Below are 115,343 nucleotides of genomic sequence, written 5' to 3'. Positions count from 1 at the left end.
TGGGCATTGTTCCCCAAGAAGTACTCCTTTTTGGCGGTACCATCCGGGAGAACATCGCTTACGGCAAGCCCGATGCCACGGATGAGGAGGTTCACCTCGCTGCCCAGAAAGCGAATGCTCTCCAGTTTATTCAATCCTTCCCCGAGGCATTCGGTACCGTGGTGGGTGAGCGGGGCATCAAACTTTCTGGTGGTCAGCGTCAGCGGATTGCCATTGCTCGGGCTATCCTAAAAGACCCAGCCATCCTTATTCTGGATGAGGCTACCAGTTCTTTGGATTCTGAGTCTGAGATGCTGGTGCAGGAAGCCATGGACGAGCTGATGAAAAACCGCACCACCATCATCATCGCCCACCGTTTGGCCACCATTAGAAAAGTAGACAAGATTCTGGTTATTGACAGAGGCCAGATTGTGGAACAAGGCTCCCATGAAGAACTAGCCCATAATCCAGAAGGCATCTACGCCAACCTTCTGAAACTTCAGTTTGACGTGCACTAATCAAAACGCTTGTAAATTTAGAGCAGAGCCAAGGCAAGACCTAGGCGTACAATTCTAAAATCATTTAAGTACAAAAGAAGAAATCCCCGGTTATTCTCATCAAGGTATCTGTAGCCCTCTTGATGAGAATAACCGGGGATTTCTTCTTTTATGGTGACGCCCTAGCTTAGTTTTCCTGCCAAGTTTATTTATCGATTATTCTTTTATAAAATTTCAAATTCAGCATTTACTTATGTAAAGATTTCTTCTTATCTTTTAAGAGATGTAAAAACCAAATCAAAGTTTAGCCGTTTAAAGGGCAATACCAGCAATACGTTATCTTAGCAAGGCTCGACACGAACCTTCTTCGTAGCCAAATGGCCTGACTTGAAGTTACTCTAGCAGTTAGATGGCTGAACAGGTCACTACCACCAAGAATCTATTACGGCAATTAAACAATCACCTATAAAAGGCTTACGCGAGAAATAAGCCAAGTAGAAGCTATATAACTAAAGAAGAATTAGGTTCTGGCTGTTGCATAGCTTTTGTGTTGATAGAGATAATAGAATACGGCAAGTAACCAATCAGCATCTAACTTTATATAGCAAGTTGAATTCAAGCATAAAAGAATTCCTACACTTCAGGTGCAAATGGGGCAATATCTGCAGCACCCAGAACTCTACAGGAGGTAAAACCAAAGCCCGATCCAGAACAACCCATGTACTCCATCTTTAAGGACGTAGAATTTTGCCGATGTAAGCTTCAACAAAGAAAAACAAACATTAGTGTACGCTTGGATGGTACTTTATTTTAAGTACCCTTAAAAAAGACCCTAAACCATAAAATTTCATAAACCTCCTCTATTACGACTCCCCGTACTCTGAAAGATTTGTTTGTTGAATCAAATCTGCACTCGGAAGGTAGAATGACGCTAAGAACAAAGAAAAACCCCGCTCTTTTCTAAAATGAAAACCGGAAAGGGCAAACAAGTGTGAAGTGTATTTCTTAACCCAATTTTTACATTGTGTTAAAAAACGCTTATTATTAGACTTTCATAAACTAACCAAACCTCAACCAACATGAAGAAAATCTTACTAATGAGTCTCTTGTTGTTGTCTGTGCTTCTGAACGAAGCCATGGCACAATCAAGGACTATCACAGGAAGAGTGACTGATGCATCCACAGGCGAAGGAATGCCTGGGGTGACAGTACAACTCAAAGGAACCAGCTTCGCGGCTCCTACTGATGTGAATGGTGGTTATTCCATTTCAGTACCCTCAACTGGTGGAACCTTGGTATTCTCCTTTATTGGATACACCAATCAGGAAGTGGCCATTGGCACCCAGTCTACCATCAACGTACGGTTAGCTACAGATGCCCGTCAATTACAAGAAGTGGTCGTAACCGCCTTGGGTGAATCACGTGAGAAAGAGACCCTACCCTACTCGGTTGGTGTTGTTAGCGGTGATAACGTAACACTGGCTAAATCAAACGACGTGAGTACTTCTCTTGCCGGTAAAGTATCTGGTATTCAATTACAAGGTTCTCCAAGCTCTTCTTTTGACAATGCGTCAATCGTAGTTCGTGGAGCCAACGCGTTGAGCATCCAAAACCCACTTTATGTAGTAGATGGTACTGTAACAGACCAGCAGAACGTGATCATGGACAACGTAGCAAGCATCTCCGTTCTGAAAGGTGCTGCTGCTACTGCTCTTTATGGTAACCGTGCTGCTGCCGGTGTAATCATCATCACCAGCAAAAGAGGAACCCAAGGAAAACCTACTGTTGAATTAAACTTAGGAGCCACTTTTGAGAAACTGTACTTATTACCTCCTTACCAGAATCAGTATGCCGGTGGTTACACCTCTGTGGTAAACAGCCCTGCAGCTGGTGGTTATGATGACGAAGGATTCTATGTATTCCATTACGATGATGAAATCCACCCTGCAGAATGGGCTGCCTTTGATGGCCAACGCATTCTGGAATATGGCGCTGATGAAAGCTGGGGTCCAAAAATTAACGGACAGTTATACCGTCCATACTATTCTTGGTATCCAGGTGAAAACTTTGGCAAGCAGATTCCATTAACGGCTCAGCCTGACAATATCAGAGATTTCTTCAGAACTGGTATGTTCTTGAATAACAGCATCGCCTTCAGCGGAGCTGGTGAGACCTACAATTATCGTTTGACGTATTCAAATCAGCAACGTACGTTGACTATTCCAAACGCACGTCGTGATCAGCATCAAGTTGGTTTGAATACTACATTCAATGTAACACCTAAATTCACGGTTACCACTGATGCAACTTTGACTTACAATGACACTAAAGGTGCACCAGCAGAAGACTACCGTAACGATGGTTTGAACGTGACCCAAGGCTTCAACCAGTGGTTCCAAAGACAACTGAACTTGGATGACTTAAGAAACTACAGAACGCCAGACGGAAGATATGTTTCTTGGAACATTGGTGACCCAAATGCCAGTGGTGACCTGGATGAGATCTTAACTCCTCAATATTGGGAGTCTCCTTATTTTGTAACTGAGAACAACTTCACTACACAGCAAAACACCCGTTTAGCTGGTAACTTAGGTTTGAACTACAAAATCACAGACCACATTGATGTGCAAGGTAATGCTCGTATGAGCTACAGAAACGGTAGAAACGATGGCCGTATCGCTTTCGGTTCTATTGCTACTCCTCAGTACGAAGTAAGACAGTTCATTATTCGTGAGTTCAACTACGAAGGCCGTGTTAATTACAAGAGAGAATTTGGTGATTTCTCAGTAGATGGCTTTGTGGGTACTGCATTACGTATCAATGATTATGATGATCTGTTACAAAGAACCCAAGGTGGCTTAACCGCTCCAGACTTCTTTGACATCGGGGCTTCAGTTGCCCGTCCTACCAGCTTACGTGATTTCCAAAACACTGAAGTAAGAAGCCTTTTAGGTCGTGCTTCTCTAGGTTATAAAGGATTCCTCTATATTGACGGAACCTTACGTAATGATTGGTCATCTACTTTACCACAGGAAAATAACTCCTTCATGTATGGTTCACTTGGTTCCTCTATCGTCTTTACTGAGGTAATCAATAATGAGAGTATCAGAAGAGTACTTACTTCAGGTAAACTGAGAGCATCTTGGGCGCAGGTAGGTAATGACATCGGGTTTAACCAAGTTAACATTTCAAATGTTAATGAGTCTGCTTACGGTGACAATCCTGCTGCTTCTATTGGTAACCAATACAGATCTGGTCTAGTGAAACCAGCCATTACTACCTCTTGGGAAGTTGGAACAGATTTGCGTTTCTTTAACAGATTTGGGCTAGAGTTCACTTACTACAATGATGTGAATGAAGACCAAATCATCGGATTGGAAATTGACCCAACTTCAGGCTTCAGCACTGCTCAGGTAAACGCCGGTAAATTCGTTCGTAAAGGGATTGAATTGTCATTGAATGCAACTCCAGTTCAGAGTGATAACTTCACCTGGAATGTGATTGCCAACTTTGCTAGAAACCGCTCTGAAGTAGAAGAACTTACTGATCTATCAAGTACTTACTTAGTAGGTACTGACTGGAACAACACCCGTTTAGAGCATCGTGTTGGACAACAGTGGGGTATGTTGGTAGGTAGAAGATGGAACAGAAATGAGGCAGGCCAGATCTTAGTAGGAGCTAACGGTGTACCAACGTACAGCATTGGCCAGGAAAGAGGTTCAGTTCAGCCAGACTTTACTGGTGGTTTCTTCAACACTTTCAACTACAAAGGTATTAGCTTAGGCTTTTCCATTGACTTCCAGAAAGGTGGTTTATTCTACTCTTCTACTAAACAGTTCAACTTGGGAACTGGTTTATCTGAGTACACTGTTGGTGTAAATGACAAAGGTAACGACTGGAGAGATTTCCCATCAAATGGTGGTGGTATCTTAATTCCGAACGCTGTTTTTGCCCCAGGTACTCCTAAAGCAGGTCAGCCAAACGATGTGTACATGCCAGCTCGTCGCTACTTCTACACAGCTTTACAAGCAGGTTCTATTGATGAGTTTGTATTAGACGCATCTTACCTGAAGCTTCGTGAAGTAAGACTTGGCTATGATATCCCTAAATCTTTCTTGGGCAGAATGCCTGTAACTGCAGCCAGCATTGCTTTCATTGTAAACAACGCTTGGTTAATCAGCGCTCCTGCTAAAGATTACGGCATTGATCCTTCAGAATTAGAAGACTACTGGACAGAAGGCGGTCAGCTGAGCTCTACTCGCACCATGGGTGTTAACCTTAGACTAACATTCTAACAGTACAAAAAACTTTAAAATGAAAAAGAAATTTCTATCAATTGCAACGGGTGTACTAGTGTTTCTAGGCGCCTGCGATTTCAGTGATTTCGGAGACACCAACGTATCTCCTACTCAACTACCGGCGGTTTCAACGGCCGCTTTGTTAACTTTTGCAGAACAGGGTATTTCCTTCACCACGTTTAACTCGCCTGCGAGACAAACGCCTACTGAAGGTCCTTCCTCTACTGCAGGTTACACCACTGAATACTTTCCTTTATACGCTCAGTACCTCTCTGAGGGACCATATCCTGAATCTCAGAACTACAGTGACCGGAATATTTCCTGGACAGAATGGTACAGAGGGCCTTTGGCCAACTTACAGACCATTATTGATTACAACAACCAGGATCTTCCGGCGGCTGATGGTGCTTATGGTTCTAAAAACAACCAAATTGCGGTAGCCCGTATCTTGAAGGCTTACTACTTCTGGTGGTTAACAGACCGGTATGGTGATATTCCTTACTTTGAGGCATTGAAAGGAATTGAAGGTCCACAGCCAAAGTATGATGCTCAAGCAGATATCTACAATGACCTGTTCAAGGAATTCACTGAAGCACAGGCTCAAATCAATGTGTCAGAGGCTGCTGTAAGAGGTGATGTTCTTTTGAACGGAGATATGGCCGCCTGGAAGCGTTTCGCGAACACTGCCCGTATGTTCATGGCCTTACGTTTGATTGAAAGAAACCCAACCAAAGCGAAGGCAGAGTTTGAAGCAGCTATGGCGGCTGGTGCCATCACCAGCAATGATGAAAACATCATCTATCAATTCATTGGTGGTGATCCAAATAACTGGAACCCTTGGTATGAAAACTATACCAATGACAACCGTAATGACTATGCGCTAAGCAACACCTTAGTGGATAACATGCAAGGTGACCCTCGTTTGCAAGTGTACGGCGAGTCCATCAATGGTAAAATCATTGGACTTGAGTACGGAACTAACGTTGCCCGTAACATTCCTTCTGCTTACAGCCGCTTAAGTCAAAATTTCCAAGGCGCTGGAAACGCTGCCCCTATTTTCACTTACTCTCAGGTTTTGTTTGCAAGAGCCGAAATGGCCAACAGAGGCATCACTAGTGAAAATGCTGCTTCTCTTTATGAAGAAGGCATTGAGGCTTCTGCTGAGTACTATGACGTTGAAGATATCCCCTTTGCGCCATATGCAGGCAATAACGCACAAGGCCTTGAGCAGATCATCACCCAGAAATGGAAGCACCAATTCTTGAATGGATTTGAGGCTTGGACAGACTGGAGAAGAACTGGCTTCCCTTCCTTCCTGAAACCAGGTCCTGGTTCTTTGGAGGCCGGCGGAATTCCATTACGTCATAGCTACCCGGCTAATGCCCGTACTGTAAACCAGGCGAACTACGAAGCAGCAATTGCACGTCAGGGTGCTGACACCAACTACACCAGAGTTTGGTGGGATGTGAACTAAGTAGAAACTTCAACCTTACTAAAAACAAAAGAGCCAGGCACTGCCTGGCTCTTTTGTTTTTAGTAAGGTTGAAGCCTTAATAAATTTAAGCCTACGACTTAATCTTTTCTGATAAAATACCTCTCATAGAATTAATGCCTCCTATATCTTAAGGCTTCTTCAAACTTTAAACTAAAAGCCAAACTCAGATTAACATAATTATAAGTTTATAATTTTATATACTCAAAGCAACCACTAAGAAGGGAGTTACGTCCCGAGATTGTGCAAGACGGCTAAGAATAACCATATCAGAACTTTGCGATACTTAAAAAAATCTTTTAAAAAATAAATTATTCAGCGTTTTCACTATTACTTTATTTATTAAACCATTATTTTTATAATTACGATTTACCATTTACAAACAAAAACCAACATGAAGAAAATCTTACTATTGAGTCTTCTGTTTTTGTCAGTGCTTCTAAACGAAGCCATGGCACAAACAAGGACTATCACAGGTAGAGTTTTGGATGCTACTACCGGCGAAGGAATGCCTGGTGTAACAGTTCAACTCAAAGGATCCAGCACTGCCGCCCCCACAGACGTTAATGGTGCTTACACTATTACCGTTCCATCTTCTGGTGGAACCCTCGTGTTCTCTTTCATTGGCTACACCAACAGAGAAATTAACATTGGGAGCCAATCAAATATTGACGTTCGGTTGTCTACGGATGCCCGTGCTTTAAGTGAAGTAGTTGTAACTGGTTATGGTACTCAAACCAAACTGGAGCAGACAGGTGCAGTATCACAAGTAGGTGGAGCCGAAATAGAAAACATCCCCATGTCTTCAGTGGATAAAGCCTTGCAAGGCCGTGTACCTGGTTTACAATCTGTGGGTGCTTCCGGTCAGCCTGGTTCTGCTCAACAGATTCGTATCCGGGGTATAGGTTCTATCACTGGTTCATCTGCTCCCCTATTCGTAGTGGACGGAGTTCCAATCAACTCTGGTGACTTATCCAGAAATACCACCACTGCTAACGCGTTGGCGGGTATCAACCCAAATGACATTGAAAGCATCAACGTTTTAAAAGATGCGGCGGCTGCCTCTATCTACGGTTCAAGAGCTGCTAACGGGGTAATTGTAATTACCACAAAAAGCGGAAGAGCTGGTGCCACCAAAGTTCGCTTTGACGCAGAGTATGGTGTTTCCCAACGTGCCTACTACAATGACAACACCAGACCATTAACCACTGCCGAAAACATTGAATTGTTTGCTGAGGCCCTTAGAAACGATGGCTACAATGTTCCTACAGATCCGGCTGAAGTAGCTGAGTTCGTAGGCATTGACCCAGCAGTTAACACTAACTGGGAAGATGCGGTGAAGCAGACTGGTAAAACGCAGCAGTACAACCTGGCTGTTTCAGGTGGTAATGAAAAAACAACGTTTAACCTTTCTGGAGGCTACTTCAACCAAGAAGGTACAGTTATCAATTCTGAGTTCGAACGGTATTCAACCAACTTCAACATCAGACATAACTTAAACGAAAAGCTTTCTGTTGGTACCAATTTGCTTGCTTCAACCACAAGCCAAAGAGGTCCATTGAATAGCGGTTTCTTTGCAAACCCAATCTTGGGAGCGTTGTTCCTGATGCCTAACCTTCCGCTTGATGCTGAGCCCCAAGGTCCTTTCAACCCACTTCTATTAGCTGATCTGGACAAAAACGAGAGCAACACGCTTAAAGCAGTAGGAAGCATTAATGCAGAGTATAAGATTCTTCCTGGTCTTTCCTTCACGACCAAGTATGGTATTGACTTCAACAGCCTGGAAGAAGACAATTATCAGAACCCTTTCTACGGTGATGCAGAATCAACTCAAGGTAGCTCTACAAGATTCTACACGCGTTACTTCAACTGGGTATCTACTAACTTATTAAACTATACTTGGGACATCACCCAGGATAACACCTGGCTTTTAAATTTAAAAGCTGGTTATGAAGCCCAGAGGTCTTCATTTTACACCACCTCAGTGTATGCTGAGAACATGCCTTTGAACACTGACTTTACTGCTCCTTCAAATGCGGCCACCCCAATCACTGCCAATGGTGCCAATGAAGGGTACACGTTCAACTCCATTTTATCTTTGGGTGATATCTCCTACAAAGGAAAATATGTTCTTTCTGGTTCATTCAGAAGAGATGGTTCTTCTAGATTTGGCGCAGGAAACAAGTATGGTAATTTCTGGTCAGTGGGTGCTAGCTGGAACCTAGATCAGGAGGGCTTTATCCAGGAGTATGACTGGATTCACCAATTGAAATTAAGAGCTTCTTACGGGGTTAACGGGAATGCCAGCATTGGTAATTATGACTGGAGAAGATTATATTCTTATACCAGCACCTATGAAGGCTCAGTAGCAGCTGTTCCTTCTTCTTTAGGAAACGAAAATCTAACTTGGGAAAAGAACAAACCTTTTGACGTTGGATTTGACGCGATATTATTTGACAACAGATTGAGCATTACTGCTGATTACTACTCAAGAGAAACCTCTGACCTGTTGTTGAACCGTCCGCTTTCGTTAACTACTGGTTGGGGAACCAGATTAGAAAATATCGGAGCCATGAGAAACAGCGGCTTTGAATTTGCTATCTCTGGTACTCCGGTACAAGTTGGGGATTTCAAATGGGATCTTAGCTTCAACATCTCTAAAAACAAAAACGAGATCACTGAACTAGCCGTTGACAAGCAACAAACTACTCCTTTCATTAGACAAGTAGGTCAGGATATTTACCAGTATTACCTCCCATTGTGGGCTGGTATTGATTCAGAAGATGGCGCGCCAATGTGGTACAAAGATGCTTCTCGTACAGAGACCACCAAAACTTATAGCCAGGCAGCCTACTCTCTTACTGGCAAGTCTGCCCTTCCTACCGCTTTTGGTAGCTTTGGCACTACCCTTTCTTTCAAAGGCCTTGCCCTTGATGCCTTGTTCTACTACAGCTATGGCAACTACATCTATGACCCATACTATCAGTACCTGAATAGCGGTGGCTGGTTCCTAGGAGCATATAACCAAAGAGCTACCCAGCTTGACAGATGGCAACAACCAGGTGACCAAGCTAGTGTAGCCAAACTATCTTATGATAATGATAACAGATTCAGAGCTTTATCAGACAACATTCTTGATAAAGGTGACTTTGTACGTTTGAGAGATGTTACGTTGAGCTACAGCTTACCAGCAAGCATTACCGGCAGATTGAAAATGTCTAACCTGAAAGTTTACGCCAGAGGAACCAACCTACTTACTTGGGCGGCAGATGAGAATCTACCTTATGACCCAGAAGCAGGTGGAGTTGGCGGAACTACAAACTTTGATATCAATGTTCCCAAAACAATCACTTTTGGCATCAACGTTGGTTTCTAATAATTAAAGAGAATTCAAATGAAAAATAATTATAAGATATTCCTTTTAGCAGGCTTAATGTCCGTTGGCACATTCAGCTCTTGCGATGACTTTCTAGATGAGTCCCCTTCTACCCAAATTAACACTGGGGAAGCCCTTCGGACTGATAATGATGTACTGAGTGCGTTGAGAGGAGCTTATGCCGGATTAGCGTCAGTTAACCTGTATGCCCTGAACATTCCTATTATAGGAGATATGCTGGCAGATAACTTGTATGTATCTCAAGCAAACTCAGGGTATTTCACGGGCTTTTCTAGCTACAACTTCTTAAACAACAATGGTGAAGTAACTGAATTCTGGTCTGGTGCTTATGATGTGATCAATAGAACTAACTCTATTATCAACTCAACACCAACCGTTACCGATGAAGAAGCCGTGAACCAATACAAAGGTGAGGCATATGCGGTTAGGGCGTTGTTGTACTTTGATTTAGTGCGCCATTTTGCAAGACCATACAATGACACTCCTAATGCTTCGCACCTGGGGGTTCCTATTGTATTGACTCCTTTTGAATACAATGCTTTGCCAAAGAGAAATACGGTAGCAGAAGTATACGCCCAAATCTTATCTGATCTTGATAAGGCCTATACCTTGATGACCTTGGAAGAAGGCAATGTGCGTATGTCCAAATATGCTGCCAGAGCATTACAAGCAGAGGTTAACCTGTACAAAGGTGCCAATGATTTAGCCTTGCAACAAGCTGAGGAAGTAATCAATGAGAGTGGCAGAGAGTTGTTGCCATACGGTTCTGTTCTGGACTACTGGGAAGAAACCGACGCCACTAAACTTGATGTTGAGTCTTTGTTTGAAGTATCAGCTACGCAAACTGAAAACAACGGGGTTGATGAGTACGCATACTACTTCAACCAAACAGGTTATGGCCAGAACTTGGCTACTCCAAGTTTGTATAATTCATATGCGGCAAATGATATAAGAAGAGAACTGATCACTGTTGGTATTAGAAGATCTGGTAACACCGTAACGGACAACCCTGCTTACATTGTCAATAAGTACAATGCCGTTGCCGGTGATATTGATGATAAGGTGGTAATCCGGATGTCTGAAGTATATCTAATTGCCTCTGAAGCAGCCTACCGTGTGGGTAATGAGCCATTAGCCTTGGAGTACCTGAATGCTTTAGCAGTTGAAAGATATGGCAAGAATGAAGATGATTCTCCAAAATTGGTTTACGCCTCTACAGGTACTCAATTATTGGATGACATCATTTTGGAGCGCAGAAGAGAACTTGCGTTTGAAGGAGACCGCTTTGCAACCCTTAACAGGTTAAAACTACCTATTACGGGAAGAAGAAGAGCTCCACAAACAGTAGAGTACACTGATACCAAAAGGGTTCTTCCTATTCCACGTACCGAACTTACCTCTAACCCTAACATTGAGCCAAATCCGGGTTGGTAAACCTTTTTGATCTAGTTAAAAATAAAGCCCTTAGAAGATTCTAAGGGCTTTATTTTTAACTAGATCAAAATAAGCTAATCTAAGCGTTGCAATAGCTTCAATATATCACCCGTTTTAGGTATAATAAAGTTGTTATTCCACCATTCTAACCATTATGAAACCAATTAAAACCACCATATTTATCTTACTTCTTTCAGCTTGGATTCCGTTGAAAACAAACGCGCAAAATGTTTATTTGGAAGAAGTGAACGGCAAACCTATTAAGGTAAACCAATATGTGAACGTGGAAGGCTCACCTTACCTATCAGATAATTGGAGCAAAGGAACGGTGAAACTTGCAGACGGAACCGCCTACAAAGACATTGACTTGAAATATGAAATGGTAGAGGGTCTTCTGCTTTTCAAAAACAAGCAGGGAATTATTCTTGAACCTTTACAACCTGTTACCGAATTCAGCATCAATTACTCCCCTAACAATGTAGTGGAAGAGACAAAGACGTTTATCAAAGGAACCTCCTCCGAAAGCAAAACACAGCCTAATGAATTTTACGAAGTATTAACCACTGGGCCGGTTAGTTTGCTTAAAAGGGACTTCAAAGTGGTACGTCAGGAAAGCGCTTACAACTCTGCTACTGTCACCAAGAAATTTGTACAGATCACGACCTATCACATCAAAAAAGGCGATGAGATTACCAAAATAAAGAATGATGAAAAGTCTGTTCTATCAGCCTTAGGCAACCAAAAAGACAAGCTGAAAACCTACATCTCCTCAAATAAACTAAACCTGAAAAACGAGAAAGATTTAGTTCAACTTTTCAATTATTATAACACCATTTAAAGGCATCGCCTCCTGAGCAACCTTTCTAAAAACTGCTCTTCTTGTGCATGAATGCAGGCATATAACCGAGCCAGGTAAATCGGAGAAAAACAATCCTCTCTGATCTACCTGGCTCGATACTTAATCCCCTTTACTCTAAATATTAGTGCACTAAGACAAGTAGACTGTTTCTAACAAGACTAACAAGCTTCTCACAATCCTCCCGCCTGATCTGTTTTAAGGGCATTTTCTTAAAAAGAACCCCTAAACCCTCTCTTCTGGTCACAATAGCCCTATAATTTGGCTGATCCCTCTAGCCATGCAATAAATTATCCTTAAGAAATGAACCAAACTTTTGGTATTTTCATTTTTTATGTAGAATCTTTGCAGAAGCTTTCAAATAGAAGCTCTACATTTTTTATATTATCATAAATCAATGAATAAAAAGTCGCTTTTATCAGTTGTTGTGGCAACGGTAAAACGCTCCGTTTTGAGGAGTGCGCTTTTTTCTGTTCTGCCCAGAACAGTTTTTTGTCACCCCCTTTACCTTACCCGATCCAGGCGCTAGGCCACCGGCGCAGGTTGTGATCTACAACCAACCCGGATGCATCTCTGTATACCAACTCTTAGGTTGGTAGCAGTACCCCTTTTTTCTTTTATTTTTTAACAAACATATAGCGATGCGTACATACGCTTCGGCTGTAGCGTTGCAGCCTATTGCATCTGTTCCTTCCATGGAAACTTCTAATAACGCTTTCACAGTAGTGGTGGCTACTGAGGAGCACACCCCCTTTGCGCAGCAGATTTGTGATGAAATGGAATCCTCGGCGAAAGCCCGCGGCACCGGTATTGCGAAACGCTCCCCAGACTACGTGGCCCAGAAGATGCGGGAAGGCAAAGCGGTGATCGCGTTTGATGCCGAGGGCAACTGGTCTGGGTTCTGCTACATTGAAACATGGGGTCACGGCGAGTACGTGGCCAACTCGGGCCTGATTGTCTCGCCGCACCTACGCAAAAGCGGTTTGGCTAAACGCATCAAGCAGAAGGTGTTTGAACTGTCGCGCACCAAATACCCTGAGGCGAAAATCTTCGGCCTTACTACTGCCTTGGCGGTGATGAAGATCAACTCAGACCTGGGGTACCGCCCTGTGACCTATTCAGAACTAACCGATGACGAGGAGTTCTGGAAAGGCTGCCGCAGTTGCGTCAACTTTGACATTCTTACGGCCAAAAACCGCAGCAACTGCCTCTGCACGGCTATGCTGTTTGTTCCGCCTAAGGACAATGAGTAATTGAGAGATGGAGTGAATGGGTGAATATTGTTTTAATCACTCATTCACTCCATCTCTCAATCACTCATTAAAACTATTCTCTCAATCATTCATCTCTCAATCACTCATTACCAACATGAAAAAAGTAGTTCTCGCGTTCAGTGGCGGCTTAGACACATCTTTCTGTGTGAAGTACCTGCTGGAACAAGGTTATGAAATCTATTCGGCCATCGTAAATACCGGCGGCTTCTCTGAAGAGGAGTTAGCCGAGATTGCCCGAAGGGCCGAGAATTTGGGCGTGGCCCACCACGTAACCTTAGACGAAACCGATAACTACTACCAGTCTTGCCTGAAGTACCTCATCTTCGGCAATGTCCTGAAAAACAACACGTATCCACTATCGGTGAGTGCGGAGCGTATCTCACAGGCGGTAGCCATTGCTAAGTACGCCCAGGAGATTGGCGCCGAAGCGGTAGCGCACGGCAGCACCGGCGCTGGTAATGACCAGGTACGGTTTGACATGGTGTTCAATATTTTGGTGCCAAACGTACAAATTATAACTCCCATCCGTGACCTTAAACTTTCTCGCGAAGAGGAGATTGCTTACCTGAAAGAGCGTGGCGTGGAGATGGACTTCCAGAAGGCGCAGTACTCTGTCAACAAAGGCATCTGGGGTACTTCGGTGGGGGGTAAGGAGACGTTGACTTCTCACCAGGCATTGCCAGAATCTGCTTACCCTACTCAGCTTTCTAAAGAAACGCCAGAGCGTATCACGCTGCACTTCAAAAACGGTGAGCCTGTTGGATTGAACGATGAAATGTTTGAGAACCCTGTGCATGTCATCCAGAAGCTGCAGGAGATTGCCGGTGGGTTCGCTATTGGTCGTGACATTCACGTGGGTGATACTATCATCGGGATTAAAGGCCGTGTAGGCTTTGAGGCAGCGGCACCGATGGTTATCATCAAGGCGCACCATGCGCTGGAGAAACATACCTTAACCAAGTGGCAGTTGTACTGGAAAGACAGTTTGGCTACTTGGTACGGTAACTGGATGCACGAAGGTCAGTTCCTGGACCCCACCATGCGCAACATCGAGACGTTCCTGACGGATACGCAGAAAACCGTGACAGGTAAAGTACACGTTTGGCTGGCCTCGTACCGTTTCCAAATAGAAGGTATTGAGTCTGATCATGACCTCATGTCTTCTAAATTTGGTTCTTACGGCGAAATGAACAATGCCTGGACCGGCGAAGACGTGAAAGGCTTCTCTAGAATCTTCGGGAATCAGACCATGATGTACCGCTTAATCAACGGCGAAGATGGCGCAGAGTAATCTTAAAAAAGTGGGCATAGTAGGCGGAGCAGGCTACACCGGTGGTGAACTGCTTCGGCTACTGATGCACCACCCGAACGCGGAAATCAGCTTCGTACACAGCAACAGCCAGGCCGGCAAACCTGTCACCGACACCCACACCGACCTGCTGGGTGACACTGATTTGGTCTTTACCAAAGAACTGGGCACTGATGTAAACGTTCTCTTCCTTTGCGTAGGACACGGCGATGCTAAGAAGTTCTTAGAAGCTAATCCTATTCCAGAGACAGTAAAGATTATTGACCTGAGCCAGGATTTTCGCTTAACAGCGAAGTCTACTTCTGGTAATCGTCAGTTTATATATGGTTTACCGGAGCTGAATCGTGAGCAAATTAAAACTGCGGACAACATAGCAAATCCAGGCTGCTTTGCTACGGCAATTCAATTAGCCCTGCTGCCGCTTGCTCAGAATGGTTCTTTGCCGCAGGAAGTACACGTAAGCGGTATTACAGGTTCTACCGGTGCTGGTCAGAAATTGGCTGAGACTTCGCACTTCAGCTGGCGCAATAACAATATCTCCAGCTACAAAGTGTTCGGGCACCAACACCTGTATGAGATTACTGAAAGTCTGCAATCACTGCAATCAGACTTAGATACAGCCATCCGCTTTGTGCCGTACCGCGGTAATTTCAGCCGGGGCATCATGTGCACCACGTATTTACGCTCAGACCTAAGCTTGGAGGAAGCGCAGCAATTGTATAGGCAATTCTACGAGGGCCACCCTTACACGCTGGTAACAGACAAGAACCCTGACTTGAAACAAGTGGTGAACACGAACAAGTGCCTCCTGTATCTAGAGAAGCACGAAGACCAGTTAGTCATCACCAGTATGATTGACAACCTGCTGAAAGGTGCCTCGGGCCAAGCAGTGCAGAACATGAACCTACTGTTCGGACTGGACGAAAGGGCTGGCTTACAGTTGAAGGCCATCGGGTTTTAGAACCTCAGTGCTGAGGCGAGTGGCCGTAAGCGCCGCTGATTTAGTTCTGACAGTAAAAGTTACCCAAAATGCGCGCAGACACGAGCCGGAGGCTCGCGCCAGCGGAATAGATAAAAGTCAGAATTAGCCATTTTCAAGCTGTTTTCATAAAAATAGACAAAAACAGAAATCGTGTTACGCGAGTCGTAATACGTGCTACCACCTATGAATCTCTTTGACGTTTATCCTCTCTTTGATATAACCCCCGTACGCGCCCTCGGCTCCAAGCTTTGGGACGAGAACGGTACTGAATACCTAGATTTGTACGGCGGCCATGCCGTAATTTCCATTGGTCACAGCCATCCGCATTATGTGAAGCGCCTGACTGAGCAGCTGAACAACATGGGCTTTTACTCCAACTCAGTTAAAATTCCGCAGCAGCAGAAACTGGCAGATAAATTAGGCAAGCTAAGCGGCTACGATGATTACCAATTGTTCCTGATTAACTCAGGTGCCGAGGCGAACGAGAATGCCCTGAAACTGACCTCGTTCCATACCGGCCGTAAGAAAGTGATTTCTTTCAGCAAGTCTTTTCACGGCAGAACCTCAGCGGTAGTAGCAGCCACCGATGACCGCAGCATTGTGGCCCCGGTGAACGAAACCGAGAACATCTTCTTCCTGCCGTTCAACGATTCTGCCGCTGTGGAAGAAGCCTTAGCCACCAACGAGGTAGCCGCCATTATTGTGGAAGGCATCCAAGGTGTGGGCGGTGTGAACATCCCTACCACGCAGTTTCTGCAGGATTTGGAAAAACTAGCCAAGAAATACGGCTCGTTGCTGATCCTGGACGAGATTCAGTCGGGTTACGGACGTTCGGGCAAGTTCTTCGCGCACCAGCACTCGGGCATCAAACCCGATTTGATCACCATCGCCAAAGGTATGGGCAACGGTTTCCCGGTAGCGGGTGTGTTAATTTCCCCTGAGATCCCAGCTAAGCATGGCATGCTGGGCACCACCTTTGGGGGCAATTACCTGGCCTGCGCTGCTGCTTTGGCGGTTCTGGAAGTGATGGAGCAGGAAAACCTGGTAGAGAACGCCGCCAACATGGGCGAGTACCTCATGGAGAAAGCCAAAGCCATTCCCGGCGTGCGCGAAGTGCGTGGCCAAGGCTTAATGGTAGGCATTGAGCTGGAAAACCCTTGCGCCCCCCTCCGGAAAGCCTTGCTGGACGAGTACCGCATCTTCACCGGCTCCGCCTCCAACAAAAACACCATCCGTATTCTGCCCGCCCTAAATGTAACACAGGCCGAGCTGGATAGATTCTTAGAGGCGTTTGCTGCGCTTGTATCACGTAGCGCGTAGCTCGTCTCACGATTTTAGATGTATGTAAAACCGGTGTCGTGCTACCCAGTACGCGATACTTGATCCCATAAAAAGATGAAGCAATTCACTTCCGTTCACGACGTAGAAGATTTAGAGTCACTGGTGCGGGAAGCGCTGGTGTTGAAGCAGCACCCCTACGCTCATGAGAGCCTAGGCAGACATAAAACACTTGGTCTCATCTTCCTGAATCCTAGTTTACGGACGCGCCTCAGCACGCAGAAAGCGGCGCAGAGTTTGGGCATGAACGTGATGGTGATGAACATGGGGCAGGAAGGCTGGGCGCTGGAAACCCAGGACGGTGCTATAATGAACGGCACCACCGTGGAGCACATCAAAGACGCCGCTGCCGTCATGGGTCAGTACTGCGATGTGCTAGGCATGCGCTCTTTCCCGAAGCTGCAGAACGTAGAGGAAGATTACTCTGAGGAGATCCTAAAGAAGTTCATCCAATACGCCAATGTGCCGTTTGTGAGCTTAGAATCTGCCACGCGTCACCCGCTGCAGAGCCTTGCTGATCTTATTACCATCACGGAACATGCGCCTCAAGGCCGTCGCCCAAAAGTGGTATTAACCTGGGCTCCTCATATAAAAGCGTTACCACAGGCCGTTCCTAACTCTTTTGCCGAGTGGATGTGCGCGGCGGATATGGATTTTGTGATCACTCATCCCGAGGGCTACGAACTGGACCCGCAGTTCACCAATGGCGCCACCATCACTTACAACCAGCAAGAGGCCCTGGAAGGCGCCGATTTTATTTACGTGAAGAACTGGTCTACCTACCAGCCCAAGTATGGCGAGGTGCTCACGCAAGACGCTAGCTGGATGCTTACCAACCAGCACTTGGCCAACACCAACAACGCCAAAGTGATGCACTGCCTGCCAGTTCGCCGTAACGTGGAGTTGAGTGATGAAATCCTGGACGGTCCAAATTCACTAGTGGTGAACACTGCCGCCAACCGTGAGTTTGCTGCCCAAGTGGTGTTGAAGCGTCTTTTAGAAGGTATACAGTAACAAAACTGCAAAGACCTCACAGGTATTGAAAACTTGTGAGGTCCCTCTATCTTCTTATCATTCTGGAAGAATCTTGTTGGCGAACCAGATAAGCCGTTGCTAAAAGTGAAGCCCCTCTTTTAAGGTTGATTTCTAGAATATGGGCCAAAATGAAAGTAAAGTTCTTAGCCACCGCTTTCCAAATTAGCCCACAAGGTCCTTGCAGGATGACTAAATAATTTGAGCAAGTCTAGTATCTAACGTCTAACATCTAGTGACTACCAAAATCAACGTCATTAAAATAGGGGGAAATGTGCTGGACAACCCGGCGCAACTGGAGCAATTCCTTACTGATTTTGCCTCGGTACAAGGTCCGAAAGTGCTGGTGCATGGCGGCGGGAAAATCGCATCAGAGCTAAGCAAGCAACTGGGCATTGAACCTAACATGGTAAACGGCCGCCGCATCACTGATGCTGATACTCTGCGCGTGGTCACCATGGTCTACGGCGGACTGCTGAACAAGAACCTGGTGGCGCAACTGCAGGCCCGCGGCTGCAATTCCCTCGGTCTCACCGGCGCAGATGCCAACGTCATTCCCGCCCAGAAACGCCCCGTCAAAGACGTTGATTACGGCTTTGTAGGTGATGTGGAAAGCCCCGAGCAGGTGAATGTCACCTTCCTGGCCTCTTTAGCAGAACAGGGCTTGACTCCGGTTTTTGCAGCGCTCACGCATGACGGACAAGGCAACATGCTCAATACTAACGCTGATACCATTGCCTCTACCCTGGCGGTAGCCCTGAGCCGCCAGTTTGAAGTGAACCTGATTTACCTCTTTGAGAAGAAAGGCGTGCTGCTGGATGTGAAAGATGAAAACAGCGTGATTCACCATCTGCAACCAGATAACTACGCTGAGCTGAAAGAGCAAGGAGCCATCTTCGCGGGTATGCTTCCTAAACTGGACAACGCTTTTTCTGCCCTACAAGCAGGCGTAAATGCGGTTATCATTGGGCACGCAGGCGAAATCCAATCCTTTGCCGCTAGTGAAGTAGCGGGTACTAAGATTACGCTGTAGCCAAATAAGGATATCTGTTTTCTGGCTGTTTTAATGAAAAGAGGCTGAAAACAACGGCAGTTATTCCTTTATCTGTTTTCTTGCAGAAGTAAAAACTTGATTCACAGCAAATCACCGGCGTAAAACATATAAGAACCATGAGTGAACAGTACAAGAAAATAGCCATTCTGGGCGGCGGCAATATGGGCATTGCGCTGGCCAAAGGCATGGTAGCCTCCGGTAAATACCGCGCTGAGGACATCACCCTTACCCGTCGTAATATTAAGCTATTAGACGCAATGGTGGAGCAGGGGTACCGCGCCTCCAGCAACAATGCCTTAGCCGTATCCGAGGCCGACATTGTGGTTTTGAGCATCCTACCGCAGCAACTGGACAGCGTATTGGACAACATCTCCGAAAGCATCGACCCGAGCCGCCATCTGTTCATCTCTATTGTGACTGGCGTGGCCGTGACGGATATTATAACTCGTATTGGTAAAGTAGTGGAAGTGGTGCGCGCCATGCCTAACACTGCTATTGCTATCCAAGAATCCATGACCTGTATTGCCAGCAAGAACGCTTCTGCTGAGAACATGACCCTTGTAAAAGACATCTTCTCTGCCGTTGGCGAAACCGTGGAAATTGAGGAGGAACTGATGTCCTCGGCTACGGCGCTGGTGGCTTGCGGAATTGCCTTCTTTCTGCGTTCTATCCGTGCGGCAGCCCAAGGCGGTACCGAAATTGGTTTCCATGCAGGTGATGCCTTGCGTATGGCTGCTCAAACTGCCAAAGGCGCCGCCTCCTTGCTATTGCATTTTGGAAGTCACCCAGAGAACGAGATTGACAAAGTGACTTCCCCTAAAGGCTGTACTATTGCTGGTCTAAACGAAATGGAACACAACGGGTTCAGCTCTGCTATGATCAAAGGCATCCGTACCTCTGCGGAGAAAGCACAAAAGCTGTACACTGACGAAAAGTAGAGACTAGGCGGTGCATGGTCTCTACACGCATTGCTGATTTTGGCTTGTTTATCATAAAATAAGTTAAAATCAGTAATGCTTGAATCAGCAGATGTACCCCCCTACTCCCCTTCAAGGGGAACTATCTAGTAGCGTAACCCTTACATGAATAGCACCTTATACCAAGAAGCTCTCAACCTGCTCCAGCAACTCATCTCCATCCAATCTTTTAGCCGGGAAGAGGCAGGAACGGCGGAGGCGATTGCGCAGTTTTTGCAGGCCAGAGGGGTGGAGATTCACCGCACCGAGAACAATGTCTGGGCGTTTAATAAACATTACAATCCAGCCATGCCTACGGTGCTGCTGAACTCGCACCATGATACTGTGAAGCCGCACCCCAGTTGGACCTTTGATCCGTTCACGCCTACGGTGCAAGACGGCAAACTCATTGGGTTGGGCAGCAATGACGCGGGAGGTTGCTTAGTGTCGCTCATCGCTACGTTCCTGCACTTTTATGAGCGGCAGGATTTGACTTATAACCTAGTGCTGGCGGCTACGGCCGAGGAAGAAATCTCAGGAAGAAACGGCATTGAGCTAGTGTATCAGGAATTAGGCGAAGTGGAGTTTGCCATTGTAGGTGAACCTACCCAGATGCACCTGGCCGTTGCTGAAAAAGGTTTGATGGTGTTGGACTGCGTCGCGCACGGACAAGGTGGCCATGCTGCTCGCGAAGAAGGCGTAAACGCTATTTATGAAGCATTACCAGATATAGAGTGGTTCCGTACGTTCCGTTTCCCGAAAGAGTCTAGCTTCTTGGGGCCAATCAAAATGAGCGTGACCATCATTCAGGCGGGATCGCAGCACAACGTAGTGCCGGACCAATGCAAATTCACCGTGGATGTGCGTATGACCGATGCCTACCAGCCTGAAGAAGTGTTAAGCATCATTCGGGAGCACGTAAAAAGTGAGGTGACGCCAAGGTCCACGCGTTTGCGGCCCTCGTCCATTGACCAGAACCACCCCATTGTGCAGTCGGGCTTCAAGCTGGGTCGGAACCTGTACGGCTCCCCTACCACCTCAGACCAGGCCCTGCTGAACATCCCGTCGGTGAAGGTGGGCCCGGGCGACTCGGCACGTTCGCATACCGCCGACGAATACATTTACCTTTCAGAATTAGAAGAGGGCATTGCCCTGTACATACAATTATTGACTCCTGTTATTACCGCTTAGCATGAAACTCTGGCAGAAAGAAACCTCCGTCGCGCAAAATGTAGAGAAGTTCACCGTAGGCAAAGACGCCCAAATGGACTTACAACTAGCCCCTTTTGATGTGCTGGGCTCCCTGGCACACACGCGCATGCTGGAGAGCATCGGGCTGATGGAGCCAGAAGACCTAACTGCCGTGCAGCGCGAACTCAAGGAGATTTACAAGAGCATTGAACGTGGTGAATTTGAGATTGAGCCCGGTGTGGAAGACGTGCACTCGCAGGTAGAGCTGTTGTTAACCCGCAGATTAGGCGAAGCTGGCAAGAAAATTCACAGCGGCCGTTCCCGTAACGACCAGGTGTTACTAGACCTCAAGCTGTTCATCCGCCATGAAATCCGCGAAACGGTAGAGGCGGTGCACACGCTGTTCAACACCTTGCAGGAACTCAGCGAAAAGAATAAGCACATTTTGTTACCGGGTTACACGCACTTACAGGTAGCCATGCCTTCTTCGTTCGGGTTGTGGTTTGGTGCGTATGCCGAAAGCCTGGTAGATGACCTGCAAATTCTACAAGCGGCTTATAAAATTAGTAACAAGAATCCGCTGGGCTCGGCGGCTGGGTACGGTAGCTCGTTCCCGCTCAACCGCCAGATGACCACGGATTTACTGGGCTTTGAGGCGCTGAACTACAACGTGGTGTACGCACAGATGGGCAGGGGCAAGACCGAGCGCAGCGTGAGCATGGGCTTGGCTTCCATTGCCAGCACCCTCAGCCGCATGGCCATGGACGTGTGCCTGTACATGAGCCAGAACTTCGCCTTCGTGACCCTGCCCGATGAACTGACGACCGGTTCCAGCATCATGCCGCACAAGAAAAACCCCGATGTGTTTGAAATCATGCGTGGCAAATGCAACCGCTTGCAAGCCCTACCTACTGAGATTCAGATGCTCCTCGGCAATCTGCCCTCCGGTTATCACCGCGAACTACAGTTGCTCAAAGAAAGCTTCTTCCCGGCCTTTGGCGAGATTCGGAATTGCCTGGAGATGATGACGTTCATGCTACCGCATTTGAAGCTAAACGAGGATATCTTAAAAGATGAAAAGTACCAGTACCTCTTCAGCGTGGAAGTGGTAAACAATCAAGTTCTCAACGGCGTGCCGTTCCGGGATGCATATAAGAACGTGGGATTGGCTATTGAGAAAGGCGAATTTGAACGGCCAGAAACTGTAAATCACACGCATGAAGGCAGCATTGGCAATTTGTGCACAGCAGAGATTAAAGCGTTGATGGACGTGGTATTGAGCGGCTTCCAGTTTGAGAAAGTGGACAAGGCCATTACTGAGTTATTGGCTTGATCCGTTTTCGGCACGTTTTGGTGAAAACAGGCTAAAAGCGTAGTAAACCTCACAGGTTTTCAAAACCTGTGAGGCCTTTTCTTTGATAGCCAATACGGCGTAACGGTGTTACACCGCTACGTTTTTGTTTTGGCCTGATCTCTACAAATTAGCCTCGAAACAGCCTACTTTACCTCACGCTAATCTCTAGGGACTGCAGCTGAAAACCGCCTTGTTCGGCAATTATTCTGAAAACGTTCTTACCGGGTTTCAGCGGAATATTCTTTAGGGAGACGGATTTCCATTTCTTAGGGCCGCAGGTGTTGGGGATGCCCATGCCAGCTTTCACCACGTCTCCGTTCACGGTGAGGGTAAGTTTACTTTTGTTGGTATCAGAGGCAACCAACAGCTTAAGCGTGCCCGTAGTTGCTTTGTTTTCCTCGAAGGCGGTGGTGTATTGCAGCCACTCGCCGGTTTCTATATGGTTCACGAAAAACTTCTCCGAAATGCTGTCCTGGGCAATGTCTACGCCGTCGTTGCGGTACGTGGTGCCGCGGTTCCAGTGCGTGCGGGGGCCGCCAGTGGAGATGTAGTAGTTGGCGGTGTCTTTGTCCAGGTACGCGAACCCGTTTCGGCCCAGGTCATAATTCACGGCGGGGATGGTCAGTTTCTTGACGAAACTGTAGTTCCCGAACGGAACCGTTTCAGTTGATTTCACCTGGCGGAACATGGCATCGATTACATCGGGGTGGTAGAGGTTGTTCTCCAATTTCAGGTTCTCGGTTAGTTCCATCAGGGCGGCGTAGGCTTCATCGGCGGATGGTTTGGGGCCTTTGCCGTGCCAGTAGGTCAGCAGTTTCTGGTAGCCGGGCGTCATCGGCACTTCCAATGGGTTGTTGAAGCCCAGTTTTTTGAGCGGCCACCAGGCCCAGCCGATGCCCTGCCCTTCCACCAGCTCAATCGCCTGCCGGAACCACACGTTGGAGTTCTCGCCGGTCTCGCCCAGCCAGATGGGCACATTGTGCTGGTCGCGCAAGTCCAGCCATCCTTTAATGGCGCTCAGATCGTTGTAATTCCAGTATTTGTGGAAGCTGAGGCCCATGTTCTTGTCCCAAACTGGCAGTACGCCGTTGTAGTTGTTGCCCCAGCAGTTGCCTTCAATGAAAATCAGGTGCCGTTGGTCTACTTCCCGGATGGCTTTAGTGATGTCCATCATCAGTTGCCGCAGCGGGGCGTTGTCTTTCTCGGCGCAGCCGTTTTTGTCTTCCTTGCTCTGGAAACCCCAGTTGGGCTCGTTGATGATGTCGTAGGCGCCTATCCAGGGCTCGTCTTTGTAGCGCTCGGCAAGTTTGCGCCACAGCGCGATGGTCTTCTGTTTGTTCGCCTCGCTGTCCCACAGTGAGGGTTTGGCAGGATCGCGGTCCGAGATGTTGTTGTCGTTGCCTTGTCCGCCGGGGGCGGCGTGCAGGTCCAGGATGAGGTACATGCGGTTGGCTTTGCACCACTGCAGGAGGCTATCGGTCATCTGAAAACCTTTCTCCAGCCAAGTGTTCTGCCCCGCCACCGGCTCCTGCTCCACGGGCAAAGTGTACAGGTTGAAGTGCATGGGCAGGCGCACCGAGTTGAAGCCCCAGGCGGCCATAGAATCAATGTCGATCTTGCGGGTGTGGTTCTGCAGCCAGGCGTTGTAGAATCCCTGCGTGCGCTCCGGACCGATCAGTTCCTCCATCTTCGCTTTGATGCGATGCTGCTGGCCGGCAAACTCGGCGGTTCTGAGCATGTAGCCTTCTTGTAGCATCCAGCCCCCCAAGCCCATACCGCGCAGAATGACCGGCTGGTTCTGTCCGTTCACAATCTGCTTGCCTTCGGCGCGGAGAAAGCCCTGGGCCTGGATCTCCCCAAGGAAGAAAAACGAGAGGCAACATAAGACCATGAAAAGCTTGGGCAAGGAACAGGTACGTGGGTGCATAGATATCACAGGTGTTAGGGGAGTTCAGCTTCCTGCCAATATATCAATCTTTTGGATAATCGCATTTCCGCGGAAGCTTCTGATGAGAAACGGCCAGCCAAATCCACATTGTTTTTAACCTCTTTTAGGGAAATCGGCTTAAAAATGAACCGGCCTTTCTTCAGATTCCTGTACCGTTTCTTTGCCCAGTAGCCCGCCTAGCACATACCCAAGTACACTTCCGAGCAAGCCGTACCACATCGGCTCCACCTCGGTGCCCGCTATCCGGCAGAAAAGCCAGGCGCCCATGCCCACCACCATGGACAGAATAGCGGCAGTGGCCGAGGCTTTCTTCAGGTATATGCCGGCCACCAAAGGCACCAGCAGACTCACCAGACTCAACGCCGAGGACTCGCTCACCAGTTCATGGATGTTGTTGCGGGACAGGGCAAAGCCCAGCGAAATCACCGACACAATCAAGACGCTGCCTCTGGACAAAGCCAGCAGTTTTTTATCGGTGATGTCTTTGAAAAAAGGACGCAGCAGGTTCTCGCTCAGGATAGAGGCGGGGGCCAAAATAGCGCCACTGGCGGTACTGATAATAGCGGAGATCAGCGCCCCGAAGAACAGCACTTTGATCACCATGGGGCTGGAACCTAAGATGAGGCTGGGCACCAACATCTGGGCATCGTTATTGAGCAAATGCGGGTGCAGCACCTTGGCATACAGCGCCAGAATTAAGGGCAGCAGAGCCACCGTCACGTACAGCAAGGCGGCCAGCAAAGAAGCATTGATGGCCACCTTTTCAGATTTAGACGACATGACCCGCTGGAACACATCCTGCTGCGGAATGGAGCCCAGCCCGATGGTCATCCAAAGCGCGAGGTAGTTGAGCCAACCGGAGAACGAAGTACCCGTTTTGGGCGTGATTTTGTAAAAATTGGGAGGAAGCGTGGCGGTTACTTCTGAGAAGGACTTCTCGCGCATGACCCACCAGGTCACAATGAGCAGCCCCAGGATGATCATGATGGTTTGCAGATAATCTGTCACGCTCACGCTCCACATGCCGCCAAAGTAGGTGTAAAGCACCACCAGAAAACTCCCGATCAAAATGCCCTGAACCAGCGTAGTGCCCAGCAGCAGGTTAAACGAAATACCCAGCGCCACCATCTGCGCGGCTACCCAGCCGAAGTAGGAAATAACCAGGCAGAACGAAGCAATGATCTCGGTGGTGCGGCCAAATTTGACGCGGTAGAAATCCCCGAAGGTGAGCAGGTTCATGCGGTACAGCTTTCTGGCGAAGAACAGGCCCACCAACACCAAACATAGCGCGGCACCCAAAGGGTCTTCCACCATGCCTATCAAGCCATCTTCGGCCACCTCGGCCGAGGCCCCCAGAATGGTTTCGGAGCCAAACCAAGTGGCAAACACTACGGCCGTGGCCATGGGCAACGGCAATGCTCGGCCGGCCAACATAAAGTCTGAGGTATTGTGCACGCGGCGGGCGGCCCAGAGCCCAAGCAGCACGTTGAGTACCAGGTACAGAAGAACGAAAAAGATGAGCATAGAAAGGCAATTTCCGTTTGGCGGCTGTTTTCAGGAAACGGGTTTAAAACCAATAAGCAAGATAGCCTATTTCGCTTGTTTCCCAGCTCCACTTCCTCCGTTTTGCCAAGAGAAATACATCTTCAAAAACGCCGAGAGATTTAATGCATTCTCAACCTCTTCTCCTTAGCTAATTGCGTATTATTTAATAACTTACTTTCATTATCAATTAAATACCAAATTTGATCCTGTATATCTAACCTCTACTAATTTATAGCTGTATGCAACCTCCCCTACCCCTACAGAAAGCCAGAAATCTATTATTCCCATTTTTACTTATTTTATTCTCTTCCTTCTCGGCGCAGGCCACCCATTTACGGGCCGGGGAGTTGTACTATAAAAGCGATACCACTGCTGCCCGCAACCCCTTGAAATTCTTTATCACGCTGGTTACCTACTCGGTGGCTCCTCCGCCCTTTGAAGACTTGGAGGCTACCCTTCACTTCGGGGACTGTACCAACCAGACGGTGGCCCGTTCATCAAGAGTGTTGGTCCCAAATTCACAAGTGGGGGGCACCTTCAAGAATACGTACCAGTTTGAGCACACTTATTCGGGACCGGGCACTTATAATATCACGTATGTTGCCTCCGGCAGAAACATCTCTGTCAATCTTCCTGGCTCGGTTCAACCTTATATTCTTTTGCAGAGCACTCTGGTAGCAGACCCTTTGCTGGGCCTGAACCGATCGCCCGTCCTAAGGACTCCCCCGGTTGACCTGGCCTTGCGCAATCAGGTGTTCACCCACAACCCTTCGGGCTTTGATGCCGACGGCGATAGCCTCTCCTACAAACTGGTGTCACCCCAAACAAGCAACGGCCAGAATGCCTGCAGCATCCCCATCAGCACAAACTCACCCGGGTACAGAGGTTTAGAGAACTTTCCCGGAATTTTGGATTCCAGAAGCCCAGCCGGAGTTACCCTGAACCAAAGCACTGGTCTATTGACCTGGAATACGCCAGGAGTTCTGGGGGAATACGCAGTGGCGATGGTGGTGGAGGAGTGGCGCAATGGTAGGCTTATTGGCAAAATTGTCCGTGACAGGCAACTTGTGGTGCAGGAAGCCCCCATTGTCACCGGTACTTCTGAAGAGTGGCAAAAGCAGGTGATCACCTACCCTAACCCAGCTACTTCAACCCTGCTCCTAAAGGTACCTTCCTATTTACAACTGCGTGAAGCCTTGGTGTATACTTCCGTTGGAACGCTTATCCAACTGCCAACTCCTGTAAGAACGAAGGAAGGATGGGCTTTTAATGTAGAGAACCTCAAGGAGGGCTTTTACCTGCTGCACCTTAAAGCCGCGCAGGGTAAAATGGTCCAGAAATTCATCGTAAAAAGATAAAGTCTGTTTAAGGTCTTATTTTAAGAAAACTGCTTAAAAACAGAAGGTCCGTAGCTTTTCTGTTAGCTGTTTTCCTCTTAAAGCAAATACAAAAAGAAAGGGAGCCGCCCAAGTTGGGTAGCCCCCTTTCTGTTGAAACGTAATAGGTTCTTAGTTAAAATCGGCGGCGGTTACGCCTTCGTTTACCTTTACGGATTGAGCTTTCATCTCCATAACCTGTTGCTGGCCACCGGCAGATACGGTTAACGTCTGGGTGTACGGGAACAGGATACCACCTACTTTTTTGTAATCGGCGTACTCCATGGTGTTGCTGATGGTCATGTTGTTGGCTGTGGTGGCGTCTTCGGTTTTCACCAACAGTTTGCTGGCCAAATCATAATACTCAGTCTTGGTTTTACCTGTTGGGTAAGTAATCACCACTTTATAGGCGTCTGACCCGTTTACTTTCTCCAGGCCTTTCACCTCAGATTTAAACGCGGGGTTATTGAGGTAATCCATTTGCTCAAAGATGCTGGAAAGAACCTTCTTCTCCTTGATTTCCTCAGGGGTCATGGCTTGCTTCTGGCCCATCTGCTCCTGGTACCCAGTAGTACCGTTGAATCTGGTTTTAACCACGGGGTTTCCACCCATCGTCATGGTCATGGCCTGCAAGTTGGGAGCCATCATTTTCACCTCGGCGTTCAGGTTGGCGCCTTGCATCTGCAGGTTCATGGCGGCAGCAATGGATTTCACTTTCTTCAGTTCGGCTACGCCGCCCAAGGCTTTCAGGTAATTGCTGAACACCTCAGAGGCTTTCACATTGGTCGTCACCGCCGAAGTGGCCCCGGCTGTAACAGGGTTCGCGAACGTGTCAAACTGTTTCACCGGGTAGTTCAGCTTCTTTAAGCCTTCCTGCATCTGAGAGGCGTTGCCCACTACTACCACGCGGGTGTTGGTACTGTTGAAGTACTTCTGCGCCACCCGCTGGATGTCTTCTTTGGTCACCGCATTGATTTTCTGCAGGTAGGTACGGTAAAAGTCTTTGGGCAGGTCGTTAATCAAAATGTTGCGAGCGAAGGCGGCAGTGCGGCCTTTGTTTTCCAAGCCCAGGGCAAAAGAACCGTTGTACAAGGCCTTGGCGCTGGCCAGTTCCTCATCAGACACTTTCTGGGTACGCAGGGCATTGATCTCGTTTAGGAACTCCACCACGGCACTGTCGGTCTTGGCGGTTCTTACCGAGGCAGAGGCCGAGAAGTCGCTCTGGAACCTTCCGGCCCCGATGTTGGAATAAGCGCCGTACGTAAAGCCGTGTTTCTCGCGCAGATTATTGAAAAGACGGCTTTCAGAGCCGCCGCCCAGAATCTGGTTCGCCAGCAAGGCCGCGAAATAATCGGGGTGGTTCATTTTCAGGTCGCCCAAGCTGTTCACGGTGATTTCAGACTGCACCGCATTAGGCATGTCCACTACGTTGATCTCGGTTTGGGCGGGGTTTGCCACCTGGTTCCAGGTTGGGGCGGGCAAGGCAGGACCCTTCAAGTCACCTAACACTTTTTCCGCAATGGACTTGGCATCTTTGGGTTTGATATCGCCAATAATGGTGAGATACCCTCTGGATGGGGTAATGTAGTTGGAATAGGCGTTCCGCACATCGGCGAGGGTCAGGTTCTTGATGGTTTCCTCGGTGGCGAACTCCCCGCTAGGGTGGTTTTTACCGTACACCAGCGCGTTCACCACTCTGCCCGAGACAGCCTTCACGTTCTTCTCATCGCTCTTCATAGCGGTGAGGGTCTGCGACTTCAGTTTGTCAAAAGACTCCTGCGTAAAGGCGGGGTTCTTCAGGCCCTTGCCCATCAAGGCGAAGGCCTCGTTGAAATAGCGGGTCAAGGCTGCGGCACTTCCGCCGGCGGCATTTAAATTCACCTCAGCCCCTATTCTGTCCACGGCTTCGTCAAACTGGGCTTTGGTCAGGTCTTTGGTGCCTTCATTAAGCATTTGGCCCATCAGGCTCATGACCCCGGCCTTAGAACCTTCGGTGATGGGTCCGGCGTCTATGAAATAGCTGGCCGACACGCGGGGTAGTTTGTGGTCTTCTACCACCAACACGGTAATGCCGTTCTTCAGTTTAAACGAAACTGGGTCTTGCAGTGTAATGACCGGAGCCGGACCCGCGGCTGGCTTATTGGAGCGGTCTATTTTCACCTGGGCCTCTGCGTTGAACAGCAACAAGGCGCTGGCGGCAATTAAGATATATTTCTTCATGGTGAATTCTTGGTTGAACTGGCGCAGCCTTCTCTGGGAGGTGGCTGGGCAGAAGTCAATGCGTTTATGAATTAGTTAGCCGATTTAGCCGGAGCCGGTAAGTAATACAACACCACTCTAGAACTGGGTTGCAGGTACTTTTTGGCGGCATCCTGAATATCCTGGCGCGTGATGCTTCTGATCTTTTCCAGTTCCTGGTTCACGTTGTTGGTGTTCTTGTGATGGAAAGTATACCCGCTGGCCAGGTTCTCGGCGACGCCTAACATGCTGCTGTTGGAGGTTACGTAGTTGTTCTCAAACTGATTCTGGATCTTCTTGTAATCTTCTTCAGAAATGAGGTTGTTCTGCAGTTTCAGGATCTCGTCATCCACGTCTTTCAAGAGCGTGCTCAAAGGGGTGTTGTTGTTGGGCAACGCAAAGGTGATGTAAGCCCCGTAGTCTTCCAGTGCAAAGTTGAAAGCCCCTACCTGCAAGGCGTTCTTTTTCTCATCCACCATTTTCTTGTATAACCTAGAACTGGCACCCCCAGACAGAATGGAGGTAATCATTTCCATGGTCTTGGAGTCTTTGCTGCTCATACCCGGCACCCGGTACGCTGACATGATAGCCGGAATCTGAATGTTGGCATCATAGGCGGTGTCTACCACCATTTTAGTGATAGGCGCTTCCTCTATTTTCTGGTACACCACAGGAGCTCCCTTGGGCACCTCCCCGAAATAAGCGCTTACCAGTTCTTTTGTCTGGGCAATGTCAATGTCTCCGGCAATGGAAAGCACCGCGTTGTTTGGCACGTAATATTTCTTGAAAAAGGCCTTGAACTCGTCCAGCTTAGCGGCATCCAGGTCTTCCATAGACCCGATGGGCTGCCACCGGTAGGGGTGCTTGGTAAACAGGCGCTTGAAGATCTCATTGCTGAAATGGCCGTACGGTTGGTTGTCAATCCGCATGCGTTTCTCTTCTTTCACCACCTCGTTTTGGGTTTTCACGCCAATTTCATTAATCACCGGGTGAAGCATGCGCTCGCTTTCCAGCCACAAGCCCAGTTTCAACTGGTTAGACGGAAAAACCTCATAGTAAAAGGTGCGGTCATGCGAGGTGGTTGCGTTGTTCTGGCCTCCATTGCTAGACACCAGCTTCATGAACTCGCCGCGCTTGATATTCTCAGATCCTTCAAACAGCAAGTGCTCAAAGAAGTGCGCGAAGCCAGAGCGGCCCACTTGTTCGTTTTTAGAGCCCACGTGGTACATCACTGACACCGCCACCACCGGGGCAGTTTTGTCCTGGTGCAGGATCACGTGTAAACCGTTGGGTAAATCATACTCTGTGAACTCTACTTTTTGCGCCTGGGCAGCCGTAGAGGAGAGCATGGCCGCTGCCGCCGCAGCGAAGAAATGCTTCTTTGAAAACATACTGGATTTAAGTTTGGGAAAAATCATGAAAGGGATCTAGACTGCTTTTGAAGGATGCTATTTTGGAGTGGCTACAGGAAACAGTCTTTTTTCTTTTGGCAAGTGCAAGATAGGTTGAGCACGGCGCCGTTCTGGCACTTTGACCTACTGGATTCTTAGTAGCAAAAGCAAGCCTTTTATTACAGCGGAACACACCAGAAGCTCAGATTTATTTGGGTGCCTTAGGGCCCGTTAAGGCGTTTACTCGCTTTTTTTGGAAAAAGAGCCCTTAAACAGTCTATTTCCTGAAAGCAGAAAGGGAGAACCAATGCTTTTTACCAATTCGTTGCTAAGCAGTAAAGAATCAATCTGTTGAATTTTACTTATTCAAGTAACCATCCTAGAATAGCAGTATGAAGAAATTGTATTATTATTAACAAAAAATACGCTCATCATACCCAATACCATATTCAAATAGGGCTAAAGCCTTCCTCATGAATACTCCCTTACTTCCCACAAAGGCAAAGTTCCTTCTGCTGCTCTTCTTATTTTCGGTTGCTTCTCTTATAAGTCATTCTACACAGGCTACCCATCTAAGAGCCGCCGAAATCTATTACAAGAGTGATACAACTGCCGCCCGTAACCCCCTGCGGTTTTTCTTTACGCTGGTAACCTACAGCGTTGCCCCTCCGCCATTTGAAGACTTAGAAGCCACGCTCTTCTTTGGGGATTGTACAAGCCAACGGGTGGCCCGGGAGTCTAGAACGGAGATCAACAAGTGGCAGAACAGATCCTTCAGAAACGTTTACAAATTTGAGCACATCTACTCAGGACCAGGTACCTTCCATGTGACGTTTGTGGGGGAAAACCGGAATGGAGGGGTGGTGAATATGTCCTCTTCTGTACAGCAGACATTATTTCTGCAAAGCATGCTCACTGTAGACCCGCTTTTGGGCGCAAACCGTTCACCTGTTTTACAATATGCTCCCGTAGATGTTGCCGTTCGTCATCAAGTTTTCGCCCACAATCCTGCCGCATTTGATGCTGATGGCGATAGTCTTTCCTACAAACTACTGCCCACAAAGACCAGCAATGGGGTGAACCCATGCGGCGACCCCTCCTCGATTACTTCCCCTGGTTACCGCAACCTTGACACCTTTCAGGGTACCTCTTCTGCGGGTGCTCCAAGGGGTGTTGCTCTGGATCAAAATACCGGGCAGTTTACTTGGAATACCCCAAATGCGTTGGGTGAATTTGCCACAGCCATTGTCATACAAGAATGGCGAAACGGCAGGTTAATTGGACAAGTAGTGCGAGACATGCAAATCTTTGTACGAGAAAGTGGCAACCAGATTCCAGTCCTAACTACTCTCAAGGATACCTGTGTTACAGCAGGCACTTTGTTGCGCGGAATACTGAAAGTAAGCGACCAAGACAAAGACCTTACCTTGGTAGAAGCAGTAGGCCATATGTTGCCAGCTGCAACATTGAACAACGCTGGAAACGATACCACCTTTGCCTTTGAATGGCAACCCGGTTGTGAAGGTATAAGCATGCAGCCCCATCAGGTGGTGTTTAGAGCCGAGGACCAGCCATCCTCTGGAGAAACCAGGTTAACTGCTATGCAGCCCTGGAGGATAAGAGTATTAGGGCCTCCACCAGTGCTTCTCTCCGCTGTGCCCCAGGATGGCAACAAAATTAGACTTACCTGGGAAAACTACTCCTGTACAAATGCCCGACGTATCTATATTTTCAGAAAAGTAAACCCATCCTCCTTTTCTCCCAACTCCTGTGACGCAGGCATGCCTACTTCAGCGGGTTTTACGCTGGTGAACTTCGTGACAGCATATGCCACCTCTTTTACAGACAACAATAACGGGCAGGGCCTAGACCTTAACCAGAAGTACAGCTACCGGATTTACGCTGATTTCAATGAACCCAAAGGAGGTAGTAGCCGGGCATCCAATGAAATGGGTACTACCACCTTAACCAGCACTGCGGAAGGTATTCAGAACCAGATCAGCTTTTACCCTAATCCGGCTACCAGTATCCTGAGGCTAAAATTCCCAGCTACAGAAAAAATAAGAACGGTACAGGCATTCAATTCGGTAGGCCAGTCAATAGCTTCTCTGCTGCCTCAAAAATCAGCAGAGGAATGGACACTAGATGTGAGTAACCTCCCCAATGGTTTATACCTGCTCTCCCTGCAAACCGATCGGGGTACCGTAATCCAGAGGATAGTAGTAAAACATTAAGGAAGCGGTCTGTTTAGGTCTGTTTCTCAGAAAATAAGCCTGAAACCAAATTTCACCCTTGGTCTTTCTCCCTGATCAACTTAAAGAAGCCATCTCTGTAAGTCTCGCCAATGGGGATGGATTTGTCTTGGATGTATAGGGTATGGCCGTCTACCATGCTCACTTTATCAATGGAGATGATGTAGGATTTGTGCACGCGGTAAAAAGGCGGCTGGGGCAATTGCTCTTCCAGATCTCTCAGGGTCTGGTAGGTAACCACGCGCTGCTGTGGCAGGTACAGAGAAACGTAATTTTTAAGACCTTCAATAAAAAGAATATCAGAGTAGTTGATGCGCAGGAACTTGTTTTTGCTCTCGCCTTTCACAAACATGTAGTCTGGGTGCACCGGAGCCGTAGCTGGACCAGGAACCACGGGCGCAGCGGGGGCCTGCAGGGCAGAAGCGATAACAGGTGTTGGCTGCAAAAGAGCCTGAGCTTTCTGCACGGCCTTCAAGAAACGGTCAAAGGCGATGGGCTTGAGCAGGTAATCCACCACATCGTGCTCGTAACCTTCCAGGGCATATTCGGGGTAGGCGGTGGTCAATATAACTTTGCACTTGTTGCCGGCAAGCTTGAGGAACTGCAAACCGGTGAGCTCCGGCATCTGGATGTCCAAAAAGACCAAATCGGCGCGGCTTTCACTGACCCAACCTAGGGCCTCAATGGGGCTGGTGGTACTGCCCACAAACTCCAGAAACGGAATTTTCTGGATGTACGCTTTCAACAGGGTAGACGCGTACGCCTCGTCATCCACACAAATACACCGGATCATGGGTAATGAAAGTTTAGGAATTTAGAAGTAAGGTAAGTCTTGAAGAGAAGAAATGGAAAAGTGACTTATGGTTTTGCCGCTTTCCTTCTATGGCTTACCCGCAGCTACCGTTTAAGACACGGTTTTCAGAAAAAGCGTCTTAAACGACCTTACAGGTTCTGCAACGTTAGCTGGGTCTGGTGCACTGTTCCATCTGTGTCAACCGTCAGTTGGTGCTGGTTGGGGTAAAGCAGTTCCAGACGTCGTTTGATGTTCACCAATCCGATGCCTGTGCTGTGGTCTTTCTGCTGCCGATTAACCATGTTACTGACTTCAAACAACAACTCTTTCCCGATTACCTGAAGGTAAATCTGCACCGGGTTGGCGGGGTCATTGACCACTCCGTGCTTGAAGGCGTTCTCCACAAACGGGATCAGCACCAGCGAAGCCACCCGCTGTCCGTCTACGTTTCCTGCCACGGTAAAGTCCACGAAGAACCGGTCTTCAAACCGTAGCCGGAAAATATCAATGAAGCTGTGCAGGTAATCTACTTCTTTCTGGAGCTCCACTTTCCCATCGGGGCTGTCATAGAGCATGTAGCGCATCATGTCTGAGAGCTTCAGCACCGCCTGGGCCAATTGCTCAGACACCGGGTACGCCAAGGCATAGATGTAGTTAAGCGTGTTGTAGAGAAAATGCGGATTCACCTGTGATTTCAGGAACGCCAGTTCAGCCTGGGTTTTCTCGGTGCGCAGCATTTTGTTTTCCTTTTCTTTTTTGAAGGCGTCTTGCACGTTCCAGACCACCGCGCTGATGGCCATCATGGGAAAAGCCCTGAACAGGTTATCGGTGAGGTAAAAAGAGAAGGTTGTATTCACCCCATAGTTCCTGAAACCAAACAGCGCCGGGTACATCATCTCCTCCAGAAAGTAGCGGGTGAACGTAAACAAAAACGGGGCGAAGACTAGGCAGGCCAGCAACTGGGCTATTTTCTCCCGCTTCAGAAACCTGGGGTACACAAAAGAGTAGCAGAAATAAAAGGTAAGAGCCAGGCTGGTAAAATACGTCAGCGACAGCAGGTGCATCCAGGTGAAGGGTCCAGGTCGGCTCAGGTAGTGCTCCAGGTAGCTATACCCAATGTAAAGGCCCCACGCCGCCAAATGGTAAAGAAGGTTTCTGCTTTTCTTCATGCCTCAAAACTACGCTCCCCGCGCATGCCTCGCTCTTTTTTTATCCCAACCCCCTGTTTTCTGATGCCAACCCAAGCTTCGTGCTTCTTTTTCTGAAAACAAGGAAAAAACAGCCGTTGGGATAAAAACCGGAGGGCTTGGGATTATTTTTTTCCAGACGTAAGCAACCCTCCTCACCTTTGGTTCATCCTTAAAGCACAACCAACCCCTATGAACCAAACCGCTACTTTCCGCCCTTTTGCCTTCCTGGTTTTTCTGAGCTTTCTCCTCTCCTTCGGTGCCCTGGCGCAGAACGGCACCACGGTGAAAGGAACCGTTCAAGACGGCAAAAAACAGCCTCTTGCCTTTGCTACCATTGTGCTACTATCTCTGCCTGATTCTGGCATGGTGAACTCCCAGATGACGGATGAAGCCGGGGTCTATGTTTTTGAGAAAGTGGCCTCCGGTAGATATGCCATCAAAGCCAGCCGCATTGACCATAACCTGGTGGTAAGCCCGGCGTTTGAGGTGGGCAACCAGCCGGTACAGGTTCCCGCGCTGCAAACCACCGAGAAAACCACCGCCCTCAAAGAAGTGGTGGTGCAAGGCCAGCGCCCCTTGCTGGAACAGCAAGCCGACAGGTTTATCATGAACGTGGAAAAGCTGAACACCGCCGGCGAGAACTCATTGGAAGTGCTCAAGAACGCGCCCGGCGTGCGGTTAGACAAAGACGACAACATCCTGTTCAGGGGCAGCGGGAGCGTGAACGTCATGATCAACGGCAAAATGACGTACATGACGGGTTCTGAACTCAGCAACTACCTTAAATCTTTACCCGCCTCCGCGGTGAGCAAGGTAGAACTGATCGCTAACCCACCGGCGTCTTTTGATGCGGCAGGTACGGCAGGCATCATCAACATTGTGCTCAAGCGCGAACTCACCAAAGGCATGAACGGCAGTTTGACGGTGGGCTCCGGCTACGGCACCTATGAGAAAGCCTGGGCGGGGATTAACCTTAACTACAACCTGGGCAAGGTGAGTTTCTACACCCGCTTGAACACCAGCCACTCCAATTCCTATAACCGGCTGACCATGGAGCGCCTCATCAGAAACAGCCTGTACCGCTCGGTCAACTACTGGCACCCCATTACCAAAAGTGTAAACGTGGTAGCCGGCGCCGATTACTTTATCAACCAACAACACACCGTGGGGTTCATGTTCAAAGGCTACACCTCCCCGCAGGATGTATTGACCACTAGCAACTCAGTGAACTACGACATTCCCGGCAACCCCATTGGCAGCGTGCAGATGAACAACCCGCGCGATGTGGTCTCCAACAACTACAGCCTTAACTTCAACTACAAATTTGACATAGACACCACCGGCCGCTCCGTCACTTTTGACACTGACTTTGTGCGCTACCGCAACGGCGCCGATGAGTCTTTCCGAAACCAGTACTTTGCCGAAGCCATCCAGAACGGCAGGGAGTTTGAAGACTTGCGCAGTTTCTCAGATGCCGCCATCCGGATTTTTGCCATCAAAGCCGATTACGTGCACCCTCTGGCCAACAACTGGAAAGCTGAAACCGGCTGGAAAAGCAGTTGGGTCCGGAATGACTCAGACATCCGGTTTGAGGCCCTGCAGGAAAGCAACTGGCAGGTAGATGACCGCCGCACCAATCATTTCCTGTACGACGAGAACATCAATGCCGGATACGTGAGCCTAAGCAAGAAAGTAAACAAACAGCTTAGTCTGAAAGCCGGGCTAAGGGCCGAGCAGACCATCTCCCAGGGCAATTCGCTAACCACCAGAAACGTGGTAGACCGCAACTACTGGGAGTTGTTCCCCAGCATGTTTGTCAGCTACAACCCCAATGACGACCACCAGTTCTCCACCTCGTACAGTCGCCGCATCAGCCGCCCCAATTACCGCAGCTTGAACCCGTTCACGTTCTATTCAGACCCTTACACCGGCTTAAGAGGCAACCCGTTTTTGCAGCCCTCTTTCTCCAACTCGCTGCAATTCAACTACACGTTCAAGAACTTCCAGCTGTTAAGCATCAGCTATTTGCAGCAGAATGATTTTGTAATGGAAGTAGTAAGCCAGAACGATGAAACCAAGGAAAGCATCAGCACGCCGCAGAACCTGAGCCGCGCCCGTTCTTTGAGCATCAGCAGCGGCGGCACCTTGCCCGTGCGCAAATGGTGGAGCGCCAACCTGCAACTGCAAGGCAACCTGAACAAAGTGAGCACCCCGGTACAGGGCGAGCAATACAACCAAGAGCAGTTCTCCTGGGACTTCAGCACGGACAACAACTTCACCCTGCCTAAACAGTTTACCCTGCAATATTCGGCGTACTACAGCTCGCCCTCGGTGTCAGGCTTGTTCCGGAACAAAGCCTCTTACCTTATGAGCATCGGGGGCAAGAAAACTTTCATGGATGGGCGCGCTACCCTCAGTGTGAAGCTGAATGACATCTTTGACACCGCCCGCTTCAGAGCCTTCCTGAACTACAGCAACGTGAACATGTACTGGGAAAACGAATGGGAAAGCCGTCGTCTTAACATCACCTTTGACTATAAGTTTGGAAATAGCAAAATCAAGGCCGCCCGTAACCGGAGAACCGGCACCGCCGACGAAGAGAACCGCGTTTCAAAGTAGAACCGTTTCTGTATCATAAACCAAAAAGAGGCCTGGAACAGACGTTTCCGGCCTCTTTTTGGTAGAAGCAGCCCAAACCAATGACGCCCTCCCGCTTTTATTCCGGTAACTCCCGCCTTTTGTCCTATCCATAACAAGGGCAGGTACGTACCTTTGTAGAGAGATAAGATAGAACGTTATGTTAGGAAAAGGCTCTAAACTGTACAGCATCTGCAAACTGAAATGCCCGCGGTGCCATGAGGGGAACCTCTTTGAAAACAACAGCCTGCTGGGGTGGCGTAAAATGTCCCAGATGCTGGACCACTGCCCGGTTTGCCACCAGATGTATGAACCAGAACCAGGCTACTACTACGGGGCCATGTTTGTGAGCTACGGCCTTACCACCGGCCCTACCCTTGGCATTGTGGGTCTGATGATGCTGTTCTCCGAGGAGATCACCCTGTGGATGTTTGTGGGTGCGTTGCTTTTGTCGTTGGTTTTGTTTCTGCCGGCCATCTTCAAGCTTTCCCGCGCCATCTGGATTAATATTTTCATCAGCTACAACCCAGAGGCAGCGGTGCATCCGCAGGCCCGGGGACATTAGAGGCACTCCTTTTTAGAGCTATTTTTCGCAACTTGGGGCAAAACCGGCACACCACCGGTGGTTTGCCTTATGCCAGAGAAGCTTCCTATTTACCGTATCCCTGATTTTACGCCTGCCAAAGGTCTTTCCCGCGGCATCCACGTGACCGATTTACAGGCACATCGGCAGAAGCACGCCTTTGTACAGGCCCCGCACAAACATGATTTCTACTTGTTGCTGGTAGTCAGGACTGGGCAAGGCACCCACACCATTGATTTCACCCATTATGAGATCAAACCCGGCAGCGTTTTCTTTCTCACGCCCGGCCAGGTGCACGCCTGGGACCTTTCCCCTGAGACCGAAGGCACCCTGCTGTTTTTCACCCCAGAGTTTTACCGCGGCAGCCGCGAAACCGACACCTTGCGGCAGTTTCCCTTTTTCCAGACTTGGCAACATCCGCCGGTGTTATATGCTCAGGCAGATGACCTTTCGCCGGTGGACCAGCTCCTGCACCAGATGCAACAGGAATACTCTGGGGCTGCCCTTTTCCAGACCGATGCCTTGCGCGCGTACCTGGAACTGCTGCTTATTCAACTGGCCCGGCTTTATCCCATGGCACCTGTTACGCAAGAAGAAAATACCTGGCCTTTTCAGTTGTACCAGCTGGAAACCTTGGTGGAGAACCACTACCTGGAGCACCAGCCCATCGGTTTCTACGCCAATGCGCTGCACCTGTCGCCCAAGTACCTGAACGAGCTCTGCAAACAGAACCTGGGCAAGACCACCACCGATCTGCTGCAGGAAAGATTGATTCTAGAAGCCAAGCGCCTGCTCACCCACTCGCCGCACCTCAACATTGCGCAGGTGGCGCTGGCCCTCGGCTTTGAGGACAATTCTTATTTCAGCCGATTTTTCAAAAAACAGGTAGGAAGCACCCCCGAACAATTTCGGCAGAAAGGATAAATACGGAATCTACTTCATAGAGAACCTTTTACGACAACCTAATACCTTGAGGCGGGGTTTAAAGGGAGGAAAATTGATGTCAGTTTTACCGTTTTCCGCCCATGATGCGCTTCCCTCTGCTCCTGCTTGTTCTTCTGTTTCTTGCCTGTTCCGCTCACCTCACCCATGCCCAGGATCTCACCGGACCAAAAGGCGAGACCTTCACGGTGCGGGTAGTAAAAGACAAACTCAGCGATCCCTGGGAAGTCACCTACGGCCCCGATAACCACCTCTGGATCACCGAAGCCAAAGGCTACAAAGTAAGCCGACTGAACCCCTCCACCGGCGCACAAACCGTTTTACTGGATCTTACCTCGGCCCGTAAATTCCCGCGCTACGACAAGGTTTCTGATTCAATAGACGGCGGTAAGCCCTGGCCGCAAGGCGGATTGATGGGCATGTCTCTGCACCCCCAACTACTTTCCGGCAAGCCCTACGTGTATCTGGCTTACGCCTATGAATTTGCCGGAGCCGGGAAATCGGGTGAGGGTTGCGATCCTAACTTCGGGGGTTGCCACTACACCATGCGGGTGGTGCGGTACGACTATGACGCCAAAGGGCAGAAACTAGCCAACCCGATGGTGCTTTGCGACAGCATTCCGGGGAGCAACGACCATAACTCCGGCCGCTTGTTAATTGCGCCGGTGCAAGGCAAAGACTTCCTCTTTTACACCGTGGGTGATATGGGCGCCGGGCAGTTCAAAAACGTAGGCCGCCCTAATTACGCCCAGCTCACCAGCAGCTATGAAGGCAAAGTACTTCGGTTCAACCTGGAGCCCGATACCGATCAAAACCAGTATGACCGCTGGATTCCGAATGACAACCCGTTCACTTCAACCCAGAAACAGAACGCGGTCTGGAGCCTTGGGCACCGCAACGCGCAAGGGCTGGCCTATGCTGTGATTGGCGGCACCGGAAGAGTCTACGCGAGCGAGCACGGGCCTTTTTCAGATGACGAGATCAACGTGATTGAGCGAGGCAAGAACTTCGGGCACCCGCTTGTGATCGGGTACAGTGACAACAACTATAACGGACTGGCTGCGGGCGTCAGCAACCACACCCAACTGCCCGGCGAGTGGCACACTACCTACCCCACCATCAAAAGCGAAAAAGCCAACGCGGCTGCCCTTGGCGCGCAGACGTATCGTGACCCTATTTACAGCTTCAATCCCAACTCGAACGCGTTTCTGACTAAGGTTATGACGCAGACGAGAAGTGGTGGCGAAAAGAACTCCCCGGAGTGGCCGTCTGAAGCGCCCAGCAGCATAGGCGTGTACACCGCCTCGGGCATTCCTGGCTGGCAGAACTCCCTGCTTATCCCCACCCTTAAAACCGGGAAATTGATCAGGCTGCAACTAAACGCCGCGGGCACTGATGTGACCGGCGACACCCTCACCTACTTCCGGTCAAAAATTCGGTACCGGGACTTGGCCATTTCTCCAGATGGCAAAAAGCTGTACCTGGCCGTGGACAGTTCCTCGGTGACCTCAGGCCCCTCGGGGGAAGACCCTAAAGGCAGCCAGTACCGCGGTTCCATTCTGGAGTTTACGTACGTTAAAGGCGGCACTGCCTTAAAGAATGCCTCGGGCGGAGCATCGGGCGGGAAGCCCCAAAATGGATCAAAGGCGGCATCCCAAGTGGCTGAAAAAAGACGAGAGGAGTAACTCTATCTTTTGCTTTTAGCCTATTTCTAGAAAACCTATGCAAAAACAGATAACCGTAAGCAGACTCCCTCAGTGACAAGCCCCTTCTCCTTATTGTCATCCTGAAAGGATCTTGTGGGCCAACAATAGTAGCGTTTACACGAAGCCTGTCCAGTTCGCTCACAATATCTTTCCAAAAAAGACAAATGCGAGGTATTAGCTTACTTGACTTTGAATTTCTGCTTGCCGGTAAGCAATTGAAAGAACAGCACAAAATCTGAGGCCAGACTGTAAAACGGGTATTGAAACGTAGCCGGTTTGTTTTTCTCAAAGAAGAAATGCCCCACCCACGCAAAGCCGTACCCAATCACTGGAAGCCACCAAAGCCAGCCATACTGCCCCAGCACAAAAGCTACTAGCATGAGCAGTAGCAACAACCCAGTTCCCGTGAAATGCAGCACTCGGCTAGTAGTGTTCTGGTGCTCCGAAAGGTAGAACGGGTAGAACTCTTTGAAGGAAGTAATGCGGTTTGGCTGTGGCATGGCACAAATCATTTGGCTTACACTGGTTTATACGAAAACAAAGGAAAGGTACTAACGAGGTTACTCTTTCGTTGATTCTATACAATTACAAATAAACCAGCTTACCTGATCGCATTAAGCCTATTTGTGAAAATACAGGTAATAAACAGAGTTCCCTTTTGATTATCTTGTGCGGGTAAATTCCAATTCATCATCTCTTACCCCATGAAACATCTTTACTTCTGCATTTTATTTCTTTTTGTAAGTATTCCTTCTTTTGCCCAGAAAGAAAAGTCAAAAGAACCAAAAATTTACATTGCAGTAGAGGAAATGCCAGAATTCCCCGGAGGGACGAGTTCTCTGCCTACGTATATTGCACAAAACTTCAACTTACCCAGATACCCTACTATCCCAGATTCTCTGACAATTTTGGTAATGTCATTTGTCATTGGCCCAACAGGAAATGTACAGGATATACAATCTTTCAACAGGATCCATCCTTTGATAGAACAGGAAGCCCGTAGAGTTCTTCAGAATATGCCACGTTGGAAACCTGGCAAACAAGATGGAGAACTTGTTTCTGTCAAATATTCCGTTCCACTTAAGGTTCCGGCACCTCAACATGTGCCAAGTTTCCTACAAGGCAAGTCACCCCATTACTACTATTATGATGAAGAAGCTTACGAATCTGGAGTCTATATTGGATATTTAGAAGGACTAGAGTTTCCAAACGGCAATAAAGCATTCGCCACTTTTATACAGGAAAACTATAAAATTCCAGAAACAGCAAGGAGAAAAGAAGTAGATGGCAGTGCTAAACTTTCTTTCATCATCAATCCCAAAGGTGAGGTGACAAAAGTGAAGGCACTAACTACTATAGGTTTCGGTGTTGAGGAAAATTTAATTGAAGTTTTGAAAAAAATGCCAAATTGGAGGACTGGAAATCTTAAAGGTGTTCCTCACTATGTAAAGCGGACTATTGAGGTAGAGATAGTAGACGGAAAGGCTGCATTTAAAGACTTTATTCTTTCAGAATTTGACAATCCAGATTTTAAGTAACTAGGCCACCATTATCTAAAATGGAAACTACTATAATCAACCCATTTTATTCGCCACTTGTAGCAAAGAGCCTAATTATAGTAGTTTCCTAAATTCTAGAATAAACTTTCACCTAAGGCTAAATCCCCTTCGCCTTTTTCCGCTCCTCAAAATAGCCAGCTACTTCATCGCGCGATTTGGCATTAAACGTCATCTCAGGGGTTAGTCCGCCTTTACGGCCGACGAGTACCCCGTAGCGCATGTCATCGTAGCCGCGCATGCTGTGGGCGTCTGGGTTGATACTGAGGAGTACGTTCTGGCTGAGGGCGTATTCTACCCAGCGCCAGTCAAGGTCTAAGCGCCACGGATTGGCGTTTATTTCAATAATCACTTGGTTTGCTGCGCAGGCGTCAATCACGATTTTGTGGTCAATGGGATAGCCTTCGCGGCGCAGAAGCAAGCGACCAGTGGGGTGACCCAGCATGGTGGTGTACGGGTTCTGGATGGCGTTCACCAATCGATCAGTAGCCTTCACGATGTCCATTTTCAGGTTGCTGTGAATGGAGGCCACAATGAAGTCAAAAGAAGCGAGCACGTCGTTGTCATAGTCCAGCGAACCATCGGCGAGGATATCAGACTCAATGCCTTTGAAGATGCGGAACGGTCCTAATTCTTGGTTCAGGCGGTCAATCTCCTGGTGCTGCGTCTGTACTCTGAACTCCTGCAAGCCGTTGGCATAATAGGCAGATTTGGAGTGGTCGCAGATGCCCAGGTACTCAAAGCCCAGTTGCTTGCAGTGCACCGCCATTTGCTCTAAGGTATGGGCGCCGTCTGAGTAGCTGCTGTGGTTGTGCAGGATGCCTTTCAGGTCGCTGTCCTGGAGCAAAGTGGGCAGTTGGTTTTCACGGGCTAATTCCAGAATCCGGGCACTTTCCCGCAGTTCCGGCGCGATGTAGGGCAACTTCAAGCGTTGGAAAATCTCTTCCTCTGAGGCGGCAGGCTCACCATAGGCTTCGGCGATAAGCGTATCACCAGCCTCGTTCACGGGCAACGACAACCAGGCAGGGTTCGCCGAATACAACAGGGCTTGGTTGGCGAACCGGCGCTCCGGCACTAAGCGCACCTCCAGTTTCAGACCGGTAGTGTCTACCAGTCCCCGCCACACAAACGGGCCAGAAACCGTTTCCTGCGGCGATACACCCGGCAGCTCGGCCAAGAAGGCAGGCCAGTTGGCCTCACTGTTCAAACTCAACAGAAACTGCAAGGCTTCCACGGTTTCTAAGTTGCGGCGGATTTCGCCTACTACTTCGGCGGCTACCGTTTCGGGCCTGTTTTTCAGGAAAGAAAGTAACTCCAGCGCCAGGGTCTCTGCCTCGGCCCAGAGCACCTTTCCTTTGTTTGACTCGGTGTACTGCAGCCCCTGCAAGATGGTCTCCTGGGTTTTCGCCCCGAAGCCTTTCAGCTTGGACACCTCGTTTTTCTCGCAGGCCTCGCGCAGGCCTTCAATGGTATCCACGCCCAGGTCTTTCCAGATGGTTTTGATTTTCTTAGGGCCTATGCCTTTAATGTTGAGCATCTGTACCACACCCTCGGGGGTAGTTTCCAAGAGGCGGTTCAGGTCGGCGTGAGAGCCGGTCTGGATGGCTTCCATGATCTTGCCAGCCATGCCTTTGCCAATGCCGTCCAGCTTCTCCAGCTGGGCTTGGCTCATTTGATGAATGGGTGATTCTATGCGCTCCATCACCATTACGGCGCTGGTAAAGGATCTTATTTTAAACGGGTTCTCGTCGTGCAGCTCCATCAAAGAAGCCGTGAGCCGGAACATACGAATGAGTTCTTTATTCTCCACGGGTAAAGGTTCTGAAAGGGATTCAGACAAAGATAAGAAGATAGTCCTGAGTTCTGAGTCTTGGCCTCTGAGTTGGATTTAAGCTTTATTTCGGCAAAGCCGATTTGGGCTTGGTTTCAGGAAAAAGCCTTGAAAGGCTAGCCTAAACCCTTTCAGCCAGCTTACATTTTCCCAACTCTGGACTCAGAACTCAAGACTCAGAACTCTTGTAAAGTTTGTATATTGTGGCAAGATTGTCAGGGGCATTCTGCTGAGGCAACACGCAAGCATATGAAACACTTCTTCTTACTGAGTTTGCTGGCCTTGATCTTGATGGCTGCCAAATGCGGAGCCGGGCCTGAGTTGCCCGCCTCGGTGTACGGAAAAACCTGGCTCGTTTCCTACGAAGAAGACTCGGCTGATGTGCGCACCTACCGGCCCAACACGTTTGATTTCCCGCCGTCGCGCGGACGTACCGGGTTCATGATTCAGGAAGACGGCACGTTCATGCGGTACGGCATTGCCCCTACCGATGGCCTGGAGGAGCAACCCGGCAAGTGGGAGACCAAGGGAAAAAACGGCCTTATGGTTACGTTTGACAATCCTAAACACCAACCGGAAGAACTGGAGATTCTCTCGGCAACGCCCGAGCTGATCAAGGTCCGCCGGAAAGAGAAACAAGAATAGATACCTTTTACCTTTAAACAGTGTACAAGTGCCCTCCTCCCTAAGAGGTGGCCCCTTGTTTTAGCTTACCTATGAACTACTGGCTCGTTAAAACTGAACCTGAAAAATACGCCTGGTCTGACTTAGAACGTGATACAAAAACCACCTGGGATGGCGTTAGAAATTTCCAGGCCCGCAACAACTTACAAAAGATGCAGCAGAACGACTTGGTGCTGTATTACCACAGCGTTTCTGAGAAATCTATTGTAGGAGTGGCCAAAGTAGCCCAGGAAGCTTACCAAGACCCTACCACCCAAGAGACGCAATGGGTGGCGGTCACGCTGGTACCTGAGCAGGCTTTTGCCAAACCAGTGACCCTGGACCAGATCAAAAAAGAAGAGCGCTTGCAGAACATTGCGCTGCTACGGCAGTCACGCTTGTCTGTGATGCCCTTGACGCCAGAAGAGTTTGATCTCTTGCTCAGTATGGGCCAGTAAACCGGCCTATAACCCTGGGCAGAAGGTTGGCGTTTTTACTGAGTTCCCTGTACTTTCTTAAAAACACCTTATGTGCTCACCCTTCAGAAGCAACTATTGGCGAACTCTGCTCCTCCTGCTTTGCTGGGGAGTGGTTTTCTCTGCGCAGGCCCGTCAGAAAAAGGAGAAAGACAAAGAGAAACCGGCACCTCCTAACCAGAACATCAGGGTAGAACTGGAAAGCGACTCTTTTGACGATGAACATACGGTGCACTCGCTGCCAGACAGCACGCTTCTGGTGGTTTCCACCAAACGCAACGGGTGGTTTGGCAAGAATGAGTTTACGCTCACCCGCTATGACCGCACTTTAAAGCAACTCTGGCAAACCAAACACGAGCATAAGGCAAACCACGAGCTGTTGTTTGTCACCGCCGAGCGCCGCAAGTTGTACTTGTTGTTTTCTACCCTTAACAACAAGAAACTACTTTTATACCAGGTAAACCACGCCAACGGAAACGCCACTTCCAGTGAGCACACGCTTCCTTCTTCCTACATCACCATCAGGGAGATGGCAGCCCTGGATGGGCAGGTGTTTCTGAGCGGTCTGGAGCGCAATACGCTCAACATGCTGCAACTGAACCCCGCCCAGGAAGAAATTCAGTTGCTGCCTGCCGTTTTCGGGATGGAAGATGACTTAGGCGAGTTCAGGGTAGACACCCTCACCCATGCCGTGGAGTTTGTGGTGGAGGAGTCTAATGGCTGGCGCTCGCGGGTGCAAACCAAACGCATCAACACCAAAGGTGAGGTGATTGGCACGTACTTCATCCAGCCCGAAATGGATTACCGGAACGACAACACCCTGCAGAGTGGGCGGCTCACGCCCGGCGATACCCTGACCAAAAGGCTGATTGGTACTTACGGCTTCCGCACGTCTGTCTTCTCCAAAGGGTTGTTCACCAGTGACCTGGCTAGCAACTTAAACTACTACGATTTCAGTAAGCTGGAGCATTTCTTTGAATACCTGGGCCCACGGGCGCAACGTCGCCTCAAAGCCAAGTTTGCCCGGCAAGAAGCCAAGGGTAAGCCCCTAATGCTTAGGTACCGCATGTACCTGCACCCCATTATGCCGCACCCCTTGGGTTACGCTTTGGTGGGAGAGATTTACTATCCGCAGTACCGGAGCAACAGCGGGTATAACCAGTACGCCAACGTTACCGGCAGATACCCAGACTTGCGGCAAATCAGGAGCACGTTTGACGGGTACCGTTTCTCGCATGCCATTGCTTGTGTTTTTGACAAAGAGGGAAAGCTGCTGTGGGACAATGCCTACAAACTCAAAAACGAGACCTACCCAGAGCTGGCCCCAACGGTAGAGGCCGGGGTCTCGCCCGCCGGTAACATTACCCTGGCCTTCCCCGAGGATGAGTATATCTGGTACAAAACCCTGAAACCAAACGTCTCCATTGCCAACGAGGAGAAAGTAGAAGTACGGCTGAAAGAGGAAAATGAGAAGCGGATCACCAGCAGCCATGAGGGCATTGTGCACTGGTACGGCAGCAACTTCATTGCCTTCGGATTCCAGCGCATTAAACCAGCCCATGGCGAGGGCCGCACCGTCTTCTACCTGCAGAACATGACCTTTGAATAGGCAATATTCTAGCGTTTTACCTCGGTTGGCCTTTTGCAGAAACAGCCTTTAGCATAAGGCACCCCAAGGCACCAGACAGCACAGAAGCCACCAGAATAGAAAACTTGGCTTCTGTCTGGTGCGCAGGGTCTGCGAAAGAAAGCAGGGCGATGAAGATGGACATGGTGAAGCCTATTCCGGCAAGCAAGCCCAAGCCTGCCACCATTTTCCAGTTAACGCCTGAGGGCAGAACGCTTACTCTCAATTTCACGGCCAACCAACTTGTCAGCAGGATTCCGATGGGTTTTCCTAAAAATAGCCCTAAAACGATTCCAATCCCCAACGGACTCAGCAGCCCCTCCACCATCCCGGCTTCAAACCTGATGTTGGTATTGACCAAGGCAAAGATGGGCATGATGAGGAAATTGACGGGTTTGGTAAGCGCATGCTCTAAATGTTCCAACGGAGACTCTTTCGCGTCTGGCGTAGTAGGAATGGTAAGCGCCGTGAGCACCCCGGCAATGGTGGCGTGTATGCCCGAGTGATGTATAAAGTACCACATGAAAAGCCCCGGCACCAGGTAAAAGAACAACGACTTCACCCCAAACCGGTTGAACAGCAGCAAAAGCAGAAAGATACCAGCTGCGTACAGCAAATAGGAAACCTGCAGCCCTGCCGAATAGAAGACGGCAATCACCACAATAGCGCCTAAATCATCTACAATAGCCAAGGCCGTCAAGAAGATTTTCAAGCCTGTTGGCACCCTGTTTCCAAGCAGCGAAAGTAACCCAATGGCAAAAGCAATGTCCGTAGCCATGGGAATACCCCAGCCGCTGGCCGTGTCAGTCCCTCCGTTCACCAAGGCATAGATACCCGCCGGGACCAGCATTCCGCCCATGGCGGCGAATACCGGCAGAGCCGCCTTCCTTACCGATGACAATTCCCCTTCCAGCATCTCGCGTTTGATTTCCAGGCCAACCAGCAGAAAGAAAATGGCCATGAGCCCGTCATTCACCCACAGAAGCAAGGGGTACCTCAGGTGAAGTTGTCCGGTTTCAAACCCCAGTTCTGTCTGCAGGAAATTAGCAAAGGCATCGCCCCAGGCGGAGTTGGCGATGAGCAAAGAAATGACCAGGGAAATGATCAAAATGATACCGCCAGCCGAGGCCGAACGGAAGAAGTCGGGGAAAACTCTTAGGTTAATGAATTTAGCCATAACTCAAACGTACGGCAAAATTTGGTTGAGGTAGGAGTGTTTTTCTAATTTAGCTAGCAGCTACTCTGCTGCTCCTGAGCTCCAGCGGCAAGAATCTAAGTCTAGGCCACCAGAAATACAGTTTTTGAACTGACAGGTCAGAAAAGAGAAAAATTACTTTCTGTTACCCTAGGCTGCCGGTAAGTCTTTATATTTGCCCAAAACCCGGCCATGCACAAACGCCTCATTGTTCCGCACGCACTGTTTCAGATCATGATCCGGCGCCTGGCGCACCAGCTCATAGAGACGCACCGCGATTTTTCTGATTCCGTTATTTTAGGTCTGCAGCCCCGTGGCATTTACGTGGCCGACCGCCTGCAGCAGACGCTTCAAGAAATTCTGGGCATCACCGTCCAGACCGGTTACCTAGACATCACCTTCCACCGTGATGACTTCCGCCGCCGCGCTACCCCGCTGGCACCTAACGCCACTAAAGTAGATTTTACCCTGGAAGGCAAGCGCGTGATTCTGGTAGACGATGTGTTGTACACCGGTCGTTCGGTGCGGGCCGCCATTGACGCCATGATCTCCTACGGCAGACCTGCCCAGGTAGAGCTTTTGGTGCTCATTGACCGCCAGTACACCCGCGATTTACCTATTGAAGCAACCTATACCGGCCAGCGCGTTGACTCGCTGCACTCGCAGCGGGTAGAAGTCACCTGGCAAGGCCAAGATTCTCCCGAGGATGTCATCTGGCTCCTCACTCCTACCCCAGAACAAGAAGAACCCCATGCAACAGCTTAGCGTCCGGCACCTGCTGGGTATCAAAGAGATTACCCCCCAGGACATCCAGTTGATTTTTGAAACCGCTGACCAGTTCAAGGAGGTTCTGAACAGGCCCATCAAGAAAGTGCCTTCGCTGCGCGATGTCACCATTGCCAACGTCTTTTTTGAGAACTCCACTCGTACCAAGCTCTCCTTTGAGTTAGCAGAGAAACGCCTCTCGGCAGATGTGATCAACTTCTCGGCCTCGGGTAGTTCGGTAAAGAAAGGTGAAACCCTGCTAGACACCGTGAACAACATTCTGTCTATGAAAGTAGACATGATTGTGATGCGCCACAGCAGCCCCGGGGCCCCGCACTTTCTCTCGCGTAAGATCCAGGCCAACATTGTGAACGCCGGTGACGGAACGCACGAGCACCCCACCCAAGCCTTGCTGGACTCTTTCTCTATCCGGCAGAGATTAGGCGAAGTAGGTGGCAAAAAGGTGGCCATCATTGGTGACATCACCCACTCACGGGTGGCGCTATCCAACATCTTCGCGCTGCAGATGCAAGGAGCCGAGGTATCCGTGTGCGGTCCGCCCACGCTGTTGCCCAAGCACATCGCCGATTTAGGCGTAAAGGTATTCTGGAACGTACGGGAGGCCCTGCAATGGTGCGACGTGGCCAACGTGCTGCGCATCCAGCTGGAGCGCCAAACCGGCAAGCTGTTCCCGTCTCTGCGTGAATATGCCCTGTATTTCGGGATCAATAAAAAGATGCTGGATGAGTTGGACAAGGAAATTGTCTTGATGCACCCTGGCCCCATTAACCGTGGGGTGGAACTCACCTCAGACGCCGCTGACTCCCACCACTCCATCATCCTGGATCAGGTAGAAAACGGCGTGGCCATCCGGATGGCGGTGTTGTATCTGCTGGCTAGCAAAGGATAAACAAAAAAACCTGAGGAAAGACCTGGTTCATCCACGCAGGTTTCTTTGAATAAGTCAAAATATGAAAAAGGGTAGCATTCAAATACTTTGTTTGCTACCCTTTTTTGCTGATGTCATTTTATGCTTCAAATTAAGAAAAGAGGCTTTAAACTACTTTTTTACACCTTTTAGTATTTTGAACTAAATTTTAACCATTTGTATTTACATCAAAATAGATACATTTGGAGCTCCAAAAAAACAATCTGCACCACACTATGACCAAAGAACTTGTTAATCCTTTTGGAAGAGTTTACCTAACCATCGAAGAAGACTCTAAAAACAGGTTGATTTATGTGAATTGGATGGGCTATTTAACCGAGGAAAATGTTAAGTCTGGCGCCAAAGCGTACACCCAGGCTCTGGCTGATGCGAAATTCAATTGCGTTTTGAACGACACCCGGCTGATCATTGGCTCCTGGGACCACTCCATGGATTGGGTATTGAATGAATGGGCTCCCAACGCTGCCAGAGCCGGACTGAAACGGTTCGCGATGCTGGCCAACCCGGAAAGTTTTGGAGAATCCTCGGCCTCTACCTTCCTGAAAGAACTGAAGTCTTTTGAAGCCAGATCTTTTGACAATATAGACAAGGCCAAACAATGGTTAAGAGAATATTACAAGGGGTAAACTCCTGAGCCCCTCAAGGTCTACCAAACAGAAGAGCCCGCCGGCAATACCGGCGGGCTCTTCTGTTTGGTAGCTGTTTTCTAAAATAAGCCTTTAAACGGGCGCAATACCTTATCTAATGATTAGAACGGCAGCGGCATGGTCAAGGGTTGGTTTGTCTCAAAGTCATAAAGGGTTTGCAGCCGAAGGTTATAGTAGGCATCCCAGAAGTTACGCAGCGAGCTCACGTAGCTGCGGCGGGCCGAGTCACGCTCCGTAGCCGCTTGGTTCAGCTCCAACAAGTTTATCTTTCCTCCTAGGTAGCGGTCTTTGGCTCCCAGAAAGCGACGCTCGGCCAGGCCATTGGCTTGCTGGGCAATCTTCATCTGTTCGCGCAGCATTTTGAACCGTTTTACCTGCAAAAACACGTCCTGCTCAAAGCTTACGCGCTGTTGTTCCAGGTTGGCCTTCACCAGTTTCAGGTTGGCTTTGGCGGTCCCAATTCTGGACTTGTTGCGGCCCCAGTCCATCAGCGGCACGCTGAATCCTAGGTTGACGCGTTGCTGATCGGTAGGGTCTTGGTACACCGGTCCCAAAGAGCCTGCCCGCTGGGTTAAGCCATACTGCAGGAAAAGATCGGCGTTGACTCCGGCACTGGCCTCAGCCCAATCCAGGTTACGTTCAGCGTCCATCTCCTCCCGTTTAATCCCAATCATCCGGGACCGGTTTTCGCGGGCTTGTCTTAGCGCCACTTCTTCACTCACCTCAAATTGCGGGATAAGATCTGGCGGAAGCAGCCGAATGGGGTACGTCTCAGTGAAACCTAGGTACGTTTTCAGGCGAAGGGTGCTGGTTTCAATATCCAATTTAGCCTGCTCCAGACTTTGTTTAGAGGTGAGCAGACTTAATTCCAACTGCAGCAATTCGTTTACACTGATTTTGGCGTCATAGAAGCGGCTTTGGGCAATCTTGAAGAGCGTGTCATTGTTGGCCACGTTCTTCTGGGCAATATCATAGCCTATCTGACTTTGCAATTGCGAAAAATAAAGGTCTGTGGCCCGCACGGCAATGCGTTCCATCTCCTCCCAGAAGTTACGCTTTGCTTCCTCGTACCGCAGGGGCTCTGTTTTGCGGTCCCACTTCAACCCATTGTGGTTAAAAATAGGTTGCCGAAGCGTTACCACCACCGGGTTAGAGGCATAGATAAAACTATGCCCCTGGATTTCGTGGAAGTTGTCAATCCGGTTTAGCTTAGAATCAATGGCAATAGTACCCCCGGTTAAGCCAATATTCTGCTTTAGCTCTAAATGCGCCGAAGAAATGGCCGATTGAACAGGAACAAAGTTTACCCGCCCCTCAGGATCTGTGACCCGTTCATAGTCTTTGGTGTAGGAAGGCAAGGTGGCATACAACGCCAATTGGGGCAGGTAGTTGCTTTTATAGGTCTGGTACTGCCAGGTGCGGTTCTCCAACTGGGTAATGGCCTGCTGATAGCTGGGAGATTGCTCCCGGGCCATTTTAATGACTTCCTCCAGCGTCAACCGCCGGGTACCGGGCTCTTCTGTATCTGTGGGCAGAGGTATTTCTTTCTCTTGCCCGGCAGCCGTTGCCCCTGTCAGGAAAACACCGACCACTCCCACCCGCGTAAGGAGGCAGACGGCTTTTGCTACACGATTTAAGATACTCACCTTCACTTCTGAAATTTGTATTTGTCTTTTGTTACCCTATGATAAAAGCTTTTAGTTTTAGCACTATTTCCACGAAAACAGCACAAAATCTATTCTTGAATTCAGGTTTTTACCCGCGCATCTCGCGCTCAATGTCCTCCAGCTGCAGTGGGATGTTCTCCATCAGATCTACCGGGCCATTATGGGTGATAAGGATATCGTTCTCCAGCCTGATGCCCAAACCTTCTTCCCGGATGTAGATACCCGGCTCGCAGGTGAACACCATGCCTTCTTCAAACGGACGGTATTTGTCGCCTACATCATGCACGTCTAAGCCCAGGAAGTGGGAAGTCCCGTGCGGGAAGTATTTCTTGTACAGCGGTTGGGCTGGGTTCTGGTTTTTGACATCGCTCTCGTTGAGCAAGTCTAATTTGATGAGTTCGTTTTCCATCACCTTGCCCACAAACTGGTGATATTGGTCCAGCGTGTTGCCGGGCACCAGCATTTGTTTGGCGGTATCCATCACGTGCAGCACGGCATTGTACACAGCGGCCTGGCGTGGTGTGAACTTGCCGTTCACCGGAATAGAGCGGGAAAGGTCAGACGCGTAGTTGGCGTACTCCGCCCCAAAGTCCATGAGCAACACATCGCCGTCTTTACACTCTCTGAAGTTGTCAACGTAGTGCAGGATGCAGGCATTGGCGCCTGAGGCGATGATAGAACCATAGGCTGGTCCGCGGGAGCGGTTACGCAGGAACTCATGGCTGATCTCGGCCTCAATCTCGTACTCCATCACACCGGGCTTTACAAACTTGAGTAGTCTTCGGAAGGCTTTCTCGGTGATGTTGCAGGCGGTGCGCATGAGCTCAATCTCACGCGGGTGCTTGATGGAGCGCAGGTAATGCAGGTATTGAGTGCTGCGGCAGTAATGATGCAGCGGATATTTCTCACGGAGCTTCTTAGCCAGGCGCACCTCACGGGTTTCTACCTCTATCACGGCACGCAGGTGCTCGTTTGTATTGAGATACACGTTCTCGGCGTACGGCATGAGAGAATTCAGGATAGAGTCAAACTCGTGCGTCCAGAAGATGGTCTGAATGCCGGAAACCTCGCGGGCCTGTTCCTTCGTAAGTTTATAACCCTCCCAGGTGAGAATATGGTCATTGGTTTCGCGCACGAACAGGATCTCTTTAAGGCGCTCCTCACGGGCATCGGGGAAAAGAACCAAAATGCTTTCTTCCTGATCAATACCACTCAGCCAAAGCAGGTCGTTGTTCTGCCGGAACGGCATGGTGCCGTCTGCATTGGTGGGCATCACATCATTGGAATGGAAAATAGCCAATGACTGGGGTTTGAGGTAAGGAGTGAATTTCTGGCGGTTGTGAATGTAAAGGTCTTTCCCGATAGACTCGTATTTCATGGCGGTACGTTTTGTAGTAGTTTGACAAGCTACTGCTCTGGGTGCTTCAGGCCTGCTTTTCTGAAATAAGCCCTGAAACGCTGTTTTGGAGGCTTAAATGTATGACATTAAACCGTAATATGCAGGCAAATAGCCTTCATTTAATCTATTGAACGTGAGGGTTTGTACAATAGTGTTTTTTTTCTGTGCCTTCTTTATAGGAAGCTTCTTTTCTCCGGAGGTGCAGGCGCAGCAACGGTATTGGGTCCTCTTCAAAGACAAACCTCTGGCAGGAACTAAAGCCCTGATCAGCAAGGCCACCCAGGAGCAACGCCGCCAGCAGAACCTCACCCTCGCGCAGTTCACCGACCAGCCCGTACACCAGCCATACCTGGACAGCCTTTCCGGCCAGGGATTTAATGTAACCTCGGTCTCAAAGTGGCTTAATGCGGCGGTCATCACGGCAGAGGCAACCCAAGCCAGAGCGCTGAGACACAAAAGTTTTGTTCAGGAGGTGCGCCCCATTACCGGTTACTTTACCCCCACTCAGGCAACTTCTCCCTTCACCCCGCAACTTGTGGGCAAAGCCCTCACGCAGCTCAAGCCCGAAGCCCTCCTGGCCTCTGGCCTTACCGGCAAAGGGGTGAAAGTGGGCGTGATTGACGCTGGCTTCTACGGAGCTCCCCAAAAAGCGGGCTTAAAGGCTATTTTCGAGAATAATCGGCTAAAAGCCTACCGTGACTTTATAAACCCAGGCCAGCCCCAGGCCTTTGATAAGCGCGAGAGTTACATGGATGGGCACGGCACCGAGGTACTGCTGTGCCTAGGTGGGACAGACCCTAGTGCCGGGGTGTTAAGCGGATTTGCGACGGAAGCCGATTATTACCTGGCCCGCACTGACCAAGGCAACCGCGAGGCCCGGATAGAAGAGGAATACTTTGTGCGGGCGCTGGAGTGGATGGATAGCCTGGGCGTGCGCTTAGTGAATTCCTCCCTAGGCTATGGCACCGGATTTGACAACCCCGCCGAGAACTACAAACCCGAGCAGATGAACGGCAGCAGCTTTATTGCCCGGGCCGTGCAGCTGGCCGTGGAGCAGAAAGGCATGTTTCTGGTAATTGCCGCCGGAAACGACGGAGGCAACAAGAAGTGGCAGATTGTGAACACCCCCGCCGATGCCGCCGGCGTGCTCACCGTGGGCGCTACCACCTATGCCACCTGGGGTAAACAAGGGTATAGCAGCATTGGTCCCTCCTTCCTGCCCTACCTGAAACCCGATGTGGTCTGTTTCGCTTCCTCAGGCACGTCTTTCTCCGCCCCGATCATTGCCGGTCTGGCGGCTTGCCTGTTGGAGGCGAACCCAGCGCTCACGCCCCGGCAACTTTCCTCCATCATCCAGCAGAGCAGTAATCTGTACCCTTTCGGGAATAATTATGTGGGGTACGGGGTTCCTAACGCCAGCAAAGCCTTGGAGTTGGCGCTGGGCACTATTGCTGCTCCTGCCCCAACCAACGCCCCTGTCCCTGTATTCGGTACTCGCTTTGTCTGCAAAGAAATGAATACGAAGGACATCACTCAGAACGGGGGCATTGTGCTTTTCCGGAAGGCATCTGAGACCAAGGTCATGCGTCAACAGAAGATCTCTTCCCAGTCTAAGAAGTTTGTAATCAAACGCCTGCCTGGCGAGACCCATACCACGGTTCAATTAGGTTCTCAGGTGATGGAGTTGGTCTGGAAATAAGGAAACCTTTAGGCCTTACCAGAAGAGATGTTTTCCTTTTCGGGTTTCACCTCAGTATCGCCTTTGTAGACTTTGCCAGCCTCCACCTCCACGCGATATTCTGCCTTGGGGTCAAAGGGGATGCTGTAGCCGGTTTCACGGTCAACTACCTTCCCTAGCCGCGGGTAGAATTGCAACTTAGAAACCGGATCCCAAATAAAGCCTTGGTCCTTCCGGATGGCATTGGGGATTTCGGCTGATTGGTTTGCCTCGGGCTTCAGGATAGGCATGGGCCGCTGTACCTTGGGGTGGAACTGCGCCTCAAACGTTTTTAACCGGTTCAGGAATTTAGTTAAATCTGAATCGGGCTGTTTGGCCTGCGCTTCAAGGCCAAAAGCCAATGTTAAATAGAGAACCAGAAATTTCATCGCTTTCATAGCAAATACCGCTTTAGAATTCCCTGTGATACTTTTCCCAGCTGCTTTCCCTAAATCAAGAAATAAGCGGGGCAACACTCTATCAACGTAGTATTTAGCTACGAAAGTACGTCCAACGGGAGTACTCCTATACAGCTGCTTTTACTAGCCTCTACCTTTGTTTTAGGTATGATTTCATCAAAAGAGCCCAGAAACAGGTCTGGGCTCTTTTGATGAAATCGGCTATAAGTAGAAAAGGTTATTTTGAATGCATAAATCGGAAAGGCACGGTGTATTTCACATTTACCGGTTTGCCGTTCTGCATGCCTGGCTTCCATCTGGGCATTTTCTGCAGAGCATTTACAAACTCCTGGTCTAAGGACGGATGCACTTTACTAAGTACCTGCACTTTGGTGATTTCCCCTTCAGTAGTTACTATGAACGAAGCCACCACGGTACCATCTATTTTTGCCTGCCGGGCATCTTCAGGATAACCCACCTTCTCTGAAAAGTACTGGTACATGGCTTTTTGCCCGCCCGGAAACTCCGGCATTTCCTGAACGGCGATGAACACCCGTTCATCTTGATTGGCAGTAGTGGGTTGTAGTTTTGCCGAGCTCGGCCTTCCGGCTACTTCTACCTCGTTCAAGGAACCGGTAATCTTGTGTCCTTGCTTGGCAGCCGTTTGTTTTCCTTCCAATGTTACCTCCTCGGCTTTTTGCGCTGAAGTATTTTTACTTGATGGGCTTACCACCCGGTAAGGGATTGTGTATTTTACTGCTACTGCTTTCCCGTTCTGCATGCCGGGTTTCCAGTCTGGCATCTTTTTCAACGCAGACACCAACGCCTGATCCACGCTTGGGTAAAGCTTTTTCAGCACTTGTACATCGGTCACTTTGCCTTGGGCATTGATAACAAACGAAGCCACCATGGTGCCCTCTATTTTAGCTTGTTTGGCATCCTGAGGATAACCGGCCGTCTCTTTGAGGTACTTGAACATGGCCGCCTGCCCACCCGGGAACTCAGGCATCTGCTCAACAGCAATGAACACCAAATCTTTTGTAGGGGTGGATGGCTGTGTTTCGAACGGTAAGGCTTTTGCGGCCGCTTTCTCATGGATCTGCTTCGCCTTTTCATAAGTAGTCTCCTTACCATATGTAGTAGTCGCTGAAAACTCAATTATTTCACGAGAAGCGACAGGCTTGCCGTCCTGCAAGGCAGGGGTCCATTGTGCCATCTTTGGGGCTACCCGCAGAAACTCTTTCTCAATGGCTTTGTTCGCCTCTGCCGTGTTGCCGGGTTTTGTTTGAACTTTAAGAACCTTAACCTGCGTCACACTCCCTTTTTCATCTATAGAAAGTTCAGCTTTGATCTCCCTGTAGAAATCCAGGAGACTATCCCGGGCAGGCCTTAGTTTGAATACTTCTTCCGGTGTAATAGAATGCAGGAATAGAAAATGCATCATGGCACCTCTCCCGCCGGGGTATTCTGCCCGTTTGGTGAGGGCGCCTTTGGCGGCTTCTGCTTTGGAAGATACCGAGGTTTTCTGCTGCCGGCTGGCCAGATACTCAGTGTAACTCAGGAAGTTCCCGCCCACGCTGGATACCGAGATGGTTTCTTTGGACACTACGGCTTTTCCGTCTTTCTGGGCTGGGGTCCATTTGGGCATCTGCTTTACCAACTGGGCAAATTGCGCATGAATGGCGTCTACCACCTCGGTATCATTAGGTCGCACCTCCAGACTCAGGCTTTTCCCGTAGCGGGGCGTGCCGTCTGTCCCGATCTCCACCTCAATGCTGCCTTTCACCTGCACAAACTCGTTCTGGTTTTTCCTTTTCTCAAAAGCAATCTGAGGCAGCACCAAATGATTCTTCACGTAGGTATTAAGCGCCTCGCGACCGCCAGGGAATTGGGCCGGTCCGTTCTGCACCTTGACCGCTGCCTCTGCGCTACTTTTTGGAACCGATGCCGGGCGCATGGCAGCTATTGCTACCAAAAGCAAGGCCGTAACGGGTATAACCATCAGCATACGGCTGAGTTTGGGGGACTCATGTAGTCTTTTCATCATCTTGATTCTGGTTAGGGTGAGGGATTTATTAAGGAAAAAGTAACTGCCCAAAGGGAAATCTGCGTTTCTGAACACCTGCTTCACCAAAAGCGAAGCGTACAAGCCTGCGCCCGAGGTTTTGGCAACATGGGCATCGGCAATGAACTCGTGGGTCTGTTCCAGCGCCTTTTTATAAAGTACCATCAGCGGATTAAACCAAAACACAATCCCTGCCAGGGATACCAATAACACATCAAGCGTATGACGCTGATCAAGGTGGACCTGCTCATGCTGGAGTATGCGCTCGGTTTCCTCAGAGGTGAGCGTTTGACTGTTGTCAAAGAAGACCCAACGCCAGAAAGAAAAGGTGGGAAACTGCCCGTTGGTGAGAACCACGGGGGCCCGATTAGGCAGGTAAAAGGAAACACCTTCTTGTTGGGCAAACCGCCGGAGCCGGATCATCTGGATCAGGAACCTTCCTGTAAAGAAGAACACGCCTATACCGTAGGCCGCGTACAGCAGATTCCAGTAGTCAAAGGATTCCTCTGGTGCAAGGACAACCTCAGAAGCAACCAAGGGCATTTCCATTGCCGTTTCAAAAACCAAGGCTGGTTCTGGCTCTTGCTCCTGCGGCCAGATACTGAGGCCTGGCAAATTGGAGAGCGGCAACAGGAAAGACAGCAGAATGGCCACCAATAGGAAAAACCGGTTAAATTGGAAACAGGTCTCGCATTTCAGGACCAGCACGAAGAAGAGGTAGAGTAACACCAGGCCTGCGCCCGATTCCAGCAGGTACTGCAGCAGGGCCTCATTCATCTTCCTTCTTGTCTAGGTCCTCTTTCACGTGCTTCAGCATTTCTTCCAGTTCCTGCAGGTCCATGTTCTCCTCCTTCGCGAAAAAGGACACCAAACGCTTGAACGAGCCTCCAAAGTAGCCGCTTACAAAGTTCTTCAGGTAGAAATGGCGGTAATCGTCACGCGCGATGAGCGGGTAGTACTCGTGGGTCTTGCCATAGGCCTTGTAGCCCACAAAGCCTTTCTTCTCCAGAATGCGCACGATGGTGGAGACGGTATTGTAAGCGGGCTTAGGTTCCGGCAACTGGTCCAGGATGTCTTTCACGAAGCCCTGCTGCAGGTTCCAGAGAATCTGCATGACCTGCTCTTCTGCTTTGGTTAACTCTTTCATAGGTAGGTAGTGATGGTGATGAAATAAACCTACAACTATTTCTTTAGTTATCAAACTAAACACTTAGTTATTTTCAGGTAAAAACAGAAGAGCCCCATGAATCGGCATTGTATACCGCCTCATGGGGCTCTTCTAGTACAACTGTTTTGCTTCTAGAATATTCTTTAGATTAGGAATGTAGGCATATGGTTTTTAACTTATTATTTGAATAAGCCACCTAAACCACCCAGATTACCTAATCCGCCTAAACCACCTTTGCCCAACATGCCTGTGAGATATTCTGTGATGCTGGTAGGCGTAATGCTGTGATCATTGGGGTCGTTGGCCTTATGGGTGAATTTCTGCAGCAATGCCGGCAAGGCCGCTGCGATGGCGCTGGTGGCCGCCGTAGGCAACCCGAACTTACTTCCCAGGCTACTCACCACATTATGGGTGATGGAGGCAATCACAGGATTACCTGCGGTCGCGCCGCCGCCCTGCAACATAGACAATAATCCGCCTATTCCGCCTTGGGTAACCAACTGGTTGGCTAATCCATTGGTTACCTGATGGGCAACCTCATTGTGCACTGCATCTGCCTTTCCTGGGGGGATGGCTGCCGCCACCTGGGGGTTGCTGCCCAACTGCTGCTTTACTAAGCCTAAAATCTGATCAAACATGCGTAACTCCTTTACATAATTGAATGTGGATTCTCTGTAAACGGAGTTCAAATCAGAATTGTTAATACAGGCTTTCCCTGGTATTGCAATAGAGAATCTGAATTAAAACGCTTCACGCAAGAACAGGAATTCACTTCAGCTACTCTGATTCTATCGAAGAAGGGGCACACGCAAACTGGGGCAAAGAGGCATTTACATGCTAACCGTATACAGGCTAGGTACCAACCGGCACTATGGCATTGTTCCTTACCATGAAAGGAATCTTCAGCCGCACAGACACCTTCTTCTTGTTCTGAACCCCAGGGTTCCAGGCAGGCATTTGCTGCAATACTTTCACCATGGCTTGGTCAACAACGGGGTGCAAAGCTTGTTTCACTTCCACATCCTTAACGGTGCCACTGGCATCTACTACAAAACTCATGACCAGCGTACCTTCTACCTGTTCTGCTTTCGCTTCTTCCGGGAAAATGGCATATTGCTCAAAGAACTTACGCAGGTCCTTTTCACCTCCCATGAACTTTGGCATCTGTTCCACCCCCAGATACACCTTTTCCTCATAGTACTCTTGCGCATCGGCCCGCTTCTCTCCTTCCGTTACTTCATAGGCAAATGAATAGATGGCCGGCACTGCCTTCCCTTTTTGCCTCGCAGGTTTCCAGGCAGGCATTGCCTCAATGGCCTGCCTTACCGCCTTGCTGAAGTCTGGGTGCAAGGCCTTGGTGATTCGGACATCTGTTACTTTACCGGTTTCTGTGACCAGGAACTCTGCCTCAAAAACACCCGCTACTTTCATCTGTTTGGCGTCATCCAGGGAGGCTTTCTTTTCCTTCATGTACTCCCACAGGGCCTTCTCTCCGCCCGGAAACTCTGGGGTTGTCTGTAGTTTAGGCTGTTCCTTCTGGAGGTGTCCGTTGGCAATGGTGGTAATGGCATCTTTAAGGTTGATGCCTTGCCAGGCTACCTTAAGCGGAACCGAAGACCTAACGGCTACGGGAACCCCTTGGTGCACGCCGGGTTTCCAGGTGGGCATGGCGGAAACTACCCGCACCATTTCGGCATCCAGAATGGGGCTTAATTTTTTCACGATCTCCACCTGAGACACTTTTCCCTCTGGGGTGATGACAAAAGACGCAACCATGGTGCCATTCAAAGGCTCATTGGGCAAGCCCGGCAGCATCCTGAAATTATCAGTCACAAATTTGAGCATAGCGCTTTGCCCGCCCGGAAATTCCGGCATCTGGTCTGCGCTCATGTACACTTTCTCCTCAACGGGCTTTTCTTGGGCGGCCGCAGACAACCCAACACAGAGCCCTGCCCAAAGCAAAACCGTGAATCTAAACCCTTCTGCAGGAGAAAAGGGCCAAAAAAGACCAAGTGTGCTTCTTATCATAATGTAGGTCCTATGGGGAGATTATTAAAGGAATGGCTTTGCCCAAATCAGGAGCAATGTGGCATCAATATAGGATAAATCATTTATATATTATCACCAACATTTAAAACCTGGAGCAATCCCGCTGGAGTTATTTCCTATGCAGGTTACCATCCCTGATCTGGCCCGAACGCTGCGGCGGGCAAAGCCTTTGGCCTTTCTTTATCGTAATTTCCTACCTTGGACCTCCGGCTCCGCCTACTTGTTCGGGAAGAATGTTAATATTGCGGTGTTGATATGAAGATAGGATACGACGCAAAACGCGCTTTTACCAATACCTCAGGTTTAGGAAACTACAGCCGCTTTATCATTTCGGGCATGATGATGCAGTACTCGCAGCATGAGTACGCCCTGTTTACGCCTCGTAAAAATGACCTGTTCAAAGACTTTTTCCCGCCGGTAGCCAAAACCCAGATTGTACAGCCTTCGGGGTTGGCCAAGCGGTTCTCTTCTATGTGGCGCACCTTTGGGCTGCGGGCTGCCTTGCCCCGCCACGGAGTGCAGGTGTATCACGGCCTCAGCAACGAATTGCCTTACGGCCTGGACCGCCACCGCACCAAACTGGTGGTTACCATCCATGACCTGATTTTCCTACGCTTCCCAGAACTGTACCCTACCATTGACCGCTACATCTACCGCAAGAAGTTCAAAGATGCCTGCGACAATGCCCACCAGATTATTGCCATCAGTGAACAGACGGCCCAGGACCTGGAGGAATTCTTTGGCGTGGGCCGCGAGAAAGTGCAGGTGGTGTACCAGGACTGTGACCCTGTTTTCCAGCTGATTCCTGAAAAGGAGGTGCAAAACACCATCCGGCAGAAATACAGCTTACCGGCTCAGTTTATCTTATGCGTGGGTACGTTGGAGCGACGCAAAAACCAGTTGCACCTTTTACAAGGATGGCATGCCGCCGGTACTCCTGTTCCGTTGGTATTTATCGGTCGCAAAACAGAGTACTTCCAGGAGTTGCAGGCGTACCTTCAGCAGCATTCCCTGCAAGACAAGGTGCTCTTTCTGCCGTACATCCCGTTCCAGGAACTGCCTATTATTTACCAGCTGGCTACCCTGTTTGTGTACCCTTCCATCTTTGAAGGCTTTGGAATACCTATAGTAGAGGCCTTGAACAGCGGGGTGCCGGTGATCACCTCTACGGGGTCGTGCTTTTCTGAAGCCGGCGGAGCGGCGGCCCGGTATGCCTCCCCTACCGATGTGGAGGGCCTGGCCCAGACCATTCGGGAGGTACTAGGCAGCACCGAGCTTCAAAAGCAGATGGTTAAGCAAGGACTGGAACACGCGCAGTCGTTCCGCCCACAGGTCACCATTCCGCAGCTTCATCAGGTATACGAACAAGTCCTAAACCAATAAGGCATCTTGTTTAGGAAGTAGCACAGATATGCTTTGAGGCTTATTTCTGCAAAACAGCCTCTAACTGCAAATCCTATTTTTCAATCGGGCAGAAGGCCGTCATTGACTGGAATTGCCGGAATCTCACCAGACCTTCAGCTCAGGACTTGAACAGTTCCATGTACAGGATGGGGTGTGGCTTGCCCATACCATCTAAGGCAGACCGCCTGATCACCTTGAAACCGTGGTGCTGGTAAAAGCCGAACGCCATCTCGTTTTCTTCATTCACATCCACCTTGGTGACGTTCTTATGCTGGAGGACGTGCTGCAGCAACTTGGAGCCAATGCCCTTGCCGCGAGCGGTTGGGTGCAGAAACAGCATCTCCAGTTTCTTGCCCGCCACTGCGGCAAAGCCCGTAATCTTTCCCTGGGCATCCCGGGCGCAGGTGAGGTCCATCTGCTTCAGGTAGTTGTTCAGGATAAGGGGCCGGTAAAACTGGATATCTTCCTCCGTGATAAAGAAATGGGTGGCACGCACCGAGGCTTCCCAAAGATCCACAATCTCGGGGTACTCATCGGGCGAAACACTATCCAGGCGGATGTCAGCGGTATGGGTTGGAATCATGGAAAGGGGAGCTTTTCTGTAAGACACAAAAGGCACGGGGGTACCCTATCTTTCACTAAAAATAAAAAAATAGTGGAGACTTCTAGCTTTCCGCAGAAGAAAACTGCCTGCCCACAAAATTGCGCCCACGGTATTTCTAATTCTGCTCCTTTTCACGTCAATCCTCCGTACCTTTGCAGGCTGCTTTTTCATATACCCTTAAAAGAGCGGCGCAGAAGTGTTTTACTTGTAAACGCACCATAGAAAATTGACAAAAATACCTGATTACCATATCCATACCTTATCAAATGGCATTAGAGTGCTGCACAAGCAAGTGCCGCATACCAAAATTGCGCATTGCGGTTTCATGATGGACATTGGCTCCCGCGATGAACTGCCGCACGAGCAGGGACTTGCCCACTTTTGGGAGCACATGGCGTTTAAAGGAACCCAGAAACGAAAATCATTTCACATCTTAAACCGATTAGAGAGTGTCGGCGGCGAACTGAACGCGTACACTACCAAAGAAAAGATCAGCTTTTACGCCTCCGTTTTGGAAAACCACTTTGAAAAGGCGTTTGAACTGCTCACTGACATCACCTTCAACTCTACTTTCCCGTCAAAGGAAATTGAGAAGGAACGCGGCGTGATTCTGGAGGAGATGGCCATGTACCTGGATACCCCCGAAGATGCCATCATAGATGAGTTTGACGCCGTGGTATTCCAGAACCATCCACTGGGCTACAACATTCTGGGCACCCGCGAGAGCGTGAGCGGTTTCACCCGCGAGAACTTCCAAGCTTTTATTGAGCGTAACCTCAGCACTGATAAACTGGTGTTTTGCTCTGTAAGCAACTGGCCTATTGAAAAAGTGGTGAAGCTGGCGGAGAAATACCTGGGTCATATTCAGAGTAAAATACAGCCTCGGGAACGGCTTGTTTTCAGTGCCTACCAACCCCAGACCCTGGTGGTAGAGAAAGCCATTCAGCAGGCGCATTGTGTAATTGGCTGCCCTGCGTATCCATTGTCAGACCCCAGGCGCTTGACGTTCTTTATGTTGGTGAACATTCTGGGTGGCCCTGGCATGAACTCAAGGCTTAACCTTGCCGTGCGCGAGAAACACGGGCTGGTATACACCATTGACGCCAACTACTCTACTTACATTGACACAGGGCTTTTCGGGATTTACTTTGGCACCGAGAAAAAGCAGTTGAAACGCACTGTTGGTTTGGTTTTGAAGGAGCTGAAGTTATTACGGGAGAAACCCATGGGTTCTGTGCAATTGCATACGGCCAAGGAACAGCTTATGGGCCAGTTGGCTATGGCCGAGGAAAGCAACATGGGGTTCATGATGATGATGGGCAAAAGCATTCTTGACCTGAACACCATAGAAAGCCTGAACGACATTTTCGGGCAAATCAGGAAGGTACAGGCCAACGATCTTCTGGAGATGGCCAACGACACCCTACGAGAGGAAAATCTAAGCTTTTTGCAGTACGTTCCTAACTAGCCCCAAAGAGGGTCATACTTACTTTAATCTTTTCTGGAAGGCTGCCCAAGGGGCAGCCTTTCTTTATTTACATAGGTCTTCTGATAGTGCTACGGCAAGAAAGACGAATACTCTCAGATTTCAACAACTTACTCACTTTTACTACCCTTCTTTTTTGCAGAAGCACTAAGTGAACCACCCAATTCAGAGAATAAAACGGTTCATTTACTTCTATTGCCTTTACGTATTTATACGCACTATCTACCTTATTACGGAATTGGTTTTTACAAAATAAATCAATGTTTGTACATACTTTCAAAATTCCTTTTAGCATTATCCTACCCTTCTAATTTTGAAAATAGTTTTAAATATTATACACTTTATATGTTAAATACAAAACCTTTTATAGAACGTTTTTGATACACTTTTTAAATAATTTTATTTTTAACTTAGGAGCATTATCGCTTGCACTCCTAATTTTTTATCCATAAAATAGTCTATTATTCACTAACCCCAATAAGCAGTATGAGAAAGAATTACATGATTAAACTTCTTGCTTTCGCCCTTGTATTAGGCGGAACCTCGTGTTCAGTAAGCGAAGAAGAAGTGGTTGAGAAAGCGGCCATTTCAAAAGAAAAATTGCAGCAAATTTATGACATGGGTTTTGGCACTACTGATGTTCAAGTAGTGGACGGTGGCTATCTGGTAGAGGGAGATATTTTCCTGACCGATGAGCAATTAAATAGCCAACATGACCGGAAATTCTTGCGCGTAGGTGAAACCGAACAGTACCGTACTAACAACCTGGTAAATGTAGGAAGTGGCCGTACAATTAGAGTGGCTATTTCTACTAGTTTGCCTTCTTCGTATGTTACTGCTTTGGATGAAGCCATTCGCCGGTATAATGCCGAGAACCTGCTGATTAAATTCCAACGGGTTTCTTCCAGCTATAACATTCTTCTCACCAAATCCCCAACCAACGCCACCTATCTGGCTTCTGCCGGTTTCCCATCAGGCGGAAACCCGCACAACCAGATCTTGGTTAACTCTACCTATTTAGGATCTAACCCAGGTACTAATTACCTAGCTACCATCTTGGCGCACGAAGTAGGCCATTGCATCGGGTTCCGCCACACCGACTACATGGACAGAAGCTATAGCTGCGGCGGCGCCTACACTAACGAAGGCGCCAGCACCGTGGGAGCGGTTCACATACCGGGCACTCCTACTACCGCCGATGCCACTTCCTGGATGTTGGCTTGCGTAGCCACCGGCCAAAACCGTCCGTTCAACACTAACGACCGCACGGCCCTAAATTACCTCTATTAATTTCTGGATACTCTTTAGAAAGGGATTTGTCTTTCTAAATGTAAAAAGACAAATTCCTTTTAAGGCAATAGAATACTTTACTTGGTTTATTTCAAAACCTATAAGTATTCTATTGCCTTCATTAATCAGAAAACAACTTATTTATTTTGCTTTTTAATTTACATTTAATTAACTTTCATTTACGCCTTACGTTACAACTTTAGCAAACCGGAAATCCAAGCTCTTTTTCACACAAGCTCCCTACAATTGACATTAATAAAACAAACTTGAAGCGTAATTCCCCCTTTACGAAGTTTGTTTTCAACAATATTTTTCCCTTCTACTTGTAAATTTTTAACCCTTTAGGTAAAACAAATAGGAATCTCATCACAAATATCAAGGAGCAGATTATTTTTCACATTTTACACCAAACCTTAACAAACAAATTATGAAGTTAACGCACACCCTTAAATTGGCTGCATTGGCCTTAGTACTTGGTTTCTCTTCTTGTTCTACTGCAGAAGAGGAAATTGTTGAGAAAGCAGCGATTTCAAAAGAAACGTTGGCTAAAATTTATGAAATGGGCTTCGGTACCACAGATGTAAAAGTAGTGGAAGGGGGTTACCTGGTAGAAGGGGATATCCTTTTGACGGATGCTGAATTGAATGCCAAACATGACCACAAATTTCTGCGGGTAGGTGAAACCGAGCAGTACCGCACCACCAACCTGGTAGATGCCGGAACTGGCCGCAACATAACCTTGTCAATTGACCCAAGCTTGCCAGCTACTTATGTAACTGCCCTTGATGCTGCTATTGCCCGTTACAATGCCCAAGGCCTGACCATCACCATGAGCCGCGTTTCTTCTGGTGGCCAGATCTATCTTCAGGCAGCTCCAAAGTCAGCTCAATATCTTGCTTCTGCTGGTTTCCCAGTGAACGGCAATCCACACAACAACATCAAAATAGCTACGCGCCACATTGGCACCAACCCCAACCAAGCTTGGTTCACCACTATTCTGGCCCACGAAATCGGTCATTGCATCGGGTTCCGCCACACTGACTACATGGACAGAAGCTATAGCTGCGGTGGTTCTTACACCAACGAAGGTGCTTCAACTGTAGGCGCCGTCCACATCCCAGGCACGCCAACTACCGCTGATGCCACTTCCTGGATGTTGGCTTGTATCGGGTCTGGCCAGAACCGTCCGTTCAACACCAATGACGTAACTGCCCTTAAATATCTATACTAGTCGGGTTTAAAACATTCCTTGAGAAAATGGCCTCCAGTTACCTGGAGGCCATTTTTGTTTTCGCCCTGTTTAATTCAAAAATTCTTTCGCCTTTTAGCGGATTAGCTAGGTGAATTGAAACACTACCTAGAAAACTTCTTTACTCTTTGACTTTTAGCTTTTCGTTATCCCTCAGGCGAAAGCGTTTCCTTTGGAGCAATAGTTTCCGCCTAATTTCAAAAAACCACCGCTTAAGCGTAGAAGAAACGTCAATTCCTTATGGCTGTTTACCTTTGCTTCTTTACGCGAGTAACCGCCGTTTCCAGACTGATTTCCTAAAACTAGCCCTTAAGCGATTGGCTTAAATCTACCTTCTTGTTTACAACAAAATAACTTTGGCTTGGGTGAGCACGCCGGCAGAAGAAAAGACTTTGATGAAATACGCTCCTGGAGCTATGCCTGTGGTATCAATCACCTTGATGGAGCCATCCTGAGAATACTCCCTAATCAGGCGTCCCATTTGGTCATAGAGGAAAATGGTGTTCTCGCCATCATCTTGGGTAATGATATTCAACTCACCACCGGCCAGGTTAGGGTTTGGGTACACCTGGATGTAATTCGCTGGGGTGTAAAAAAGCCCCTCTTCCTGGCTGTAGAAGATGTTTCCTGCTTTGGTGACCATCTTTATCCGGTACTCATTTCTACCCGAGACTGGAGTTAAATCCTGAAGCACGAACCTGGTCTGCTGACCTAAGGCAATGGTCTGGATCGGTTGGAAGGCGCCCTCAATTTTCTTTTCCAGGAAAATGCTCTCTATTCCCACCCAGGTGCTGATTTGCAAATCCAACACAACAGAATCTGACACAAAATGCCTGGGCAGAAAGCTGATGATGTAACAGCCCACGCCTTGTTGGGTATAGTTCAGGGTAAGGCTTCGTTGGCCTGGTTTCCCGTTCACCACCGGGGCCACGGCATAGTGCACTCCGGGGTGTTGGTTTTTTTGGAACACCATCACGGTATCTGAAGTTTGGGCCACAGGCTGCAGGTATTGGGCACCCAGTTCATACACCTCATACCCTTCGGCTCCTGGAGTTTTGGGCCAGAACAGCATGAACTCCTCGCCGCATTGGTATCCCACTTTCAGAGGCAAGGTGGGCCCTACTGTAAACGGACCGGTTTCATAGGTTTCATTCCCTACCACCATCCGCAACTGAGCCAGGGCTAAGGTATCGGGGAAGGCAACATCAAAAGACTCTGTTGCCAGGGAGATGTTTTCTTGTAAGGTTTGCCATTGACCTCCGGTGCTCGCCCATTTAAATTCCAGCTTGCCCCTGGTGCCGGCTTTCACAGGAAGTAGCCAACGCACCCGGTTCTTTTCGCCGCTTTCTACTTGGCTCCCGGCAGTAGGATATCCCCAAGTAAAGGCTTTCTCCACTTCATAGACCACGCTGTATTCCTGCGCTCCTTCTACCCTGAACCCCTTTACCTGCACTTCGTATTCACCGGCCATCGGATTAGACACCGTCACCTGCTCCACATTGTTCAGGTGATCGGCTTTTCGGCGGGCGGGTGCCAGCAGAGAATCTTTGTGGGCGAAGGTACTCAAGCCCCAGGGCTGCCATTCATTTCCGCTCACCACCGACCGTAAGGACAGATCCAGGTCTTGGATCAAGGCTTTCTCGGCAGAAGGAGAACCTTCCCGGTCTTGCCACACCAAAGTCACCTTCACTTTGGCGGTTCCGGTGGGCACTGTGAACCGGAGGGTGCGGGTAGTGGACTGGGTTACCTCTCCAAGAACGTATCTTTTGTCTAGGATAGACTGGACCGCGCCCAGCGCATCGGCATTTCCGAAACCAGCGGCATAGTCCACCTCGGGCCGGCCTTTATCATCGGCGGAGTTGATTAAAGTAGCCTTGACCAAGGACGATGGAGGCAAAGTTCCTCCGTTCTGTTTCTGATAGGCGTCCTGCACCACTAAGGCTATCCCGGCCACCACAGACGCCGATTCTGAGGTGCCGGCCTCGCCAAAAGCCACCAGTTCCGGTTTGATGCGCCCATCATACGTAGGTCCTTTGGAACTCAACAAGCTCACCTGTCCAGAGGTATCAATAGCGCCCACGCTCAAGGTGTTTTTGGAGACCTTGAACTGCCCGGTAAGATTCGCGAAACCCGAGATATTGGCATATGGGCCCTCTCCTGCTGCTTGAGTCCCTGAATTTCCGGAGGAGAACACATGCAGCAAGGCCGGCAATTGGAGAGTTTGCTGGTCATAGGCCTGACTTTCCAAGCCATAGTAATTCTCCACCCCCACACCATAGGAGTGATTCTGCACCGTGATACCCTGTGTTTTCAGAAGATCGGTATTATCCGGAAGGAGGTTAGAAAAATCAGCAGGGGTGATCCTGCTTTGCCAAGCCACGCCTTTACTAGAAGGCGAAGTATTTCCCGCACCTGCGATCAAGGTGGCCATGCTGGTCGCGTGGGGTGTAGCCAATTGGGTAAACCCAGAGGACGGCAGTACCCGGGATTTGAAATCAATATCGGTAGAGTCAAAGGGTCTCTCTTTCACAGAAACCACTAAGTCTTTGCCGTGCAGATCGGGGTATTGGAGATGCAGGGCTTCTACCCGGTTCACCCGGAGATCGGCGTTTTGCAGATACGCCTCTTCGCGAGCCTTTCGGTTGGGTACGTCAATAAACTCAACCCAGGGGCTCTGGGCCAAGGTTTGGAGGCTTTCCGGATTGATTTTCTCCAGTAAGTAAACCTGAGACAAGGAAGTGGCATGGACCGGGACCTGTGGCAAGGAGGACTTCATCCAAGCCAGGAACTGTTTCTGATCCTTAACCTGAACCCTCACCTGAGTCAGCTTCCGCAACTGGCCGGCTTGTTGCAGCACCGGGGCTAACTTGCCTTGTTTTCTTGGGATTGCGTGATCCTGCCCCAAAGCAGCAAATGATAGGAATAGTAACCCCGCCCCACAAGCCCATCGTCCTAAAATATTCCTAGTAAAAAACTGCCCCATCCGGTAATCTACAAGTCTGCTTAAAGAGATAATTTACCGGGTATTCTTCAGGAAAACAAGCGTATACAAGCAAAATAAATTTGCGCCTCGTTTCTAACGCCCAATGCAACCCGCTTCAAATGATGCAATACGGGTGAAGCAAACTGCCTTTCTTAGCAAATGGTTACAATCTTCGGTTTAAGGCATGTTTCCTGAAAAGAAGTCTTAAATCGAAGCGCATAAATAGAGTTAAGGTGCCGTTTTTATGTGAAACTGCGGAAATGGCAGAAAGAGCCTTATACCACCATGGCTCCGTCATACTGCTTCAGGAACTCGGCTAGTTTGTCTAAGGTCAAGCTCAGTTCTTCCACCATGGGCAGGTACACCACCCTGAAATGGTCGGGTTGGGGCCAGTTGAAACCAGTCCCCTGCACCAGCAACACGTGTTGGTCAATGAGAAAGTCCAGCACCAGTTTCTCGTCTGACTGGATGTTAAACTTCTTGGTGTCAATCTTAGGGAACATGTAGAACGCCCCAGTTGGCTTCACGCAGGTAATGCCCGGGATAGAGGTTAGTTTCTCATAACATACTTCACGCTGCTTGTGCAACCGCCCGGTGGGTAACACCAGATCAGTAATGTTCTGGTAGCCACCCAAGGCTGTTTGGATGGCGAACTGTGAGGGTACGTTACTGCAGAGGCGCATGCTGGCCAGGGCATTCAGACCCTCCAGGTAAGACGTGGCAATAGCTTTGTTTCCCGAGGCCACCATCCACCCAGCCCGGAAACCGGCGGCCAGGTAGTTTTTGGAAAGTCCGCTGAAGGTCAGGCACAGGATGTCCTGGGCGAAGGAAGCCGTTGAATGGTGCACCACCCCATCGTACAGGATCTTGTCGTAAATCTCATCGGAGAAAACGATAAGCTTGTGCCGCTCGGCTAGTTCTACAATCTGCTGCAGCACCTCGGCAGGGTAAACGGCCCCAGTGGGGTTATTGGGGTTGATGATGACCAGGCCTTTGGTACGAGGCGTGATCTTGCTTTCCATGTCTTTCAGGTCTGGGTACCAGTCAGAAGCTTCGTCGCAGAGGTAATGCACGGCTTTTCCGCCTGACAAGTTCACGGCGGCCGTCCAGAGCGGATAATCCGGGGCCGGGATCAGGATTTCATCGTCGTTGTTCAGGAGGGCTTGCATGCTGAGCATGATCAGCTCGCTTACGCCGTTGCCAATGATAATGTCGTCTTCATGCACGTTTTGCAAGCCTTTGCTTTGGCTGTAGTGCATGATGGCTTTGCGGGCGGCGAACACGCCTTTCGAATCGGTGTAGCCTTGGCCGTTGCGCAGGTTCACCATCACGTCATGCACAATCTCGTCTGGCGCCTCAAACCCGAACGGTGCCGGATTGCCGATGTTGAGTCGGGTGATGCGGTAGCCTTCCTTCTCCAGATCTACTGCTTTTTCAAAAATAGGACCTCGGATCTCGTAAAAAACATTGTCTAAGCGGGTACTCTTCTGTATCATAATGCCAAGCCTGAAACACTAAAGATAGGGATATCCGATGGGGAAGGAAACTTGTTTTAAGGGCCTTTTTCGTAAACTGACCGAAAAGGAGCGCTAAAAGCCTTGGAGCTGGACACAAAAAAGCCACTCCGTGGGGAGTGGCTTTCCTTGGTTAATACTCTATTTAAGGCTCATTTTCTAAAGAAAAGCCTCAAAACACTACAGGTCGTCCTCGTCGTCGTAGCCTGCATCCTCATCTTCGTCCGGGTCTTCTTCATTGGATTCGCCGGCGTCTGCCTTGGGATCATCGCTTAAGACATCAATGAGTTTTTCAATTTCGGTGGCTTTCTCAGGATCGTTTAGCTTCTCGTAGGAAAGCGACAGGTTCCGGAGGGCGCGGCGCACGATGTCAATAGGTGCGCAGGGCTCGTAGAAGATTTCTACCGGGCTCAGGTTAAGTTGCAGCAGGTAGTTGTCTATATCGCTTTTGGAGAGGATAAGGCCTCGGTTGTACACGTTGATGTAGAACTGCGGGATCACCTCACTTTTAAAGGTCAGCACAAACAGGTTAGGCAGGTTCACGCCGTAAACGGGCAGACCAAGCTTCTGCGCCAAGGTCATGTAAATAACGCAGAGGGTCAACGGATTCCCGCGCTTACTTTCCAGCACCTGGTTGATCATGGAATTGCCCGGTGCATGAAAATTCTTGGTGTTTGCCGAGAAGTGGTGCAGTTTGAAGAGTACGTGGTTGAGGGCTTTCACCTGGTCATAAGGGTGCATCTCGGGCCGCACGTTTACCCAGGCCTCGTAATAGAGTTCGGCCAGAGTCTGCTTTATATGCTGCAGGGTCAGGTCTGGGTACTGATAGGTGCTCACCAGCCACATACCCCGAACCAGATCGGTGCCGCCTTCCTCTTTCCACTGTTTCAGGCGCTGCGTAAGGGAGCTGTACTGCAGGTCATGGATGAGTTCTTCCAGTTTCTTCTGGTGCTCGGGGTCCAGGCTTTCTTCCCAAGCTTCCTCTAAAAAAGGGGTAATGGTATCGCCTAGCTCCACAATCCGTTGGTGAACGTGCGCCACCACATCCGGATCTTCATCGTCCAGGAGAGAGATAAGCGCTTTTATTTCTTTATTGGTCAAGGGCTCTGTAATTAAGGATTCAAAATTAGGTATTAAGATTTGAAACTGCTGCGCTAATGTGAAAACACCGCCATGTCTCAGCAGCACGCCTCCTCTGAAGAACGTGAATCAAGGCCAAAGCGTTTCCGGGCAGTTTTTCATCTAATTGCTCCAAAGCAGCTTTCTTACACACTACCACCTTCCTCTCTTTAACGAAAACCAGCGAACTTCCATTATTCCTGCTTTTAGTAGCTCTGGGGAAGTTACTGTAAACCAAAACCCTCGCTGGGGGTCCAGCGAGGGTTTTGGTTTTGTAGCAGTTCTCATATTTTCGGCTAAAATGGAAATCATGTCTGGATCACGCCCACGTTGAACGGCTTGGTGATAGGTGCGTTATTAGCAGCCTCAATGCCCATGGAGATAACCTTACGTGTTTCCAACGGATCAATGATGCCGTCTACCCAAAGTCGGGCGGCGGCGTAGTACGGAGAAAGCTGCTCGTTGTACCGATCAGTGATTTTGTCCAGCAGTTCTTTTTCAGCCTCGGGGGTAATCTCCTCGCCCTTGGCTTTCAAGGAGGCCACCTGAATCTGCAGCAAAGTTTTGGCCGCCGAAGCACCAGACATGACCGCCAATTGGGCCGTGGGCCAGGCGTAAATGAGCCGCGGGTCATAGGCTTTGCCGCACATGGCGTAGTTGCCCGCGCCGTAGCTGTTGCCCACAAGAATGGTGAACTTAGGCACCACGCTGTTGCTCATGGCATTCACCAACTTGGCGCCGTCTTTGATGATGCCGCCGTGCTCGGCCTTGCTGCCCACCATGAACCCCGATACATCCTGCAGAAACACCAGCGGAATCTTCTTCTGATTGCAGTTCATGATGAAACGGGCCGCTTTGTCAGCGCTGTCTGAGTAAATCACACCGCCCATCTGCATCTCGCCTTTCTTGCTTTTCACAATTTTGCGCTGATTGGCCACAATGCCCACGGCCCAGCCGTCAATGCGGGCCAGGCCGCAGATGAGGCTCTGGCCGTACAGGTCTTTGTAAGGCTCAAACTCAGAGTTGTCTACCAGCCGCAGGATGATGTCCATCATGTCATAGGGCTTCACCCGGTCCTGCGGCAGGATCCCGTAGATCTCCTTTGGGTCTAGTTTTGGTTGCGATGAGGCTACGCGGTTAAAACCAGCCTTGGGATTATCGCCCATTTTATCGAAAATGTTCCGGATGTGGTCCAGGCACTCCTGGTCGGTCTCAAACTTATAGTCAGTGACGCCGGAGATCTCTGAGTGGGTAGAGGCGCCGCCCAGCGTTTCATTGTCAATGGTTTCGCCAATGGCTGCTTTCACCAGGTAAGAACCGGCTAGAAAGATAGAACCCGTGCCTTCCACAATCATGGCCTCGTCGCTCATGATGGGCAAATACGCGCCACCCGCCACGCAGGAACCCATAATGGCCGAGATCTGCACAATGCCTTCTGAGCTCATGATCGCGTTGTTGCGGAACATCCGCCCGAAGTGCTCTTTATCAGGGAAGATCTCATCTTGCATGGGCAGGAACACCCCGGCACTGTCTACCAGGTAAATGACCGGCAAGCGGTTTTCCATGGCAATCTCCTGCGCCCGCAGGTTCTTCTTGGCGGTGATCGGAAACCAGGCCCCGGCTTTTACGGTGGCATCATTGGCCACTACCATGCACTGTCTTCCTTTCACGTAGCCAATCCCAGCCACCACGCCACCCCCAGGGCAGCCGCCATATTCTTTGTACATGCCTTCCCCGGCAAACGCCGCGATCTCCAGAAACTCTGAACCTTCATCTAACAGGTAGTTGATGCGTTCACGGGCAGTGAGTTTGCCTTTCTCGTGCTGTTTGGCAATGGCTTTCTCGCCGCCTCCCAAGGCTACCTTGGTGTGTCTGCTCTTGAGTTGGAAGCAAAGTTGTTTCAGGCTGTCTTCGTTCTTATTGAATTCAATATCCATAGTTCTGCGAAAGCGGGTGGTTAGGGGTTTTTACCCCATGCGGGGTGTACAAATATAGTAAAATCCAAGAAAGGCTAACACTTGTTAGGCATTTGCTTTTCCCTTACGGATGGCACAAAAAAGCGTTATGGCGCCGCTTTCTGCAAAACGGCGCCATAACGCTTTTCCTGCTGGGTTAAACCAGGTTATTTCTTCTCTTCTATGTTGCCCGCATTCTGCACATTGCCCGCGTTTTTCACCTTGTTGGCTTCCTTCACATTAGAGGCTTTGTCTACTTTGGTACCGCCGCCAATTTGTAGCAAGGAGAAATGCACGTAGCGTTTAGGATTGGCTTTCAGATCCATGAGCAGGGCATTCAGGCTCTCGCTGGAACCGTTCAGGTTGCGGTAGAGCGAGTCATCGTTCATCAGTTTCCCTAAACTGCCGTTTGCCTGGTTGATTTTGGCCATGGTCATCTGCGCCTGCGCGATGGTGCTGTCTAACCCTCTGATGGCGCTGTTCATAGAATTTACGTCTATGGTGTCCGTGAGGGTGTTAAGGTTACCTGCCAGACGGCTGAACTTGGCCTCAGTACCTCGTAGCGAAGCAGTTAGTTGAGCTAGGTTGCTCGTGATCTCATTAATGTTCCCCTGATTAGCCAAGGCAACAGCGCGTAAGGTCTCAGAAGTGGCCTGCGCATTAAGCAAGATAGACTGAATGCTCTGTTTGGCATCTTTGTCCAAGAAGGCGTTCAGTCGCTGCAAGGTGGTATCAACGGTGCCCAGCACAGGCATGGCTCTCTGTGAAAGCATGTCGGTGATGCTTTTCTTCACGAAAGGAATGAGGTATTCGCCTCCTTGGTACCGCACTCGGTTACGGCCCATGTACAGTTCCACGGCTTTGCTGCCCAATAGATCTGAGCTAACCAGCATGGCCACGGTAGAGTCTCCCACGTCAATGTCTTTCTCAATATCCAGGGTTACCAGAATCTTATTTCCTTTTTTCTGGTCTAGAACCATTTCTTTCACCAGCCCTACCCTGAAGCCATTGATGAGAACGGGGTTAGACACAGCCAAGCCTTCTACTGAGTCATAGGTAACGTAGTAGGTACGGGTAGAAGAAAGGATATTACTTCCTTTTAAGAATAGAAAGCCCACGTAGAGTGCTGCTAAAGACACAAGGCCCAGCAACGCTACTTTGAGTTCTTTGGAAAATTTCACAGGGGTACGTTAATTAGTTCATGGCTTCAAGCTCTTGCTTGTATTCTTTAAAAGCCCGGTAGATACCTGATGCCATATACGATTGATTGGCTTTATCGTTGAGGAACTTCTCTTCCTGCGGGTTGGTCAGGAAGCCAATTTCAATCAAAGTGCTGGGCATCGCCGATTTCCACAGCACCAGAAAGCCCGCCTGCTTCACCCCGCGACTAGAGCGGCCCACCTTAGATTTAAACTCCCTTTCTACCTTTTGGGCAAACCGCAAGCTGTTGTCCAGGTAAGCGCTTTGGTACAAACTGAAGAGGATGTGGCTCTGCGGCGAGTTAGGGTTGAAGCCGTTGTACTTTTTCTCGTAGTTCTCTTCTTGCAACACTACTGAGTTCTCCCGCTTGGCAACGGCCAGGTTGCCGCTGGTTTTGTGCTGCCCCATGGTGTAGGTCTCGGTACCGTAGGCGTTGCTGGGCCCCGAGTTGCAATGGATGGAGATAAACAAGTCAGCGTGGTTTTTATTCGCGATCCCCGCCCGGTCAATCAGTTCCACAAAGCGGTCGTCTTTGCGGGTGAAGATCACTTTCACATCGGGGATGTTCTCTTCCATAAGCTCCCCTACTTTCAAGGCCACCTTCAGGGCCACATCCTTCTCCCTGGCCGAGGCCCCGTTACAGCCCGTGTCTTTTCCGCCGTGGCCGGCATCAATTACCACTGTTCGTACCTTTACCTCCTTCCGATCAAACGTGGTGAATGAAGAGAAAATCAATAAAGCAAAAACGGTAAGCGAGACAATATTTTTCACGAGATGCGTTAGTTAAAAGCTATTGTTAATAACTTTGTCACAGTTAACAAAATAACAAAAAATTTACTTGAATCAGAAGAGATCCCTCCAGTTTTTGGCAATCGCCCTTTATTCAGTGATTGCCTTTTTTTCTGCTACGGAGGGAACCGCGCAGATTCGCCGCGGCGCCATCGCTCCCCCTTTGCCTAAGCGTGACACACTGGTAGTCACCACTCCTTCAGATACTGCCAACGCAAAAACCCGAGGCGATATTGAGACCACAATCAATTATAAGGCCAAAGATTCTATCCGCTATGACGCGGTCAGTCGCATCATGCACCTGTACGGTGAGGCGCACATAGATTACGGTGACATTGCCCTGGATGCGGCCTACATCCAGATCAACTGGCAAACCAACATCATCAACGCCGAAGGCATCTTAGACTCAGCCGGAGTACTCCAAAACAGGCCTTTGTTTAAAAGCGGGGCGGAAACGTACCAGGCCGAGCGGATGGCCTATAACTACAAAACCAAAAAGGGCCGTGTGATTGGCGCCATTACCACGCAGGGCGAAGGGTACATCCATGCCGAGACCATCAAACGCGACTCGCTTGGGAGTATTTATGGGCGCCATGCCCGCTACACCACCTGTGACTTGGAACACCCGCACTTTTATATAAAGGCCACCAAAATGAAGGTGATCCCGAATGACCGCGTGGTAGCCGGACCTTTCCACCTGGTGTTTGCCGATGTGCCTACGCCCATTGGATTACCTTTCGGTTTCTTTCCTTCGCCGCGCAAAAGAGGTTCCGGGATCATCATTCCTACGTTTGGTGAGTCTAACCAGCAAGGCTTCTACCTGCGGGAGGGCGGGTTCTACTGGGCCATGAACGAATACATGGACATGCGCATCACCGGGGATATTTTCTCTTTGGGCGGATACGGCCTACGCGTGCAGTCTAACTACACCAAACGCTACAAATTCACCGGTAACTTCTCGGTAAGCCACACCTTTATCAAAGCCAGCGAAAACATTGGTGTGGGTGTGACCACCGATGCCGTCTACAACTACGGTTCTGACTCACGGGATATCTGGATTAGCTGGAGCCACTCGCCGGTTACACGTCCCGGCAAAGGACAGTTTTCGGCCAACGTGAACGCCGGTAGCCAGTTCTACAACCAACGGAACTCTACCAGTGCACAGAATGCCCTGTCGCCGGCGTTCAACTCTACGGTTTCTTACCGCAAGAGCAGCCCTAACTCCCCTATCAACTACGGGATAACCATCTCGCAGAGCCAGACCACCAGAAACCAGTACAATGAGGCCGGTGAGTTGGTACCTACCCAGCAGATGAGCTTTACCTTGCCAGACTTCAGCTTTGGCGTGGCCAGCCAGAGCCCCATTGAATGGTTTGGCGGTACACTTACCGGCCGCTGGATTGAAGGCATTCGGATAGGGTACAACCTGAACGCGCGCCAGTTCGTGACCAACAACATTTCAGGTAGCTCCAGCCTAGGGTTCCCTTTCTCTTCCAGACAAGCCCGTGATACCATCTTGGCCATCAACGGTTCTAACCTGTCTCAGATTTTCCGGAACGCCCGCACCAGCATTAACCACGACATTCCTATCACCTTAGGAACGGTTAGCCTCTTCAAGTACTTTAAACTTACCCCTGGGGTAAGCTACAGCGAAAGCTGGTTTACCAAGAAATACTCGTACCGCAACATACCAGGGTCTAATCTTTTGGCGGTTGATACTTTAAAAGGCCTTCAACGGGCCTACCAATACCAGGGAAGTTTATCACTTACCACCAACCTGTACGGTATTGCCCAAATCAAAGGGAAAAAGGTAGAGGCTATCCGGCACACCTTAACACCTAACGTGTCTTACAGCTGGCGTCCTGATTTCGGGCGGGCTGAGTATGGCTTTTACCAACGGGTACAGCGGGACAGCTTAGGAAATACCCAGTTGCTTTCCAGGTTCCAAGGACTGGAAGGGAACGTACCCGGCCCGGGCTTGAGTAGCGCCATCTCCTTCTCGGTGAGCAACAACGTGGAGATGAAAGTGAAGACAGACAGTGCGGGCGTTTTCAAGAAAGTAAGCTTGATTGACGCGTTTAACTTCTCGGGTTCCTACAACATGGCCGCCGACTCGTTTAAACTTTCCAACATCAACGTCAACCTGGCCACCAAGCTGTTCAACAACGTGGGCGTAACCGTATCGGGTAGCTTTGACCCGTACCAGTACATCAACGGGGTACGGAGAAACATCTACCTGGCAGAATCAGGAGGTTTCCGGTTGGCCCGCCTCATGAACTTGAACTTCAACACCGGGTTTGAGTTCAACCAGCAGGCCCGTAAGCAGCAAGCCCAATCTGGGGCGGCTCCGCCTACCAACCTTCCTTCGCTGGAGCGTGCCGCCACGGCCGCCGACTACGTGGAGTTCAACATTCCCTGGACGCTCTCAGTGGACTTGACCTCCAATTTTACCCGTGACCTCCTAACCGATAAACTGGTCAACAACGCCACTTCGGCAGGTATCAACGGTTCAGTGACCCTTACCGATAAATGGGCGGTAAACTACACCACCAGTTACGATTTAAAGAATCGTATCCTGAGCTACACCAACATAGGCATTGTGCGCGACCTGCACTGCTGGCAGATGTCCATTGACTGGGTACCGTTTGGGGTGCTGCAACGCTACTCCATCAACATCAACGCTAAGTCTGCCCTGCTACAGGATTTACGCATCCGGCGCAGCAGCAGCGCCACCGGGCGACCTTATTAATATTAAAAGCAGAGCGGCCATCTTTTAGAAGATGGCCGCTCTGCTTTTAGCCCCTTTCCATCAAAAATGGCTGCAAAACTCCGTAGGGGATCTTCGTTTACCTCAGGCAACTTGCTATCATTGATACACAGAATTTCTGGTTTTTAATTTCTGATTCCTAAATTCTCACTCCTTACCTTTGCCCAAGGCAAATACACTACTTGATTATGTCGGTTCAGAAACGCGAGGTAAAAATAGTTACCACCCATCAGTTGCAGAGCATGAAAGAGCGCGGAGAGAAAATCTCTATGCTAACGGCCTATGATTTCTCCATGGCCACCTTACTGGATGCCGCCGGAACAGATGTTTTGCTGGTAGGTGACTCTGCCTCCAACGTAATGGCCGGCCACGAAACCACCTTACCTATCACCCTTGACCAAATGATCTATCACGCCTCCTCTGTGGTGCGGGGCGTGAAACGCGCGTTTGTAGTGGTGGATTTACCCTTTGGCTCGTACCAGGGAAATTCCTCAGAAGCCTTGCGTTCCGCCATCCGGATCATGAAAGAGTCTGGTGCCCATGGCGTGAAACTGGAAGGCGGTGTGGAAATCAAAGAATCCATCACCCGTATTTTAAGCGCCGGAGTACCGGTAATGGGGCACTTGGGCCTTACGCCGCAATCCATCTATAAATTTGGAACCTACTCCGTACGGGCCAAAGAAGAAGCCGAGGCGGAGAAACTTCTTTCTGATGCCCGCCTTCTTCAGGAACTGGGTTGCTTTGCCATTGTGCTGGAGAAGATCCCGTCTGCGCTAGCCAAGCGCGTGGCCCAAGAGTTGGCGATTCCTATCATCGGGATTGGCGCTGGCCCCCACGTTGATGGTCAGGTGTTGGTGATCCATGATTTGCTAGGTATTACCAAAGAATTCAAGCCTCGCTTCCTGCGCCGCTACGCCGAGCTTCACGAGATTATCACCGGTGCGGTCAGCAACTACATCCAGGACGTAAAATCGTTGAGTTTCCCCAGCGAAGAGGAAGCTTATTAATTGATTGTTCACTGCTGATTGTTTTTTCAGATCACAACAATCAGCAATGAACAATCAACAATATTTCCGCTTTTGGCCTCATTTCTCAGAAACACCACTGAAACCGCATGTCTGCCCCCTTCCAGCTAGACGTCCTTTTTGAAGACAACCATATTCTGGTGGTAAACAAACCTAGTGGGGTACTGGTGCAAGGCGATGAGACTGGTGATGTGCCGCTTTCTGAGTTGGCCAAGGAATACGTTAAGGAGAAATACCAGAAACCGGGCAATGTGTTCATGGGCGTGGTTCACCGGCTGGACCGCCCGGTGAGCGGTGTGGTCTTACTGGCCAAAACCTCCAAGGCACTAAGCCGCCTGAATGAACAGTTCAAAACGCGCAAGACCCAGAAGGTGTACTGGGCCATTACCCAACGTGCGCCTCAGCCGGAAAGCGGAACCCTGGTCCATTGGCTGATCAAAGATGCTGAGCGCAACACCACCAAAGCCTTAACTCAGGAAAAACCCGGCAGCCAACGGGCAGAACTTAGTTATTCTTTGCTCAAAAGCACTGCCGGCAAATACTTGGTAGAGGTGAGGCCGGTCACCGGTAGGCCGCACCAGATCAGGGTACAACTGGCATCCCTAAAATGCCCAATCATGGGAGACCTCCGGTACGGGGCCCCGGAGCCTTTGCCTAACAAGAGTATCTGCCTGCACGCCCGGGAGCTGGGTTTTGAGCATCCCGTCCTGAAAACATGGATCACGGTTCAAGCCCCTCCGCCACGCATTTCCGCCTGGCAGTCCTTCCAACCTTAAGTACTCGTTGCTCGGTTCAAAACCTTTACTTACAGATAGGATAGCGCTTTCTGACGGGTTGCCTAAAAGAAGGATTCAAGCAGAAGTTGCAATTTTAATTGCCTCACCCTAAACGCTTTTAAGAAAGCAGCTGTTTTAGCAGCAATTTGGCAAACGGAGGCTAAAAATGATTCTTGTCACTTTTACGCAATTAACCGGTTTGTCTTTTGCAGCGTTTGCGAGTTGCGTTGTAGCTTTGTGAACTTATTTACCGCAGGACTGTTTTCCTAAAGCCTGCCCACTTTGGCTTAAACTATTAATTGCATCACCCAGCATGATCATTCTTCTCTTTTTCGTAGCCCACTGGTACCTGTCGCTGTTTGTGCAGACCTTTTACCTACACCGCTATGCTGCCCATAAGATGTTTACCATGAACGCCTTTTGGGAAAAATTCTTTTTCCTGTTGACATACCTGAGCCAAGGATCTTCTTACCTATCGCCCAGGGCATACGCCATCATGCACCGCATGCACCACGCGTTCTCAGACACTGAGCGCGATCCCCATTCTCCGCACTTCTCCAGCAATGCCTTTACCATGATGTGGAAGACCAAGAATATCTACAATGATTTCTTGAACAAGCGTGTGGAACCAGAAATGCGTTTTGACGGCAACTATCCCGTTTGGCGCTTAGTGGAAAATATTGGTGATCATTGGGGCTCAAGGTTAGCCTGGGGCGTGATTTACGTGCTTATCTACATCAACTATGCAGAATACTGGTGGATGTATTTATTACTTCCGTTGCACTTCCTGATGGGTCCTATCCACGGGGCCATCGTAAACTGGAGCGGGCACAAATACGGGTACCAGAACTTTGACAACAACGATAAGTCTAGGAATTCCCTTTTCTTTGATTTCCTGACCGGGGGCGAGTTATTCCAGAACAATCACCACAAACTGCCTAACCGCGTGAACTTCGGGGTGAAATGGTGGGAAGTAGACCCAACGTATCCGGTGATCTGGACCTTAGACAAATTGGGCATTATCAAATTGAAGAAAGCAGCCGCTTAATTTAAAGCAATAACAGCTAAACAGAAAGGCGTCTCCTACTCAGGAGGCGCCTTTCTGTTTTTTACCCGCCACCCAACGCAGCAGGAATTCAATGGGTCCGTACCGATAACGCCTGAGCAACCAAGAAGAGAGAAATAGCTGCAACCCGATGATAGCTACATACAGAAGGAAGCATTGCCAAGGGTCCAACTGCTGGAAAAAGCCTAACCCGTATCGGTAGAAAAGTAGACTGAACAGCAGGTTTTGGAGGAGATAATGGGTCAACGTTAGCTTACCAAGCCAAAGCAGAGAAGAAAGCAGATGACGCAGCAAGGAAGTTCCCCACAAGACCACGGGTAAGAACGCCAGACTCATGAAGGCGGCATAGAAGTAAATGGCTAAACAGACTTCCTTCAGCCATACCGGATCACTCTCCACGGCCCGCCAACCAAACACCTGGATTAAAACTGCAACTCCTACTGTTAGGCCTAAATGAATCAGAAAAACAGTACGGATGCGAACAGGAGACGATAAAAGGGTAAAAGCTTTGCTTTTGGCAAAAGCATACCCCAATAACATGAAAGCGAAAATACGGGAGTAAAAGTAAAAGGCTTGCCAGGTAAAAACGTTCTGAAGGTATTCCTGCACCCTGAAGGCGACCATCTCTGTAAACGTACCCGTCTTATAAGCAGCCAAGTCTTGCAAGGTTCCTGATTCTTCTGGCACATCCCACAACTTGCCCGTAAAACTGAAAACCAGCAGCAAGATTCCCAGTATTCCCAGCGCTTTGGGATTCCAATCCTTCAGCATCAGCAGCAAGAACCCCATGGCCACGTACTGCACCAACACATCCCCTTCCCAGATAAACAGTACCTGTAGCACCCCCAGCAGAAGGAGTCCGGCTAACCGGCGCAGAAAGTACGTTGATCCTTGGCTTGGTAAGCCCAAAGCCGCCGAGGCTCCAAACACAAAGGAAAAGATGGGATAGAATTTACCTCTTACCAACACCATTAAACCCAAAAGAATCCAGTGGTTTACGCCATAGCCGTACTTAGCGCTATACTCAGCGAAATCAGCATTGGTGGTATGCATGGAAAACAAATTCTCCAGCCCAATACCTAACAGCGCGAAGCCACGCATGACATCTACCTGATCTACACGGCCAGAGGACCTGCCCTCCAGATTGGCAGATTGAACGAGTTCCATTACCTTCGGTTCCTAAATGAGAGAGCAAGTTACAGGAAATCCATGAGGCCACGCTTTTTAAGGAGCACTCCTTTCATCCTATTCTGCGCGTTGACCCTGTTTGTCCTGTTGGTAGAAATGCGGCCCGGGCGGTTTTATTTCATCACCACCTATCTCCTATTTCAGGACAGTCTGATGCACCTGCTGCTGTACCTGTTGGTGTTTGCCTTTTCCCTTACCGCCTTGCTTTTGTTGCTCTTCAATGCCAGCAGATTGGTCTATAGGCTCACGTTGGCGTTGCTCTTGCCTTGCCTGTTTCTCAGCTTCACTTTCCGGTTCATCACGGGCTACAACTTCATGTATTCCGATGCCGTGTTATCCTGGAACAATCTACAACTGGCTGACACCGCCCTCCAGAACTTTGGCGGACAGGCTACGCTTGCGTTTTTAACTTCTATTTTAGTGATACTGACCATCACTTGGATCAGGAAAAAAACAGCTTGGCGATCAGCATCCTGGACAGCTTGTTTACTACCAATAGCTGGCCTTGCCGCCTTTGCCATGATCAAAAGGACCACCGGCACTGTGGATGATTTCCCGGCGTTGTATCGGGTACCGTTGACATTAATCGTTGCGGCCACCGACCAATTGCCGCAACCCATCCGCACACCCGTTCCGGTTTCCCCCGTGACCGCAGGCGTGCCGCACCTGTTTCTGATTGTGGATGAAAGTATCACGGCCACTGAGCTAACCTTGCACCAGCCTAACCTCAACACCACGCCGTTCCTATCTTCCGTCAAGAACCAACTCCTTGATTTCGGGATTGCCAGTTCGTTTACAAACCAGAGCAGCGGCTCAAACATTGCCCTGATGAGCGGTACCCGAGTTTCAGAGATCCCTGATACCAATTACAGTACCTTCTCTCGCACCAATATCTTTCAATACGCGCAAAAGGCGGGCTACACCACCTATTATATAGACGCGCAATTAGGCGGAGATGTGCTGCAGAACTTCATGAGCCCCGAAGACCTCAAGTACATTGACCACGTGGAACGCCCAGCCGTGACGCACCCACAGGCTCCCTATTATGAGCGAGACATGTTAGTTGCCCGGCGTTTGGCGCAGCTTTCCAAGGGCAACAAGAAAGCATTTGTGTATGTGGTTAAGGCCGGTACCCATTGGCCTTATGCCCGCACCTACCCGGCTGATTCCGCTTTCTTTAAACCGGTGCTTTCTGCCCGCAGCATCTACAAAGACCGACAACGCACCCTGAATACCTACCATAATTCCTTAAGATGGACGGTAGACGAGTTTTGGCGCCAGTTAATGCAAAACATCTCCAAAGCAGACAGTACGGTCATTCTCTACACCTCAGACCACGGGCAAAACCTGGCTCAGGCGGGAATCAGTATCACGCACGCCTCGGTACACGAGACATCGCCGCAGGAGGCCGCTGTCCCTTTATGGATCTGGGACCCAAGCCAGCTTACCGGCCTAGCACCCTCCCCAAGACCGAAGCAGGGCTACAGCCACGCCCACATTTTTCCGGCTTTGTTGCAACTTCAAGGCTATTCTCCGGCTTGGATTCGAAAAGAATATGGTCCCTCCTTTTGGAACGATTCTACAATTTCAGCTTCGGAACGTTTCTTCTTGGCCGGAGACCTGTTCGGCCGCGGACCGCACAGCTTGGTGCCGTTCAGGTAAACTCCTCTTTAAAACAGAGTTCTGCTTCTGACTTGTTTTCAGAAACTCGGCTTAGAAACACTCTCTTTTGGCATCTCCACATTCTCAAATCCCTGAATCACCAAATCCCAAGCTTTTCTAAAAGGTCACATTCTCAAATCTTTAAATCAATAGTAGCAGTTTCAAAATTATTGCCGTACATTTGCACCCCAATGCCGGACGGGATCCGGCGCTTTAACAAAGTTTACTATGGCTGTTAAAATCAGACTGGCCCGCAGAGGCCGCAAAAAAGCTGCAATGTACGATATCGTAGTTGCAGACGCTCGTGCACCACGTGATGGTCGCTTCATCGAGAAATTGGGTACTTACAACCCACAGACAAACCCTGCCACTATCAACTTCAACGAAGACAAAGCGTTGGATTGGGTATTGAAAGGCGCTCAACCAACTGACACTGTGAAAGCCATGCTTTCTTACACCGGTGTTATGTTCAGAAAGCACTTACAAATTGGTGTATTGAAAGGCGCCGTGACGCAAGAGCAGGCTGATGCCCGCTATGCAGAGTGGAAAGCCGCTAAAGAAGCCAAAATCAGTGGTAAAGTAGAGAAATTAGGAAGCGACAAAGCTGCTCAGAGAAAAGCTGCTTTGGAGGCCGAAGCCAAAGTGAACGCTGCCCGTGTGGAGGCTCAGCAAAGAAGAGCAGCTGAAGCTGCTGCTGCCAACGCTCCGGCTGCTGAAGGCGATGCCGAAGGTGCTGAAGACGCTCCTGCTGCTGACGCTACAGAAGAAGCTCAAGCTTAATTTTACTAGCCATGACGTTAGACGCATGCTTCCAGTTGGGGTATATTGTTCGCACGCATGGCACCAAAGGCCAGGTGGTCGCGTTTTTTGACGTTGACTTTCCGGAAGAGTACGATGAATTGGAATCAGTTTTCCTGTTAGTGAACGGGAAACTGGTTCCTTTTTTCATTGATAGCCTCAACCCGCAGGACAACGGCAAGAGCATCATCAAGTTTGAGGATGTGAACACCGTAGCAGATGCCGAGAAACTCAAGGGCGTAAGCCTCTACCTGCCCCTGAACCAACTCCCAGAATTGGAAGAAGACCAGTTCTACTTCCACGAGGTAATTGGCTACACGGTAGTAGATGAGCAGTTAGGCGAACTGGGCACGGTACAGACCTTCTTTGACTTGCCTAACCAAGACCTGCTGGCCATGGACTACCAGGGCCATGAGGTGCTGATCCCGGTACAGGACGAGATTGTGTTGCGCACCAGCAAAGAGGAGCGCAAGATTTTCGTAAACCTGCCCGAGGGCCTACTGGAAGTGTACACCCAACCTTCTAACCGCCAATTGGAAGAACCGCCTCTTGAGGGCGAGGAAGACGAAGACGATGACGCGGTTTGATATCATTACCTGCCAGCCCCACCTGCTCACCGGCCCCTTTGACCACTCTATTCTAAAAAGAGCCCAGGACAAAGGCTTGGTGGAAGTGCACCTGCACGACCTGCGCAAATACGCCATCAACAAGCACGGCCAGATTGACGACTACGCCTTTGGCGGAGGCGCCGGCATGGTGCTGATGGTGGAACCCATTGCCAAGTGCATCCGGGAACTGCAGGCCCAGCGCACCTATGACGCGGTGATCTACATGACCCCAGACGGCCAGACGCTGAACCAGCCCATGGCCAACCGGTTGTCACTGTTGCAGAACATCATCATCCTGTGCGGCCACTACAAAGGCGTGGACCAGCGCGTGCGCGACCTGTTTGTGACCCACGAGATCAGCATAGGCGACTATGTACTCTCCGGAGGTGAACTGGCGGCCGCAGTGTTGGCAGACTCGTTGATTAGATTGATTCCAGGCGTGTTGAATGACGAGAGCAGCGCGCTCTCAGACTCTTTCCAGGACAACCTCTTAGCTCCGCCGGTGTATTCCAGGCCCGCTGACTTTGAGGGACATACCGTGCCAGACATCCTGCTATCTGGCAATACTCCCAAGGTAGAGGAGTGGCGGTTTGAGCAGGCCGTGCAGCGCACCCGCCAATTACGGCCCGATTTGCTGCGCGAAGAAAAAAATTAGTACTTGTTGATTTACAATTAGAAAAATAACGTCTATATTTGCACTCCGAATTTTGCAGATAAAAAGACACTATATTATAGTCATGAGCGATTTAATTAAATTAGTAGAGCAGGAATACACAGAGAAGCGTGCCTCAATCCCTGCTTTTGCTGCTGGCGACACAGTGAACATTCACGTGAAAATCCGTGAAGGTAACAAAGAGCGTATCCAGCAATTCCAAGGCGTGGTTTTGCAACGCAGAAACTCCGGCGCTAGCGAGACTTTCACTGTAAGAAAAGTGTCTAACCAAATCGGAACTGAGCGTATTTTCCCGCTTCTTTCTCCAAACATCGACAAAATCGAGGTTATCCGTCGCGGTAAAGTAAGAAGAGCTCGTCTGTTCTACTTGAGAGGCCTTTCTGGTAAAGCAGCCCGTATCAAAGAAAAAAGAAGCTAATCCCTTTTGGTTTAGTTTTCCCTATAGTTTTAGTTCCGAAAAAGCCGATCGTACAGATCGGCTTTTTTGTTGCCCTTGTGTGAGTCCTCTTTTCAACCTATGGGCATTCTCTCAACCATATGCTAAGGTCGCTTGATTATTTCGCCATTCTCCCTGACCAGATCTAATTAACGATAACGGAGATTTCTCTCATGCAAGAAGGGTTGGATAATAGGTAGGTCATGGCCTACATCGTACTGCTTCCAAGGGCGGCATGGAGGGCTTGCTCTTCCGGTTCATCTCCGAGACTAATGGTTACCAATATCCCAGTCTGGTGCAGAATTTCACCTTCATTGCCCTGGCCTCTATGGTAGCGGGCAGCCTGCTGGCGCTTTGGCAGAAGATTTACTGGTAACGTTTATGGCCACTCGGTAACTACGTTTTCAGACGAAGCAATCTTTCCTAAGCCAAGGGCGGCAAGCCGAATTCCGGACTTATTGTTTTTGGCTTATTTTTCTAAAAAGGTTCAGAAACACCTTTCTGAAGTAGGCCATCTGCCATCAAGCTTTCCGTTCTGCCGAATTCTGCGTAGACTTAACTTTTCAAATCATCTATTCCTAGAAAGAACTAAATGCAGAATAACCGTTGGAGTTTAGAAGGCCGCCGCGCCCTGGTTACCGGAGGCACCAAAGGCATAGGTGCCGCCATTGCGGAAGAGTTACTTTCCTTCGGGGCCGAGGTACTGATTGTGGCCCGCAAGGAAATGGAGGTAAACCAGGCCGTGACCGATTGGCGCGCCCGCGGCCTGAAAGCCTCTGGAATGGTAGCCGATGTAAGTCAGGCGGCTGACCGCCACAACCTGCTGCAACTGGTGGAGAATACCTGGGGCACTTTGGACATCTTAGTGAACAACGTAGGCACCAACATCCGCAAGAAAATTGGCGAATACACGCCCGAAGAATACAACTACTTACTTAACACCAATCTCACCTCGGCCTTTGAACTGTGCCGGTTGGCGCATCCGTTTCTGAAAGCCTCGCCGCAGGGCAACGTGGTGAACGTTTCCTCGGTGGCGGGTCTGGGTCACGTACGCACGGGCGCTATTTACGGCATGACGAAGGCAGCTTTAGTGCAGCTCTCCAAGAACTTGGCGGGTGAGTGGGCACCGGACGGCATCCGGGTGAACTGCGTGGCGCCGTGGTACATCAGAACACCTCTGGCCGAAGAAGTGCTGCAGAACCAGGAGTACCTTGATAGCGTGTTGAGCCGCACGCCTACCCGCACCATCGGGAACCCCGAGGATGTGGCCTCGGCGGTGGCTTTCCTGTGCATGCCTGCGGCTGCGTACATAACGGGCCAGTGCATAGCCGTAGACGGCGGCATGAGCATCAACCTGTTTGGGTAACCTCTCATAAGCCTATACAAACAGAAACTCCTCCCCAGTATTGATCGGGAAGGAATTTCTGTTTTAGGTTCGTTTCTCTAAAATAAGCTACGAAACGGAGGATGGAACCTCTTCCATCATCTGAACCAGAGCCTGATAATAGTTTTCAAGCGAATCTGGATGGGTGTGCAGGTACAGGAACGGCTCAATTAGTTCCAGTTCCATCAGTTGCAGTTCCTCGCCTACTACCACGCCGTCTACGCGGGCATACAAGCAACCCTCGGCAAACTGGTCTGCCATGGTTTGGGCCTGCGCCAGCAGATGAGCCGGAGCTTCCTGCGGATGGATGGTTCCCCCGAAAAAGTGCTGCACTCTAAAGTCTCCGTCCTTGGCAGACTTGAGCAGGCAGTGGCTGTACTGGCCGTTGAAGAACAGGAACGACCACTCGCCTTCTTCCTGAATTTGTGGCATGAAGGGCTGCGCCAAGAAATCTTCGGCTTTCAGTAGTTCCTCCAGCTTGGGTTTTACTTCCTCTACTTCGTCCAGAGACACAATGAACGTGTTCTTCGCGCCGCCGCTCACGCAGGGTTTAATGATGAGCTTATCGGTTTGGAAATGGCTGAAGAATTGCTCCAATTGTACAGCGGTTCCTCTTTTAAGTAAGGCAGTAGGCACAATCGGCAACCCGGCTTTCTCCACCTCCAGTAGGTAATGCTTGTCGGCATTCCAACGGATGGTAGAGATAGGGTTCAGGGTGCGGATGCCTAGGGCTTCCATGCGGTCCAGCCAAACGCAGAACTCTGGAAACTTGTCAAAATAATCCCACGGCGATTTGAAAACCGCTAAGTCGTATTGCTCCCAATTCACGGCCGGGTCATGCCAGTCTTCCAGGGTGATGTCAATGCCTTTGGAGGTGAGGTAATCCATCAGGACGCCATCTTCGCTGCCACTCAATGAGCCATAGCTGTGGATGGCTTCGTAGGTCACTAATGCTAATTTCAAGGTTGGTTTGATATAAAGTGTGATATGTAAAAAGTATCTGTGGAGGTAACACCTATCCCTTCGAGGAGGAGAAGCAGTGGTGCATTTCTGTTTTAAGGCTGTTTTCCCTAAAGTGGCTTCAGAACAACTTATTTCAACGGATTGTTCAAGTAATCAACGGCTAGGTTAGCCAAGGCACGCACGCCTAGTTTCAAGCCACTTTCCTCGATGTAGAAATCAGGCGTGTGGTGTGCGGGCGCTTTGGTTGGATCAGTGCCTTTGGGCATGCCACCTAGGAACAGGTAAAGCCCCGGAATCTTCTGCTGGAAATAGGCGAAGTCCTCAGCAATGGTCACGGGTTTGGTGAGCTTCACCTGGTTGGTGCCGGCCACGCGCTGCAACGAGGGCAGCATGTGCGCGGTAAGGGCCTCGTGGTTGTAGGTCACGGGCGTCATCTCCTGGATAGAAACCTCAGCGGTTGCGCCCGCGCCGGTGGCAATGCTGGTGGCGGTTTTCTTCAAACGCTCGTGGATCTGCTGCTGCATGGGCACGTCCAGGGCCCGGATGGTCCCGATCATCTCCACCTGACTGGGCACGATGTTGGCCCGAACCCCGCCGTTGATGGCACCCACCGTCACAATTGCCGCGGCGTTGGTCACGTCTACTTGGCGGCTCACAATGGTTTGCAGCGCTGTCACAATGTACGCCGAGGTCACCACCGGATCCACCCCCATCCAAGGAGTGCCGCCGTGCGACTGCTGGCCCTTTACGGTGATCTTAAAGTTATCTGAACTGGCCATCATGCCCTGCGGCCGGTAGGTAATGGTACCCACCTCCACGTCTGACCGGATGTGCAGCCCAAACATTGCGTCTACTTTGGGACTCTCCAGTACGCCTTCCTGCACCATGAGTTTCGCGCCACCCACCTGCCCGGGAGCCGAGCCTTCCTCCGCAGGTTGAAAGATGAATTTTACGGTGCCTTTTAGGTCTTTCTTAATGCCACTCAGCACCTCGGCCACGCCCATGAGCATGGCTACGTGCGCATCGTGGCCGCAGGCATGCATCAGCCCCACTTGCTGTCCTTCAAACGTGGTCTTCACTTTAGAGGCGAACGGTAGGTTGTGGGTGTTGTTCTCCGTTACCGGCAAAGCATCCATATCGGCGCGCAGGGCTACTACGGGTCCGGGCTGACCTCCTTTGAGAATACCTACCACGCCGGTTCTAGCCACGCCGGTTTTCACTTCAAACCCGAGGGCTTTCAAGTGCTTTGCTATTTTCTCAGCAGTCTTTACCTCAAAGTTTCCTAGCTCGGGGTTCTGGTGCAGTTCGCGGCGCCACTGAATGACTTTGGGCTCAATCTTATCAGCGAGTTGGTCAATCTGAGTTTGTGCCCCGGTGGTTTGCGCGCTGCTAATGAGCGACAAACTCAAGAAAGATGTCAGGAAGAGGAAAAGTGATTTATGGGAAAGCATTAGGTCTCTTTTGTTTAGCCGCCGATTTTGTGAAATCAGCTTGAAAACACAAAAGTACACCACCTAATCGGGAAAAGGAATTTTAGCGGCGGAAGGACCGAAGGGATTTGGGTGAGAAAAAATGTAGTAAGGGGATATTTTTAAAGAGCCATCTCATTCTTTCTTCCTAAACCTTCACCAAAACTCAACCATTACTACCTAAATATAAATTATTACAGCAATGTCTTCCAGTAAATTCTTTGAAAATCTTTCCTTTATCTTTACACCACCAGCAGAAAGCTGTTTTTAGCAACAATTGACTAAAGTCTCTATCAAGCAAACTATTCATATACCTATAATTACCTATTTCAATCATCTATCAAATAGAAACTAAAAGCCATTTCTTAAATGAAAAAACTTCTACTCCTATCTATTTTCATCCTAGTACAATTCCTTGCCTTAGCCCAAAAAGAGCAGCCTGAGGTCTCCTTTGTTGCTTACTGGGAGAAAGGCGATGTTTACAAGTTCAAGGTGACCAAATTAAAGCAACAATGGAAGAATGGCACCTTGGCCCAAAACGATTCGTCTCAATACATTGTCAATTTTGAAGTCATAGACTCTACAGAAAGTTCTTACCGAATTAAGTGGAGCTATAAGAACAATGTGGCGAGTACCTACGACATTCCAGAGACTTTGAAGGAGAAGTTCACGAAATATGATTTAACAGAAATCATTTACAAAACCACAGAAACTGGCCAGTTTGTGGAAGTTGAAAATTGGCAACAAGTGGCTGACATGATGAAAAGCATGTTTAAAGACATGATAGAAGTTAAAGCAGCAGACAACTCCATTTCAAAAGCCGATCTGGAGAAACGGTTGCAACCCATGATTACCGCATTCAATTCAAAAGAGGCAGTGGAACAGTTAGTCCTTAATGAACTTCGGTACTTACACTTCCCTTTAGGGGCAGTGTTTCCTACTTCAAAGGCAGTTGAATACGATGATGAGCTACCTAATATGTTTGGTGGCAATCCTATTAAAGCGAAAGGAAAACTATCTATTGAAAGTGTTGACTCAGAGAAAAGCCGCTGTGTGCTGGTGCAACAATTAAAGCTTAACCCTAAGGATACCAAAGAAGTGGTAACTCTTGTGTTCAACAAGATGGGATTAAAGGAAAAAGAGGTGAAAGCGGCCATGAAGACTGCAAAGTTTGATATAACCGATTTGCACAGATTTGAATACTTCTATTACCCGGGGATCCCCATCAAGATTGAAACGAAGCGAGAAACCTTATTAACCATTGACAAGGAGACAGGAAAACGCATTGACAGAGTTATGATTGAGCTCCTTGATTAAGCAAGATAACTTATAGAACAGATGGTACTGCTTAAAAAGTAAAACAAAGCTGGTAGTACCTCCCATTCCTTTTTTCTTTATCGCTTGTAGAAAATGAATTCCAGAAAGAAAAAGCTTCTATTCTGTATACTACTGCTTGCTCTGATAACACCTTTGGCCTCCTTAGCTAAAGCCAGTGAGGTTGCATGTTTCAATGAGCCTGACAGCATTGGCTATTTCAAACCCGTGTCTGTTCTGCGAGCCATAGAAAAGCACAACAAAGGGATTATTAGTCCTTCAATGTCAGAGGAGTCGGTCAGGTTATTGGACTCCATCCTGGTCACCAAGAAACAAGCTTATCATTTGGGGAACCAGCTTTTACCCACAGACTCTGCGTTGCTTACTAAGCTAAACAAAGAAATCAGTCATCTGGCCTTCCAGTCTAATATACAGCGGAAGTCCCACGGCTTAGAACTCTCCTCTACCATAGATTCTATGATGGAAGCAAACGGCCAGCGGTACGCGTTGGCTATTGTCGCAGCAGGTTATAGTAGATCAAGAAGAAACTACAGTAGAAAAGAAGCCTTTTACATAAGCAGGAGAATCTCTAACCTTGGACGTGACGATTTAACCAAGATGCCTGATAAAGCCACCTCTACCATTCATGCCTTGCTTCTTGACGCTAAAGACAACACAGTAGTCATTTACAGAAAGAATCATATTGCAGATAGAGAACCATTGGATAAAGTGGTTCTTTCTAATCAGATCAACAATATCTTGATTAATGTATTTGTAAACAAAGAGGTAGACTAGTCCTTCTGCTGGTTCGTTCCAAGACGATTTTTCCCAAAATAGGCTCGGAACCAGCCGGCTACTCTTGCCCTTTCTCCTTCGCTTCCTCCACGGCTCCTTTCAAAGGTTCTTCCAGGCGCTGTTCGGCGGCGGTGTCTCCTTTTTCAATGGCTTCAGCGATGTTCTCTGCGAAGTTGGCAGCCACCTGCGGGGTGATGGGCATGATCTCTGGGTCCGTAAGCGCGTCAATGACTACGGGGCGATCTGCGCTCAGAGCAGTTTCCCATGCGGCATCAATCTGGTCCGGGCTTTCAATCCGAATGCCGATTAACCCAATGCTCTCAGCGTAGGCGGCGTAATTGAAATCAGGCAGTACCTGGGAATCATCGAACTTGGGATTGCCTTCGCTCATGCGCTGTTCCCACGTCACGAAGTTGAGGTCACGGTTGTTGAGTACCAGCACAATTAAGCGCGGATCAGCCCATTGGCGGTAGTATTTCTGGATGGTGAGCAGTTCCTCGGTGCTGCCCATCTGCATGGCACCATCGCCCGCAAAAGCGAAGGCCACCCGGTCTGGGTAGGCGAACTTGGCGGCCAACGCGTACGGCAAGGCGCAGCCCATGGTAGCCAGCGTGCCGGAGACGGAAAATTTCATATTCCCCCTGATTTTGAGGTATTGCGCTACCCAACTGGAGGAAGAACCTGAGTCAGCAGCCAGAATACTATTTTCTGGGAGGCGCGGTGATAGCTTTTCAAAAACTAACCGTGGGTTCACAGGATTGGCCGGATGGTTGGCTTCTTCGGTTAACTGCTTTTCCCAAGTCTGGATGTTCTGTTCAATGGTTTGTCGCCAAGAACGGTCTTCTTTTGGTTGGAGCAGCGGTAGGAGCGCACGTAGGGTCTCGGCACTGTCACCGATGAGCGGCACTTCCATGGGGTACCGGATGCTGAGCATGCGGCCGTCAATGTCTATCTGCACGCCTCGGGCCTGACCTTCTTTAGGCAAAAACTCGGCATACGGGAAACCAGAGCCAATCATAAGTAGGGTGTCGCAGTGAGCCATCATCTGGTGGCTGGCCTCCGTCCCAAAGAACCCGATGGCTCCAGTCACAAAGGGCAGTTCATCTGACAAAGCGGCTTTGCCGAGGTAGGCTTTCGCCACGCCGGCACCAAGAACTTCGGCTAACTGGGTTACTTCCTCGGCGGCATCTTTCGCTCCGGCACCAATCAAAATGGCCACCTTCTTCCCGGCATTCAGTACTTCGGCGGCCTTGAGCAAGTCTTCGTCACGAGGCAGCACGCGCGGCGGCAGATACCCAATGCCTGAGTGTACTGTGCCGTGAGCGTGTTCTGGTTCCTGGTATTCCAGTTCCTGTACATCGCTAGGGAGAATGACACAGGTAACGGTGCGCTGGTCTTTGGCAATGCGGAAGGCACGGTCAATCAGGTGCCGAACCTGGCTGGGCTCGGTGGCCATCTGCACAAACTCACTGGACACATCTTTGAACAAGGTCAGCAAATCTACCTCCTGCTGGCTGTGCCCGCCTAGTGATTTACGCGCCTTCTGCCCCACCAACGCCACTACCGGTTGATGGTCCAGTTTTGCGTCGTATAAGCCATTGAGCAAGTGAATCGCGCCCGGACCCGAGGTCGCGAGACAAACGCCTACCTCGCCGGTGAACTTGGCGTGCGCACAGGCCATGAGTGAAGCTACTTCCTCGTGCCGCACCTGGATGAATTTAATTTGTTCGCTGGCGCGGTCCAGAGCACCCATGACGCCGTTAATGCCATCGCCGGGATATCCGAAGATGCGGTCCACGCCCCATTTCTGAAAACGTTCTACTATAAAATCACTGACTTGCTGTGGCATACGTTGCTGTCTAAAGGCTTCTTTTGTGAAAAGAAGTTCTAAACAGGTACGACCTTAGGGGCAGATGGTTCAACCCTTAGAGCTTTTCATGTTAACACACAGTGCCCCGTTTTGAAGCTGCTTTTTAGAAAGCAGCTTCAAAACGGGGCACTGTGTACGTAAGGACGGTGAGGTCATCAAACTACTACTTATTCGTCCCCCTTTGAAGGGGGTGGGGGGATGACCAAGTGGTTTCTAGAACCGATTACTTTAACCTTTTTGTAAAGGGCAACCACAAGGGATTGCCCCTACATTTCAGGAATGCTTGATCTACCCAAGTAATCATCCCCCTACCCCCTTCAAAGGGGGACGGAATGTGTAACCTTCACCCCTGAAGTTTACTTAGCTAATTACTTCTTCAACGGATTGTTCAGGTAATCAACAGCCAAATACGCCAGGGTACGGACACCTAATTTCAAGCCGCTTTCGTCAATCATGAAGTCTGGGGTGTGGTGGGCTGGGATTTTGGTGGGGTCCTGGCCTTTGGACATGCCGCCCACGAAGATGAACACACCCGGTACTTTCTGCTGGTAATAGGCGAAGTCCTCGGCGCCGGTTACGGCTTTGGTGAGCACCACGTTTTGCTGCCCCGCTACGGTGTGTAACACAGGCAGAATGTGGGCGGTAAGGGCTTCGTGGTTGTAGGTGATAGGCGTGTTTTTGACGATCTCTACGGTGGCGGTGGCGCCGGCGCTGGCGGCAATCATCTCGGCGGTGCGGCGCAGTTTCTCGTGGAGCTGGTCCTGCATTTTGGGATCCAGCGCCCGGATGGTGCCAATCATTTCTACTTCCTCAGGGATGATGTTGGTTCTTACCCCGCCGTGGATGGCACCTACCGTGATCACAGCCGCCTCGTTGGTGAGTTCCATCTGGCGGCTCACAATGGTCTGGATGCCGTTGATGATCTGCGCCGATACCACAATCGGGTCAACGCTCATCCATGGATAGGCGCCGTGCGCCTGACGGCCTTTCACCTTGATCTTGAAGTTATCGGAACTGGCCATGGTGCCCTGCGGACGGTATTTGAGGGTGCCCACCTCGGTGGCCGAGTTGATGTGCAGTCCGAAGATGGCGTCTACTTTGGGGTTCTCCAGAGCGCCTTGGGCCACCATCACATCGGCACCGCCTTCTTCCCCGGCGGGTGCTCCTTCCTCAGCGGGCTGGAAGATGAATTTCACCGTGCCTTTGAGGTCTTTCTTGTGCTGGGCCAGAATCTCAGCGGCACCCATGAGCATGGCTACGTGCGTGTCATGCCCGCAGGCGTGCATCACGCCTACTTCCTGGTTGTTGAACGTGGTGCGCACTTTGGAGGCGAAGGGCAAGCTGTTGCGCTCGGTCACGGGTAGGGCATCCATATCGGCGCGGAGGGCCACTACGGGTCCGGGTTGACCGCCTTTCAAGATGCCGATGACGCCGGTTTTGGCCACGCCGGTTTTCACCTCAAACCCGAGGCTCTTCAGGTGCTTGGCCACTTTCTCGGCGGTTTTCACCTCGCGGTTACTCAGCTCTGGGTTCTGGTGGAAATCACGGCGCCACTGGATGACTTTCGGCTCCAGTTTGTTCGCGAGTTGGTCAATCTGGGCGTGCAGGTCGGTGGTTTGGGCCTGGGCCACCTGGGTAAGCGCCACCAGCGCAGCCGCCGAGGCTAATTTCTTGAAAGGGCTCATTTGTTTGTTTGGTGAAGGGTAGTGATTTTTCGCACTCCTATGTTAAGCATAAATTCTGAAAAACAGGGCAAAATAATGGGAAGGGCAATCCCTTGTAGTTGCCCATTCTCCTTTCCAAACGCGTTAGGGCAACCACAAGGGATTGCCCCTACACCTAATAATTGTAATTTCAGGCGAACTTTAGACCTACCTGATGCGCCATCGGCTACTACTTCCGCTCTTGCTTTTGCTTCCTTTTTCTGTTTTCGCTCAGCAAGCCTATTGGCAGCAGGAGGTGAACTATAAAATAGACGTGACGCTGGACGATGGGCAGCACACCCTCAGAGCCACGGAGCAGATTGAGTACTTAAACCATTCGCCGGAAACGCTCACATTCCTGTACTTCCACCTTTGGCCCAACGCCTACCAAGACCGCGGCACCGCCTTCGCGCGGCAGCAATTACTGAACAACGAAAACAAGTTCTACTTCGCCAAAGAGGAGTCCCGCGGTTCTATTTCGGGGCTGGATTTCAAAATAGACGGCCAAAACGTGAAATGGGAACTGGATGCGAAGAACCCAGACATCGCGAAGCTTACCTTGAACCAACCATTAGCTCCTGGAAGTCGCATCACTATCAGTACGCCGTTTCAGGTGAAATTACCCGATTCTTTTTCGCGATTGGGGCACGTGGGGCAATCGTACCAGATCTCGCAGTGGTACCCTAAACCGGCGGTGTTCGACCACAAAGGCTGGCACCCGATGTCGTACCTGGACCAAGGCGAGTTTTATTCGGAGTTCGGGTCGTTTGACGTGCGCATTACGTTACCTGCCAACTACACCGTTGGTGCTACCGGGGTGCTGCAGAATGAACGCGAACAGGCACGCATGGACAGCCTAGCGCAGGTAACGGCTGCCATCAAAAAGTTTAACACGGAGGATCTGGCGTTCCCGGCCTCGGCGAAAGCCACCAAGACCCTACACTACAAACAAGAACGTATCCATGATTTCGCGTGGTTCGCCGATAAGCGGTTCCATGTCTTGAAAAACGAGGTGGTGCTGCCCTATTCTAAACGGCCGGTGACTACCTGGCTTTTGTTCACGAACCGGGTGGCGGACCAATGGATCCAAAGGGCGCACGAGATCAACGATGCCGTCTACACCTACTCTCTGTGGCTGGGCGATTACCCCTACAGCCAGGCTACGGCGGTTGACGCAGCGTTAAGCGCGGGCGCTGGCATGGAGTACCCCATGGTCACGGTTACGGAGCCGGAAGCCATCATCCACGAGGTGGGCCACAACTGGTTTTACGGTATTCTAGCCAGCAACGAGCGCCAGCATCCCTGGCTGGATGAAGGCATCAACTCTTACTATGAATTCCGGACCAAAGCGCTGCGCAACAAATATGCGGGTATGGTGTCCAGCGAGGTGAATACGAATCCCTTTGGGAAGTTCTTCGGGGTAGATGACTTGCCTCCGGCGGCGATTGACAACGCGGCGTACTTATCAGCGGCCAGCCGAGGTTTGGACCAACCGGTGACCGCCCCGGCAACCCAGTTCAGGACGTTGAATTACGGCACCATCGTTTACCTCAAAACGGCGCAGTTGTTCCAGTACCTGGAGAAGTACCTGAGTACTGCCCACTTTGACAGCGCCATGCACACCTATTACCGCCAGTGGCAGTTCAAGCATCCGTACCCCGAGGATTTGCAGGCGGTGCTGCAGAAATCGACGGGAGAAAACCTGGATTGGTTTTTCAAGGACTTGCTGCCTTCCACCAACCTGCCCGATGCGCACCTGCAAACCGTAACCACTTCCGGCGGATCTACCCAGGCAATGGTGCGGCAAACCGGGAAACTAGCCTTGCCCGTACATGTAGCCGCGCTGGACGCCGAGGGAAAGATACTGGAATCACACTGGACCAAACCGGGCGAAAAAGAGCAGACCGTCGCCTTCACCGCTGCAGGTATTGACCGCATCGTGTTAGATCCTGAGTACGTGTTCCCGGAGCTGGACCGCCGCGACAACCAATACCGTTTAGGGGCGCTTTTCCCAAAAAGTGAGCCGATACGCCTTCAGCCTTTTCTCAGCGCAGACCGGATAGACCAGAAACAGATCTTCGTGGCTCCATCTTTGGGGTATAACACTTCTGACGGTTTTCAACTGGGGGCCGCGTTTTACAACTCTTTTCTCACGGAGCAAAAGCTCAATTACATCATCATGCCAATGTACGGCTTCAAGAGCAGCCGTCTAACGGGCATTGCCGATGTCAAGTTCAGGATTCCGGCGCAGGGCTTTCTGCGGAAGGTGGAGTTGGGTGTGCTGGGCCAGCGTTTTGCTAACTTCCACAGCATCGCGCCTAGCCTCACATTCCACAACCGCCTGCATAACCCGAACACGGCTCGGCAGCAACTCACGCTGGCCTGGCACTTTGTGCAGGATGATATAACGCCAGACTACCAAGCTCCCCGGCTTGCCTACCAACTCACCACCGAGAACGCCATCAGCGGCACCCAGGTAGCGTTTGACGCTACCCTGTTCCAGTACCGCGTGGTTCCTTCTTCTCCAATTTCACTGACCGACAAAGGCCTTACCACCTTCCGCCCTTTGCGGTTCAGGCTAACGGTAGAGAACTGGCACGAATACAAAGCTGACAAAGAAATAAGGGCCCGGGGTTTTGTAGGGTTCATGGCGAACAACAACCAAGTCAGCAGTCCCTTTGTCTTGGGCTTAGCGGGCAGCCCCGATTACCTGAGACAAACTCCTTTCTTCAATCGCACCGAACTATACACCGCATCTGAAGGAATAACCTCCATCCGGCAAACCGACCGTCAGGATGGTGGCTTCCGTAACCCGGTGCCCGTAGTAAGCCGTGAATGGATGGCTACCTTCAACCTCACCGCAGATTTACCGGTGACACCCTTCGCCGTGTACCTGGACCTGGGCCGCGTGCAGGAACTTGACAGGGTGTTTTACGGCACAGGGCTGCAATGGAGTTTCTTCCGGGATGCCGTCCAGATTTACTTTCCGATAGCCGGTAGCAATTACGCCGATGACTTGCCCAAGAGCTTCAAAGACTTTAGAAACAGCATCCGGTACTCATTGAATCTGCAAAGACTAAATCCGTTCAGGGTGCTAGATGAGTTGCAGTAAGGGAGGTTGAACGATGGAGAGAATGTGTTGAAGAAGGCGCAAATGGTTTTAATGGAAAGATGCCTTTTTTCGCTTATCTTACAGGAAACAAGCTGAAAACGCTTCTACCCTTTCCACTAACATGCGCTTTACCTCAATAAAGAATGGGCAGCTCTGGCTGCTTTTTATGGCTATTCTCTGCCTTAGCTGCAAACCTGATTACCGCCATTTACCCGCTATCACCGAAACCAAGCACTGGCAAGCGGTGGTAGAAACGCCTTCGGGCTCCACGCTGCCGCAGGTGTATGACGCGCAGGAGAAAAAGTTTGTACCGCAACTGGAGGCCGGCCAGCCGCGCAAACTGGAGTTTCTGCCTTACCCGGGCAACGAAGGATTTATTCCGTCCACACTGGTAGACTCTGCGCAGGGCCGACCAGCCGCTCCTCTGAAGGTGCTGGTTCTGTGCAACCAGAAAGAGCCGGGCACGGCGCTGGAGATCTTGCCAGTGGGAGTCATGATCCTGGAAAGCGAAGGCGAACTGCGGCACCTGATTGTGGCGGTACCCGCGCGGCCTAGTGAGCAAACCATCTCGCCTAACTCCTACAGTGATTTCTCTGCGCGCTATCCGGCAGTTAAAAAGATTCTGGAGCAGTGGTATTTGAACGTGAACCCCCGGCAACCCACCCGTTTGTCGGCGTGGAAAGACGAGGCCTTCGCCGATAAGCTGATTCAGCAGTGGGTGCAGTAAGCCTGATCGTTTCACGCCTCGTTTATAAAAACTGCCTTTAAACCAAGGCGGCACCTCTGGCAAAAGCGGGCTCTTTTGGTAAGTATTTTCCAAAAGTCGCCACAATTCCTAACTTCGCTACAAATAGACCTGAATCAAAAGACAACGCATGTTTCCATCCATAAACCCTACCACCACGCAAGCCTGGGCCAACCTGACGCAGCATTACGCGCACATCAAAGACAGCCACCTCAAAGATGCCTTTGCCCAGGACCCACAGCGGTTTGAGAAGTTTAGCCTCACCTTTGAGAACATTCTCCTGGATTACTCTAAAAACAGGATCACCCAGGAAACCCAGGCTCTGCTTGTGTCACTGGCGGAGGAATGTGGTTTGAAAGAGGCCATTGAGGCGATGTTCTCCGGCGAGGAAATCAACTTCACTGAGCACCGCTCGGTGCTGCACGTGGCCTTGCGCAACCAGTCTAACACGCCGGTTTTAGTAGATGGGAAAGATGTCATGCCCGAGATCAACCGCGTATTGGCGCAGGTAGAAAAATTTTCCAACGCTGTGATCAACGGCGAATGGAAAGGCTACACCGGCAAAGCCATTGACACCATTGTAAACATAGGTATTGGCGGCTCTGATTTAGGCCCTGTGATGGTGACCGAGGCCCTGAAATCTTACCAGAAGCCTAATATCACCACGCATTTTGTTTCCAACGTAGACGCCACGCACATTGCTGAGACGCTGAAGCAGATCAACCCGGAGACCACGCTTTTCATGATTGCGTCCAAGACGTTCACCACGCAGGAGACCATGACCAACGCCCTGAGCGCGCGCAGCTGGTTCCTGGAGAACGCCAAAGACGAGGAGCACATCAAGAAGCATTTCGTGGCCTTGTCTACCAATGCCAAAGCGGTAGCCGAGTTTGGCATTGACACGCAGAACATGTTTGAGTTCTGGGACTGGGTTGGCGGCCGTTATTCACTGTGGTCCGCTATTGGCTTGTCTATTGCTTGCACCATTGGCTATGAGAACTTCAGAGAACTGTTGGCCGGTGCGCACGCCATGGACACCCACTTCCGCGATACGCCTTTTGAGCAGAACCTGCCCGTGATTCTGGCGTTGCTGGGCATCTGGTACAACAACTTCTTTGATGCCCAGTCACATGCGCTGTTGCCGTACGACCAGTACATGCACCGGTTCGCGGCGTATTTTCAGCAGGGCGATATGGAAAGCAACGGCAAGTACGTAGACCGCAACGGCGAGAAAGTAACGTACCAAACCGGTCCTATCATCTGGGGCGAGCCGGGCACCAACGGACAGCACGCGTTCTACCAGCTCATCCACCAAGGCACCAAATTGATTCCGTGCGATTTCCTGGCCCCGGCTATCAGCCACAATCCACTAGGCGACCATCACCCCAAGTTGATGGCCAACTTCTTCGCGCAGACCGAGGCGCTCATGAACGGCAAAACTGAGGCCGAAGCCATTGACGAGATGCAGCGCATGAGCTGTTCTGAAGAGGAAATCCAAGCCTTGAAAGCCTTCAAGGTGTTTGAAGGAAACCGCCCCACTAACTCTATCCTGTTCAAGCAACTGGACCCTAGAACGCTAGGCAGCCTCTTGGCCATGTACGAGCACAAGATCTTCGTGCAAGGCGTGATCTGGAACATCTACAGCTTTGACCAATGGGGCGTAGAACTGGGCAAACAGCTCGCCAAGAAGATTCTGCCAGAGTTAACTTCTTCTGAGGAAGTAACTTCCCACGATTCTTCTACCAACGGGCTTATCAACCAGTTCAAAGCTTTTAGACAAGAAGCGTAGAACTTGTGAGGTATTCATTTAATTCATTCTGGTCATCGGTTCCTAGGAACCGATGACCAGAATGAATTTTTGTTTATATTCTAATTATTTGCAAACAATAGAATAAACCTAAGATGTTATAACATGAATTTTGATTTTGCTGAGCAAATTAATCCATATCTGGAAAAACAAGAATATTCAGAAGCAATAAGCATAGCAGAGACTGCTCTAAAAGGCATTCCAACTTCAGAATTTCACCAGATTATCGGTCAATCACTTGTAGATCAAGCTGACGGAGTAGCAAACTGGATAAATGATTTCTACAGAAATGTGTCGAAAGTCATTGAGCCAAAGGCTTTGTATTTTGAAATGAACGAGTTTGACATCAATACGGACGCTTGGTACATAGACGGATTTGGGTTCAGCGAGGACGGCGGACTTGACCTTGAAGACATGGATTGGCTCTCTGATGTAAGCGAAGAAACCATGACATCGGAAGAGTATGTAATTGCTGGTTATGAGAAACTGCAGGAGGCTTTTGAGAGCATAGAACCTGACACGGAGAACTTACAAGATGCGAAGGACTGGTGCGAGCAACTCGTCATTGCAAGATTTATGGAATTGATGAGTGCAGCTCATTTTGGAGCTAAAGAACAGAACATGAAGTGGACAGAATTGCCTTTGTATTTCACAGAGCACTCCTATGACTTCATCGTAAAATCAGAATAAAGAAAAAAAAATGTTTGCACATACCAATGTATAAACACCAAGTTACGACCAATGGCTTTGCTCATTGTTCATACTACCTTTAACTTACACCATATAAATGAACTCCCCTTTTCATTACCGAAAATATCAAATTCAATATTTTAGTAGAACAGTTTTATAATGAATTCACTGTATGATTGCATTTCACAATTTCACCCTATTTCCTCAGGAGCATGGGAAGCCCTTTCTAAAAAGTTAACGCGGGTAGAGATTTCAAGAAATTCGTTTTTAATACAAGAAGGAATGGTGTGCAATAACCTGTACTTTCTTGAACAAGGTTGCTTGCGGGGATACTATAACCTGGATGGGAAGGAAATCACCTATTGGTTTGGCTTCGAAAATAATTTTATTACTTCTTTTTATAGCTTTATCTCCCGCAAGCCGGGAGTAGAGAACATACAGATTTTGGAAGACTCTACCTTGTGGGGCATCAGTTTTGAAGCGTTGAACCAGCTGTTTGATTATCATAATGACCTTGAGCGCCTTGTACGGATCATTAATGAGCAGTATTACATTAGACTGGAAGAACGATTAATGGCCATGCAATTCAGAACGGCGCGAGAACGGTATGAGCAGCTACTGGAGACTTCCCCACATATTCTTCAAAGAATCCCCCTCGGCCAAATTGCGTCTTTCATCGGTATTAGTCAGGAAACGCTGAGCAGGATACGCAGTCACGTTGTATAATTTTCCTTTTTGACAATTGTCAAAAGAAAGGACTAGGGACTGCTGTACTTTTGATTCATCACTTAATAAAAGAAAAAATGAATCAGAAACCTTCAAACGCGTTTGTTGCCGCTTCTTGGGCTACTTTACTTACTGGTATTACTGCCTACATGATTGGGTTGTGGAATGCCCAAATGTTGCTGAACGAAAAGGGCTACTATTTTACCGTACTGATGTATGGCTTGTTCTCAGCTATTTCCCTCCAAAAAAGTGTACGTGACCAACTGGACGGTATTCCTGTTACCAATATCTATTATGGACTTAGTTGGTTCTCTACTATTCTTGCCGTGGTGTTACTGACAGTAGGGCTTTGGAATGCCAATCTGCTCCTTAGCGAAAAAGGCTTTTATGCCATGTCTTTTTTACTTAGCCTTTTTGCAGCCATTGCAGTCCAGAAAAACACCAGAGACAGTTTAGGCAAAGAGGTACTTACTAAGAGGAATGTTGAAGTTTCATAATTGAGATCAGGATTTTATCTGAGCATAAAACAAATAGAAAAACTAAAAACAACTAACAGTGAACATCCGGAAGTTATGGCTTCCGGCAGCACCGCCACTTACAACAGGCGTTAGCCAAAAATGAAAGAATGAATAGAATACTGTCTTTCCTGTCCTTGGTTTTTTTCTTCAGCTGTAGCAATAAATCAGTTGAAACTGTCCCAACAGAACAAGTTCAAAAGGCAAACAAGCTTATCATAGAAGAAGAAGATGTCATGTCTGAAACTGCTTATTCTTCAGAACCTGCCTATAGTATTGAGAAGGCATCAAAGGCCGACTTTGACAAAGCGAAAAAAGTTAAATCTGTAGAATTAACTCAAGACACTACTAACTCCCGGAAGAAAGACGGAATGTTACAAGTACTGAGTAATGGAGATTGGAAGCCTTTGTTAGGTTTCAGAGATACATTGAACAGCCCTGACTCCGACGATGAGGGAATCAGAGAATACAAATACGTTGGACAGCTCAAGTTAATCAAAAAATATCTTGTAGAGGGATATTTCTGGGAGTTCTACGAATGCTATCTGGTTGATAAGAATACTGGCAGAATTGATACTACTTGGACAAGGCCATCTATCTCCCTAGACAACAATATGCTGGCTAGCCTTTCCATGCCTTACGGTTTAGAGGGTTTGCCGCTTGGCATACAAGTATTCAAGGTTGAAAAAGGCGGTCAGAAACTGACCAAAATAATTGAGATCAATCAAGACAAATGGTCGCCTTATAATATGTACTGGGAATCTCCAACCTCAATCATCATTCAAATAAAACCTATTGATAAAGTTCTGGGGAATGAAAATCCCACCCAAGAGGACTATAGCTATTTAAGGCTAAGGGTTAAATAAAAGCTTTCGTCCACTAGAGTCTTAAACTAAATTCCAACCAAGTTCTCTGCAAAAGACCGACAACTTTACTAATTAATTATATGTCACCCATTCAATTCAACACCCACATAGGCAAACTGGAGTACCTCATGGGCACGCACTACCTTGAGGTGCCGCAGGAGATTGTGCAGCAATTGGGTGGCAAGTTCAATGTGCGGTTGTTGTGCACCGTCAACAATTCACTGACGTACCAATGCGGCATTGTGGCCTTGGGTCAGGGCCGGGGATATATTACGCTTACAAAACAACGTCTAAAGCACTTGGGACTGAAGGAAGGAAGTTCCGTCACAGTTTCGCTGGTAAAGGACGATAGCCAATACGGCACCGCGGTTCCTGAGGAACTCACCGAGTTGTTCCTGCAAGACGATGCCGGCAAAGCCCGTTTTGACCAACTCAAACCCGGCATGCAGCGCTACATCATTCAGCACGTTGGGGCAGTGAAAAGCTCGCAACTTCGCATTGACCGGTCCATCACCCTTATTGAAAATCTAAAGCGCCTGAAGCCCGGTCAGGAAACATTCCGAGAAATTCTAGGAATGGAGAAGCGGGAACTGTAACGAATGTGCATCCCCGTAGAGACAAGGCATGCCTTGTCTCTACCACGCATTGCTCCTTTCATAAGCTACCAGATTTCAAGATGAATGCTATGACCTGCTGATATCATTACAGAAGACTATCTTGGCTCTTTGCAGTTCCGTATTCGAACCAATTTTCAGAAATCCCCGCTGAAACGTTTCTCCAATTCTTTCCTCCTATCTCCCATTCACCCGTACCTTTACCGGAACAACTTTTGACTTACCACATGACCATCCGCGCCATTTGCACCGATATTGACGGAACGCTGCTCAACAGTGACCGCGAGCTTTCCCAAAGAACCATTGACACCATTCAACGCCTGGACAAGAGCCTTCCCTTCATTATGGCGTCGGCCAGACAGCCCAGTGCTGTGCGGCACTTGCAGGAGCAGTTAGGCATTCTGCACAACCCCATGATATGTTTCAACGGCGGTTACGTGCTGCTGTATGAGGACTCTACCGATGCTCCCAAGGTGCTAGACACCGTGCAGATTCCGGCCTCGGTGTGCATGGAGATTGCCGAACTGACCCAAGGCACCAGCATCAACGTGAGTTTGTACCAAGACGATAACTGGCACGCACCGCAGGACGACCAGTGGACCCAGCGCGAGATCAAGCACACTAAAGTAATGCCTACTATCTCTTCCACGCAGGAAGTTTTGCAGGCTTGGCAAGCGGCTTCCACTGGGGCACACAAAGTCATGTGCATGGGCGCACCGGATGAAATCCAAACCTTATGGGAAGCCTTAGAGCCGAGGTTCGGGGGACAGCTGCACATCTACCGGTCCAATGACCGCTACCTGGAAATTGCGCCTAAGACCATTTCTAAGGCCACTGCTTTAAAGCTGCTTTTGGAAAAACATTATGATTTCGGGATGGAGTCGGTGATGGCTTTTGGCGACAATTACAACGATGTGGAGATGCTGGGTGCGGTAGGTCTGGGCATAGCCGTGGGGAACGCCCGCGAAGAGGCCAAAGCGGCCGCCAAAGAAGTAACCGCGCGTAGCATTGAAGACGGCGTGGCCATCGCCATTGAGAAGCATTGCCTGTCTTAGACTGCTTTCCTGAAAGTAAGTGAGCCAACCGGCATGTTCGGGGTGGTTTTCGTATATAGCAGCATATTCAATGTACCCACATGAGAAGCATCAAGAAAATCCATAAAGCCGAGTACTCGCCCATCGCAGATCTGGTGACGTATTCACCGCTGCCCTCGCGCAGCCTTCAGCAGATAGACCCGTTCCTGTTTCTGAACCACCACGGGCACCAGGTGTACAAGCCCAATAACCGGGGTTTGCCGTTTGGGCCGCACCCGCACCGGGGCATGGAAACCGTCACGTTCATTCTGGAAGGCGACATCATGCACAAAGACTCGGGCGGGCACGAGAGCGTGATCACCGCGGGCGGCGTACAGTGGATGACTGCGGGCCGTGGCCTGATCCACGCCGAGGTTTCCTCTTCTGACTTCAAGAAAACCGGCGGGCCGCTGGAAATCCTGCAATTGTGGGTGAACCTATCGGCCAAGCACAAGATGACCGAGCCGCGCTACGAAGGTTTGCAAAAAGACAGCATCCCCTCGTTCACGCTGGACGAAGGCATGGTAACGGTTAACCTGGTTTCAGGCTCGTGGGAAGGACATACCGGTGCGTTTGAAACCCTATCAGACATCGTGCTTAGCACCGTGTATTTCCAGCCGGGCGGAAAACTGAGTGTGCAAGTACCCGCTGAGCGGAACATCTTCTTCTACATCATCAAAGGAACCCTCACTGTGAATGGGCAAGAGGTGCCGTTCCGGAATCTGGTGGAATTTAACAACGATGCCCCAGAGTTAACCATAGAGGCGTCTGAAGACAGCATTCTGTTGTTCGGGCACGCGGTGCCGTTCAAGGAGCCCGTGGTGGCCCAAGGTCCCTTCGTGATGAACACCCAAGCCGAAATCCACCAGGCCTACGCCGATTACCAGCAAGGTAAATTCGGCTCCTGGAACCATTAATTTGGCATTATCTTTTCCATCCCGCTTTGGGCCTGCATTTCTAGAAACAGGCCCAAAGCGGAATTTCTATTTTCTTGCGCTCAGCAAATCAATCCAGAATAAACTTCTTTTTCGGCTTCAAGGCTTTGGGTACTTCCTTGCCGGCCATCTCCAACAGAGAGGCTTCAATGGTTTGGCTGATGGCGTTTAAGGCCAAGTCATTGGGCTCTGTTCCGAAGGGTTCTTCAATCTCAGTCACAATAGATTCAAGGGCCATAAAGGTGTAGCCCACAAACACCACCATAAGCGGCGTCATCCACCCGATGCTGTCTACCAGCCCAAACGGCAACAGAAAACAGTACAGGTACACGGTGCGATGCAGCAACACGTTGTAGGTGTACGGAATGGGTGTGCTGGCAATGCGTTCGCAGCCGCCTACAATGTTAGAGAGTTGGTTCAGGTTATGGTCAATGGCGGCCTGCGTGATAGAATCTATGCGGCCCGCCTCTTTTCCGGCTTGTACCCACACGCCCATTTCCCTGAGCAGCAGAATAGGCTTGAAACGAGCTTTTTCCAGTTGCTGCACTAATTCTTGCGGTAGAAGGCGCTGAAAATCCTCAGCAGGATCGGTTTTGCGGAGTTGGTGTTTGAGGGCGTAGGTGAAGGCAATGAGCAGGCGCACAAAGGAAAGCACCTCAGGAGAATCAGCCCGAAGGCCGGTCATGGTAAGGGCCTGGCGGGTGAGCGAACGGGTGTCAATGAGGAGGGCGCCCCAGAGTTTCCGGCCTTCCCAGAAGCGTTCGTAGCTGGCATTGTTCCGGAAGCCCAAGAAGATAGCCAAGGCTACCCCCAATAAGGTGAACGCCGCGGGGTTTAGGGGGATTTTGTATTCAAACAAGCGACCTTGCACAAACACCACCGCCACCGAAATCACAAGCAGGAGCCCTAATCGGGGCAGAATGGCCGGTAAAACGGAGCCCTTCCACACGAAGAGCATCTTAAACCAATTTTCTCTTTGTCTTACAATCATACGCTACCTGCCCACCCGTTTTCTCAGAAACTTATGGGGGATGTAAAGGTACAAGTAGAGGTTAAACTCTCCCCCATTTCTTCCCACGGTATTTCAGTATCTCGTTTTCACCTTCTTTTAAAGAAATTACCCCTAAAGCCCTTCCTTTAACTGGTAACTGGTCTCTTTCAGGCTTCTTTTTCTAAAACAAACCTCAAAACAAAAAGACCCGATATCATTTAACATCGGGTCCTCTCTTTCATTACTTGCGGAAGGCTTAGTCTATCTTGTCCATTTTTGCCTTGACAATCTCTACGGCCCGGCGCATGTTCTCTATCTCTTTCTTGTTGGCTTCCTGCTGTTTCAGGTTGGCTTCCACCTCTTTGTTCAACTGCACCAGTTCCTGAGCGTTGGCCGCCAGAGCCGCTTCCAGCTCCTGCTTTTTCTGTTGGTTTTTGGTGATCCTGGTCTGGATATCGTTGGCCTCGCGCACCACCAGGTCGGCCTTGGATTGGGTGTTGACAACTACTTTCTCGGCATCGGAGACCTGCAGCTGAATGTCTTGTTTGTACAGGTTTCGGGCAAATTGCTGCAGAAGCACGGCGCCGCTGGCCCACTCTTTGGGGGTTTCTTTCTTGCTTAGGTAGGCATTTCCCATATCCAGCGACCACCACACCAGGGTGCCTTTCTCGGTAGGTTCCACTTTGGAGACAATCCGCAAGGGGTTTCTGCTGATGGTGTCTAGCTGGGCTTTCTCTACGGCAAAGATTCCTTTGGTGGCTTGGGCTTTAGGCGTTGGCAGCAGGGATGGTCCTTTTACCACGCCGCCCGTCTTTTCCTTCAGGTACGTGGCCCAGGCTTTTTCCACCACCTTACTGTCTAGCTGGATCATGATACGCTGCCCCTTACGGCTGATGCCATTGATCTCCATCTCGGTTTCCTCTACCGCAGAGCGTTGCGCCCAGGCAGAAGAGATTCCCACTAAAAACATCAGAAATACCAGAATTGCAAGCTGCGTACGTGTGCCGGTCATTTTAAAATAAGCTTTTTTTAAAACTCAAAATTAGTAGAAAAACGGCTTCTGGTTACTAGCCATACCAATTTATACAGCCCCCGTATAGTAGAACTACTAGATTTGAAAACTAAATTGCTCCCACTCCTGTTTTCAGCCTTATGAATGTAACCGTCTGCCGTAAAGAAAACTTCAACGCTGCCCACCGGCTTCACAACCCTAACTGGACCGATGAACAGAACCAAAATGTCTTCGGGCTTTGCAATAACCCCAACTTTCATGGCCATAATTACAACCTCATTGTGAAGCTTACCGGGCCGGTAGATGAGGACACAGGCTATGTCTATGACATGAAAAAGCTGAGTCTTCTGATAAAAGCAGAAATTTTAGATAAATTTGACCACAAAAACCTGAATTTGGACACCCAGGAATTCCAGCAACTGAACCCCACCGCCGAGAATATCGCCATTGTGATCTGGCAGCGTTTACGCCCCCACCTCCCAGATACCTTTGCGTTGTCCATCACTTTATTTGAAACCGAAAGAAACTTTGTTGAATACCATGGATAGAAGGGATTGGAACGAGGAAGATCCCGAAGAAGAGCATGTGGCTGGTTCTTTGGACACGCCCTTGCGTGCAGATGCGTTTGACCTCACAGATGAGCAGAAAATAGAAGGCATTGCCTACCACTTCCGGGAGATCATGCAATTACTGGGTCTGGACCTGGAAGACGATAGCCTTAAAGGCACGCCACGCCGGGTAGCCAAGATGTACGTGAAAGAAATTTTTGACGGCCTTAACCCCGAGAACCGCCCGGTGGCCCGCCTGTTTGAAAACAAATACGGCTACCGCCAGATGCTGGTAGAGCGCGATATCACCCTTTACTCCAGCTGCGAACACCACTTTGTGCCCATCATCGGCAAAGCCCACGTGGCGTACATCCCTAACGGGCACGTGATTGGCTTGTCTAAACTAAACCGCATTGTGCAGTATTACGGCCGCCGACCGCAAGTGCAGGAACGCCTCACCCGCCAGATTGCCCAGGAACTGCGTGATGTGCTCAAAACCGAGAACGTGGCCGTCTTGATTGAAGCCGACCACCTATGCGTAATGAGCCGCGGTGTGAACGATGTGAGCAGCAGCACCATCACTTCTGAGTATTCTGGCCTTTTTGAGCAAGATGCCTACAGATTAGAGTTTTTACAAGCCATACGGCGCAATGGATAACCCCAAAGGAATATCTTTCAAGATGAATTTTTCAGGCGTACGCGTTGTTTTCAATTCACTACTCTAATTAAAAGTAGCAGCCTTACCCATTTAAGCGAAACCTCGTATAAGTTGGTCTGGGCGTAGACCGTATAGAACGCAACATGTCAGATAAGATATTGATTGCCGGGGGCACCGGTTTATTGGGAACACGCCTGTCAGAGATGCTGATTGACAGTGGCTACGAAGTAGCCCATTTAAGCCGTTCCCCGGATAAGTATGCCCGTTACAAAACCTTTAAGTGGGATATCCAGAAAGGCTACATTGACGAAAACGCCATCCGCTACGCCGACTACATCATCAACCTGGCCGGTACCAGTGTTTCTGGCGAAAAATGGACCGTTTCCCGCAAAAAAGAAATCCTGAACAGCCGCATTCTTTCCACCAACCTTCTCTGCCAGTACCTGGAGAAATCAACGCACCACGTGAAAGGCTTTCTAGCCTCTTCAGCAGTTGGGATCTACGGAGACTCAGGAGACCGTTTAATGATGGAAGAAAGCACCTATGGCTCAGATTTCCTGGCGGAGGTTTGCAAGCAATGGGAACACGCATCGTGGCAAATACATAACCTGGGGATCAGGACGGTCATCTTCCGGATTGGGATTGTGTTGAGCAACAAAGGCGGCGCACTTCCGCAGATAGCCAAACCTGTGAAGATGCTAGCAGGCGCGCCTTTAGGATCTGGAAAGCAATACATGTCCTGGATTCACATTGACGATTTGTGCCGTTTGTGCATCAAAGCCATTGAAGACCGGCAAATGCAGGGCGTTTACAATGCCGTTGCCCCTAACCCAGCCACCAATGAGCAACTCACCCGCAACTTGGCCAAGGTCATGCACAAGCCCATGGTTTTCCCTAACGTACCAGCGTTTGGCTTAAAACTGATGTTGGGCGAGATGAGTGAAATTGTCTTAAACAGCTCTCGCGTTAGCGCCACCAAGGTGCTGCAGACAGGCTTTACCTTTGAATACAACCACATACAGGAAGCCTTAGAATCTTTGTATGATAAGAACAGCTAGTGGTTCATGATAAATCAAGAGAAAGCCCTCATTGGTATATACCGGTGAGGGCTTTCTTTTTTTGGTAGAAGTTGGGGTTTACCCGCTAAGGCTGGTGCTTTCGTTCTTCTCCAATCATCTGCTGCACTCCCAAAAGCAGCCTTTTTAAGAAAACCCTTAATAAAAAGAAAGCCCTTGAGAAGGAGTTCCCAAGGGCTTTTCTATGACTTTCAAAAAATTAGTTCATTAACAGAATCTTCTTAGAGATAGTTTTCTTTCCGGTAGTTAAGCGGGCGATGTACACCCCATTTGGTAGGCCTCCGGCGTTAAACTGCATGGCTTTTGCCACACCGCTCTCGGCTTTCCCTACAAAGAGGTGTTTCACTAGCTTTCCTTGAGAGTCAAAGATGTCTAACACCGCGTCTCCGCTTTGAGCTACCTGGAACTCAACCGTGGTATTCTGGCTGAATGGATTCGGGTAGATGTCCAGTTTTGTTTCCACCTCCAATTGCGGGGCAATGGCTGCCTGGCTGGAGATCTCGGCCGTGGGGATGACGGGTTGCCCGGTAGCCACAATGAAGATTGGCGTCTCGGTGATGGTCACGTTTAGTTTTCCGTTCACCGTCTTCACCTTCACCACCTCCATGGAGTCTCTGCCGATGCGGGTGTAGTACACATTCGCTGAATCGGTACCCAGCGTCAAGGTGTAATCACTGCGTCTGTCTTTGTCATCCGGAATCCAGGCGGCGTACATGTTTTGGCCTTTATCATCGCGGTACTTGTCAATTCTTGGGTCTTTGCTTAAACGTTCTACCGGAACGAAGTCCCCGAAATGCTTCCAAACCTGGGCCATGTAATCGGCGGCCGGTCTGCGCACAAAGGTCACTCGATCTACGTGGCCGCTGGTGGCGTACTGCGTGGTGTTGGTGATTGAGCCGCTTGGGTCATCATACAACTGGTAGAAATACAGACCAGACAAGCCCGCCATGGCATACTCCAAGGAGCTTCTCAGGATCCAGTCGCCCTGCACCTGGAACTTGTCTTTGCTGCCAATCACTTTCGTGCCCTGGGTTTTGCTGTTCCAGTCGTATCCTGTCTCGGTGATGATGATCGGCATGTCGCCGTCTCCAATAAACTCCCTATTAATCTGGTGGAAGTTATTGATGTTCAACGGTGCTAATGACATTTCAGGGGCTACTCCTACCCTTGCGCCATCGGCGTACTGCTCACCATCGTAATTGTTGTTGTAGGCGTGGTAGTTGATCTCATCAAAACACAGATTCACTTTCCCATTTGGCAAATACCCTCTGTTCTTCTTACACCAGTCAATGATTCCCTGGTAGAAAGCTGTTTTAGTGGACGCAATACCGCCACACACCACTTTCATGTTCGGGTCAGCTTGCTTTACTCCCACGCCTGGCCCCAGGGTACCCATGTGGCCGTCATAGAAAGCACTCAGGTAGGCAGCGTATTCATCACTGGTCTGGTTTCCTTGGCGGCCTTTCCAGTTACGGTCTGGTTCGTTATTGGCCTCCATTTTGGTAATCAGGTTCAAACCAATTTTTACGGTGCTTTTGGTCTTTACTAAAGCAGGATCCACGCTGGTGTTAGAGCCGTACCTGGCGGCAAACTGAAACGCCATCTTGGCTATTTTCACGTAAGAGGCAGGGTTCTGTTTGTCGGCGTTGTAGGCCTCATTGAAATAGTTGGTTCCTGTGCTGGTGACAGTGGTATAGCTGCTCTTGTAAGGCATTGGGGCATTTTCCGGGTCTCTGATGGCTGTTGGGTAGGTGGCCAGCATCCAACCTGGTATATTCTTGATACATACCAGTACCTCTTTGCCGTTGGCTTTGTGGCGAGCGTAGATATCATCCAGTTTCCAGTTTCCTTTCATGGTAGGCTGGAAAGCATACTCTCCCTCCAAATTGGTTTCCAGAATTTCCCAATCTACATAGTCGCGCACCACGTGGTAAGGCGCAATGGCATTTATCTTTTGCACCAACCTATCGGCAATGGTGCTGGAGTTATCTGCCGGATACGTGTTGATGCCCAACATCCGCTTTAAAGGGTAAGCTGGCTTGGTGAAGGTGGGTGGGGTATAGGTTCTGTATCTCCCGTAGAACTTGATCTCGTTTGGCAACGTGATTCCTTTTCTTTTGCGCAGGATCACGGCACTTACCTTAACAGTAGAAAGGACATGGTCCACCCACATGTTGTATTTGCTTCCATTGTAGGTAGGCCCCACAATTTCTCTTCCGGTACCTCTTTCCACAAAGATGGTCTGGATCTCATACCCAGCCGGGATAGATCCTTGCCCATCAAAGAAGCTGATCTTCTGCAACTCCACCTCCATTTGGTCGGGGAAGTTCAACACGATGTCTGATACAGGCAGCAACTCCCCTGTTCCCATGTGTACGCTCTCGGTGAGCACCCCGTCAAACAGTTTATGGAGGTTCTGGTTGCTTTTGTCTTTCTGGTATCCCCAGTAAGATCTGTACGGAATCTCTCCCTGCACTACGGTACCTGTGGCAGGCGGAGTAACGTCAGTGATGGTAGTCGCTACTACTAAGGCCCTGGAAACAGGAGTTGCCGCAGAGTAATTGTTCCCCGCTGCCTGAGAAGCGGTAATGTTGGCAGTGCCCGCCCCCACGATGGTAGCTTTCCAGCCTTCTGCGGTGTTGGTAACGGTGGCTACTGCTGTATTAGAA

Annotated in this window: 89 protein-coding genes and 1 pseudogene (2 of these 90 cut by a window edge); 59 read left to right on the top strand and 31 right to left on the bottom strand. The window is 49.6% G+C overall.

Going from position 1 to position 115,343, the window contains the following annotated elements:
- The 15 genes and pseudogenes from ACW9SV_RS16085 to argH form a co-directional block, all read left to right on the top strand.
- Nucleotides 1-497: the 3' end of an ABC transporter ATP-binding protein gene (locus ACW9SV_RS16085; protein ID WP_479557780.1), read on the top strand. The gene continues 1,324 nt to the left of window position 1, outside the view; 497 of the gene's 1,821 nt are visible here — the last part of the coding sequence; its start codon lies beyond the left edge, outside the window; it ends in the stop codon at nt 495-497.
- A 1,058-nt stretch (nt 498-1,555) separates the two neighbouring features.
- Nucleotides 1,556-4,771 carry a SusC/RagA family TonB-linked outer membrane protein gene (locus tag ACW9SV_RS16080; RefSeq protein ID WP_479557779.1) on the top strand — a complete coding sequence of 1,072 codons (3,216 nt, stop codon included), beginning with the start codon at nt 1,556-1,558 and terminating at the stop codon, nt 4,769-4,771.
- 19 nt (nt 4,772-4,790) lie between these two features.
- Nucleotides 4,791-6,248, top strand: coding sequence for a SusD/RagB family nutrient-binding outer membrane lipoprotein (locus ACW9SV_RS16075; protein WP_479557778.1), 1,458 nt, complete (start codon nt 4,791-4,793; stop codon nt 6,246-6,248).
- A 412-nt stretch (nt 6,249-6,660) separates the two neighbouring features.
- On the top strand, nt 6,661-9,642 hold the full coding sequence (locus ACW9SV_RS16070) for a SusC/RagA family TonB-linked outer membrane protein (protein ID WP_479557777.1): 2,982 nt from the start codon (nt 6,661-6,663) through the stop codon (nt 9,640-9,642).
- Between the two features lie 18 nt (nt 9,643-9,660).
- On the top strand, nt 9,661-11,097 hold the full coding sequence (locus ACW9SV_RS16065) for a RagB/SusD family nutrient uptake outer membrane protein (RefSeq protein ID WP_479557776.1): 1,437 nt from the start codon (nt 9,661-9,663) through the stop codon (nt 11,095-11,097).
- 154 nt (nt 11,098-11,251) lie between these two features.
- The gene (locus ACW9SV_RS16060; protein WP_479557775.1) at nt 11,252-11,935 is read left to right on the top strand and encodes a hypothetical protein; all 684 of its coding nucleotides are present in this window, start codon (nt 11,252-11,254) and stop codon (nt 11,933-11,935) included.
- A gap of 713 nt (nt 11,936-12,648) precedes the next feature.
- A pseudogene (locus tag ACW9SV_RS16055) lies at nt 12,649-13,188 on the top strand (GNAT family N-acetyltransferase); the annotation flags it as partial.
- Nucleotides 13,189-13,321: 133 nt separating this feature from the next.
- Nucleotides 13,322-14,518 (top strand): argininosuccinate synthase, encoded by a 1,197-nt coding sequence (argG, locus tag ACW9SV_RS16050; protein ID WP_479557774.1) that lies wholly within the window; start codon nt 13,322-13,324, stop codon nt 14,516-14,518.
- Nucleotides 14,505-15,497, top strand: a complete 993-nt coding sequence (gene argC, locus ACW9SV_RS16045; protein WP_479557773.1) for an N-acetyl-gamma-glutamyl-phosphate reductase — start codon at nt 14,505-14,507, stop codon at nt 15,495-15,497. The genes argG and argC overlap by 14 nt, the downstream gene beginning before the upstream one ends.
- A 204-nt stretch (nt 15,498-15,701) precedes the next feature.
- Nucleotides 15,702-16,838, top strand: a complete 1,137-nt coding sequence (locus ACW9SV_RS16040; protein ID WP_479557772.1) for an aspartate aminotransferase family protein — start codon at nt 15,702-15,704, stop codon at nt 16,836-16,838.
- Between the two features lie 75 nt (nt 16,839-16,913).
- The gene (locus tag ACW9SV_RS16035) at nt 16,914-17,870 is read left to right on the top strand and encodes a Rossmann-fold NAD(P)-binding domain-containing protein (protein WP_479557771.1); all 957 of its coding nucleotides are present in this window, start codon (nt 16,914-16,916) and stop codon (nt 17,868-17,870) included.
- A gap of 253 nt (nt 17,871-18,123) precedes the next feature.
- On the top strand, nt 18,124-18,921 hold the full coding sequence (gene argB / locus ACW9SV_RS16030) for an acetylglutamate kinase (RefSeq protein ID WP_479557770.1): 798 nt from the start codon (nt 18,124-18,126) through the stop codon (nt 18,919-18,921).
- Between the two features lie 137 nt (nt 18,922-19,058).
- The gene (gene proC, locus ACW9SV_RS16025; RefSeq protein WP_479557769.1) at nt 19,059-19,880 is read left to right on the top strand and encodes a pyrroline-5-carboxylate reductase; all 822 of its coding nucleotides are present in this window, start codon (nt 19,059-19,061) and stop codon (nt 19,878-19,880) included.
- A gap of 144 nt (nt 19,881-20,024) precedes the next feature.
- Complete coding sequence (locus tag ACW9SV_RS16020; RefSeq protein ID WP_479557768.1) at nt 20,025-21,089, top strand: M20 family metallo-hydrolase; 1,065 nt, start codon at nt 20,025-20,027, stop codon at nt 21,087-21,089.
- Between the two features lies 1 nt (nt 21,090).
- Nucleotides 21,091-22,422, top strand: a complete 1,332-nt coding sequence (gene argH / locus ACW9SV_RS16015; protein ID WP_479557767.1) for an argininosuccinate lyase — start codon at nt 21,091-21,093, stop codon at nt 22,420-22,422.
- Between the two features lie 169 nt (nt 22,423-22,591).
- Here the strand turns inward: argH and ACW9SV_RS16010 are convergent, their stop codons facing one another.
- Both ACW9SV_RS16010 and ACW9SV_RS16005 read right to left on the bottom strand, forming a co-directional pair.
- Entirely contained in the window at nt 22,592-24,370 is a 1,779-nt protein-coding gene (locus tag ACW9SV_RS16010; protein WP_479557766.1) for a cellulase family glycosylhydrolase, read from the bottom strand.
- Nucleotides 24,371-24,508: 138 nt separating this feature from the next.
- Nucleotides 24,509-25,915, bottom strand: coding sequence for a high affinity choline transporter 1 (locus ACW9SV_RS16005; RefSeq protein ID WP_479557765.1), 1,407 nt, complete (start codon nt 25,913-25,915; stop codon nt 24,509-24,511).
- 260 nt (nt 25,916-26,175) lie between these two features.
- Here ACW9SV_RS16005 and ACW9SV_RS16000 point away from each other — a divergent pair, with 260 nt between their 5' ends.
- Nucleotides 26,176-27,294: a T9SS type A sorting domain-containing protein gene (locus ACW9SV_RS16000; protein WP_479557764.1), complete on the top strand. Its 1,119-nt coding sequence runs from the start codon at nt 26,176-26,178 to the stop codon at nt 27,292-27,294.
- A gap of 150 nt (nt 27,295-27,444) precedes the next feature.
- On the opposite strand, the gene ACW9SV_RS15995 is transcribed toward ACW9SV_RS16000, so the two are convergent.
- Both ACW9SV_RS15995 and ACW9SV_RS15990 read right to left on the bottom strand, forming a co-directional pair.
- Nucleotides 27,445-29,532, bottom strand: coding sequence for an insulinase family protein (locus tag ACW9SV_RS15995; RefSeq protein WP_479557763.1), 2,088 nt, complete (start codon nt 29,530-29,532; stop codon nt 27,445-27,447).
- A gap of 71 nt (nt 29,533-29,603) precedes the next feature.
- Entirely contained in the window at nt 29,604-30,941 is a 1,338-nt protein-coding gene (locus tag ACW9SV_RS15990; protein ID WP_479557762.1) for a M16 family metallopeptidase, read from the bottom strand.
- Nucleotides 30,942-31,414: 473 nt separating this feature from the next.
- Here ACW9SV_RS15990 and ACW9SV_RS15985 point away from each other — a divergent pair, with 473 nt between their 5' ends.
- Nucleotides 31,415-33,175 carry a T9SS type A sorting domain-containing protein gene (locus ACW9SV_RS15985; RefSeq protein ID WP_479557761.1) on the top strand — a complete coding sequence of 587 codons (1,761 nt, stop codon included), beginning with the start codon at nt 31,415-31,417 and terminating at the stop codon, nt 33,173-33,175.
- Between the two features lie 52 nt (nt 33,176-33,227).
- Here the strand turns inward: ACW9SV_RS15985 and ACW9SV_RS15980 are convergent, their stop codons facing one another.
- Entirely contained in the window at nt 33,228-33,986 is a 759-nt protein-coding gene (locus tag ACW9SV_RS15980) for a LytR/AlgR family response regulator transcription factor (RefSeq protein ID WP_479557760.1), read from the bottom strand.
- A 149-nt stretch (nt 33,987-34,135) separates the two neighbouring features.
- On the bottom strand, nt 34,136-35,155 hold the full coding sequence (locus tag ACW9SV_RS15975) for a sensor histidine kinase (protein ID WP_479557759.1): 1,020 nt from the start codon (nt 35,153-35,155) through the stop codon (nt 34,136-34,138).
- A gap of 210 nt (nt 35,156-35,365) precedes the next feature.
- On the opposite strand from ACW9SV_RS15975, the gene ACW9SV_RS15970 reads away from it, so the two are divergent.
- The 4 genes from ACW9SV_RS15970 to ACW9SV_RS15955 all read left to right on the top strand — a co-directional run bounded on the left by ACW9SV_RS15970 (nt 35,366) and on the right by ACW9SV_RS15955 (nt 41,023).
- A complete protein-coding gene (locus ACW9SV_RS15970; RefSeq protein WP_479557758.1) occupies nt 35,366-37,795 on the top strand; it encodes a TonB-dependent receptor domain-containing protein in 2,430 nt (809 codons plus the stop codon).
- A gap of 178 nt (nt 37,796-37,973) precedes the next feature.
- A complete protein-coding gene (locus ACW9SV_RS15965; protein ID WP_479557757.1) occupies nt 37,974-38,378 on the top strand; it encodes a DUF983 domain-containing protein in 405 nt (134 codons plus the stop codon).
- A gap of 69 nt (nt 38,379-38,447) precedes the next feature.
- Entirely contained in the window at nt 38,448-39,320 is an 873-nt protein-coding gene (locus ACW9SV_RS15960) for a helix-turn-helix domain-containing protein (RefSeq protein WP_479557756.1), read from the top strand.
- A 101-nt stretch (nt 39,321-39,421) separates the two neighbouring features.
- Nucleotides 39,422-41,023, top strand: a complete 1,602-nt coding sequence (locus ACW9SV_RS15955) for a PQQ-dependent sugar dehydrogenase (protein WP_479557755.1) — start codon at nt 39,422-39,424, stop codon at nt 41,021-41,023.
- Nucleotides 41,024-41,223: 200 nt separating this feature from the next.
- Here the strand turns inward: ACW9SV_RS15955 and ACW9SV_RS15950 are convergent, their stop codons facing one another.
- Nucleotides 41,224-41,544, bottom strand: a complete 321-nt coding sequence (locus tag ACW9SV_RS15950; RefSeq protein WP_479557754.1) for an Mpo1-like protein — start codon at nt 41,542-41,544, stop codon at nt 41,224-41,226.
- 204 nt (nt 41,545-41,748) lie between these two features.
- Between ACW9SV_RS15950 and ACW9SV_RS15945 the strand changes: the two genes are divergently transcribed.
- Nucleotides 41,749-42,582 carry an energy transducer TonB gene (locus tag ACW9SV_RS15945; RefSeq protein ID WP_479557753.1) on the top strand — a complete coding sequence of 278 codons (834 nt, stop codon included), beginning with the start codon at nt 41,749-41,751 and terminating at the stop codon, nt 42,580-42,582.
- Between the two features lie 118 nt (nt 42,583-42,700).
- On the opposite strand, the gene ACW9SV_RS15940 is transcribed toward ACW9SV_RS15945, so the two are convergent.
- Entirely contained in the window at nt 42,701-44,410 is a 1,710-nt protein-coding gene (locus ACW9SV_RS15940; RefSeq protein ID WP_479557752.1) for a helix-hairpin-helix domain-containing protein, read from the bottom strand.
- Nucleotides 44,411-44,680: 270 nt separating this feature from the next.
- On the opposite strand from ACW9SV_RS15940, the gene ACW9SV_RS15935 reads away from it, so the two are divergent.
- From ACW9SV_RS15935 to ACW9SV_RS15925, 3 genes are all read left to right on the top strand, one after another.
- On the top strand, nt 44,681-45,076 hold the full coding sequence (locus ACW9SV_RS15935; RefSeq protein WP_479557751.1) for a hypothetical protein: 396 nt from the start codon (nt 44,681-44,683) through the stop codon (nt 45,074-45,076).
- A 71-nt stretch (nt 45,077-45,147) separates the two neighbouring features.
- Nucleotides 45,148-45,552, top strand: a complete 405-nt coding sequence (locus tag ACW9SV_RS15930; RefSeq protein WP_479557750.1) for an EVE domain-containing protein — start codon at nt 45,148-45,150, stop codon at nt 45,550-45,552.
- Nucleotides 45,553-45,622: 70 nt separating this feature from the next.
- A complete protein-coding gene (locus tag ACW9SV_RS15925) occupies nt 45,623-47,179 on the top strand; it encodes a hypothetical protein (protein WP_479557749.1) in 1,557 nt (518 codons plus the stop codon).
- 16 nt (nt 47,180-47,195) lie between these two features.
- On the opposite strand, the gene nhaA is transcribed toward ACW9SV_RS15925, so the two are convergent.
- Nucleotides 47,196-48,374 carry a Na+/H+ antiporter NhaA gene (gene nhaA / locus ACW9SV_RS15920; protein ID WP_479557748.1) on the bottom strand — a complete coding sequence of 393 codons (1,179 nt, stop codon included), beginning with the start codon at nt 48,372-48,374 and terminating at the stop codon, nt 47,196-47,198.
- A gap of 210 nt (nt 48,375-48,584) precedes the next feature.
- On the opposite strand from nhaA, the gene pyrR reads away from it, so the two are divergent.
- The 3 genes from pyrR to ACW9SV_RS15905 all read left to right on the top strand — a co-directional run bounded on the left by pyrR (nt 48,585) and on the right by ACW9SV_RS15905 (nt 50,732).
- Nucleotides 48,585-49,157 carry a bifunctional pyr operon transcriptional regulator/uracil phosphoribosyltransferase PyrR gene (gene pyrR, locus ACW9SV_RS15915; protein ID WP_479557747.1) on the top strand — a complete coding sequence of 191 codons (573 nt, stop codon included), beginning with the start codon at nt 48,585-48,587 and terminating at the stop codon, nt 49,155-49,157.
- The gene (locus tag ACW9SV_RS15910) at nt 49,144-50,067 is read left to right on the top strand and encodes an aspartate carbamoyltransferase catalytic subunit (RefSeq protein WP_479557746.1); all 924 of its coding nucleotides are present in this window, start codon (nt 49,144-49,146) and stop codon (nt 50,065-50,067) included. The genes pyrR and ACW9SV_RS15910 overlap by 14 nt, the downstream gene beginning before the upstream one ends.
- Nucleotides 50,068-50,321: 254 nt before the next feature.
- Nucleotides 50,322-50,732: an STAS/SEC14 domain-containing protein gene (locus ACW9SV_RS15905; protein WP_479557745.1), complete on the top strand. Its 411-nt coding sequence runs from the start codon at nt 50,322-50,324 to the stop codon at nt 50,730-50,732.
- Between the two features lie 122 nt (nt 50,733-50,854).
- On the opposite strand, the gene ACW9SV_RS15900 is transcribed toward ACW9SV_RS15905, so the two are convergent.
- Both ACW9SV_RS15900 and ACW9SV_RS15895 read right to left on the bottom strand, forming a co-directional pair.
- Nucleotides 50,855-52,399 (bottom strand): TolC family protein, encoded by a 1,545-nt coding sequence (locus ACW9SV_RS15900; protein WP_479557744.1) that lies wholly within the window; start codon nt 52,397-52,399, stop codon nt 50,855-50,857.
- A 109-nt stretch (nt 52,400-52,508) separates the two neighbouring features.
- Nucleotides 52,509-53,798, bottom strand: a complete 1,290-nt coding sequence (locus ACW9SV_RS15895) for an aminopeptidase P N-terminal domain-containing protein (RefSeq protein ID WP_479557743.1) — start codon at nt 53,796-53,798, stop codon at nt 52,509-52,511.
- 172 nt (nt 53,799-53,970) lie between these two features.
- Between ACW9SV_RS15895 and ACW9SV_RS15890 the strand changes: the two genes are divergently transcribed.
- The gene (locus tag ACW9SV_RS15890; RefSeq protein WP_479557742.1) at nt 53,971-55,518 is read left to right on the top strand and encodes a S8 family serine peptidase; all 1,548 of its coding nucleotides are present in this window, start codon (nt 53,971-53,973) and stop codon (nt 55,516-55,518) included.
- An 8-nt stretch (nt 55,519-55,526) separates the two neighbouring features.
- Here ACW9SV_RS15890 and ACW9SV_RS15885 read toward each other — a convergent pair whose 3' ends face one another.
- The 5 genes from ACW9SV_RS15885 to ACW9SV_RS15865 form a co-directional block, all read right to left on the bottom strand.
- Nucleotides 55,527-55,934, bottom strand: a complete 408-nt coding sequence (locus ACW9SV_RS15885) for a hypothetical protein (protein ID WP_479557741.1) — start codon at nt 55,932-55,934, stop codon at nt 55,527-55,529.
- 238 nt (nt 55,935-56,172) lie between these two features.
- Nucleotides 56,173-58,776, bottom strand: coding sequence for a TonB family protein (locus ACW9SV_RS15880; RefSeq protein ID WP_479557740.1), 2,604 nt, complete (start codon nt 58,774-58,776; stop codon nt 56,173-56,175).
- Nucleotides 58,769-59,146 (bottom strand): BlaI/MecI/CopY family transcriptional regulator, encoded by a 378-nt coding sequence (locus tag ACW9SV_RS15875; protein ID WP_479557739.1) that lies wholly within the window; start codon nt 59,144-59,146, stop codon nt 58,769-58,771. The genes ACW9SV_RS15880 and ACW9SV_RS15875 overlap by 8 nt, the downstream gene beginning before the upstream one ends.
- Before the next feature lie 200 nt (nt 59,147-59,346).
- Entirely contained in the window at nt 59,347-59,805 is a 459-nt protein-coding gene (locus tag ACW9SV_RS15870) for a DUF937 domain-containing protein (protein WP_479557738.1), read from the bottom strand.
- A 214-nt stretch (nt 59,806-60,019) separates the two neighbouring features.
- A complete protein-coding gene (locus ACW9SV_RS15865) occupies nt 60,020-61,057 on the bottom strand; it encodes an energy transducer TonB (protein ID WP_479557737.1) in 1,038 nt (345 codons plus the stop codon).
- A 414-nt stretch (nt 61,058-61,471) separates the two neighbouring features.
- Here ACW9SV_RS15865 and ACW9SV_RS15860 point away from each other — a divergent pair, with 414 nt between their 5' ends.
- Nucleotides 61,472-62,599 (top strand): glycosyltransferase family 4 protein, encoded by a 1,128-nt coding sequence (locus tag ACW9SV_RS15860; protein ID WP_479557736.1) that lies wholly within the window; start codon nt 61,472-61,474, stop codon nt 62,597-62,599.
- A 139-nt stretch (nt 62,600-62,738) separates the two neighbouring features.
- Here the strand turns inward: ACW9SV_RS15860 and ACW9SV_RS15855 are convergent, their stop codons facing one another.
- Entirely contained in the window at nt 62,739-63,203 is a 465-nt protein-coding gene (locus tag ACW9SV_RS15855) for a GNAT family N-acetyltransferase (RefSeq protein WP_479557735.1), read from the bottom strand.
- Nucleotides 63,204-63,459: 256 nt separating this feature from the next.
- On the opposite strand from ACW9SV_RS15855, the gene ACW9SV_RS15850 reads away from it, so the two are divergent.
- From ACW9SV_RS15850 to ACW9SV_RS15840, 3 genes are all read left to right on the top strand, one after another.
- On the top strand, nt 63,460-64,692 hold the full coding sequence (locus ACW9SV_RS15850; RefSeq protein ID WP_479557945.1) for a M16 family metallopeptidase: 1,233 nt from the start codon (nt 63,460-63,462) through the stop codon (nt 64,690-64,692).
- A 504-nt stretch (nt 64,693-65,196) separates the two neighbouring features.
- A complete protein-coding gene (locus tag ACW9SV_RS15845) occupies nt 65,197-66,000 on the top strand; it encodes a M57 family metalloprotease (RefSeq protein WP_479557734.1) in 804 nt (267 codons plus the stop codon).
- 427 nt (nt 66,001-66,427) lie between these two features.
- On the top strand, nt 66,428-67,231 hold the full coding sequence (locus tag ACW9SV_RS15840; protein ID WP_479557733.1) for a M57 family metalloprotease: 804 nt from the start codon (nt 66,428-66,430) through the stop codon (nt 67,229-67,231).
- A gap of 358 nt (nt 67,232-67,589) precedes the next feature.
- Here ACW9SV_RS15840 and ACW9SV_RS15835 read toward each other — a convergent pair whose 3' ends face one another.
- The 6 genes from ACW9SV_RS15835 to ACW9SV_RS15810 form a co-directional block, all read right to left on the bottom strand.
- Nucleotides 67,590-70,154 carry a S8 family serine peptidase gene (locus ACW9SV_RS15835; protein ID WP_479557732.1) on the bottom strand — a complete coding sequence of 855 codons (2,565 nt, stop codon included), beginning with the start codon at nt 70,152-70,154 and terminating at the stop codon, nt 67,590-67,592.
- A 353-nt stretch (nt 70,155-70,507) separates the two neighbouring features.
- The gene (locus tag ACW9SV_RS15830) at nt 70,508-71,728 is read right to left on the bottom strand and encodes a pyridoxal phosphate-dependent aminotransferase (protein ID WP_479557731.1); all 1,221 of its coding nucleotides are present in this window, start codon (nt 71,726-71,728) and stop codon (nt 70,508-70,510) included.
- Nucleotides 71,729-71,926: 198 nt separating this feature from the next.
- Complete coding sequence (locus ACW9SV_RS15825; RefSeq protein ID WP_479557730.1) at nt 71,927-72,847, bottom strand: transglutaminase-like domain-containing protein; 921 nt, start codon at nt 72,845-72,847, stop codon at nt 71,927-71,929.
- A 326-nt stretch (nt 72,848-73,173) separates the two neighbouring features.
- The gene (locus ACW9SV_RS15820; protein WP_479557729.1) at nt 73,174-74,802 is read right to left on the bottom strand and encodes an acyl-CoA carboxylase subunit beta; all 1,629 of its coding nucleotides are present in this window, start codon (nt 74,800-74,802) and stop codon (nt 73,174-73,176) included.
- 185 nt (nt 74,803-74,987) lie between these two features.
- Nucleotides 74,988-76,001 (bottom strand): MlaD family protein, encoded by a 1,014-nt coding sequence (locus ACW9SV_RS15815; RefSeq protein WP_479557728.1) that lies wholly within the window; start codon nt 75,999-76,001, stop codon nt 74,988-74,990.
- A gap of 13 nt (nt 76,002-76,014) precedes the next feature.
- Nucleotides 76,015-76,791, bottom strand: coding sequence for an N-acetylmuramoyl-L-alanine amidase family protein (locus tag ACW9SV_RS15810; RefSeq protein WP_479557727.1), 777 nt, complete (start codon nt 76,789-76,791; stop codon nt 76,015-76,017).
- 67 nt (nt 76,792-76,858) lie between these two features.
- On the opposite strand from ACW9SV_RS15810, the gene ACW9SV_RS15805 reads away from it, so the two are divergent.
- From ACW9SV_RS15805 to ACW9SV_RS15790, 4 genes are all read left to right on the top strand, one after another.
- Nucleotides 76,859-79,558, top strand: coding sequence for a putative LPS assembly protein LptD (locus ACW9SV_RS15805; protein ID WP_479557726.1), 2,700 nt, complete (start codon nt 76,859-76,861; stop codon nt 79,556-79,558).
- A 206-nt stretch (nt 79,559-79,764) separates the two neighbouring features.
- Nucleotides 79,765-80,583 carry a 3-methyl-2-oxobutanoate hydroxymethyltransferase gene (gene panB, locus ACW9SV_RS15800; RefSeq protein ID WP_479557725.1) on the top strand — a complete coding sequence of 273 codons (819 nt, stop codon included), beginning with the start codon at nt 79,765-79,767 and terminating at the stop codon, nt 80,581-80,583.
- 107 nt (nt 80,584-80,690) lie between these two features.
- Nucleotides 80,691-81,377, top strand: coding sequence for an RluA family pseudouridine synthase (locus ACW9SV_RS15795; protein WP_479557724.1), 687 nt, complete (start codon nt 80,691-80,693; stop codon nt 81,375-81,377).
- Nucleotides 81,378-81,690: 313 nt separating this feature from the next.
- A complete protein-coding gene (locus ACW9SV_RS15790; protein WP_479557723.1) occupies nt 81,691-82,425 on the top strand; it encodes an acyl-CoA desaturase in 735 nt (244 codons plus the stop codon).
- Nucleotides 82,426-82,464: 39 nt separating this feature from the next.
- On the opposite strand, the gene ACW9SV_RS15785 is transcribed toward ACW9SV_RS15790, so the two are convergent.
- Nucleotides 82,465-83,610 (bottom strand): DUF418 domain-containing protein, encoded by a 1,146-nt coding sequence (locus ACW9SV_RS15785; RefSeq protein WP_479557722.1) that lies wholly within the window; start codon nt 83,608-83,610, stop codon nt 82,465-82,467.
- 42 nt (nt 83,611-83,652) lie between these two features.
- Here ACW9SV_RS15785 and ACW9SV_RS15780 point away from each other — a divergent pair, with 42 nt between their 5' ends.
- From ACW9SV_RS15780 to ACW9SV_RS15750, 7 genes are all read left to right on the top strand, one after another.
- Nucleotides 83,653-85,293 (top strand): sulfatase-like hydrolase/transferase, encoded by a 1,641-nt coding sequence (locus ACW9SV_RS15780; protein ID WP_479557721.1) that lies wholly within the window; start codon nt 83,653-83,655, stop codon nt 85,291-85,293.
- A 228-nt stretch (nt 85,294-85,521) separates the two neighbouring features.
- Complete coding sequence (locus ACW9SV_RS15775) at nt 85,522-86,073, top strand: 30S ribosomal protein S16 (protein ID WP_479557720.1); 552 nt, start codon at nt 85,522-85,524, stop codon at nt 86,071-86,073.
- 11 nt (nt 86,074-86,084) lie between these two features.
- Nucleotides 86,085-86,678 (top strand): ribosome maturation factor RimM, encoded by a 594-nt coding sequence (gene rimM / locus ACW9SV_RS15770; protein WP_479557719.1) that lies wholly within the window; start codon nt 86,085-86,087, stop codon nt 86,676-86,678.
- Complete coding sequence (gene trmD, locus ACW9SV_RS15765) at nt 86,665-87,354, top strand: tRNA (guanosine(37)-N1)-methyltransferase TrmD (RefSeq protein ID WP_479557718.1); 690 nt, start codon at nt 86,665-86,667, stop codon at nt 87,352-87,354. The genes rimM and trmD overlap by 14 nt, the downstream gene beginning before the upstream one ends.
- A gap of 82 nt (nt 87,355-87,436) precedes the next feature.
- A complete protein-coding gene (gene rplS / locus ACW9SV_RS15760) occupies nt 87,437-87,790 on the top strand; it encodes a 50S ribosomal protein L19 (protein WP_479557717.1) in 354 nt (117 codons plus the stop codon).
- A 253-nt stretch (nt 87,791-88,043) separates the two neighbouring features.
- Nucleotides 88,044-88,184 carry a hypothetical protein gene (locus ACW9SV_RS15755; RefSeq protein WP_479557716.1) on the top strand — a complete coding sequence of 47 codons (141 nt, stop codon included), beginning with the start codon at nt 88,044-88,046 and terminating at the stop codon, nt 88,182-88,184.
- Between the two features lie 216 nt (nt 88,185-88,400).
- Nucleotides 88,401-89,174 (top strand): SDR family oxidoreductase, encoded by a 774-nt coding sequence (locus ACW9SV_RS15750; protein WP_479557715.1) that lies wholly within the window; start codon nt 88,401-88,403, stop codon nt 89,172-89,174.
- An 87-nt stretch (nt 89,175-89,261) separates the two neighbouring features.
- Here ACW9SV_RS15750 and ACW9SV_RS15745 read toward each other — a convergent pair whose 3' ends face one another.
- The gene (locus ACW9SV_RS15745) at nt 89,262-90,155 is read right to left on the bottom strand and encodes an ATP-grasp domain-containing protein (protein ID WP_479557714.1); all 894 of its coding nucleotides are present in this window, start codon (nt 90,153-90,155) and stop codon (nt 89,262-89,264) included.
- A 128-nt stretch (nt 90,156-90,283) separates the two neighbouring features.
- Nucleotides 90,284-91,606 (bottom strand): amidohydrolase, encoded by a 1,323-nt coding sequence (locus ACW9SV_RS15740; protein ID WP_479557713.1) that lies wholly within the window; start codon nt 91,604-91,606, stop codon nt 90,284-90,286.
- 387 nt (nt 91,607-91,993) lie between these two features.
- Between ACW9SV_RS15740 and ACW9SV_RS15735 the strand changes: the two genes are divergently transcribed.
- The gene (locus tag ACW9SV_RS15735) at nt 91,994-92,941 is read left to right on the top strand and encodes a hypothetical protein (protein ID WP_479557712.1); all 948 of its coding nucleotides are present in this window, start codon (nt 91,994-91,996) and stop codon (nt 92,939-92,941) included.
- Between the two features lie 153 nt (nt 92,942-93,094).
- Nucleotides 93,095-93,733, top strand: a complete 639-nt coding sequence (locus ACW9SV_RS15730; protein ID WP_479557711.1) for a hypothetical protein — start codon at nt 93,095-93,097, stop codon at nt 93,731-93,733.
- 58 nt (nt 93,734-93,791) lie between these two features.
- On the opposite strand, the gene ACW9SV_RS15725 is transcribed toward ACW9SV_RS15730, so the two are convergent.
- Nucleotides 93,792-95,582, bottom strand: a complete 1,791-nt coding sequence (locus ACW9SV_RS15725) for a thiamine pyrophosphate-requiring protein (RefSeq protein WP_479557710.1) — start codon at nt 95,580-95,582, stop codon at nt 93,792-93,794.
- A 389-nt stretch (nt 95,583-95,971) separates the two neighbouring features.
- Complete coding sequence (locus tag ACW9SV_RS15720; RefSeq protein ID WP_479557709.1) at nt 95,972-97,288, bottom strand: amidohydrolase; 1,317 nt, start codon at nt 97,286-97,288, stop codon at nt 95,972-95,974.
- Between the two features lie 193 nt (nt 97,289-97,481).
- Here ACW9SV_RS15720 and ACW9SV_RS15715 point away from each other — a divergent pair, with 193 nt between their 5' ends.
- The 10 genes from ACW9SV_RS15715 to ACW9SV_RS15670 all read left to right on the top strand — a co-directional run bounded on the left by ACW9SV_RS15715 (nt 97,482) and on the right by ACW9SV_RS15670 (nt 108,371).
- Complete coding sequence (locus tag ACW9SV_RS15715; protein WP_479557708.1) at nt 97,482-100,418, top strand: M1 family metallopeptidase; 2,937 nt, start codon at nt 97,482-97,484, stop codon at nt 100,416-100,418.
- Nucleotides 100,419-100,539: 121 nt separating this feature from the next.
- Entirely contained in the window at nt 100,540-101,145 is a 606-nt protein-coding gene (locus ACW9SV_RS15710; protein ID WP_479557707.1) for an inorganic diphosphatase, read from the top strand.
- A gap of 148 nt (nt 101,146-101,293) precedes the next feature.
- The gene (gene pgi / locus ACW9SV_RS15705) at nt 101,294-102,952 is read left to right on the top strand and encodes a glucose-6-phosphate isomerase (protein WP_479557706.1); all 1,659 of its coding nucleotides are present in this window, start codon (nt 101,294-101,296) and stop codon (nt 102,950-102,952) included.
- Between the two features lie 123 nt (nt 102,953-103,075).
- Nucleotides 103,076-103,660, top strand: coding sequence for a hypothetical protein (locus ACW9SV_RS15700; RefSeq protein ID WP_479557705.1), 585 nt, complete (start codon nt 103,076-103,078; stop codon nt 103,658-103,660).
- Between the two features lie 159 nt (nt 103,661-103,819).
- The gene (locus ACW9SV_RS15695; protein WP_479557704.1) at nt 103,820-104,386 is read left to right on the top strand and encodes a Crp/Fnr family transcriptional regulator; all 567 of its coding nucleotides are present in this window, start codon (nt 103,820-103,822) and stop codon (nt 104,384-104,386) included.
- Between the two features lie 77 nt (nt 104,387-104,463).
- Nucleotides 104,464-104,883 (top strand): inner membrane protein YiaA, encoded by a 420-nt coding sequence (gene yiaA / locus ACW9SV_RS15690; RefSeq protein ID WP_479557703.1) that lies wholly within the window; start codon nt 104,464-104,466, stop codon nt 104,881-104,883.
- A 128-nt stretch (nt 104,884-105,011) separates the two neighbouring features.
- Nucleotides 105,012-105,767, top strand: coding sequence for a hypothetical protein (locus ACW9SV_RS15685; protein WP_479557702.1), 756 nt, complete (start codon nt 105,012-105,014; stop codon nt 105,765-105,767).
- 80 nt (nt 105,768-105,847) lie between these two features.
- Complete coding sequence (locus ACW9SV_RS15680; RefSeq protein ID WP_479557701.1) at nt 105,848-106,363, top strand: DUF1905 domain-containing protein; 516 nt, start codon at nt 105,848-105,850, stop codon at nt 106,361-106,363.
- 245 nt (nt 106,364-106,608) lie between these two features.
- Nucleotides 106,609-107,436 (top strand): Cof-type HAD-IIB family hydrolase, encoded by an 828-nt coding sequence (locus ACW9SV_RS15675; protein ID WP_479557700.1) that lies wholly within the window; start codon nt 106,609-106,611, stop codon nt 107,434-107,436.
- A gap of 80 nt (nt 107,437-107,516) precedes the next feature.
- On the top strand, nt 107,517-108,371 hold the full coding sequence (locus tag ACW9SV_RS15670; RefSeq protein ID WP_479557699.1) for a pirin family protein: 855 nt from the start codon (nt 107,517-107,519) through the stop codon (nt 108,369-108,371).
- An 88-nt stretch (nt 108,372-108,459) separates the two neighbouring features.
- Here the strand turns inward: ACW9SV_RS15670 and ACW9SV_RS15665 are convergent, their stop codons facing one another.
- Nucleotides 108,460-109,380: a bestrophin family protein gene (locus tag ACW9SV_RS15665; RefSeq protein WP_479557698.1), complete on the bottom strand. Its 921-nt coding sequence runs from the start codon at nt 109,378-109,380 to the stop codon at nt 108,460-108,462.
- Between the two features lie 256 nt (nt 109,381-109,636).
- Nucleotides 109,637-110,392, bottom strand: a complete 756-nt coding sequence (locus tag ACW9SV_RS15660) for a DNA repair ATPase (protein WP_479557697.1) — start codon at nt 110,390-110,392, stop codon at nt 109,637-109,639.
- Nucleotides 110,393-110,532: 140 nt separating this feature from the next.
- On the opposite strand from ACW9SV_RS15660, the gene ACW9SV_RS15655 reads away from it, so the two are divergent.
- The 3 genes from ACW9SV_RS15655 (at nt 110,533) to ACW9SV_RS15645 (ending at nt 112,656) form a co-directional block, all read left to right on the top strand.
- On the top strand, nt 110,533-110,940 hold the full coding sequence (locus ACW9SV_RS15655) for a 6-pyruvoyl trahydropterin synthase family protein (RefSeq protein WP_479557696.1): 408 nt from the start codon (nt 110,533-110,535) through the stop codon (nt 110,938-110,940).
- A complete protein-coding gene (gene folE / locus ACW9SV_RS15650; RefSeq protein WP_479557695.1) occupies nt 110,933-111,598 on the top strand; it encodes a GTP cyclohydrolase I FolE in 666 nt (221 codons plus the stop codon). Before ACW9SV_RS15655 ends, folE begins: the two co-directional genes overlap by 8 nt.
- Before the next feature lie 143 nt (nt 111,599-111,741).
- Nucleotides 111,742-112,656, top strand: coding sequence for a TIGR01777 family oxidoreductase (locus ACW9SV_RS15645; RefSeq protein ID WP_479557694.1), 915 nt, complete (start codon nt 111,742-111,744; stop codon nt 112,654-112,656).
- A 217-nt stretch (nt 112,657-112,873) separates the two neighbouring features.
- Here ACW9SV_RS15645 and ACW9SV_RS15640 read toward each other — a convergent pair whose 3' ends face one another.
- Nucleotides 112,874-115,343 carry the 3' portion of a T9SS type A sorting domain-containing protein gene (locus ACW9SV_RS15640; protein ID WP_479557693.1) on the bottom strand. 1,472 nt of this gene lie beyond the right edge of the window, so only the last 2,470 of its 3,942 coding nucleotides appear in the window; its start codon lies off the right edge, out of view — the gene reads right to left on this strand; its stop codon occupies nt 112,874-112,876.

Source organism: Rufibacter sp. JT20002 (genome assembly GCF_056491185.1).
This window is presented reverse-complemented; position numbering and strand designations above follow the sequence as displayed.

Bases quoted from the DNA above. Each gene is read 5' to 3' on its own strand.
- ACW9SV_RS16005 (WP_479557765.1), bottom strand. From the start codon at position 25,915: ATGCTCATCTTTTTCGTTCTTCTGTACCTGGTACTCAACGTGCTGCTT.
- ACW9SV_RS15840 (WP_479557733.1), top strand. From the start codon at position 66,428: ATGAAGTTAACGCACACCCTTAAATTGGCTGCATTGGCCTTAGTACTT.
- ACW9SV_RS15870 (WP_479557738.1), bottom strand. From the start codon at position 59,805: ATGTTTGATCAGATTTTAGGCTTAGTAAAGCAGCAGTTGGGCAGCAAC.
- ACW9SV_RS15995 (WP_479557763.1), bottom strand. From the start codon at position 29,532: ATGAAGAAATATATCTTAATTGCCGCCAGCGCCTTGTTGCTGTTCAAC.
- ACW9SV_RS15845 (WP_479557734.1), top strand. From the start codon at position 65,197: ATGAGAAAGAATTACATGATTAAACTTCTTGCTTTCGCCCTTGTATTA.
- ACW9SV_RS15775 (WP_479557720.1), top strand. From the start codon at position 85,522: ATGGCTGTTAAAATCAGACTGGCCCGCAGAGGCCGCAAAAAAGCTGCA.
- ACW9SV_RS15930 (WP_479557750.1), top strand. From the start codon at position 45,148: ATGAACTACTGGCTCGTTAAAACTGAACCTGAAAAATACGCCTGGTCT.
- ACW9SV_RS15865 (WP_479557737.1), bottom strand. From the start codon at position 61,057: ATGAGCGCAGACCAGATGCCGGAATTTCCGGGCGGGCAAAGCGCTATG.
- ACW9SV_RS15750 (WP_479557715.1), top strand. From the start codon at position 88,401: ATGCAGAATAACCGTTGGAGTTTAGAAGGCCGCCGCGCCCTGGTTACC.
- ACW9SV_RS15645 (WP_479557694.1), top strand. From the start codon at position 111,742: ATGTCAGATAAGATATTGATTGCCGGGGGCACCGGTTTATTGGGAACA.
- ACW9SV_RS16080 (WP_479557779.1), top strand. From the start codon at position 1,556: ATGAAGAAAATCTTACTAATGAGTCTCTTGTTGTTGTCTGTGCTTCTG.
- ACW9SV_RS15925 (WP_479557749.1), top strand. From the start codon at position 45,623: ATGTGCTCACCCTTCAGAAGCAACTATTGGCGAACTCTGCTCCTCCTG.
- trmD (WP_479557718.1), top strand. From the start codon at position 86,665: ATGACGCGGTTTGATATCATTACCTGCCAGCCCCACCTGCTCACCGGC.
- ACW9SV_RS15785 (WP_479557722.1), bottom strand. From the start codon at position 83,610: ATGGAACTCGTTCAATCTGCCAATCTGGAGGGCAGGTCCTCTGGCCGT.
- ACW9SV_RS15655 (WP_479557696.1), top strand. From the start codon at position 110,533: ATGAATGTAACCGTCTGCCGTAAAGAAAACTTCAACGCTGCCCACCGG.
- ACW9SV_RS15855 (WP_479557735.1), bottom strand. From the start codon at position 63,203: ATGATTCCAACCCATACCGCTGACATCCGCCTGGATAGTGTTTCGCCC.
- ACW9SV_RS15905 (WP_479557745.1), top strand. From the start codon at position 50,322: ATGACCAAAGAACTTGTTAATCCTTTTGGAAGAGTTTACCTAACCATC.
- panB (WP_479557725.1), top strand. From the start codon at position 79,765: ATGTCGGTTCAGAAACGCGAGGTAAAAATAGTTACCACCCATCAGTTG.
- ACW9SV_RS15875 (WP_479557739.1), bottom strand. From the start codon at position 59,146: ATGAAAGAGTTAACCAAAGCAGAAGAGCAGGTCATGCAGATTCTCTGG.
- rimM (WP_479557719.1), top strand. From the start codon at position 86,085: ATGACGTTAGACGCATGCTTCCAGTTGGGGTATATTGTTCGCACGCAT.
- ACW9SV_RS15985 (WP_479557761.1), top strand. From the start codon at position 31,415: ATGAATACTCCCTTACTTCCCACAAAGGCAAAGTTCCTTCTGCTGCTC.
- ACW9SV_RS15935 (WP_479557751.1), top strand. From the start codon at position 44,681: ATGAAACACTTCTTCTTACTGAGTTTGCTGGCCTTGATCTTGATGGCT.
- ACW9SV_RS15680 (WP_479557701.1), top strand. From the start codon at position 105,848: ATGTCACCCATTCAATTCAACACCCACATAGGCAAACTGGAGTACCTC.
- ACW9SV_RS16010 (WP_479557766.1), bottom strand. From the start codon at position 24,370: ATGCACCCACGTACCTGTTCCTTGCCCAAGCTTTTCATGGTCTTATGT.
- ACW9SV_RS15675 (WP_479557700.1), top strand. From the start codon at position 106,609: ATGACCATCCGCGCCATTTGCACCGATATTGACGGAACGCTGCTCAAC.
- ACW9SV_RS16070 (WP_479557777.1), top strand. From the start codon at position 6,661: ATGAAGAAAATCTTACTATTGAGTCTTCTGTTTTTGTCAGTGCTTCTA.
- ACW9SV_RS15885 (WP_479557741.1), bottom strand. From the start codon at position 55,934: ATGAAAGCGATGAAATTTCTGGTTCTCTATTTAACATTGGCTTTTGGC.
- ACW9SV_RS15950 (WP_479557754.1), bottom strand. From the start codon at position 41,544: ATGCCACAGCCAAACCGCATTACTTCCTTCAAAGAGTTCTACCCGTTC.
- pyrR (WP_479557747.1), top strand. From the start codon at position 48,585: ATGCACAAACGCCTCATTGTTCCGCACGCACTGTTTCAGATCATGATC.
- ACW9SV_RS15955 (WP_479557755.1), top strand. From the start codon at position 39,422: ATGATGCGCTTCCCTCTGCTCCTGCTTGTTCTTCTGTTTCTTGCCTGT.
- ACW9SV_RS15820 (WP_479557729.1), bottom strand. From the start codon at position 74,802: ATGGATATTGAATTCAATAAGAACGAAGACAGCCTGAAACAACTTTGC.
- ACW9SV_RS15700 (WP_479557705.1), top strand. From the start codon at position 103,076: ATGAATTTTGATTTTGCTGAGCAAATTAATCCATATCTGGAAAAACAA.
- ACW9SV_RS15990 (WP_479557762.1), bottom strand. From the start codon at position 30,941: ATGTTTTCAAAGAAGCATTTCTTCGCTGCGGCGGCAGCGGCCATGCTC.
- ACW9SV_RS15795 (WP_479557724.1), top strand. From the start codon at position 80,691: ATGTCTGCCCCCTTCCAGCTAGACGTCCTTTTTGAAGACAACCATATT.
- ACW9SV_RS15960 (WP_479557756.1), top strand. From the start codon at position 38,448: ATGCCAGAGAAGCTTCCTATTTACCGTATCCCTGATTTTACGCCTGCC.
- ACW9SV_RS15970 (WP_479557758.1), top strand. From the start codon at position 35,366: ATGAACCAAACCGCTACTTTCCGCCCTTTTGCCTTCCTGGTTTTTCTG.
- ACW9SV_RS15965 (WP_479557757.1), top strand. From the start codon at position 37,974: ATGTTAGGAAAAGGCTCTAAACTGTACAGCATCTGCAAACTGAAATGC.
- ACW9SV_RS15670 (WP_479557699.1), top strand. From the start codon at position 107,517: ATGAGAAGCATCAAGAAAATCCATAAAGCCGAGTACTCGCCCATCGCA.
- ACW9SV_RS16035 (WP_479557771.1), top strand. From the start codon at position 16,914: ATGAAGCAATTCACTTCCGTTCACGACGTAGAAGATTTAGAGTCACTG.
- ACW9SV_RS15910 (WP_479557746.1), top strand. From the start codon at position 49,144: ATGCAACAGCTTAGCGTCCGGCACCTGCTGGGTATCAAAGAGATTACC.
- ACW9SV_RS15660 (WP_479557697.1), bottom strand. From the start codon at position 110,392: ATGACCGGCACACGTACGCAGCTTGCAATTCTGGTATTTCTGATGTTT.
- yiaA (WP_479557703.1), top strand. From the start codon at position 104,464: ATGAATCAGAAACCTTCAAACGCGTTTGTTGCCGCTTCTTGGGCTACT.
- ACW9SV_RS16000 (WP_479557764.1), top strand. From the start codon at position 26,176: ATGCAACCTCCCCTACCCCTACAGAAAGCCAGAAATCTATTATTCCCA.
- ACW9SV_RS15685 (WP_479557702.1), top strand. From the start codon at position 105,012: ATGAATAGAATACTGTCTTTCCTGTCCTTGGTTTTTTTCTTCAGCTGT.
- ACW9SV_RS16075 (WP_479557778.1), top strand. From the start codon at position 4,791: ATGAAAAAGAAATTTCTATCAATTGCAACGGGTGTACTAGTGTTTCTA.
- ACW9SV_RS15740 (WP_479557713.1), bottom strand. From the start codon at position 91,606: ATGCTTTCCCATAAATCACTTTTCCTCTTCCTGACATCTTTCTTGAGT.
- ACW9SV_RS16020 (WP_479557768.1), top strand. From the start codon at position 20,025: ATGAATAGCACCTTATACCAAGAAGCTCTCAACCTGCTCCAGCAACTC.
- ACW9SV_RS15695 (WP_479557704.1), top strand. From the start codon at position 103,820: ATGAATTCACTGTATGATTGCATTTCACAATTTCACCCTATTTCCTCA.
- nhaA (WP_479557748.1), bottom strand. From the start codon at position 48,374: ATGGCTAAATTCATTAACCTAAGAGTTTTCCCCGACTTCTTCCGTTCG.
- ACW9SV_RS15945 (WP_479557753.1), top strand. From the start codon at position 41,749: ATGAAACATCTTTACTTCTGCATTTTATTTCTTTTTGTAAGTATTCCT.
- ACW9SV_RS15860 (WP_479557736.1), top strand. From the start codon at position 61,472: ATGAAGATAGGATACGACGCAAAACGCGCTTTTACCAATACCTCAGGT.
- ACW9SV_RS15725 (WP_479557710.1), bottom strand. From the start codon at position 95,582: ATGCCACAGCAAGTCAGTGATTTTATAGTAGAACGTTTTCAGAAATGG.
- argH (WP_479557767.1), top strand. From the start codon at position 21,091: ATGAAACTCTGGCAGAAAGAAACCTCCGTCGCGCAAAATGTAGAGAAG.
- ACW9SV_RS16065 (WP_479557776.1), top strand. From the start codon at position 9,661: ATGAAAAATAATTATAAGATATTCCTTTTAGCAGGCTTAATGTCCGTT.
- ACW9SV_RS15710 (WP_479557707.1), top strand. From the start codon at position 100,540: ATGCGCTTTACCTCAATAAAGAATGGGCAGCTCTGGCTGCTTTTTATG.
- ACW9SV_RS15790 (WP_479557723.1), top strand. From the start codon at position 81,691: ATGATCATTCTTCTCTTTTTCGTAGCCCACTGGTACCTGTCGCTGTTT.
- ACW9SV_RS15715 (WP_479557708.1), top strand. From the start codon at position 97,482: ATGCGCCATCGGCTACTACTTCCGCTCTTGCTTTTGCTTCCTTTTTCT.
- folE (WP_479557695.1), top strand. From the start codon at position 110,933: ATGGATAGAAGGGATTGGAACGAGGAAGATCCCGAAGAAGAGCATGTG.
- ACW9SV_RS15780 (WP_479557721.1), top strand. From the start codon at position 83,653: ATGAGGCCACGCTTTTTAAGGAGCACTCCTTTCATCCTATTCTGCGCG.
- argG (WP_479557774.1), top strand. From the start codon at position 13,322: ATGAAAAAAGTAGTTCTCGCGTTCAGTGGCGGCTTAGACACATCTTTC.
- ACW9SV_RS15755 (WP_479557716.1), top strand. From the start codon at position 88,044: ATGGAGGGCTTGCTCTTCCGGTTCATCTCCGAGACTAATGGTTACCAA.
- ACW9SV_RS15720 (WP_479557709.1), bottom strand. From the start codon at position 97,288: ATGAGCCCTTTCAAGAAATTAGCCTCGGCGGCTGCGCTGGTGGCGCTT.
- ACW9SV_RS16060 (WP_479557775.1), top strand. From the start codon at position 11,252: ATGAAACCAATTAAAACCACCATATTTATCTTACTTCTTTCAGCTTGG.
- proC (WP_479557769.1), top strand. From the start codon at position 19,059: ATGAGTGAACAGTACAAGAAAATAGCCATTCTGGGCGGCGGCAATATG.
- ACW9SV_RS15975 (WP_479557759.1), bottom strand. From the start codon at position 35,155: ATGAAGAAAAGCAGAAACCTTCTTTACCATTTGGCGGCGTGGGGCCTT.
- ACW9SV_RS15735 (WP_479557712.1), top strand. From the start codon at position 91,994: ATGAAAAAACTTCTACTCCTATCTATTTTCATCCTAGTACAATTCCTT.
- rplS (WP_479557717.1), top strand. From the start codon at position 87,437: ATGAGCGATTTAATTAAATTAGTAGAGCAGGAATACACAGAGAAGCGT.
- argC (WP_479557773.1), top strand. From the start codon at position 14,505: ATGGCGCAGAGTAATCTTAAAAAAGTGGGCATAGTAGGCGGAGCAGGC.
- ACW9SV_RS15980 (WP_479557760.1), bottom strand. From the start codon at position 33,986: ATGATCCGGTGTATTTGTGTGGATGACGAGGCGTACGCGTCTACCCTG.
- ACW9SV_RS16040 (WP_479557772.1), top strand. From the start codon at position 15,702: ATGAATCTCTTTGACGTTTATCCTCTCTTTGATATAACCCCCGTACGC.
- ACW9SV_RS15895 (WP_479557743.1), bottom strand. From the start codon at position 53,798: ATGAAATACGAGTCTATCGGGAAAGACCTTTACATTCACAACCGCCAG.
- ACW9SV_RS15830 (WP_479557731.1), bottom strand. From the start codon at position 71,728: ATGATACAGAAGAGTACCCGCTTAGACAATGTTTTTTACGAGATCCGA.
- pgi (WP_479557706.1), top strand. From the start codon at position 101,294: ATGTTTCCATCCATAAACCCTACCACCACGCAAGCCTGGGCCAACCTG.
- ACW9SV_RS15665 (WP_479557698.1), bottom strand. From the start codon at position 109,380: ATGATTGTAAGACAAAGAGAAAATTGGTTTAAGATGCTCTTCGTGTGG.
- ACW9SV_RS15880 (WP_479557740.1), bottom strand. From the start codon at position 58,776: ATGAATGAGGCCCTGCTGCAGTACCTGCTGGAATCGGGCGCAGGCCTG.